The 115,343-nt window shown below is 34.4% G+C and carries 115 protein-coding genes, 1 tRNA gene, 1 other RNA gene and 1 other annotated feature (2 of these 118 cut by a window edge); of the genes, 50 read left to right on the top strand and 67 right to left on the bottom strand.

Annotated features, from left to right (window positions below):
* Positions 1 to 677, top strand: partial view of a DNA translocase FtsK gene (locus G7059_RS06765; RefSeq protein ID WP_166081329.1) — the 3' portion only. 1,627 nt of this gene lie to the left of the window's left edge; 677 of the gene's 2,304 nt are visible here — the last part of the coding sequence; its start codon lies beyond the left edge, outside the window; the stop codon is at positions 675 to 677.
* 72 nt (positions 678 to 749) lie between these two features.
* Here the strand turns inward: G7059_RS06765 and G7059_RS06760 are convergent, their stop codons facing one another.
* A complete protein-coding gene (locus G7059_RS06760) occupies positions 750 to 2,435 on the bottom strand; it encodes a proline--tRNA ligase (protein ID WP_166081328.1) in 1,686 nt (561 codons plus the stop codon).
* Between the two features lie 62 nt (positions 2,436 to 2,497).
* On the opposite strand from G7059_RS06760, the gene ssrS reads away from it, so the two are divergent.
* The 11 genes from ssrS (at position 2,498) to G7059_RS06705 (ending at position 11,560) form a co-directional block, all read left to right on the top strand.
* Positions 2,498 to 2,656: non-coding RNA, 6S RNA (ssrS, locus tag G7059_RS06755), on the top strand.
* Between the two features lie 75 nt (positions 2,657 to 2,731).
* Positions 2,732 to 2,962, top strand: coding sequence for a YneF family protein (locus G7059_RS06750; protein ID WP_166081327.1), 231 nt, complete (start codon positions 2,732 to 2,734; stop codon positions 2,960 to 2,962).
* Positions 2,963 to 2,993: 31 nt separating this feature from the next.
* Entirely contained in the window at positions 2,994 to 3,716 is a 723-nt protein-coding gene (locus G7059_RS06745) for a biosynthetic peptidoglycan transglycosylase (RefSeq protein ID WP_166081326.1), read from the top strand.
* Positions 3,713 to 4,699: a tryptophan--tRNA ligase gene (trpS, locus tag G7059_RS06740; protein ID WP_166081325.1), complete on the top strand. Its 987-nt coding sequence runs from the start codon at positions 3,713 to 3,715 to the stop codon at positions 4,697 to 4,699. Before G7059_RS06745 ends, trpS begins: the two co-directional genes overlap by 4 nt.
* 126 nt (positions 4,700 to 4,825) lie before the next feature.
* Complete coding sequence (locus G7059_RS06735) at positions 4,826 to 5,233, top strand: Spx/MgsR family RNA polymerase-binding regulatory protein (RefSeq protein ID WP_166081324.1); 408 nt, start codon at positions 4,826 to 4,828, stop codon at positions 5,231 to 5,233.
* Between the two features lie 18 nt (positions 5,234 to 5,251).
* On the top strand, positions 5,252 to 6,379 hold the full coding sequence (gene mnmA, locus G7059_RS06730) for a tRNA 2-thiouridine(34) synthase MnmA (protein ID WP_166081323.1): 1,128 nt from the start codon (positions 5,252 to 5,254) through the stop codon (positions 6,377 to 6,379).
* Positions 6,357 to 7,094, top strand: coding sequence for a CPBP family intramembrane glutamic endopeptidase (locus tag G7059_RS06725; protein WP_166081322.1), 738 nt, complete (start codon positions 6,357 to 6,359; stop codon positions 7,092 to 7,094). The genes mnmA and G7059_RS06725 overlap by 23 nt, the downstream gene beginning before the upstream one ends.
* A gap of 13 nt (positions 7,095 to 7,107) precedes the next feature.
* Positions 7,108 to 9,243 (top strand): ATP-dependent RecD-like DNA helicase, encoded by a 2,136-nt coding sequence (locus G7059_RS06720; RefSeq protein WP_166081321.1) that lies wholly within the window; start codon positions 7,108 to 7,110, stop codon positions 9,241 to 9,243.
* A 146-nt stretch (positions 9,244 to 9,389) separates the two neighbouring features.
* Entirely contained in the window at positions 9,390 to 10,274 is an 885-nt protein-coding gene (locus tag G7059_RS06715) for an ABC transporter substrate-binding protein (RefSeq protein WP_166081320.1), read from the top strand.
* Positions 10,267 to 10,992 carry an ABC transporter ATP-binding protein gene (locus G7059_RS06710; protein ID WP_166081319.1) on the top strand — a complete coding sequence of 242 codons (726 nt, stop codon included), beginning with the start codon at positions 10,267 to 10,269 and terminating at the stop codon, positions 10,990 to 10,992. Before G7059_RS06715 ends, G7059_RS06710 begins: the two co-directional genes overlap by 8 nt.
* Positions 10,985 to 11,560 (top strand): ABC transporter permease, encoded by a 576-nt coding sequence (locus tag G7059_RS06705; protein WP_166081318.1) that lies wholly within the window; start codon positions 10,985 to 10,987, stop codon positions 11,558 to 11,560. Before G7059_RS06710 ends, G7059_RS06705 begins: the two co-directional genes overlap by 8 nt.
* 183 nt (positions 11,561 to 11,743) lie before the next feature.
* Here G7059_RS06705 and mscL read toward each other — a convergent pair whose 3' ends face one another.
* Positions 11,744 to 12,151: a large conductance mechanosensitive channel protein MscL gene (mscL, locus tag G7059_RS06700; protein WP_166081317.1), complete on the bottom strand. Its 408-nt coding sequence runs from the start codon at positions 12,149 to 12,151 to the stop codon at positions 11,744 to 11,746.
* A gap of 92 nt (positions 12,152 to 12,243) precedes the next feature.
* Between mscL and G7059_RS10545 the strand changes: the two genes are divergently transcribed.
* The 3 genes from G7059_RS10545 (at position 12,244) to G7059_RS06690 (ending at position 13,850) form a co-directional block, all read left to right on the top strand.
* Positions 12,244 to 12,909, top strand: coding sequence for a M20/M25/M40 family metallo-hydrolase (locus G7059_RS10545; RefSeq protein WP_240920460.1), 666 nt, complete (start codon positions 12,244 to 12,246; stop codon positions 12,907 to 12,909).
* A gap of 71 nt (positions 12,910 to 12,980) precedes the next feature.
* Positions 12,981 to 13,667 carry a M20/M25/M40 family metallo-hydrolase gene (locus G7059_RS10540; RefSeq protein ID WP_240920459.1) on the top strand — a complete coding sequence of 229 codons (687 nt, stop codon included), beginning with the start codon at positions 12,981 to 12,983 and terminating at the stop codon, positions 13,665 to 13,667.
* 96 nt (positions 13,668 to 13,763) lie between these two features.
* A tRNA-Leu gene (locus tag G7059_RS06690) sits at positions 13,764 to 13,850 on the top strand.
* Between the two features lie 255 nt (positions 13,851 to 14,105).
* On the opposite strand, the gene G7059_RS10680 is transcribed toward G7059_RS06690, so the two are convergent.
* A complete protein-coding gene (locus G7059_RS10680; RefSeq protein ID WP_370519189.1) occupies positions 14,106 to 14,306 on the bottom strand; it encodes a hypothetical protein in 201 nt (66 codons plus the stop codon).
* 554 nt (positions 14,307 to 14,860) lie between these two features.
* Here G7059_RS10680 and G7059_RS06685 point away from each other — a divergent pair.
* On the top strand, positions 14,861 to 15,361 hold the full coding sequence (locus tag G7059_RS06685; protein ID WP_166081315.1) for a hypothetical protein: 501 nt from the start codon (positions 14,861 to 14,863) through the stop codon (positions 15,359 to 15,361).
* 193 nt (positions 15,362 to 15,554) lie between these two features.
* On the top strand, positions 15,555 to 16,112 hold the full coding sequence (locus G7059_RS06680) for an ABC transporter substrate-binding protein (protein WP_166081314.1): 558 nt from the start codon (positions 15,555 to 15,557) through the stop codon (positions 16,110 to 16,112).
* A 126-nt stretch (positions 16,113 to 16,238) separates the two neighbouring features.
* On the opposite strand, the gene G7059_RS06675 is transcribed toward G7059_RS06680, so the two are convergent.
* The 3 genes from G7059_RS06675 to G7059_RS06665 all read right to left on the bottom strand — a co-directional run bounded on the left by G7059_RS06675 (position 16,239) and on the right by G7059_RS06665 (position 18,342).
* Entirely contained in the window at positions 16,239 to 16,487 is a 249-nt protein-coding gene (locus tag G7059_RS06675) for a hypothetical protein (RefSeq protein ID WP_166081313.1), read from the bottom strand.
* A gap of 129 nt (positions 16,488 to 16,616) precedes the next feature.
* The gene (locus tag G7059_RS06670) at positions 16,617 to 16,988 is read right to left on the bottom strand and encodes a hypothetical protein (protein WP_166081312.1); all 372 of its coding nucleotides are present in this window, start codon (positions 16,986 to 16,988) and stop codon (positions 16,617 to 16,619) included.
* Positions 16,969 to 18,342, bottom strand: a complete 1,374-nt coding sequence (locus G7059_RS06665) for a Y-family DNA polymerase (RefSeq protein WP_166081311.1) — start codon at positions 18,340 to 18,342, stop codon at positions 16,969 to 16,971. Before G7059_RS06665 ends, G7059_RS06670 begins: the two co-directional genes overlap by 20 nt.
* Before the next feature lie 151 nt (positions 18,343 to 18,493).
* Between G7059_RS06665 and G7059_RS06660 the strand changes: the two genes are divergently transcribed.
* The 6 genes from G7059_RS06660 (at position 18,494) to G7059_RS06635 (ending at position 23,593) form a co-directional block, all read left to right on the top strand.
* On the top strand, positions 18,494 to 19,174 hold the full coding sequence (locus G7059_RS06660; RefSeq protein ID WP_166081310.1) for a metallophosphoesterase: 681 nt from the start codon (positions 18,494 to 18,496) through the stop codon (positions 19,172 to 19,174).
* A gap of 63 nt (positions 19,175 to 19,237) precedes the next feature.
* Positions 19,238 to 19,609 carry a hypothetical protein gene (locus G7059_RS06655; RefSeq protein WP_166081309.1) on the top strand — a complete coding sequence of 124 codons (372 nt, stop codon included), beginning with the start codon at positions 19,238 to 19,240 and terminating at the stop codon, positions 19,607 to 19,609.
* A gap of 241 nt (positions 19,610 to 19,850) precedes the next feature.
* A complete protein-coding gene (locus tag G7059_RS06650; protein WP_166081308.1) occupies positions 19,851 to 20,864 on the top strand; it encodes an NAD(P)-dependent oxidoreductase in 1,014 nt (337 codons plus the stop codon).
* A gap of 26 nt (positions 20,865 to 20,890) precedes the next feature.
* Complete coding sequence (locus tag G7059_RS06645) at positions 20,891 to 21,430, top strand: TetR/AcrR family transcriptional regulator (RefSeq protein WP_166081307.1); 540 nt, start codon at positions 20,891 to 20,893, stop codon at positions 21,428 to 21,430.
* A 108-nt stretch (positions 21,431 to 21,538) separates the two neighbouring features.
* Positions 21,539 to 23,338: an LTA synthase family protein gene (locus G7059_RS06640; protein ID WP_166081306.1), complete on the top strand. Its 1,800-nt coding sequence runs from the start codon at positions 21,539 to 21,541 to the stop codon at positions 23,336 to 23,338.
* 72 nt (positions 23,339 to 23,410) lie between these two features.
* Positions 23,411 to 23,593 (top strand): hypothetical protein, encoded by a 183-nt coding sequence (locus G7059_RS06635; RefSeq protein WP_166081304.1) that lies wholly within the window; start codon positions 23,411 to 23,413, stop codon positions 23,591 to 23,593.
* 759 nt (positions 23,594 to 24,352) lie between these two features.
* Here the strand turns inward: G7059_RS06635 and G7059_RS06630 are convergent.
* Positions 24,353 to 24,490, bottom strand: a complete 138-nt coding sequence (locus tag G7059_RS06630; protein ID WP_166081303.1) for a helix-turn-helix transcriptional regulator — start codon at positions 24,488 to 24,490, stop codon at positions 24,353 to 24,355.
* A gap of 102 nt (positions 24,491 to 24,592) precedes the next feature.
* Positions 24,593 to 25,147 carry a single-stranded DNA-binding protein gene (locus G7059_RS06625; protein ID WP_166081302.1) on the bottom strand — a complete coding sequence of 185 codons (555 nt, stop codon included), beginning with the start codon at positions 25,145 to 25,147 and terminating at the stop codon, positions 24,593 to 24,595.
* A 124-nt stretch (positions 25,148 to 25,271) separates the two neighbouring features.
* Between G7059_RS06625 and G7059_RS06620 the strand changes: the two genes are divergently transcribed.
* The 3 genes from G7059_RS06620 to G7059_RS06610 all read left to right on the top strand — a co-directional run bounded on the left by G7059_RS06620 (position 25,272) and on the right by G7059_RS06610 (position 27,404).
* Entirely contained in the window at positions 25,272 to 25,691 is a 420-nt protein-coding gene (locus G7059_RS06620) for a DUF2871 domain-containing protein (RefSeq protein WP_166081301.1), read from the top strand.
* 49 nt (positions 25,692 to 25,740) lie between these two features.
* On the top strand, positions 25,741 to 26,352 hold the full coding sequence (locus G7059_RS06615) for an NAD(P)H-dependent oxidoreductase (RefSeq protein WP_166081300.1): 612 nt from the start codon (positions 25,741 to 25,743) through the stop codon (positions 26,350 to 26,352).
* Positions 26,353 to 26,432: 80 nt separating this feature from the next.
* Positions 26,433 to 27,404, top strand: coding sequence for a nucleoid-associated protein (locus G7059_RS06610; protein ID WP_166081299.1), 972 nt, complete (start codon positions 26,433 to 26,435; stop codon positions 27,402 to 27,404).
* Here the strand turns inward: G7059_RS06610 and G7059_RS06605 are convergent.
* Positions 27,391 to 28,500, bottom strand: a complete 1,110-nt coding sequence (locus G7059_RS06605) for a CinA family nicotinamide mononucleotide deamidase-related protein (protein ID WP_166081298.1) — start codon at positions 28,498 to 28,500, stop codon at positions 27,391 to 27,393. The two genes, G7059_RS06610 and G7059_RS06605, sit on opposite strands and share 14 nt — an antisense overlap.
* A gap of 92 nt (positions 28,501 to 28,592) precedes the next feature.
* Here G7059_RS06605 and G7059_RS06600 point away from each other — a divergent pair, with 92 nt between their 5' ends.
* The 21 genes from G7059_RS06600 (at position 28,593) to murJ (ending at position 52,149) form a co-directional block, all read left to right on the top strand.
* The gene (locus G7059_RS06600; protein WP_166081297.1) at positions 28,593 to 30,185 is read left to right on the top strand and encodes an ABC-F family ATP-binding cassette domain-containing protein; all 1,593 of its coding nucleotides are present in this window, start codon (positions 28,593 to 28,595) and stop codon (positions 30,183 to 30,185) included.
* Positions 30,186 to 30,193: 8 nt separating this feature from the next.
* Positions 30,194 to 30,472: a hypothetical protein gene (locus G7059_RS10420; RefSeq protein ID WP_205700191.1), complete on the top strand. Its 279-nt coding sequence runs from the start codon at positions 30,194 to 30,196 to the stop codon at positions 30,470 to 30,472.
* A 35-nt stretch (positions 30,473 to 30,507) separates the two neighbouring features.
* Complete coding sequence (locus G7059_RS06595; RefSeq protein ID WP_166081295.1) at positions 30,508 to 31,335, top strand: hypothetical protein; 828 nt, start codon at positions 30,508 to 30,510, stop codon at positions 31,333 to 31,335.
* 14 nt (positions 31,336 to 31,349) lie between these two features.
* Positions 31,350 to 32,201: a MurR/RpiR family transcriptional regulator gene (locus G7059_RS06590; RefSeq protein WP_166081294.1), complete on the top strand. Its 852-nt coding sequence runs from the start codon at positions 31,350 to 31,352 to the stop codon at positions 32,199 to 32,201.
* Between the two features lie 76 nt (positions 32,202 to 32,277).
* Entirely contained in the window at positions 32,278 to 33,189 is a 912-nt protein-coding gene (gene murQ, locus G7059_RS06585; protein WP_166081293.1) for an N-acetylmuramic acid 6-phosphate etherase, read from the top strand.
* Entirely contained in the window at positions 33,176 to 34,336 is a 1,161-nt protein-coding gene (gene anmK, locus G7059_RS06580; protein ID WP_166081292.1) for an anhydro-N-acetylmuramic acid kinase AnmK, read from the top strand. Before murQ ends, anmK begins: the two co-directional genes overlap by 14 nt.
* A gap of 438 nt (positions 34,337 to 34,774) precedes the next feature.
* A complete protein-coding gene (locus G7059_RS06575) occupies positions 34,775 to 35,497 on the top strand; it encodes a WecB/TagA/CpsF family glycosyltransferase (protein WP_166081291.1) in 723 nt (240 codons plus the stop codon).
* Positions 35,490 to 36,596 (top strand): non-hydrolyzing UDP-N-acetylglucosamine 2-epimerase, encoded by a 1,107-nt coding sequence (gene wecB, locus G7059_RS06570; protein WP_166081290.1) that lies wholly within the window; start codon positions 35,490 to 35,492, stop codon positions 36,594 to 36,596. Before G7059_RS06575 ends, wecB (G7059_RS06570) begins: the two co-directional genes overlap by 8 nt.
* A gap of 15 nt (positions 36,597 to 36,611) precedes the next feature.
* Positions 36,612 to 38,417: an EpsG family protein gene (locus tag G7059_RS06565; RefSeq protein ID WP_166081289.1), complete on the top strand. Its 1,806-nt coding sequence runs from the start codon at positions 36,612 to 36,614 to the stop codon at positions 38,415 to 38,417.
* A gap of 15 nt (positions 38,418 to 38,432) precedes the next feature.
* Positions 38,433 to 39,650, top strand: coding sequence for a glycosyltransferase family 4 protein (locus G7059_RS06560; protein WP_166081288.1), 1,218 nt, complete (start codon positions 38,433 to 38,435; stop codon positions 39,648 to 39,650).
* Complete coding sequence (locus G7059_RS06555; RefSeq protein WP_166081287.1) at positions 39,634 to 40,656, top strand: polysaccharide biosynthesis protein; 1,023 nt, start codon at positions 39,634 to 39,636, stop codon at positions 40,654 to 40,656. The genes G7059_RS06560 and G7059_RS06555 overlap by 17 nt, the downstream gene beginning before the upstream one ends.
* Positions 40,653 to 41,762: an NAD-dependent epimerase/dehydratase family protein gene (locus tag G7059_RS06550; protein ID WP_166081286.1), complete on the top strand. Its 1,110-nt coding sequence runs from the start codon at positions 40,653 to 40,655 to the stop codon at positions 41,760 to 41,762. The genes G7059_RS06555 and G7059_RS06550 overlap by 4 nt, the downstream gene beginning before the upstream one ends.
* A 1-nt stretch (position 41,763) precedes the next feature.
* Positions 41,764 to 42,891, top strand: a complete 1,128-nt coding sequence (gene wecB, locus G7059_RS06545; RefSeq protein WP_166081285.1) for a non-hydrolyzing UDP-N-acetylglucosamine 2-epimerase — start codon at positions 41,764 to 41,766, stop codon at positions 42,889 to 42,891.
* On the top strand, positions 42,888 to 44,066 hold the full coding sequence (locus G7059_RS06540) for a glycosyltransferase (RefSeq protein ID WP_166081284.1): 1,179 nt from the start codon (positions 42,888 to 42,890) through the stop codon (positions 44,064 to 44,066). The genes wecB (G7059_RS06545) and G7059_RS06540 overlap by 4 nt, the downstream gene beginning before the upstream one ends.
* Positions 44,063 to 44,887, top strand: a complete 825-nt coding sequence (locus G7059_RS06535) for a phosphorylcholine transferase LicD (protein ID WP_166081283.1) — start codon at positions 44,063 to 44,065, stop codon at positions 44,885 to 44,887. The genes G7059_RS06540 and G7059_RS06535 overlap by 4 nt, the downstream gene beginning before the upstream one ends.
* An 80-nt stretch (positions 44,888 to 44,967) precedes the next feature.
* The gene (locus G7059_RS06530) at positions 44,968 to 45,939 is read left to right on the top strand and encodes a glycosyltransferase (protein ID WP_166081282.1); all 972 of its coding nucleotides are present in this window, start codon (positions 44,968 to 44,970) and stop codon (positions 45,937 to 45,939) included.
* Positions 45,940 to 45,947: 8 nt separating this feature from the next.
* On the top strand, positions 45,948 to 47,459 hold the full coding sequence (locus tag G7059_RS06525) for an O-antigen ligase family protein (RefSeq protein WP_166081281.1): 1,512 nt from the start codon (positions 45,948 to 45,950) through the stop codon (positions 47,457 to 47,459).
* Positions 47,428 to 48,414 (top strand): glycosyltransferase, encoded by a 987-nt coding sequence (locus G7059_RS06520; protein ID WP_205700190.1) that lies wholly within the window; start codon positions 47,428 to 47,430, stop codon positions 48,412 to 48,414. The genes G7059_RS06525 and G7059_RS06520 overlap by 32 nt, the downstream gene beginning before the upstream one ends.
* A gap of 15 nt (positions 48,415 to 48,429) precedes the next feature.
* Positions 48,430 to 49,476 carry a sulfotransferase gene (locus tag G7059_RS06515; RefSeq protein WP_166081278.1) on the top strand — a complete coding sequence of 349 codons (1,047 nt, stop codon included), beginning with the start codon at positions 48,430 to 48,432 and terminating at the stop codon, positions 49,474 to 49,476.
* An 11-nt stretch (positions 49,477 to 49,487) separates the two neighbouring features.
* Entirely contained in the window at positions 49,488 to 50,621 is a 1,134-nt protein-coding gene (locus tag G7059_RS06510; protein ID WP_166081277.1) for a glycosyltransferase, read from the top strand.
* 19 nt (positions 50,622 to 50,640) lie between these two features.
* Positions 50,641 to 52,149: a murein biosynthesis integral membrane protein MurJ gene (gene murJ, locus G7059_RS06505; protein WP_166081276.1), complete on the top strand. Its 1,509-nt coding sequence runs from the start codon at positions 50,641 to 50,643 to the stop codon at positions 52,147 to 52,149.
* A gap of 38 nt (positions 52,150 to 52,187) precedes the next feature.
* On the opposite strand, the gene G7059_RS06500 is transcribed toward murJ, so the two are convergent.
* The 52 genes from G7059_RS06500 to G7059_RS06250 form a co-directional block, all read right to left on the bottom strand.
* Positions 52,188 to 54,101 (bottom strand): LTA synthase family protein, encoded by a 1,914-nt coding sequence (locus G7059_RS06500; protein ID WP_166081275.1) that lies wholly within the window; start codon positions 54,099 to 54,101, stop codon positions 52,188 to 52,190.
* Positions 54,082 to 54,999: a diacylglycerol kinase family protein gene (locus G7059_RS06495; protein WP_166081274.1), complete on the bottom strand. Its 918-nt coding sequence runs from the start codon at positions 54,997 to 54,999 to the stop codon at positions 54,082 to 54,084. Before G7059_RS06495 ends, G7059_RS06500 begins: the two co-directional genes overlap by 20 nt.
* 193 nt (positions 55,000 to 55,192) lie before the next feature.
* Complete coding sequence (gene deoB, locus G7059_RS06490; protein WP_166081273.1) at positions 55,193 to 56,380, bottom strand: phosphopentomutase; 1,188 nt, start codon at positions 56,378 to 56,380, stop codon at positions 55,193 to 55,195.
* The gene (locus G7059_RS06485; protein WP_240920458.1) at positions 56,373 to 57,308 is read right to left on the bottom strand and encodes a tyrosine-type recombinase/integrase; all 936 of its coding nucleotides are present in this window, start codon (positions 57,306 to 57,308) and stop codon (positions 56,373 to 56,375) included. Before G7059_RS06485 ends, deoB begins: the two co-directional genes overlap by 8 nt.
* Entirely contained in the window at positions 57,298 to 58,467 is a 1,170-nt protein-coding gene (dinB, locus tag G7059_RS06480; protein WP_166081271.1) for a DNA polymerase IV, read from the bottom strand. Before dinB ends, G7059_RS06485 begins: the two co-directional genes overlap by 11 nt.
* Positions 58,467 to 60,110, bottom strand: coding sequence for a DNA repair protein RecN (gene recN, locus G7059_RS06475; protein WP_166081269.1), 1,644 nt, complete (start codon positions 60,108 to 60,110; stop codon positions 58,467 to 58,469). The genes dinB and recN overlap by 1 nt, the downstream gene beginning before the upstream one ends.
* A gap of 4 nt (positions 60,111 to 60,114) precedes the next feature.
* The gene (locus G7059_RS06470; protein WP_166081268.1) at positions 60,115 to 61,875 is read right to left on the bottom strand and encodes a 1-deoxy-D-xylulose-5-phosphate synthase N-terminal domain-containing protein; all 1,761 of its coding nucleotides are present in this window, start codon (positions 61,873 to 61,875) and stop codon (positions 60,115 to 60,117) included.
* A gap of 14 nt (positions 61,876 to 61,889) precedes the next feature.
* Positions 61,890 to 62,735 carry a polyprenyl synthetase family protein gene (locus G7059_RS06465; protein WP_240920456.1) on the bottom strand — a complete coding sequence of 282 codons (846 nt, stop codon included), beginning with the start codon at positions 62,733 to 62,735 and terminating at the stop codon, positions 61,890 to 61,892.
* The gene (gene xseB, locus G7059_RS06460; protein ID WP_166081267.1) at positions 62,710 to 62,928 is read right to left on the bottom strand and encodes an exodeoxyribonuclease VII small subunit; all 219 of its coding nucleotides are present in this window, start codon (positions 62,926 to 62,928) and stop codon (positions 62,710 to 62,712) included. The genes G7059_RS06465 and xseB overlap by 26 nt, the downstream gene beginning before the upstream one ends.
* Positions 62,912 to 64,411: an exodeoxyribonuclease VII large subunit gene (gene xseA / locus G7059_RS06455; RefSeq protein ID WP_166081266.1), complete on the bottom strand. Its 1,500-nt coding sequence runs from the start codon at positions 64,409 to 64,411 to the stop codon at positions 62,912 to 62,914. The genes xseB and xseA overlap by 17 nt, the downstream gene beginning before the upstream one ends.
* Complete coding sequence (locus G7059_RS06450) at positions 64,408 to 64,812, bottom strand: transcription antitermination protein NusB (RefSeq protein WP_166081265.1); 405 nt, start codon at positions 64,810 to 64,812, stop codon at positions 64,408 to 64,410. The genes xseA and G7059_RS06450 overlap by 4 nt, the downstream gene beginning before the upstream one ends.
* 36 nt (positions 64,813 to 64,848) lie before the next feature.
* Positions 64,849 to 65,178 (bottom strand): Asp23/Gls24 family envelope stress response protein, encoded by a 330-nt coding sequence (locus G7059_RS06445; RefSeq protein ID WP_166081264.1) that lies wholly within the window; start codon positions 65,176 to 65,178, stop codon positions 64,849 to 64,851.
* Between the two features lie 92 nt (positions 65,179 to 65,270).
* Entirely contained in the window at positions 65,271 to 65,711 is a 441-nt protein-coding gene (locus G7059_RS06440; RefSeq protein ID WP_166081263.1) for a DUF4303 domain-containing protein, read from the bottom strand.
* A 21-nt stretch (positions 65,712 to 65,732) separates the two neighbouring features.
* Positions 65,733 to 67,043 carry a hypothetical protein gene (locus G7059_RS06435; protein WP_166081262.1) on the bottom strand — a complete coding sequence of 437 codons (1,311 nt, stop codon included), beginning with the start codon at positions 67,041 to 67,043 and terminating at the stop codon, positions 65,733 to 65,735.
* Positions 67,021 to 67,965 (bottom strand): bifunctional riboflavin kinase/FAD synthetase, encoded by a 945-nt coding sequence (locus tag G7059_RS06430; protein ID WP_166081261.1) that lies wholly within the window; start codon positions 67,963 to 67,965, stop codon positions 67,021 to 67,023. Before G7059_RS06430 ends, G7059_RS06435 begins: the two co-directional genes overlap by 23 nt.
* Complete coding sequence (gene truB / locus G7059_RS06425; protein WP_166081260.1) at positions 67,965 to 68,798, bottom strand: tRNA pseudouridine(55) synthase TruB; 834 nt, start codon at positions 68,796 to 68,798, stop codon at positions 67,965 to 67,967. The genes G7059_RS06430 and truB overlap by 1 nt, the downstream gene beginning before the upstream one ends.
* A gap of 67 nt (positions 68,799 to 68,865) precedes the next feature.
* Positions 68,866 to 69,210: a 30S ribosome-binding factor RbfA gene (rbfA, locus tag G7059_RS06420; protein ID WP_166081259.1), complete on the bottom strand. Its 345-nt coding sequence runs from the start codon at positions 69,208 to 69,210 to the stop codon at positions 68,866 to 68,868.
* 4 nt (positions 69,211 to 69,214) lie between these two features.
* On the bottom strand, positions 69,215 to 71,062 hold the full coding sequence (gene infB / locus G7059_RS06415; RefSeq protein ID WP_166081258.1) for a translation initiation factor IF-2: 1,848 nt from the start codon (positions 71,060 to 71,062) through the stop codon (positions 69,215 to 69,217).
* Positions 71,055 to 71,396 (bottom strand): ribosomal L7Ae/L30e/S12e/Gadd45 family protein, encoded by a 342-nt coding sequence (locus G7059_RS06410; RefSeq protein ID WP_240920454.1) that lies wholly within the window; start codon positions 71,394 to 71,396, stop codon positions 71,055 to 71,057. Before G7059_RS06410 ends, infB begins: the two co-directional genes overlap by 8 nt.
* Positions 71,368 to 71,622 (bottom strand): RNase P modulator RnpM, encoded by a 255-nt coding sequence (rnpM, locus tag G7059_RS06405; RefSeq protein WP_166081257.1) that lies wholly within the window; start codon positions 71,620 to 71,622, stop codon positions 71,368 to 71,370. Before rnpM ends, G7059_RS06410 begins: the two co-directional genes overlap by 29 nt.
* A gap of 12 nt (positions 71,623 to 71,634) precedes the next feature.
* Positions 71,635 to 73,278 carry a transcription termination factor NusA gene (gene nusA, locus G7059_RS06400; RefSeq protein ID WP_166081256.1) on the bottom strand — a complete coding sequence of 548 codons (1,644 nt, stop codon included), beginning with the start codon at positions 73,276 to 73,278 and terminating at the stop codon, positions 71,635 to 71,637.
* 14 nt (positions 73,279 to 73,292) lie between these two features.
* Entirely contained in the window at positions 73,293 to 73,724 is a 432-nt protein-coding gene (locus tag G7059_RS06395) for a ribosome assembly cofactor RimP (RefSeq protein WP_166081255.1), read from the bottom strand.
* A 220-nt stretch (positions 73,725 to 73,944) separates the two neighbouring features.
* Positions 73,945 to 74,985 carry a DUF1015 family protein gene (locus G7059_RS06390; protein WP_166081254.1) on the bottom strand — a complete coding sequence of 347 codons (1,041 nt, stop codon included), beginning with the start codon at positions 74,983 to 74,985 and terminating at the stop codon, positions 73,945 to 73,947.
* Positions 74,966 to 76,807: an aminotransferase class I/II-fold pyridoxal phosphate-dependent enzyme gene (locus G7059_RS06385; protein ID WP_166081253.1), complete on the bottom strand. Its 1,842-nt coding sequence runs from the start codon at positions 76,805 to 76,807 to the stop codon at positions 74,966 to 74,968. The genes G7059_RS06390 and G7059_RS06385 overlap by 20 nt, the downstream gene beginning before the upstream one ends.
* Before the next feature lie 199 nt (positions 76,808 to 77,006).
* Positions 77,007 to 77,852 (bottom strand): metallophosphoesterase, encoded by an 846-nt coding sequence (locus G7059_RS06380; protein ID WP_166081252.1) that lies wholly within the window; start codon positions 77,850 to 77,852, stop codon positions 77,007 to 77,009.
* Positions 77,849 to 78,958, bottom strand: a complete 1,110-nt coding sequence (locus tag G7059_RS10415; RefSeq protein ID WP_205700189.1) for a GNAT family N-acetyltransferase — start codon at positions 78,956 to 78,958, stop codon at positions 77,849 to 77,851. The genes G7059_RS06380 and G7059_RS10415 overlap by 4 nt, the downstream gene beginning before the upstream one ends.
* A 9-nt stretch (positions 78,959 to 78,967) precedes the next feature.
* Complete coding sequence (locus tag G7059_RS10535) at positions 78,968 to 80,149, bottom strand: hypothetical protein (RefSeq protein WP_240920453.1); 1,182 nt, start codon at positions 80,147 to 80,149, stop codon at positions 78,968 to 78,970.
* The gene (locus G7059_RS06370) at positions 80,044 to 83,256 is read right to left on the bottom strand and encodes a PolC-type DNA polymerase III (protein WP_240920452.1); all 3,213 of its coding nucleotides are present in this window, start codon (positions 83,254 to 83,256) and stop codon (positions 80,044 to 80,046) included. The genes G7059_RS10535 and G7059_RS06370 overlap by 106 nt, the downstream gene beginning before the upstream one ends.
* A 21-nt stretch (positions 83,257 to 83,277) precedes the next feature.
* On the bottom strand, positions 83,278 to 83,958 hold the full coding sequence (rnc, locus tag G7059_RS06365) for a ribonuclease III (protein ID WP_166081251.1): 681 nt from the start codon (positions 83,956 to 83,958) through the stop codon (positions 83,278 to 83,280).
* 28 nt (positions 83,959 to 83,986) lie between these two features.
* The gene (locus tag G7059_RS06360) at positions 83,987 to 85,948 is read right to left on the bottom strand and encodes an ATP-dependent DNA helicase RecG (protein WP_166081250.1); all 1,962 of its coding nucleotides are present in this window, start codon (positions 85,946 to 85,948) and stop codon (positions 83,987 to 83,989) included.
* Positions 85,949 to 85,981: 33 nt separating this feature from the next.
* The gene (locus G7059_RS06355; protein ID WP_166081249.1) at positions 85,982 to 87,601 is read right to left on the bottom strand and encodes a DAK2 domain-containing protein; all 1,620 of its coding nucleotides are present in this window, start codon (positions 87,599 to 87,601) and stop codon (positions 85,982 to 85,984) included.
* The gene (locus G7059_RS06350; RefSeq protein WP_166081248.1) at positions 87,601 to 87,960 is read right to left on the bottom strand and encodes an Asp23/Gls24 family envelope stress response protein; all 360 of its coding nucleotides are present in this window, start codon (positions 87,958 to 87,960) and stop codon (positions 87,601 to 87,603) included. Before G7059_RS06350 ends, G7059_RS06355 begins: the two co-directional genes overlap by 1 nt.
* A 19-nt stretch (positions 87,961 to 87,979) precedes the next feature.
* Complete coding sequence (locus G7059_RS06345) at positions 87,980 to 88,774, bottom strand: cell division protein FtsQ/DivIB (RefSeq protein WP_166081247.1); 795 nt, start codon at positions 88,772 to 88,774, stop codon at positions 87,980 to 87,982.
* A complete protein-coding gene (gene murG / locus G7059_RS06340) occupies positions 88,767 to 89,846 on the bottom strand; it encodes an undecaprenyldiphospho-muramoylpentapeptide beta-N-acetylglucosaminyltransferase (protein ID WP_166081246.1) in 1,080 nt (359 codons plus the stop codon). The genes G7059_RS06345 and murG overlap by 8 nt, the downstream gene beginning before the upstream one ends.
* A gap of 3 nt (positions 89,847 to 89,849) precedes the next feature.
* Entirely contained in the window at positions 89,850 to 90,860 is a 1,011-nt protein-coding gene (gene ruvB / locus G7059_RS06335) for a Holliday junction branch migration DNA helicase RuvB (RefSeq protein WP_166081245.1), read from the bottom strand.
* A 3-nt stretch (positions 90,861 to 90,863) separates the two neighbouring features.
* On the bottom strand, positions 90,864 to 91,445 hold the full coding sequence (ruvA, locus tag G7059_RS06330; RefSeq protein ID WP_166081244.1) for a Holliday junction branch migration protein RuvA: 582 nt from the start codon (positions 91,443 to 91,445) through the stop codon (positions 90,864 to 90,866).
* A 14-nt stretch (positions 91,446 to 91,459) separates the two neighbouring features.
* On the bottom strand, positions 91,460 to 92,743 hold the full coding sequence (gene obgE / locus G7059_RS06325; RefSeq protein WP_166081243.1) for a GTPase ObgE: 1,284 nt from the start codon (positions 92,741 to 92,743) through the stop codon (positions 91,460 to 91,462).
* A gap of 47 nt (positions 92,744 to 92,790) precedes the next feature.
* Positions 92,791 to 93,075, bottom strand: coding sequence for a 50S ribosomal protein L27 (gene rpmA, locus G7059_RS06320; RefSeq protein WP_166081242.1), 285 nt, complete (start codon positions 93,073 to 93,075; stop codon positions 92,791 to 92,793).
* Positions 93,072 to 93,392, bottom strand: a complete 321-nt coding sequence (locus G7059_RS06315; protein WP_166081241.1) for a ribosomal-processing cysteine protease Prp — start codon at positions 93,390 to 93,392, stop codon at positions 93,072 to 93,074. Before G7059_RS06315 ends, rpmA begins: the two co-directional genes overlap by 4 nt.
* Position 93,393: 1 nt before the next feature.
* The gene (gene rplU / locus G7059_RS06310; RefSeq protein WP_166081240.1) at positions 93,394 to 93,708 is read right to left on the bottom strand and encodes a 50S ribosomal protein L21; all 315 of its coding nucleotides are present in this window, start codon (positions 93,706 to 93,708) and stop codon (positions 93,394 to 93,396) included.
* Between the two features lie 14 nt (positions 93,709 to 93,722).
* Positions 93,723 to 93,793, bottom strand: a sequence feature (ribosomal protein L21 leader region).
* Between the two features lie 181 nt (positions 93,794 to 93,974).
* Positions 93,975 to 95,591 (bottom strand): M56 family metallopeptidase, encoded by a 1,617-nt coding sequence (locus G7059_RS06305; protein WP_166081239.1) that lies wholly within the window; start codon positions 95,589 to 95,591, stop codon positions 93,975 to 93,977.
* Positions 95,588 to 95,959 (bottom strand): BlaI/MecI/CopY family transcriptional regulator, encoded by a 372-nt coding sequence (locus G7059_RS06300; RefSeq protein ID WP_166081238.1) that lies wholly within the window; start codon positions 95,957 to 95,959, stop codon positions 95,588 to 95,590. Before G7059_RS06300 ends, G7059_RS06305 begins: the two co-directional genes overlap by 4 nt.
* Positions 95,960 to 96,080: 121 nt before the next feature.
* Entirely contained in the window at positions 96,081 to 97,535 is a 1,455-nt protein-coding gene (locus G7059_RS06295) for a cell wall metabolism sensor histidine kinase WalK (RefSeq protein WP_166081237.1), read from the bottom strand.
* A 4-nt stretch (positions 97,536 to 97,539) separates the two neighbouring features.
* On the bottom strand, positions 97,540 to 98,208 hold the full coding sequence (locus G7059_RS06290; RefSeq protein ID WP_166081236.1) for a response regulator transcription factor: 669 nt from the start codon (positions 98,206 to 98,208) through the stop codon (positions 97,540 to 97,542).
* Positions 98,209 to 98,252: 44 nt separating this feature from the next.
* The gene (gene dnaE / locus G7059_RS06285; RefSeq protein WP_166081235.1) at positions 98,253 to 101,279 is read right to left on the bottom strand and encodes a DNA polymerase III subunit alpha; all 3,027 of its coding nucleotides are present in this window, start codon (positions 101,277 to 101,279) and stop codon (positions 98,253 to 98,255) included.
* Positions 101,280 to 101,298: 19 nt separating this feature from the next.
* Positions 101,299 to 102,318, bottom strand: coding sequence for a UDP-glucose 4-epimerase GalE (gene galE, locus G7059_RS06280; RefSeq protein WP_166081234.1), 1,020 nt, complete (start codon positions 102,316 to 102,318; stop codon positions 101,299 to 101,301).
* A 10-nt stretch (positions 102,319 to 102,328) separates the two neighbouring features.
* On the bottom strand, positions 102,329 to 103,147 hold the full coding sequence (locus G7059_RS06275) for a ZIP family metal transporter (RefSeq protein ID WP_166081233.1): 819 nt from the start codon (positions 103,145 to 103,147) through the stop codon (positions 102,329 to 102,331).
* Positions 103,148 to 103,223: 76 nt separating this feature from the next.
* Positions 103,224 to 104,162 (bottom strand): bifunctional oligoribonuclease/PAP phosphatase NrnA, encoded by a 939-nt coding sequence (locus tag G7059_RS06270; RefSeq protein WP_166081231.1) that lies wholly within the window; start codon positions 104,160 to 104,162, stop codon positions 103,224 to 103,226.
* Positions 104,149 to 105,351: an acetate/propionate family kinase gene (locus G7059_RS06265; protein ID WP_166081230.1), complete on the bottom strand. Its 1,203-nt coding sequence runs from the start codon at positions 105,349 to 105,351 to the stop codon at positions 104,149 to 104,151. The genes G7059_RS06270 and G7059_RS06265 overlap by 14 nt, the downstream gene beginning before the upstream one ends.
* Positions 105,348 to 105,647, bottom strand: coding sequence for a YlxM family DNA-binding protein (ylxM, locus tag G7059_RS06260; protein ID WP_166081229.1), 300 nt, complete (start codon positions 105,645 to 105,647; stop codon positions 105,348 to 105,350). The genes G7059_RS06265 and ylxM overlap by 4 nt, the downstream gene beginning before the upstream one ends.
* A complete protein-coding gene (gene ftsY, locus G7059_RS06255; RefSeq protein ID WP_166081228.1) occupies positions 105,647 to 106,591 on the bottom strand; it encodes a signal recognition particle-docking protein FtsY in 945 nt (314 codons plus the stop codon). Before ftsY ends, ylxM begins: the two co-directional genes overlap by 1 nt.
* Positions 106,591 to 109,521: a chromosome segregation protein SMC gene (locus G7059_RS06250; RefSeq protein WP_166081227.1), complete on the bottom strand. Its 2,931-nt coding sequence runs from the start codon at positions 109,519 to 109,521 to the stop codon at positions 106,591 to 106,593. Before G7059_RS06250 ends, ftsY begins: the two co-directional genes overlap by 1 nt.
* A gap of 122 nt (positions 109,522 to 109,643) precedes the next feature.
* On the opposite strand from G7059_RS06250, the gene G7059_RS06245 reads away from it, so the two are divergent.
* The 3 genes from G7059_RS06245 to G7059_RS06235 all read left to right on the top strand — a co-directional run bounded on the left by G7059_RS06245 (position 109,644) and on the right by G7059_RS06235 (position 111,626).
* Positions 109,644 to 110,165 (top strand): hypothetical protein, encoded by a 522-nt coding sequence (locus G7059_RS06245; protein ID WP_166081226.1) that lies wholly within the window; start codon positions 109,644 to 109,646, stop codon positions 110,163 to 110,165.
* A gap of 101 nt (positions 110,166 to 110,266) precedes the next feature.
* Positions 110,267 to 110,530: a hypothetical protein gene (locus tag G7059_RS06240; RefSeq protein WP_166081225.1), complete on the top strand. Its 264-nt coding sequence runs from the start codon at positions 110,267 to 110,269 to the stop codon at positions 110,528 to 110,530.
* A 193-nt stretch (positions 110,531 to 110,723) separates the two neighbouring features.
* Positions 110,724 to 111,626, top strand: coding sequence for an LPXTG cell wall anchor domain-containing protein (locus G7059_RS06235; protein WP_166081224.1), 903 nt, complete (start codon positions 110,724 to 110,726; stop codon positions 111,624 to 111,626).
* Positions 111,627 to 111,690: 64 nt separating this feature from the next.
* Here the strand turns inward: G7059_RS06235 and G7059_RS06230 are convergent, their stop codons facing one another.
* The 6 genes in view from G7059_RS06230 to G7059_RS06205 are tightly spaced (at most 2 nt apart) and all read right to left on the bottom strand, a layout consistent with a single transcriptional unit that may run on beyond the window.
* Complete coding sequence (locus tag G7059_RS06230) at positions 111,691 to 112,368, bottom strand: 5'-methylthioadenosine/adenosylhomocysteine nucleosidase (RefSeq protein WP_166081222.1); 678 nt, start codon at positions 112,366 to 112,368, stop codon at positions 111,691 to 111,693.
* Positions 112,369 to 112,370: 2 nt separating this feature from the next.
* A complete protein-coding gene (locus G7059_RS06225) occupies positions 112,371 to 113,036 on the bottom strand; it encodes a trans-aconitate 2-methyltransferase (protein ID WP_166081221.1) in 666 nt (221 codons plus the stop codon).
* Positions 113,033 to 113,356, bottom strand: a complete 324-nt coding sequence (rsfS, locus tag G7059_RS06220) for a ribosome silencing factor (protein ID WP_166081220.1) — start codon at positions 113,354 to 113,356, stop codon at positions 113,033 to 113,035. The genes G7059_RS06225 and rsfS overlap by 4 nt, the downstream gene beginning before the upstream one ends.
* Positions 113,353 to 114,372 (bottom strand): nicotinate (nicotinamide) nucleotide adenylyltransferase, encoded by a 1,020-nt coding sequence (nadD, locus tag G7059_RS06215; RefSeq protein WP_166081219.1) that lies wholly within the window; start codon positions 114,370 to 114,372, stop codon positions 113,353 to 113,355. The genes rsfS and nadD overlap by 4 nt, the downstream gene beginning before the upstream one ends.
* Positions 114,369 to 114,653 (bottom strand): YhbY family RNA-binding protein, encoded by a 285-nt coding sequence (locus G7059_RS06210; RefSeq protein WP_166081218.1) that lies wholly within the window; start codon positions 114,651 to 114,653, stop codon positions 114,369 to 114,371. The genes nadD and G7059_RS06210 overlap by 4 nt, the downstream gene beginning before the upstream one ends.
* Positions 114,653 to 115,343 carry the 3' portion of a GTPase gene (locus G7059_RS06205; protein WP_166081217.1) on the bottom strand. 332 nt of this gene lie beyond the right edge of the window, so the window shows 691 of its 1,023 coding nt (coding positions 333-1,023); its start codon lies off the right edge, out of view — the gene reads right to left on this strand; its stop codon occupies positions 114,653 to 114,655. The genes G7059_RS06210 and G7059_RS06205 overlap by 1 nt, the downstream gene beginning before the upstream one ends.

The following is a 115,343-nucleotide window of genomic DNA, read 5'->3' as shown; positions in this document are numbered from 1 at the left end:
TCCCACAAGAAGGCTTAAAACGGATGCCTTGGATTGTAGTGATTATTGATGAGCTCGCTGATCTAATGGCTGTAGCTGGTAAAGAAGTCGAAACAAGCATTCAAAGAATTACGCAGTTAGCTCGTGCGGCTGGAATTCACTTAATTGTTGCTACTCAAAGACCGTCTGTAGATGTTGTTACAGGGATAATTAAAGCTAATATTCCGTCACGTATTGCATTTGCAGTATCAAGTTCTGTCGATTCCCGTACAATCCTTGATTCTACAGGAGCTGAGAAACTACTTGGTTATGGAGATATGCTTTATATTCCAATGGGAGAACCTCATCCAACACGTGTACAAGGTGTTTATGTCAGTGATGATGAAGTTCGTCGTGTTGCACAAAGAAGTAGTGATCAAGCCAAACCAACATTTGATGATGCCTTTATAAAATTAGATGGTGTTGATGGAAATCATGGAATCGTAGATTCAATGGATGATCCTTTATACGAAGAAGCTAAAGACTTTGTTGTTCGTGAACAGAAAGCCTCTACTTCATTACTACAAAGAAGGTTTAAAGTAGGGTATAACCGTGCTGCTAACCTAATTGATGCTCTTGAACAAAACGGTGTAATTGGTCCTGCTAATGGCAGTAAGCCAAGACTAGTGTTTGTACAAGCTGCAGAAGAGATTGAATAATCTAATCAAGGAATGATTTTCATCATTCCTTTTCTTTTGCCGTAAAAAAAACGGAACCGAAGTTCCGTAGTATCATAGATATGATTTGATTTTACTTACAATGTCATCACGACTAATTAGTGATGCTTCTTCAGCAGTACGTTCTTTAAACTCAACGTGGTTTGTTTCGACATCTCGTCCGACTGTTATTCGTAATGGAATACCAATTAGTTCCATATCATTAAATTTAACACCTGGTCGTTGTTGACGATCATCAAGTAATGTATCAATACCTAATGCTTGAAGCTCATCGTATAGCTCAGTAGCATACTGAACATGATCTTCGTTCTTAGCATTAATTACGACAATAGCTACTTTAAATGGTGCTAAGTTAATTGGCCAAACAATACCTTTATCGTCGTTGTTTTGTTCAACAACAGCTGCTACTGTACGTCCTACACCAATTCCATATGAACCCATGTATACATCTTGTAATTTATTGTTTTGATCTAAATAGTGTAGGTTCATTGCCTGAGCATATTTTGTACCTAACTTGAACGTATTACCAACTTCAATACCTTTTGAGAAGGTGAGGATACCAGTTCCTTCAGGATTTGGATCACCTTCACGAACATTGGATACATCGTGAATATGTGTAGCTTTAAAATCATGGTGGTTAACGTTTATTAAGTGATAATCTGTTTCGTTTGCTCCGATTGTAAAGTTACGTAAGCCTTCGATTTCTTTATCAACGACAACATCAATCTTAAGGCCAATAGGACCTGCAAATCCAACAGCAGCACCTGTTAACTCAATTACATGATCAAAGTCTGCAAGTTCTACTTCATTTGCTTGGTATAATTTACCAAGTTTTACTTCGTTAACATCACGATTACCAGAAACACATACAGCTACGTATTGATCATCGACACGATAAATCAGAGTCTTTACGAATTGCTCTACATCTTGATTTAAGAATGCAGCAACTTCTTCAATTGTTTTAGCATTTGGAGTGTGTACTTTTTCAAAGTCTTTAAACTCTTCGTTACTTACCAGACGTGAACAGTTTTCTGCTACTTCTAAGTTACTTGCATATCCTGTATCTTCTCCTAGAACGAGAACATCTTCACCAATACTTGTAACTGCTTGGAACTCTTCGGATAAATCTCCACCCATAATTCCTGTGTCTGCAGTAACAATACGGTAATCTAGACCAACACGATCAAAGATACGTTTATAAGCATTAAACATTGCATCATAAGAAGCGTTTCCTTGTTCTTTATCTAAATCAAAGGTATAAGCATCTTTCATTACAAACTCACGAACACGAATGAGTCCAAAACGAGGACGTGCTTCATCTCTAAACTTTGTTTGGAATTGATATAAGCTTAATGGTAAGTCTTTATAAGATTTAATATTCATTTGAGCAGCTTGTGCAAATAACTCTTCATGAGTAGGTCCAAGTACAAATGGTTTTTGATATCTATCTTTTAAGGTAAACATGCTTGTTCCGATAATATCACGACGACCAGAAGCAATGTATACTTCTTCTGGAATTAATGTAGGCATGTTCATTTCTTGAGAATCAATAGCATTCATTTCCTCACGAATAATTTGTTCGACATTTTGCATTACTCGATGTCCAAGTGGCATAAACATGTATACACCTGACGAGCTCTTTTTAATAAATCCCCCACGGACTAATAAATTTCCACTAGTGGAATCTTCGTCTTTTACATCTTCTCTAATTGTGTAAAAGAAATTTTTACTTAATTTCATAAGTCACCTCAATATTTTCTTTTATAGTATATCACGAAACCTAATAAATTGTGATATAATATAGATGCCCAGAAGGACTAATATTTTTCCGACACATTGATATAAGGGAATCCGGATGTAGGTTAGTGGCGTGAAGGCTAGATTTATCTAGAATCCCAAGCTGATCGACAGGATACCCACCTGGATAAAACAGGGGACAATATCAACCTTTTGGGTATTTTGTGTGATTACTTGTTTTTAGACAATAAAACATATAAAATAGTGTTAGTTAATTAATTATTAAGGATGGTGAAATTATGTTTAATGTTCTCGCAGTTAGTGTATCATGGGGGAGCCTAGGATGGGTAGTTCTTGGAGCTATCATCGGCGGGATTGCGACGTTCTTCTTTACAAAACGTATGTTTGAAAAACAAATTAAAGAAAACCCACCAATCAATGAAAAAATGATTCGTGCTATGTACATGCAGATGGGTCGTAAACCTTCTGAGGCACAGATACGACAAATCATGAAGTCGATGGGACAATAATTAACACAGGCTACTGTGTTTTTTAATACCTATGAAACGATTTATTAAGCGTGTATTTCTTGTCTTATTTACGATAATTCTGATTGGTGGAAGTTTTCTAGTATATAAAGGATATCGTGAATATAAGAATGTAGTTGCTGAGAACTCTATTGAGACTGTTGTGGCAAGCATTCAAAACAAGAAACATTACACTCGTAATGAGGATATTAACCCTCTTTTCTTGGAAGCAGTTGTTGCTACTGAAGATGAACGTCTGTATAGCCGTAGCACTGTACTTGATTACAGAGCCTTAGGTCGAGCATTTGTAAAGAACATTACAACATTTTCACTTGCAGAAGGTGGTAGTACGATACCGCAACAAGTAGCCAAGAACCTTTACTTTCCAAATAATTTTACAGCTACACGTAAAGTTGCTGAGTATTTCATTGCTTCAGATCTTGATAAGCTATACAGTCGCGAAGAAATTCTTGAACTCTACGTTAATATGAACTATTATGGTGACGGACATCACGGGATTCGTGAGGCAAGTTTTGGATACTTTAACGTTAATCCAAAAGATATGTCACGTGCACAAGCAGTAATGTTAGCGGGTATCCCGCAATCACCTGCGTATTATCAATTAAGTAGTAATTACAAAGGTGCGAAAGCACGACAAGAACATGTACTCTATCGTCTTGTAGATGCTGGAGTAATAACACAAGAAGAAGCAATTTCAATTTTTAATGAAGATGTTTATGGAGGAAATAACGAATGAAAAAGATGATTAGTGGTATCAAACCCACAGGCCAGCTTCATTTAGGAAACTATATCGGAGCCTTACAACCATTTGTACAGTCGCAAGAAGAATTTGATGTCAATGTTTTTATTGCGAACTTACACTGTATTACGATGCCAATTGATCCAGAAGAGTTACAAACGAACTTACGGGATGCATTGCGTTTTTATTTAGCTGTAGGATTGGATCCAAAAAAATCAACAATCTTCCTTCAAACTGACGTTCATGAAATTGCTCAGTTAGGATTTATTATGTCATGTTTAACTCCTATGGGAGAATTAAATAGAATGACTCAGTATAAAGATAAGAAAGATACAGGTATTTCATTAAGCTCAGGATTCTATACCTATCCAACATTAATGACTGCTGATATCTTAATTCATAAAGCACAATATGTTCCTGTAGGGGATGATCAAAAACAACACGTTGAATTAGCACGTAACACTGCTGAACGCTTCAACAATCGTTTTGGAGACACATTTGTTGTTCCTGAACCTGTTATTGCGAAGGTAGGAAGTCGTATTATGTCTCTATCAGATCCATCAAAGAAAATGAGCAAATCTGATAAAGATGGTGAAAAAGGCGTAGTTTACTTAAAAGATACGCTTAAAGTAGCACGTAAGAAAATCATGTCTGCAGTTACGGATAGTATCGGTATTGTGCAATACGATGTTGAGAATCAACCGGGTATCGCAAACTTACTAACAATCTATGCTGCACTTAAAAAGATAAGCATTCCTGAAGCTGTTTCTGAATTTAAGGATGTACAGTATGGTGGATTTAAGAAGGCTGTTGCTGATGAAGTATGCGCATTACTTGAGGTGCTTCAAGAGAAACACCAAAGTTATGATGAAGCATATATTGAATCAGTCCTTCAAGAAGGTGCAGATAAAGTTAGACCTACTGCACAAGCAGTACTAAAAGAGGTTCAAGAAAAATTAGGGATGGAAATTTTAAAGTAAGTCCTAATCTATGTTTACGTTTAATTGATGAAAGGAAATCTTTTCATCAATTTCTTTGTTATTAACCCGTTTAATCTTTTATTATTTGATAAGACACTGTATAATTGGTGGAAAGGGGGACGTGAAATGATTATATTATATACATCACCAGGGTGTGCTTCATGTCGAAAAGTTAGACAATGGCTCAAGGCCAATAATTTGAAGTTTATCGAAAAAAACATATTTACCTCAGTACTGAGTGATAAAGAGATAAAACATCTCTTAATGCGTAGTGAAAATGGAACTGAAGATATCATCTCACGCCGTTCCAAAGTCATGCAGGAATCACAGATTGATCTCGATGATTTATCAATGAATGAACTTGTCATATTTATTCAAAGACATCCTTCAGTATTGAAACGCCCAATCGTTATGAATGAAAAAACATTCCTAGTAGGGTATGATGAAGAAGAAATCGATGCCTTTATTCCAGCGGAATTAAGAAATTCGCATCGTCGTTATTATGATCCGCTAAGTAGCCATAATGATGAATAATTAGATTTGAGGTTTTTTATGAAAGTATTAGTAGGTTTATCGGGTGGCGTTGACAGTGCTGTAGCTGCCTATTTATTAAAATCGCAAGGGCATGATGTCACTTGCGCTTTTATGCGTAATTGGGATTCGTTTGCGAATAATGATATTCTCGGCAATCCAACAATTATGGATGACATGTGTTCACAAGAAGTAGATTATGCTGATGCAATGCGAGTAGCAGAGCATTTAGGATTACCTTTACTTCGTGTTGATTACGTTAAAGAATACTGGGATAATGTGTTTTCCTTCTTCTTAGAAGAAACAGAACGTGGAAATACACCAAACCCAGATATTTTATGTAATCGTTATGTAAAATTTGATTCTTTCTATGATTTCATGGATAAGAACGGTTTTGATGCGCTTGCAACAGGACATTATGCAAGTGTTAAAGAAGGTCGCCTTTATCGTGCAGTCGATCAAAATAAGGATCAAACATATTTTTTAAGTCGTGTAAGACCTGATGTATTACCACGTGTGTTATTTCCTTTAGGAGATCTTACCAAACATGAAGTACGTGACATTGCTTTAAAACTTGATTTACCAGTAGCTACAAAGAAAGATTCAACAGGAATCTGCTTTATTGGTGAACGTGATTATCGTGATTTCCTTAAAAATTATCTTAAAGATTCAGAAGGACCCATTGTGAATGTTGATACCCAAGAAGTTCTTGGAACACATCAAGGCGTCATGTTCTATACTATTGGACAACGTCATGGACTTAACATTAACACATCAGTTGGGCCTTATTTCGTAGTAGGTAAAGACTTATCGACAAAGACTATCTATGTTGGTAAAGGTGCCGACCATCCATTGTTATTTGCTTCAAAAGCAGTTATCTCAGATATGAACTGGTTTTCAAACAAACCTAAAGAAGCAATGAATTGTACTGCTAAGTTTAGATATCGTCAGAAAGATGTAAAAGTGTCTATCGCTTGGATTGATGAAACTCACATTGAAGTCACAATGATTGATGACGTTAAATCAGTAACTCTTGGCCAAGAAGCTGTATTCTATAATGGTGAAGAAGTACTTGGTGGCGGTCGTATTGATCGTGTATTCGATGTTAATGGAAACGAGGTATTCTATGACTCGAAGCACAGTAATTGATGAAGGATACGGTAAGTTTACCGCTAAGCAAGCACTTCTTGTAATTGCAAACTATTTTGTCGGTTATATTTTAATTTATCAAATTGTAGCTGAAAAATTATCAAAAGTATTCTTTGGAGTAAGTCGGGGTATTCACCCTGTAATGAATTTCATTCTTCATTTCTTTACAATCGTTACAATGCTTATGATTATTTGGAAACCTTTGTTGAGAAGTTGGCGTGAATTCACCAAAGACAAAAAACTGGTACAAAATATTATTATCGTATTTAAGAATATGGGCTTATTGTATCTTACAAATATTGTAGTTAATATAATTATTATGTTAGTACTTGGATTAGATGGTAGCTCTGAAAATCAAATAGCTGTAGAATCTGCCCTAAAATCAAATGTTTTAGTCGTTGGATTTATGGTCGTGATTTTCGCACCTCTTGTAGAGGAATTTGTATTTAGAGGCGTACTTTATCAGTACTTTAGATCGAAGCAATCCTTTATTGTTCCTGTGCTTATATCAGTGCTACTCTTTGGTTTGATTCATGTCTTACCTGAGGTTCTAAATTCTGGTAATTATCTTGAATTTATTTACCTCTTACAGTACTGTCCAATGGCTTACTTTATGATACGATCTTTAGAGATGACTGATTCAATCTTTGGCTCTATAGGAGTTCATTTTCTAAATAATCTTATTGGTTTTTTAGTTATTACTTTTATTAAATAACTTAGGGAGACTTATGGAAGAAACAATTAGTGGACATGTTGAATCGTTAATTTTCAAAAATGAACAATCTGGATTTGGAATCTATCGGATTGTTCTTTTTAACAGCAATCAAAAACCACTCACGATAAAAGGAAATCTTGCAACACTTGAGCTAGAAGGCTCCTATGAATTTCATGGTTATTATCATGAAGACAGTCGTTTTGGTATGCAGTTTCAAGTGACGTCTTTCCAAAAAATGTTGCCACAAGATAAAGAATTCATTGTTCGATATCTAAGTGGACCTTCTTTTCCTGGAATTGGTCCTAAAACAGCAGAGGCTATTGTAGAAAAGTATGGAGAAACGGTACTTGAAGAAATTAAAGTAAATAAAGATTTTAAACTCTCTATAAAGGGTGTATCCAAAGCTAAAGCTGATTTAATTATCGATACAATTCGTCATCATGATCCGCTTGAAGATACAATATCTTTCCTAATGGCAGCAGGACTTGGCCACAAGCAAATCATTAAAATTACCCAAGAATATGGTGAAGATTCAATAAACATTATTCAAGAAAATCCTTATAGACTTGTATTTGAAATTGATGGTATTGGATTTAAGACAGCTGATAAAGTTGCTCAGAATCTTGATTTTGATGAAAATCATCCGTATCGAATAGAAGCTTACGTTTTGGATAAATATGAAAATAAAGTTTATGGACAAGGGGATAGTTATTGTGATTACGACTTATTTCTTAAAGAAATGGGTGCTGATCATGATGAGCGAATCACGGAAGCTGTTGAGAGTTTAATTGATCGTCATGAACTTGTTCTGGATGAAAATCGTTTATACCATGTTACTCAGTATGAGAGTGAAGTGTATATTGCTGATACACTTAGTGATTTTCAATACCATGGTTATGACTTCGATGTCGATGATTTTAATGGAAAATTATCTCAAGTGGAATCATCACTGTATATAAGCTTTGATGAGATTCAAAGAGATGCTATTGAATCATTCTTAAGAGAAGATATTACTATTCTTACTGGTGGTCCAGGGACCGGTAAAAGTACCTTACTATCAGGTATCGTTACATTTCTGCAAATGAACATGCCATGGTTAAAGATTGTTTTATGTGCGCCCACAGGACGTGCAGCTAAACGTCTAGAAGACCTTACAAATGTGCAAGCATCTACAATTCATTCAATCTTACGATGGGATTTGGATTCGAATAAGTTTGGAGTGAATGAAGAAAATCCCTTAGAAGCAGATGTCGTTATTATCGACGAGTTCTCAATGGTTGATACCTGGCTTTTCGCAAATCTATTACGAGCTTCTGAAAAAGTTAAGAAGTTTATGTTTGTAGGAGATAGAGACCAATTACCTTCAGTAGGGAGTGGCTTTGTACTTGGTGATTTAATTCAATCAGAAGTATTTAAAGTTATTGCTTTACAACATAACTATCGTCAAGAAGCGGGTTCAGAAGTTATTGACCTTGCAGTTAATATGAACCAAGGTATCTTTGATATTAGTTCGTATCACCGTGATGTGAAATTCTTTGATTCACGTTATGGTTCTGTAAAAGATATTGTTCTTCGTGTAGTTGATGAAGCACTTGCTAAAGGCTACACACTTAATGATATCCAGGTATTAGCGCCAATGTATGATGGACCTGCAGGAATCGATAACCTTAATCATTTTTTACAGAAGATGTGTAACCCTGAAGATCCTTACAAAAGTGAATTAAGAGTTGGTACTCGTATTTTTCGAGAAGGGGATAAGATACTTCAATTAAAGAATCAACCGGATGATTTTGTCTTCAACGGTGATATTGGTCATTTAGTAGAAGTAAGTTCAAAAGAATTACTGGTAGACTTTGATGGCAACTTTGTAAGCTATTCCCGTGCTGATTTTATTAATATTACCCATGCTTATGCGATGAGTGTTCATAAAGCTCAAGGTAGTGAGTATCCAATCGTTATTCTAATCGCTATGAGAGACTTTTACAGGATGTTGTCGCGACGTTTATACTATACGGGGGCAACACGTTCATCAAAATCTTTAATCCTTGTAGGACAGGAAGAAGCCTTTAGAAGGGCTGTTGAAAATCATTCAGAATCACGACGACTAACATACCTTCACAAACGTTTGATTGAAAAGAACAAGCACTAACAATCATGTTAAGAAACGATGATAAATCACAAGTTATTAAACTTTTGGTTTATCATTTTTTTGTTTAGTGACAATTTATTTAATTCCGAAAGATTGCACGGACTAAAAGCTTCATGATTAAGTATAATGATTAAAGAGGTGGATTTATGAAAAAATTAGGAGTCATATTTAGTGTACTATTGATGCTTACAGCATGTACACAAAAACAAGAAACAACAAAGGAAAAACTAGTAGTAGGATTAATGCCAGCTATCGATAGTGTGCCAATTATTTGGGCAGATTCTCAGAACTTTTTTAAGGATGCTGGATTGGATGTTGAGGTTATCGTTTATTCCAATGGTAATGATCGTGATACACAAGTTCAAACAAAAGCAGTTGATGTTGTAGTTTCCGATATTATGGGTTTAGTTGCAATGAAAGAAGCAGGCTATGATGTTGTAGGAGTGTCACAAACACAAACAATGTTCTCAGTAGTTGCTCAAAAAGGCTCAATGGATAAGAAAGATATTTCGGTAGGTATGGCTGAAGTGAGTGTTACTCAATATGCAGCAGATGCAGGACTTAAAGCATACAATCTTAAGAAAGAATTTGTATCTGCATTACCACAACGTCTTGAAATGGTATCGCAAAATCTAATCGATGGCGCGATCATTCCAGAACCAATGGCATCACTTTCAACGTTAAAAGGCTTAGACTCTATTCCTTTAGAGATTGAGTCACCAAATGTCTTAATGTTCCAAAATGATTCAGTTAAAAATAAAAAGAATGAGATTCAAAAGTTCTATGAAGTCTACAATAAAGCAGTTGATCACATCAATAAAGATCCAGAATCAGTTAAAGACAGTGTGATTACTGCATTAGGTCTCGACAAAGCGATTCATAGCGTTATGAAATTTCCTCAGTATACACATGCTCAAGCAATAAAAGAGTCTGTCTATAATGATGTGACCGTATGGATGGAAGAAACTTTAGGCATGAAGACGAATGTTGCTTACAAGGATGCAGTGATTCAAGGAATCTTAAATGATTAAACTTTCTAATGCTTCATTGCATTATGGTGATACCAAAGTTCTCAATAATGTAGAACTGAATGTAGAAAAAGGGAAGTTACTTGCCTTAGTAGGTCCTTCAGGTTGTGGTAAATCTACCTTATTACGGGTACTAAGTGGATTAGAATCTTTAGAAGAAGGAAGTTTAGAAATTGATGGTAAATCTTTACAATCAGTTCGTAAACAAACTGCCTTATTACTTCAAGATTTGGGATTGTTTCCATGGAAGACAGTGCTACAGAACATTAGTTTTATCTTAATTGACCGTGGAATGTCGAAAAAAGAAGCAGAAACTAAAGCTATACATCATTTAGATTCTGTGGGTCTTAAAGAGTATGCCAATCGTTATCCAGAAACGCTGAGTGGTGGTCAGAAGCAACGTGTTGGTTTTGCGAAGGCAATTGCACTTGAACCTGATTTATTGCTTCTAGACGAAGCTACGGCGTCTCTTGATGCATTTGCAAGTGAGTCAGTCCAAGATATACTCAAAAAGATACATACTGAGACAGATATAACGATGGTAGTTGTTACACACAAAATTGAAGAAGCCGTATTCTTGGGAGATTCTATTGCTCTTATGGATGAAGGGTCAATTCATACGATTATCGATAACCCAAGTGTACATCTTGATAATCAACGGAACACATTTGAATTCTTTGAAATGTGTAAACGAGTGAAAGAGGGGTTTCATTATGAATAAAGCTCTTAAGACACTCTTTGCTGTAGGTATTGTCGGTGTGATTTGGGAATTAATGCACATACTAACTCAAGGTGTAGGAATCCCTTCAATACTTACTACAGTCACAAACACTGTTAATGTTTTCCCATTATTAATGGAACATCTCTTAGTGAGCGCTATACGACTTCTAATAGGCTTGTTTCTAGCGTTGTTGACAGGTGGAGTCATTGGAAGTCTAATGGCGAGATATAAGGCTGTAGATGAGCTCTTGGCACCTTTGGTATATTTAGTAACTCCATTACCTAAGGTAGCCTTCTTACCAATTATGATGGTCATCTTTGGGATATCTGAAACAGCACGAATTGCTGTACTGGTATTTGTAGTGGTATTTCAATTTATCTTAGGTATACGAGATGCTTTAAAGTCAATGCCACAAACTCATATTCTATCCATGAAAAGTTTAGCGTTATCGAATGGTTCACAGTTCAAAGATATTATACTTCCTTACAGTTTGCCGTATCTATTCACAAGTTTAAGACAAGCATTTGGAATGAGTCTTGCAGTACTTTTCTTTTGGAAACATTTGTAAACCAAAAAGGAATTGGATACTTCATTATGAATCGCTGGGGATGGTTAACTATCCCGATATGTTCAGTGGAATTCTTGTGTTAAGCATCTTTGGGTATCTAGTTTATGGTTTTCTAGATTTCCTGGAAGCAAAACTATGTCCTTGGAACACATTACAAAATTCAAAAGAAAAGAAGTAGCTCGGCTACTTCTTTTTAAGTTCTGATAAGATATCTTGTAATAGTACAACTTCTTCACTAGGTGCTGCAACTTCTTCAACAACTTCTTCTTCAACACGTTTTTTATTAAAGCTACTGATTACTTTAATAAATACGAAGATTGTAAGAGCTATAATAACGAAGTTAATAACACTTTGTAGGAAACTACCCCAGCTTAATAAAACAGCTTTGGCATCTCCTTTAGCCGGAACAAGTTCAATTGCGTTTTTCGCAATATCATTACCAATGATTAAACCAAACACAGGCATAATAATGTCATTGACTAATGATGTAACGATTTGGTTAAAAGCTCCCCCGATAATAACCCCAATCGCTAGTTCTAAAGCATTGCCTTTAAGTGCAAATTCTTTAAACTCATTTAGAAATTTTTTCATCTTCATCCTCCCGTACTTATAGTTTACTTTATATTTATAGAAATGTGTAGTTCTATGATATATTATTAGTATGTTTAGAAAGAAGGAATAGTATGAGTGAATCAACAGTAATGAAATATTTCCGTGAGATAAGTGCAATTCCACGTGCTTCTTTTAATGAAGAAGCAATATGTAAACATCTTGAGATGTTTGCGAAATCGTTAGGACTGCGTTATCGTACGGATGAAATTCATAATATCGTAATTTTTAAAGATGCTAGCAAAGGATATGAAAATGCTCCTGTCGTGATGCTTCAATCACATACTGATATGGTTGCAGAAAACAATAAAGGTAGTGAACACAACTTTGACACTGATCCATTGGATTTATTCATTGAGGATGGATTTCTACATGCTCGTGGAACGACTTTAGGAGCTGATGATGGTGCAGGAGTTGCTTATATGATGGCAATCCTAGCAGACAAAGATGCTCAGCACCCAGCCTTAGAATGCGTCTTTACAGTGCAAGAAGAAACTGGATTAACTGGGGCAACAGAACTCGACACTTCAGATTTAAAATCAGAATTATGCATTGGACTTGATGGATCGGGTGAGGTTGAAACGTATGTTTCATCGTGTGGTGGAGTTCGTGCTAAACTAGACCGCAATATTAAGTTTATTGAAAAACAATCAAAAACAGTAACAGTGCAGATACGTGGTTTACTAGGGGCCATTCGGGTGGTGAGATTGATCAAGAAAGAGGTAATGCTTCTAAAATAGCAGGTATTATCTTACGTAGAGCGTATGACATATTTGATTTCAATCTTGTGACATTACAAGGTGGATTAAAAATGAACGCTATTACACGTGAACATGATTTTACAATTGCTATTGACGATGTTGAATCATTTAAAGAGTGGTTTGTGGATATCGAAAAAGAGTTTAAAATTCAATATGAATTCTCAGATGCAGGACTTAACTTTATTCTTGAAGAAGGGATTACAGATAAAGTTCTCACAGACGAAGATACAGAAGCAATTATAAATACACTATTTATGCTTCCTTATGGTGTTATTCAAAAAAGTAAGGCAATTAAGGATCTTGTAATTACATCATCTAATATCGGTACTGTGGATATTATTGATGATAAAATCGAAATTACAGTTTCTATTCGAGCTACACAAGAGTTCGTGATTGAGAATGTTATGCGTCAAGTACAGATGATTGCTGAACAAAGTGGTTATTCTATTGAATTCTCTTCCCGTTACCCTGGATGGAATTATGATGCTCAATCTAAATTTAGAGAAAGAACTATGGAAGTTTATAAGAATCTTCGTGGAACAGATATGGATACTGTTGCAACACACGGTGGATTAGAGCTCGGTATCTGGAAAGGTAAGTTACCAAACCTTGATATTGTAAGCTTTGGACCTATCATGTTTGATATTCATACCCCAGATGAGCGTTTAGATATCGCTTCATTTGATCGCACTTACGAATTCATGGTAGAATTACTCGCTTCATTAAATAATTACTAGTGTTGACACATCTTCGAAAGAAGGTGTGTTTTCTTTAGCTTTTTAATAAGAATGTATTGATTTAATACAAGAATTAGATTATTATAATTAGGCAATGCCCGAGTGGTGAAATCGGTAGACGCACTGGACTCAAAATCCAGCGAGGTAAAACTCATGACGGTTCGAGTCCGTCCTCGGGCACCATCGACAACAAATGTAAACGTTCTTAATTGAACGTTTTTTTCTTTGATATTTAAGTTATTTCTTAAGCATTTTATTATATAGTTAAAAAGAGAAAATACAAATGATTTTATATACTATAATAGCTACTTTACTTGACTAGAGCACCTTGTGGAATGGCAACACATGAAATATCCTACGCAAAGTTGTGTAAACGGATAATTAAGTTTCAAGATGGAAGAATAAATTAGTTGAATTGAATTAGCCTTTGGATACTATTTAGAAAACATCCAAAAAGACGTGTAAATATAGAAGTCTAGTTAAATTGCGAATGGTTATTGGATATCTTCTTAACATCATCATATTATCCCTTTTCTTTGGCATTTTCATATTATTAATTGAAGAGTGAGGATGTTTTTCATTATAGTAAGCTATATATTGGTCTACACCCTCTACTAATTTGTTTACACTAGAATATATTCTTTGATAGAATTTCTATTGTTTAAAGTAAGGAAAACCGATTCAATTAAAGAAATATATACAGATTATGAGGTCGGGAAAATAACTGGCTAATTTCATTTCTAACTAACAGTTTTCGAAATAAATATGATACAAATTAACTTTCATTGTCATTGTGTTCTAGTAGACTAAAGTTCTTTCTGGTGTACTAAAAACACTATAAGAGAGAGAAAAATAATATCTGACAAAACTTATCTAATTTTACACAATCCTTTTTTAATAAACTATTGACCGATTGAAGCAAAGTATTGTAATACGAATATATAAACATAGACATTAGATTTCATATTTCACAATTGAGTGATGTATTGATTTATCGTTGTAATGCTATTTCTTTGATGTTGCCAATTTATAACTGCCTGAAAATTCAACTCAATGCACTATAATCTATGCTATCGAGTTCTTTTTAGCGATTAGAAAGGAGTTATATGATGTGCCCATCATATTTGTAAGTTATTATGTTGCTTTTGTATATACTAATTTTTATATTGTTTGGCTTTAGTGTTGTCATTAGTTTGAAAACAAAAAAAAGAAAAGAATTAATGGGTGTCATTATTGTTTGCCTCGTAGTAGTCATTGGTTCTAATATGTTAAACAATGTGATAGCCGATAGAAAAAAAAGATCAGGTTTAGATTCTTGTAGGATTAATGAAATCACTTTTTTTGAACAGGAACCTTATAGAACTGCGGATTATGAAGACATACTGGAATATAGTGATACAGTATATTTTGAAGAAGTTGGAAAATGTTATACTGTACATCATACAGTTGACCTAATTTTTGACGATAATTTAGAAATGCAAAGCTACAGAAACATCATTAACATTCAAATAACGTTCGGACATGCGTCTGTAATCGAAAATGAATCTTTTGTTACGATAAGTGATGATATTATAGAGGTTAATGCAAAATATACAATTGCTGAAATGGTTGGAGAAAAAAATCGTAAAACAAAGAAAGTAAATCATGTTTATAAATTTTCAAAAGATGAGTTTATGTTTCTTAGCAAGACATAACGATTGAGGAAGGAGGGTAGAATACTCTAGGAAGAAGACCAGCTTGCTTATTGAATGAAGAAAGGCTAAATTTAGATTATAAGGAGAGGAAAAAGTATGAAGAAAAAAATGTTAGCATTTTTCTTAACAATTATGATTCTAACTCCATCAGGAATTAACATTTTCGCAAATAAGGAGATAGATAGCCAAAGAGTTGAAAATAATATTTTCTTATTTAGGACGTGATTCAAGCGATGAAGGTTATTTAGCTTCTATTAAAAGCAATGTGGATGTTTTAAAGGCTATCTATACTAAACATAAATTCTCTGACATTATGAGTGAATTGGAAGTAAAACTAAATGAATTAAAGACTAAAGTCAATTCTGCAAATTACTCTACACTCTTTGCGATGGCTAACGGAGATGAAGTTAAAGCATTTGGACCAAAGAGTCGTTACGATGTAGTATTTAATGAATTTGGTTTTAAGTCAGTGGATGCGAACTTCGATACATCAACTCATGGTGCAACTGTAACGTTTGAATTCATTAATTCTCTACAACCCGATGTAATGATTGTGATGGACCGTGCCCAAGTTACTGGTGGTGCAACATTAGCGAAAGAGTTACTAAATAATGACTTTGTAACGAATACTCCAGCATTTAAGGAAAATCGTATTATCTATGTTGATCCAAGTAATTGGTATCTAACAGAAGGTGGGATCCATGCTTTTGAGTCAATGATTGATGAATGTATGACGATCTTCAAAGGATAGGTTCAAAAAAGATCTGGATAATCACGTCCAGATCTTTTTTATTATTATGTCTTACTAAAAATCAAATATTATACAATAAGAAAACTCTTATGCCTTTACTTAAGCAGTCTTAGCTTAGTACCTCTATTAATCTTGGATCGATTTTCGTAATAACAAAAAATTAATAACGATTGCAATTAAATCTATTATGATTGTTATATCAACCAAGATAATTATGTACTTGTACATAAACCAGATGGTATCAAATAGGTCAGGGAAAGAACTATTTATATCTAAGCCATTAATGTATGTCAAAAACCCTCTTACAATAACTAAAGAGAGAAGAATAAATAGTGATAATACCTGTAGCAAGATATACTTCTTACGTGTTTTCATATGAACCTCCAATTACGTTAAGGCTTGTTATAATCAAATTATACCAATTCACTCGACTATAAACTAATATGTGTAGTTTCACTTTTTATACTATTACAAGTAACGGTGCCCGAGGACGGACTCGAACCATTATCGGATAATACTTACATTTCGGATAGAATCCCATTCAATAGCGATCGTATCGATATAAAGATAGGTCTCATCTGCAAGACCTTCGAACTTTCCTGTAATACTATCCATTAAGTTTCCGTTTTCATCTCTGTCATTCATTTGAATACTTATGGTTTTCGACTTTAAGAATGCTAGTTGGAGGAGCTCATCAATTTCAAAACGTGATTGTTGAGGTAATTCCTTCACAACTTTAGTTGCAAGATGCTTATTCTGTGCGATAGATTGTGTTAGTTCATCCAAAGCAAAAGCAGTACCCCATTTTAATCCAAAGGGCCGGTCATGATAATCATTATAATCAGTAAATTCTTTCTTAGTTCTTTTTCTCATCATCTTCGTCCTTTCCATCTATACCACTTAATCCACCTGCGTGACCACCAACAAGGGAACTACGCTCTATCGCTCTTCCTCCTTTAAGCATGCTGCTTGCATAAACAAGCTTAGTAAAACCGTGTTTTTTTCTTATACTATCAATGACTTCATTAAAATCATCGTCTTTATCTACTTCATCAATCGTCTCGAATAAGTTGAGCTGTGTTTGTACACTGGTCTCGAGTTTAGAACAAGTTACTCCTATATTTCTTACAATTTGCACATCGTAATATTCATAAAATATCTCTAGTAGTGCATCGCTTATTCTCTTACTGCTATTGGTTGCTTCTATTGTGACTTGTTTACTAAAGCCTGTCTTACCGTATGTATCAATATAACCCATAGAATAGCCAATCCATAAGCTAATACTTCTTGTTTTTTTATTTTCTTTACGAAGTCGTGTAGCAACTTGATCTCCCATTTCCCTAACTACAATCTCAAGCTCATCTTTATTCTTATAGTCTCTATTTAATACTTGAGAATTACCAAGTGACTTTGACTTGGGTAAATATGTTTCGCCAACAAATGTTCTGTCAATTCCCCAAGCATGGGCATAGAGTTGAGCTCCAATAACACCCATTTCTTTTTTAAGCTTATAATAATTAGTATGTGCTAAATCTCTTATTGTGTAGATTCCCATCGCATTTAAACGTTTCTTTGTTCTGCTACCGATACCCCAAAAGTCAGTAATGTCTTGAATATTCCAAAGCTTATTTTGTACATCATCATATCGCCATTCTGCTTTCATATTCTTATTATGTTTTGATTCATTGTCAAGAGCTAGTTTCGCAAGAAGAGGGTTATCACCAATTCCTATAGTTGTGTATATACCTGTTTCTTCAAATACTTTTATTTGAATAAGTCGAGCAAGTTCAAATGCAGTATTACATCCGAAATAAGCTAAAGAATCCGTAACATCTAGAAACGTTTCATCAACAGAATAGACTGATATATTTTGATCATCGACAAAAGTTCTAAATATAGCGTTAATTTGTCGGTGTTTCTTCATATAAAGATTCATACGTGGTGGTGCTATTATGAGATCATCAGGGTAAGGAAACGGCAAATCCCGTGCACGACTAACATTCGAGATGTTGTATGCTTTCTTTGCTTCAGGACTAGAGGCTAGAATAAGCCCACTGCCTCTTTCTTGGGTATTATCACTTGGATAGCTCATTACTACTAATTTGACTGTTAAAGGGTTTAGATTGCGTTCTACCGCTTCACAGGATGCATAAAAACTCTTGCAATCAATGCAGAGCACATCGCGAGAAGGTTCTTTACTATAATCAAAAATTAATGAGCTTTCGTACATGTTTGTTCTCCTTGTAAGAGTATTATACAACAAGTATCGGACAAATAACGACGTTTATACAATGCTTTGATACTTTATAGTTTAATAATGTACAGACAATATTTACTCAGTTGACGATAACTGATAAAATACTTAAAAGAGGTACTGCAATATGAAAACATACTTTGTAATTAGTGATATTCATGGTAAAGGTATTGACCTTGAAATGTTTGAGGATAAAGGATTTCATATCGACAATCCAAACCATTTAATCGTTCTATTGGGTGACTATTTTGATCGTGGCAATAATAATTCTGAAGTCTACCGTTGGATTCTAGATACTCGTAGCATCTTAAAAGATAGATTGATTACGCTTATTGGCAATCATGAAGGTATGATAATAAATGTGTTTAATGAGGTACTTGAGCATCCTGACTTAGACTATTCGTCCTTCCTAGAACTTAGAACCGTTCAATTATGGATTCGTAATGGGGGAGACACCACAATTCGAGACCTTTTAGGTAATACATTAGATATAGATAAGCTTGAAGAATTACATGAGTTTGTAAAGACACTTGATATGTATTACGAAACATCGAAATACATTTTTACACATGCTTCGATTAATTCGAGTCGAGAAAGTGATTATTGGAATCGTGATATGATTTATACAGAAAATACTACGAATAAAATGTGTGTAATAGGACACACACCTCACTGTTATCTTGATCCCCAATTAATAGAGTTCAAAGAGATGGGACAAGGAATTGTCGCAATGCACAAAACATTAAATAATAAGGTTATCAATATTGATGACGGGAGCAATCAGAATATTGTAGTATTTACTGAATAATTTGTACATACATTCCATCACTTTTGAAAAAAAGGCGTATAATAGAGATAGGAGGTACAGATTATGTTTGAGAATGAAATAGAATCGCTCGTAAAATGTATGAATATAGATGCAGAGAATTTTAGCGTGTCTTACAATCCTGATATTCAAAATGAAAAGAACTCAATAGGCGTTGAAGTGGTGTTTGTTGAAGAGAACTTACCAGAATCGCTTGAAGATGTCCAAGAAGCAATTGCGGATTACCCGTGTTATTGCAAATTTGATAGGAATTGTCTCTTGTTGAATTTTATTAAGGAAAAACCAAATGTCAGTAAACTTAGATATTTCTTAAAAAACCTTTTAATGGTTACAGATTTCTCAGGTATCTTTGCACTTGTTGGCGATACGATATATTATCAACAAGGAAACTATGCTTTAGAATATAGTTTAAACTAGAAAAGCCTTTAGGGGCTTTTTCTTTGCATTAAGTTAAGTCTGTTATTTTAGGATATATATACTAATTGTTGAGCAGAAACATAGAATATTCACATGTATCAATATTTTTTTACAAAATAGTCGTTCTTAATTAGACAGAAGATGTGTATCTGTCTATCTAATAACATTAAATCGAATTTCAATTATTGGTTCAATAAGTAAGTCTTGATACCATAGAGTATATAAACAGGAGGGGTTTTAGATGAAAATATTTATGATTGGTGGTACAGGATTACTAGGAAGTGAAGCAGCAAAAATAATGATCGAAAATGGTCATGAAGTTGTTTCAATTGCACTTCCACCATTACCAACAGGTTCAGTACTACCTGAATCTATGAAAATTGAATTTGGTAACTACATGGAAATGAGTGATGATACTTTAAGAAGTTATTTTAAAGGTTGTGAGGGATTTGTATTCGCTGCTGGAGTCGATGAGCGAATTGAGGGTCCAGCACCTATTTATGACATGTTTAAGAAATACAATATTGATCCAGTAGAAAGATTGTTACGTATTGCTAAAGAAGAAGGTGTTAAACATTCTGTTATTCTTGGATCATACTTCACATATCTAAATAGAGCACGCAAAGATGAAGAACTTGCTAAATGGCATCCATACATTAGAAGTCGTCAAGACCAACAAGATGTAGCTTTATCATTTGCAGATGAGGACTTCGATGTGTCAGTAGTAGAATTGCCTTATATCTTTGGAACACAACCAGGACGTAAGCCGGTATGGATGTTCTTAGTAGAGAATATTATGAATATGCCAGAAGTTACTTACTATCCTGAGGGTGGAACAGCAATGGTTACTGTGAAACAAGTTGCTCAAGCAATCTTTGGTGCACTTACAAAGAATAAGGGTGGAAATGCATACCCGATTGGTTACTATAACCTTACATGGAACGAAATGTTAGAAATTGTACACGAAACAATGGGGATGAAAGATCGTAAGATTGTTAACTTATCAAAAGAAGTGTTTGATAAAGGACTTGATGCACGACGTGCGCATGATTTAGAAAAAGGCGTAGAACCTGGACTCAATATGGAAAAATTTGCTGACTTACAATGTAGCGAAATGTTTATTGATAAATCTCTAGCAAGTGATTTCCTTGGTGTTGAAGAAGATGATATCAAAGCAGCAATTAAAGAATCAATTCAACTCTGTTTAGACATTCTTGATGACAAAGTAAGTGCAATAGGAATGAAAGCAGAGTAAAATAGAGTTAAGGAGTTGATCATTATATGACCAATCAACGAATACGACTGACAAAGCAATTGCTTTCGAATGCTCTTATTGACTTATTGCAAAGAAAGAAGATATCCAAAATCACAATTCAAGAACTTTCAAATGAGGCTGGAATTAATCGTTCTACTTTTTATCTACATTATTCTGATGTTTATGATTTGTTAGATGAAATAGAAGATACGCTCATTAATGATGTAAAGAACTATCTCAATTCAAAGGATAGTTCTACATCATATATCGAACATTTACTGAATTATATTTATGAGAACAAAGTGATTTTTAAAACTCTTCTTGGTTTTTGTGAAGAGAGTAGGTTCAACAATGAGTTCTTGCAGTTGTCAAGAAACCTTTTGTTGAATGATATTTTCGGTGATCGTCAACTAGAACACGGAGAATATATTATAGAGTATCTTGTAAGAGGTAATAATGCTTTAACTTTAAAATGGATAAGCAATGATTTTGATATTTCAGTCAAGGATCTAACAAACATTATGACTAAACTATCTCAAAATACCTTATATAGAAATTCATTGTAATAATTTATATATATTAATAAAGTTTATTCAAGAAACTTATAGAGTTTATCTAAACAAAGTGCTAGTATTTAACTAGTACTTTTTATTTATGACAAGTGAGGTTTCAATATGATTCGATTAATTTCCATAGTCTTAGTATTTCCTGTTTTTACTTCAGTCTTAGTTTGGCTATTAACACGTAAGAAAGTCAATATTTTTGATTTAAGTGCATGTACCACCATTGTAACTAATTTAGTCTTAAACGGTGCGATGTTTTTGAGAAATGGTATTGTTGTTGCTGTAGTAAATCATTACAGTAAAGTATTTATCGGGGTATCTATTTTAACCTCATTGCTAGTTTCTACATTTGTCTATTTCCTTTTACAAAAAGTTAATGAGAAGGGGAAGGTTGTACGAGTCGCTCGGCTTACTACAATAGTTTTATTGGGAAGTTCTGTATTAATGTTTAACTATGTCAACTGGTTAACAAAGAGTAATGGCCTATTTAACTTTGAGATTCTTCTATTTAATCTCAGTGTTAAGTTAGATACAAATACAAGTCATTTCCTTCTTGATATGGTCCGAATCTTCTTTATGCCCATAGTCGTGATTGCTTGTTTAATCTATCTTTTCTACTTTTCAAAACTATTCATAGGAATAAATAAAGAATATCGTAAAAGAGAAGGATATTTACTTAAACTTGTTAGAATGACACTACCACTGGTAATATTGATATCTGCGAGTGCTTACTCATTCAAAGCTTTGGATATTAGAGCGATGATTGATTACTATAAAGATGAAGATACATTTATTCAGAGACATTATGTTGAAGCTAATGATTCGATCCTTACTTTTCCGGAGAAAAAACGTAATTTAATTGTGATTTTTGCAGAGTCGTTTGAAGCTACTTATTTTGACAAGGAAAACGGTGGCTGGAAGGAAGAAAATCTTCTACCCAATATGACCAAGAGAATTAAATCTGGAAATGCAATCAGCTTCTCGCATAATGAGCATACTTTAGGTGGAATGAAATCAGTTCCTGGAGCTATGTGGTCAATAGCTGGAATGACAGCTCAGTTGTCAGGAGTTCCACATAAAACAACCATTGATGTTTCTGAACACGAAGGAGATTTAACATATCTTCCAGGTATCATTAGTGTTGGTGAGATGCTTGAGACTGAAGGTTATCAAAATGCATTTAATGTAGGATCTCACTCTCATTTATTTGGCATTGGAGCATACTACCGACATCATGGTAATCACCAAATCAATGACTATGGATATTTCTTAAGAAAAGGATTAATTCCAGAGGACTATCTTGTATTTATGGGAATAGAGGACAAGAAACTTTATGAGTATAGTAAGGATGTATTGTTAGATCTAGCATCTAATGAATCTCCGTTTAATCTTGTAATCGAAACTCAAGATACTCACTTCCCAAACGGGTATACAGATCCATCATGTCCTGCTAACTATAGTTCGCCTTACGCAAACGCCATATCATGTGCTGACTCTATGTTAGAAGATTTACTTTCTTGGATAGAAAACCAAGAGTTTTATGATAATACAACGATTGTTGTTGTCGGTGATCATTTGAGTATGGATACTGAATATTTTCAAGGGATTGATGATTATGAACGTACAGTCTTTAATATGATAATAAACCCTGTTGATGAGGTAAAGAACAGTGGCAATCTATTTTCTCGTGATTTCTATGCAATGGATATGTATCCAACGATTCTTTCATCAATTGGAGTCAAAATTGAAGGGGATAGACTTGGGTTAGGAACTGATCTATTCTCTGGCAGACAAACACTTTATGAAAAGTTAGGTGTAGAGCCAGTAAGAGATAGCCTATTTAGAAATAGTAAGTTTTATAATGATTATTTTGTTTATGGTAATAGAAACTGGAGAGTCAACAAAGACTAGTAGATAGATATCTTTTTCATGTATTATATTTCTGTTTATGTTAAAATATTAATATAAAGGAGAGGTTATTTTATGATTAGAAAATATAGAAAACATGCTTCAAAATTTATTGAGCTTGTCATAATTTTTATCATTGTACAGCAGCTCTTCTTGACAAGCTCTGATCCAGTTACAGTTACTTTAGGATGGATTGTCGTAGTACTTAAAGTAATCGCTATTGTATTAAATCTCGGTCTCTACGATGATGAGGCCTAATGAATAAAGGGTTCACATCTATGATGCGAACCCTTTATTTAATTGTACCTTTTTCTTCAAGTCGAGTTAGATATATGAAAAGAATAAATATAGTTACCGATAATAATAACTGTAGGATTGCGAAAAACGGGTTATAAACACCTACAATATTTATAAAAATTATCAAAATATCGACTAGTAATAAAAAGGATATGGTTTTCTGCATTTGTCTCACACTTATCATCTCCTAATTTAATAATAATATAGACTAGAAGAAATTGCTATAAAAAAGAGACCCATACAGAGCTTAAACCGCTTAGATGGATCTCCCTCGAGTAAGATAGAAGATTATTGAATGAAATCTAATGACCTTCTTCTATCTGTAATTAAATAATATCAGTAAACGCTTACATTGTCAATATTAACGCTTATTCAAGAAGTGTTTAATATATGCTAATAGACTTATTGAATAGAATATGGCGATAATAAACGGCAAACCGTAATCAATAAATGATAACAAGTTTAATTTTGATATAAACCATGTTGAGTTAGCGGGAGCTTGTGTCAACATATTTTGTTGGAAAGAATATGCAACATACCAATTGGATGTGCGTAATAATAAATAAGTTAATAGTAATACCGTAGCTTGTATCATCATAGCGGTAGCAAAAATGAACGTATATTTTTTTTTTCGAAGATTCTCAATATGTATCGAAGGGGAAGGTCTTGACCCATCCAACAATTCATCGTAATTAACCTCAAATATATCTGTCATTTTCTTTAGGATTCTACATCAGGACTTGACTGACCTGATTCCCATTTTGAAATAGTCTGTCTTGAGACGGAGAGAACAGAACCTAATTCTTCTTGTGACAAACCACTCATTTTTCGAAACTTACTAATTTGATCTGATAGCATAATAGACTCCTCCTTCTAAAATAATTATAGCATTGGATCTATCTGGAGTATGCCTTTGCTATCATATATTAGGCTACGATTCTTAACATTGTGTCATTTTTTTTACCCAATGCTTTTTTCTGTAAATGATTGTGCTATCTCCACAAAGTCAGTAGGAGTGTTTTTGTTTAAGTGTAGCATTTCTGCCATTATTGCTTGAATATCTTCTTGATCGAGTTGAGGGTTATTAAGATATGGTGTCATGGTTTCTAGTTGCTCATCTGATAGTGGTGTGTCTTTAAAGTACATATTCCAAACACTACGCCAGTTTCCGATATCTTTATAATCTAGATTTTTCAGTAAACGTTCGCCAAGTGTATCGTGGACATTAAACTCTGCCACTTCAACATGCCACTTCGCAGCATTTGTATTCTTGTCAAAGAGAGTACGAATCTTTCCAACAATATCTACATCGTCACCGTTGGTTAAAAACTTATTGAAGTTATCAGCAGTATTATCCCACATGACACAAGGTACAGAAGTAACAATGTTTTTTCCTGATTTATCCTTAACATGTTCTGTAATATTTAATACAAAGAACAAACGAGAATAGCTGTTTGTTCTCTCATATTTTAATGATGATATTTTCCCTGTAGCACTATATATTTGGATTCCCATACTTAATACCTCCTTATATTCAAATTATAACATATATCAGAATTGATAGTGTTCCTGTATGTTTATTGCATATCTATTGAACTATGTTCATTTTATATTATAATCGTTTGTATAGGAGGATTTTATGAAGAAAATTTTTAATAAAGCATTCATCTATTTAATATTAGGTTTGAGTGCAGGGGTATATTATCGTGAGTTTACAAAATTCAACAATTTTGAAGGCTTCACACAGCTTGGGGTATTACATACACATATCTTAGTATTAGGACTCTTAATGATGCTTATTGTATTGTTGTTTGTTAAGGTCTTTGAGATAAATAAGGATTCAAAATTTAAACGCTCACTTGCGATTTATGAAGGTGGTTTACACCTAACAATCCTAATGTTAATTACACGTGGTACTTTACAAGTTCTTGGCACAGAACTAAGTAAAGGTTTGAACGCTGCAATTTCTGGTATGTCAGGAGTTGGACATATTATATTAGGTGTTGGATTTGTAATGCTTATGCTTGTAATTAAGAGAAGCATTCCAGAAGAAAACTAGTTTCTAAGATAATAATTATGATACAATATCTCCAGAAAAAGGAGATATTATGAAAGTATTAATTGTCTATTGTCATCCAAGAAAAGAAAGCTTGAATCGTGCAATCCTCGATACAAGTACCAAAACATTTGAAAAGAACGGACATTCAGTTGAAGTTCGTGATCTTTATTCAATGAAATTTAATCCTATTTTAGAAGGTGACGATGCTATTCATATCGAAAACCATAAGTTTGTAAGAGTGAATGAATCGTTTCCTGAAGATGTACAAATTGAAATGCAACACATATTAGATGCCGATTTATTAATGTATATTTATCCAATCTGGTGGAATGGATTCCCAGCGATGTTAAAAGGATATGTCGAACGTGTATTCCAACATGGTTTTGCATATAGTTTTGAAAGTGATGAACCACAAAAGAACTTCTCAGGTAAGAAGGCACTCTTTGTTCATACTACTGGACAACCACAGGATACTCCAGAGGCTAAACAACTAACTGAACGTATTAAGAGTGTTACATCAGAGTGGATGTTCAACAGCAACGGTGTCGAAGTGCTTGATCACATGGTTTATGGTCGTGTACCATATCTTGATGAAGATGAGTTGAAATCAATACTAATTGATGTGGAACAAAAGATAGATAAAATAGGTAAAGCAAACTAAACGTACTTCGGTACGTTTTTATAATGTACCAGGTCTTTTATATGATATAATGTTTTTCGTTAAACTTATTGGAGGATTTTATGAATCTTACGAAAGCAATAATCCATACTCTTGATAGTGATCTAAAAACAATGATTCTATCACAACAACCCCTTAATTTGAACCAATCTCCGGCAGTAGAAATCTATCTAGAAAAGCTTGCAAAGGGGCTACTAAATAGCTCCGGCACGTCTAAGACTGAACTAGGTGCAAAAAGTAAATTATATTCCATAATAAACAGTCAATTTAATTTTCTAGAAACTTCTAAGGAGATAGCAAGCACCTGGTTTGATATGATACTTCATAGTAGTGATTATCAGTCATTAAACTTAGTTATCTTACAGATGGACACTGAAGAATCATCATACTTGTTGATGATTGAAGTCCCAAACAAAGAAGGGTATCTGAAGATTACTCACAACCAAACTCACACTGAAAATACAATTGTCTTTAATCAAGCAATCCTGCCATCAACTTTTTCAAGTGTACGTAACGCTTATTCATTATCATTAAGCAGTGGCGAATTAATGGTGAAGTGTGACTTAAAACATCAAGATTTTATTGAAGAGTATCTTGACTGTGAACTTCGTCCTACTACGAAAGAAGCTTTGAAGATAGTAGATGCTATGGTTCATCATATTTCTACGCTTCGAGATGAAGAGCCTTTAAACAACACAATAAAAATGCGCAATCTAGTTACAGATCACGCAGAAATATATGATGAGATTGAATCAATACAAATCATTAAAGAAGTATTTGAAGAACTGGATGATAATGAACAATCAATGATTAATACTTCCTTTGAGCATCATCGTATTCCCGAATTCTTAAATCTTAAGGATATGTCAAAAATGGCAATGGTTAAACGCCAAAGAATTAAGACAGAGTCTGGAATAGAAATAGTCTTGCCTCTTGATAGTGTTAATGTTGATGATATGATTGACATTCGTACTGATGAAACTGGTAGAGTCTCAATTCAACTCAAAAACATTGGTAAGATCATTGAAGATTAATCAATTGTACAAGCATCATCATTGCTTCATTAGCAAGTTGACGTTGTCTTCTAGAACGAGTAACTTTAAGCACTTCCTTGGGAAGTGTTTTTTTTCTTACTTGACCATGGTAGAAAACAGAGATACATACTTGATTGTCTTCTTCAGTTATTTTGATCTCACAATCATTTTTTATGTCATTTTCATATGTATTGATGGAGCCACTGATTTGGACTTCATTATCCAGTACTTGAGACATACGGTAATTTATTTCCCCATGAAGTAATTCATCATGAACATGAAGATTACTATAGTGTTTGTTTAAAAGCATAACTAGGGTTTCTTCTAATGAAGGAATGTTTAGTGAATACATAGTGTCTGAGAAAAGTTCAGAGAGTGTATCGATGAAAGGTTCATTGAGTTTGTGTCCTGTCTCTTTGTCTGAAGCCAGACTTGTAACTCGTATTGATACGCCATCAATCCCAGCATACGGTGCTATTGTTGGATTCACTTGAGATAACATTAAATCATGCACCTGTGCCTCTGCATCAGATTCTCCAATTCCCCAAAGATAAATAGTATCTGATACAAGTGTTTCTTTAGAAAATTGACTAAGATAGGGAATAAGGTGTTCATTCACCATTGCATTCATTTCGTGTGGTGGACCGGGAAGTGCTATTACAAGCTTATCATTGTGACTTACAGCAAAACCATCGGCAGTACCAACGCTGTTCTCGAAAATGATGGAACCTTTAGGATACATTGCTTGTCTGAGATTGTTATCGGACATTTGTCGGTTTCTATTCATAAAATAGTTTTGGATACGTTGCAATGACTCCTGATTGAATTCAAGTTCGACATCTAGAGCTTTAGCAATGATATCACGTGTAATATCATCATATGTTGGTCCTAGACCACCATTAAAGATAATACAGTCACTACGCGACAATGCAAGCCTTGTGACAGCTTCTATTCGTTTTGCATTATCACCAACTACAGTTTGGTAATAACAATTGATTCCAAGCTCTTTAAGGACTTTAGAAAGTGTTTGGACGTTTGTATTTAGAATATCACCAAGTAATAATTCTGTTCCTACATTAATAATTTCAGTATTCATATGATCACCTCTATAGAACTATTGTAACTCAAGCATTGTATGATTGAAACAATGTGTTATAATTGCCCTAATTGATATTAAGGAGAAATACTGTGATTCGTACTCAAAATTTAACATTAATGTTTGATGGTAAGGCATTGTTTGAAGATGTCTCCATCACATTTTCAGAAGGAAACTGCTATGGTGTCATCGGCGCCAATGGGGCAGGTAAGTCTACATTTTTAAAACTATTATCCCAAGAACTTGAACCTACTAGTGGAAGTATCGTTGTTGAGAAAAACAAGAGACTTTCTTTTTTAAAGCAAGATCACTTTGCATATGACGAGTATTCAGTGATGAATACTGTCATTATGGGCAATAGCAAATTATACGATATTATGATTGAAAAGGATGCTATCTATCAAAAGGAAGACTTTAGTGATGCTGATGGGATTCGTGCTGGTGAACTGGAAGAACAGTTTGCTGATATGGATGGCTGGAATGCGGAAACTGAAGTAGCGATGCTGCTTAACGGTCTTGGTGTCGATAAAATGTACCATGACATGATGATGTCTGATATTCCAACAGGTGATAAAGTCAAAGTCTTATTAGCACAGGCTGTTTTTGGTGAACCTGATATTCTATTATTAGATGAGCCTACTAACCACTTGGATTTAGAAGCAATTCAATGGTTAGAAGAGTTTATTATTAACTTAGACAGTACAGTAATTTTAGTCTCTCACGACCGTCACTTTTTGAATAAGACATGTACTCAAGTTGCCGATATAGATTATGGAAAGATTCAATTATTTGCTGGGAACTATGATTTCTGGTATGAATCAAGTCAACTATTAATCCGTCAAATGAAGGATGCAAATAAGAAAAAAGAAGAGAAAATTAAAGAATTACAAGCATTTATTGATCGTTTTAGTGCTAATGCTTCAAAGTCAAAGCAAGCTACATCACGTAAACAAGCACTTGCAAAAATTAATATTGAAGAAATGGTTCCTTCGAAACGTCGTTACCCATTTATAGAGTTCAAACCAAAGCGTTCTTTAGGACAATCGGTATTAACTATTTCTGATTTGTCATTTGGAATCGATGAAGAATATACTTACAATGGAATTAACCTAACAATCGCAAACGATGAGAAGGTTGCGTTTATGTGCGAAAATGAACTTGTAGTCTCGACATTCTTTGATATTGTAGCAGAGAAAAACAATGACTATGAAGGGGATGTACATTGGGGTTCAAGTGTAGAACACGGTGTCTTTTCAAGTAACTTCGCTGATGAACTGGATTTGAAAACAAGCATTACCGATTGGTTAATGGAGTTTTCTGATGAAAAAGATGTAACCTATGTACGTAGTTTCTTAGGAAGAATGCTATTTGCTGGTGATGATGCACTTAAGAATCTAAATGTGTTATCAGGTGGTGAAAAGGTTCGTGTTATGCTATCAAAACTTATGTTAGAAGGACCTAATGTACTAATATTAGATGAACCTACTAACCACTTGGATATGGAATCAATTACTGCATTAAACAATGCACTTATTCGTTTCCCATCAACATTATTAATTACATCACATGACTATCAAATCGTTGCATCAACTGTCAACCGTGTCATTGTATTTAATAATGATGGAACAATAACAGATTATCTTGGAACCATGGATGAGTTCATGGAAACACGTAACAAGGGGTAGGTTTGACCATGGCAATACTTACCTGGGTAAAAACTAATAAAGCAATTCAAGCACTTAAGGATACTTTTAAAGAAATTCGACTAGTCAATGGAATTGTTAGTATTCTAATTTTAATGTGCTTACTTGTTACCAATCACTTTCTAAGTGATGCTACGCTTATAGAAGTATTAACCGATTTCTTTCAACTATACATTACTTTATTTTCTATCTTGTTTTCATACATATTTGCCTTGAATCTTTTAAAAGGGAGACAAGTGTTGCTTTACTTTCTACTATCATCATCATAGGAGTATCTGTTTTTCTTTTAACAGAAAACTACTATATGGAAATGATACTCATTGCTCCACTATTAACCTTAGGGAATTGCTATTTATTACAAGGATTTCGTTCCTTTACCTATGGAACACGTAACTTACCTAAGGAAATTTCGAATGATATCCGTAATTTTGTAGCGTTTGTCATTGTTTCGTCAGCATTATTCCTAATATTTGCTAGTGTTCCTAATGTGATTATTGACTTAACATCTAAGATTCGATATATAATTTCATACCTAGCTTCATTTTGGGCACTATTAATTATTGTCTTAATATTAATATGGGCTAAGTTTAATGAAGTTTTCTCTGAAATTACTGCAATAATTAAGCCTGTTTGGATTTACATGTTCTTTATGAACGTCATGCTTTTATTGACAGGTACTAATAGTGTTTATGTAGGTAGTGAGATGTTAGTATTGTCTTATTTATGTATTGGTGGATTTGGAAATACACTAGGTTTATCACTAGCACTTTGCTTATTTACAAAAGATCCAACATTAAAAAATATGCGTAGAAATGTTTTAAAGGAATCCATTTTTAATCAAAACTCATTAATCCTTAATGAAGTATTGATACCTTATAAGACGTATTTCATGATACCTGTATCGATTGTTACAGTATTATCTACATGTATTGCATTTTTTGCGATAAGTTTTAACTATAGCTCCATCCCAATTTTTGTAATTCCGGAAATCTTTTCATTTATTTTTATTCCGTTTCTATCAACGAACTTAGCAATAAATAGTATACTATTAAGTGTAGGTACGATTATTCTATCATTTGCTATCTATGCTCCATTTTTAATAAGATTTGATCGTGCATTAAATGAACAATAATAAGGAGAACGACTATGAGTAGTATTTTTAGAATTAAAGAAAATATGGAACATTTGACAGGTACTGAGCGTAGGATTGCAGACTACATTATGTCAAATAAGAACAAAGTTCTGACTTTTTCCGCATTAGAACTCGGTGATGCTGTTAATGCTTCTGCAGCTGCAGTCATCAGATTTTCCAAGAAATTAGGGTATGATGGCTTTACTCATTTTAAAGTAGAACTTGCACGTGACCGTAGTGATGAGTCAACAAGTGAAGATTTTATTGATAAACTTATTGAAAGTACTGATACAGCAAAAGATATTATTGCTAAAAACCAAATGACCAATCATATTACCTTTAAGAATACTTATAAGCTTTTAGACGCAGAAGTTATGGAACAAGTAATCAACACAGTTTATAAAGCTCGACGTATCTATATATTTGGTATTGGTGGCTCTGGAATAATTGCAGAAGACTTATATCAAAAGTTTGTTCGTGTTGATCGTGAAGTCTATTACTTTACAGATTATCACTTAGCTATATCGTCACTCAGTAACATTACTGAAGAAGATGTCGTTATTTCCTTCTCGTATTCGGGCTTGACCAAAGAGATTGTTTTAGCTCAAGAAATAGCTCGTGACTTAAAAGCAACTACAATTGCTATTACCCAAGTAGGGAAGAATAACTTAGCGAAAGTATCAGATTTCGTTATTCATATCCCGAAAGAAGAACAACAACTTCGACTTGGTTCAATATCTTCCCGTTTTTCTATGTTTGTTGTATCCGATATTATCTATTTGGGTGTTGTAAGACATAACATTGAGAGCACAAGAAGTCATATTATTAAGTCCCGCGCTAACGTTACAAGTATAAATAAGAAATAAATTTCAAATAAATCATTATTAAATTGAAATTTCATTTCATTCAATCTATAATGATTGTAATGGGAGGATTTTTTATATGAAAGTTGATATAAGTAAAATTGGTACTGAACAGCAAAACGTGAACACCATGAACATTGATCGTCTTGATACATTATCAATGGTTCAATTGATTAATCGTGAAGATCAAGCTGTTATTGATGCAGTATCCGAAGCAAGTGAGCAAATTGCAAATGCTGTTGATGCAATTTATGAAACTATCCATAACGGAGGCCGTTTAGTTTATATTGGTGCAGGAACATCAGGCCGACTCGGCGTTTTAGATGCTTCAGAAGTGTTGCCTACATATGGTGTAGGGGAGGAAGCGGTTATAGGATTAATTGCAGGTGGTGACCGTGCATTGCGTCATCCTGTAGAAAATGCAGAAGATAGTACAACAATGATTGTTGACGATCTAAAAAATATCAACTTTAATGAAAAAGATATTCTCTGTGCTATTGCATCATCAGGTAGAACACCCTACTGTATTGGTGGTATCCACTATGCAAAATCACTGGGAGCACAAACAGTTTCAATTGCTTGTGTTGCTGATAGTGAAGTAGGGAAATTAGTGGATTACCCAATTGAAGCAGTTGTTGGTCAAGAAGTTGTTACAGGATCAACACGTATGAAATCAGGTTCTGCTACAAAAATGATTTTAAACATTTTATCAACAACTACAATGATTAAAATGGGTAAAGTTTATGGCAACCTAATGGTAGACGTACGCACAAGCAACGAAAAATTAATTGAACGTGCTAAAACAATCATAATTAGAGCAACTGGTGTAGCTTATGATGTTGCAGAAGATGTATTAGAAAAGAGTAACAATCATGTAAAAACAGCGATTGTTATGATTAAAACAGACTCAAACTATGAAGAAGCTAAAACACTGCTTGCAAATAATGATGACCGTATAGCAGATGCAGTTGACGCTTATGAAAACCAATAAAAAAATAGGTATCGGATTAATGTCCGGTACCTCTCTTGATGGTGTGGATGCAGTTCTAGTTGAGATTGAAAATTATGGAGTAGAGACTAAAGTTGAAGTTCTTGATTTCATCTCTTATTCAATAAGTGATGATTTAAAGCAACGCATTCTAGAGAATTGTGTTCCTGAGACTTCATCAGTTGATGCAATAACTTCTTTGAATGTTGAACTCGGGGAGTTGTGGTGTGATGCAGTACAGCATCTATTGGATCACTCATCCTGGGATCGACCTGTTGATTTTATTGCATCTCATGGACAAACAATCTACCACCAACCTAAACCACTTAATTCTTTCGTTCGATCAACATTGCAAATTGGAGATCCTTCAACACTTGCCTATCGTTTCAAAACTGATGTTGTTTTTAACTTTAGAATGATGGACATGGTTGACGGTGGGGATGGCGCTCCTTTAGTGCCATATTCAGAATACCTTCTATATCATAGTAATGAAGAAACCACTTTATTACAGAACATTGGAGGTATTGGTAACGTTACAGTCATACCTAAAGGTTCAACACTCGACGATGTAAGAGCTTTTGATACTGGACCTGGTAATATGATGATTAATGCTGCGACTGCATATTACTACAACGAAGCGTATGATAAAGATGGAAACTACGCAAAGCAAGGTAAGCTAATACCAGAGCTACTAAATAACTTATTGAAACATGACTATCTTCAAATTCAACCTCCAAAGTCAACTGGAAGAGAAATGTTTGGAGAAGAATATGTAAAGCAAATCTGTGATATATATCCTGCCTCAGCAAATGATGTAATCGCCACACTGACTCACTTTACTGCGCTAACAATATCAAATTCATACAAGCAGTTCATTATTCCAAACTTGCCTGTAGATCGTGTTGTACTGGGTGGTGGAGGAGCTTATAATCCGGTTCTTGTCAGTTTAATACAAGAATATCTTCCAGAAATACCGGTGTTAACTCAAGAATCATTAGGACACTCTAGTGATGCAAAAGAAGCGATTGCATTCGCAATTTTAGGTAATGAAACATTAAATCGACAAAGTAGTAATGTACCAAGTGCTACAGGTGCTAAGCATCATTTGATTCTTGGTCAAATTTCACCAAATCCTTGGGTATTAGAGTAGTAAAGTGTATCTTTACTACTTTTTTTATTTGTTGACAAACTATTAATAGTAAATTGGTAAAGTGAGTTAAATCTCTGAGCTGTCAATTTTACATAAGGGACCGATTAGTATGAAAGGTGCATTTCTGAAATATTTCTAGTCATAAATGAATAATATTTAATATCGATGATTATCTGTAACCAGACGGTGAATTAGATTCAATGGGATGAAATGTCTTATTATTGCTGTAAATATGAAACAAACAATGTTAAAATCTATTAGAATGATTATTAACTGAAAGAACGGATAATAAATGTAGATTAATAATGAAAATGAATAATAGAATAATTTGTGAATGCTCATTATCTAGTTAACTTAAGTACCAAATTGTGCTATTATTGTGTAGTAGAAAAACATTATGATTATGAGTAAATATTCTGATTGAAAGGAAATTGTTCAATGCTAAAACTTATTAAGAAAGTTTCTGATTTACCAAGAGAAGAGGTTAATAGTTTCTTGGATAGAAGTATGAAGGAACAAAAAAAAGTAAATGTCGTTACCGCAAATCCTGAAATCATCATGCATGGTACTCGTACTCAAGAAATTTATGATTTTTTGTTGGGCGATGACACTCTGATAACACCTGATGGTATTGGTGTTGTAAAGGCGTATAATCGTCTTTTTAATGCTGATATTGAACGCTTAGCTGGTGTTGATACAGTAAAGGATATGTTGTCGCTCATTAACACTGAAAAACGTTCGCTTTTTGTATATGGCGCAAAACAAGAAGTTCTTGATAAATTTAAAACAAAACTTGAAACTGAATATCCAAATATCATAATAAAAGGCTTGTTTAATGGCTATGACCACACCTTAGAACAAGCTCATGATTACGCTCAAGATGCACAAGCGGATTTAGTATTAATCGCACTAGGAGTTCCAAGACAAGAGTTGTTCATGATTCAGTGTGCTGACATTAATAAAGGTGTATTTATCGGTTGTGGCGGCAGCATTGATGTCTTGAGTGGCATGACGAAGCGCGCACCAAAATTAGTAATGAAACTAAATCTTGAATGGCTATACCGTATTGCATTCAAACCAAAACGAATGAAGAGATTTTGGGATAACCAGGTTATCTTCTTCTTACGTGTTTACAAGTTAGGAGCAAAGAAAAATGATTAAAGTTATGTCGATTTTCGGAACAAGACCGGAAGCAATTAAAATGTGTCCGTTGGTGAAAGAACTCGAAAGCAGAAATGAAATTAAGTCTGTTGTATGTGTCACAGGACAACATCGTGAAATGCTAGACTCTGTCTTAGAAATTTTTGATGTAAAACCTGATTATGATTTAAGTATCATGAAGCCAAAACAAACACTTTTTGATGTCACTACAGAAATACTAAACTCAATTAAAGAAGTTCTAGAAAAAGAACAACCAGATATTGTTTTAGTTCATGGAGATACATCAACTACTTTTGTTTCTGCTCTTGCTTGCTTCTATTTACAGATCCCAGTAGGTCACGTAGAGGCTGGTTTACGTACTTACAATATCTATTCGCCGTTCCCAGAAGAATTTAACAGACAAGCAGTAAGTATCATTTCATCTCTAAATTTTGCACCAACTCAACAAGCTTACGATAATCTTATTGCAGAAGGAAGAAACCCTGAACATATCGTTATTACAGGTAATACAGCGATTGATGCATTAAAAACTACAGTTAAAGAAGATTATCAAAGTGATATTACAGAATGGGCTGCAGATAGTCGCTTAATTCTTATAACTGCACATCGTCGAGAAAATATCGGTGAACCAATGCGTCAGATGTTTAAAGCAATTCGTAGAATTATTGATCAACATCCTGATACAAAGGCAGTTTATCCAATTCACATGAATCCATTAGTCAGAGAAATTGCTGATGAAATACTTGGGAATGATGACAGAATTCGAATAATTGAACCATTAGATGTTGTGGACTTTCACAATTTAATGAATAAATCATATCTAATTATTACTGATTCAGGTGGAATACAAGAAGAAGCTCCAAGTTTAGGAAAACCTGTACTTGTAATGCGTGATACAACTGAAAGACCTGAAGGTGTTGCTGCAGGTACTCTTAAGTTGGTTGGTGTTAATGAAGATGTAATCTATTCTTCATTCTATAACTTACTTAATGATGTTGATTTGTATAACTCTATGGCACAAGCACAGAATCCATATGGGGATGGCACTGCAAGCATTCAAATTGTTGACTCAATAATTAATCTTCTAAGAAAAAAATAGTAAAAAGGGGATATTATGTATTATTTTATTTTTCTATATCTATTGTTACTAAAATTTATTCCTATTAAGTCTTCGCGAAATTTCAATTCTAAAATCGTCAAGACTGTTTTAGGATTGCTTCCAATTTTACTCCTTGCGGTATTCAGGTATGGAGTTGGAGCTGATTATTTTTCGTACAATTATATATATGAAAAATTAATATATAATTCCGTCAATATTGTTCGAAATGAATTTCCAAACACAGATTTAGGTTTCCTGTATTTCATGAAATTGTTTACGAATACAGGGCTTAGTTATCAATACTTCGTTGCTCTTCTATCAGCGATTCAAATTAGTGCTGTTGGAGTTTGGATTGTTCGTAATTCGAAAGACGAAGGTCTATCTATTATCATTTACTACGCAATGTTCTTATTTGTGTGGAACTTCAGTGCATTACGCCAAGGCTTGGTGATTTCACTTTCATTATTGTTGTTGTTTGATAAAAATCAAAAGCATTCGATTATTCTTTCAGTGATAGGTATTGGTCTTTTTTCACTTATACACTCAAGTGCACTAATTCTATACTTAATACTGATTATCCAACGTCTTGACTTTAGTAAGCGTTCAATATTAATCATCTTTGTAGGAAGTATACTCTTTAGTGTTTTACCATTAACTCAGCTTCTTAGTCCATTCTCATCAATTGGAATAGTGTCACGTTTTATGGAATACGCTAGTGGAGGGGGCATTCGAAACCTCGTTACTTTTGCATCCTTGGCTAGAATTGTTATTTTTGTAGGAACGGTATTGTTCTACGATGTTATAACAAAAGATCTTGATGATAAAAAGCTAGTTGATATATTTCTTATTGGATTCTCAGTTTATTTCCTACTATCATTTGCGCCAGTAGCAGCAGGACGTTTCGCAATATATTTTTACTTCTTAGCTGTATTGGTGTTCCCAATGATTACACAAGGAACTTATGGAGAATACTCACGGCTAAGTTACTTGGTATCGCCAATAATTTATCTAGTTTTAATTTCATTCTTAGGTTTATCTTTTATGAAAGAATTAAGTTCGATGGTATACCAATCAGAATATATAAAGACTGATAAACTAACAAATTACACAAATGTTTTTAATAAAGAAACTCCTGAATTTAAAAGCATCTATGCATTTCTTGTAGGGTTAATTGATGATGAGAACGAGCTATTATCTAATGAGATCAAACTAGAACCTAATAAATCCAATAACATTGTATCTGCAACTAAAGATGATAACTATTATTCTGTTTGGTCAGAATCACACCAAGGATATATAATCATTAATCAAAAAGGAGAACGCGTGACTGATTTTCTATCATCAGTTCCTGTGCCAATTTATGGTGAAATTGTTCAAAAATATAACCTTTATGAAGGCTATCCTGTGTATCAGTTTGAAAACATTATCACAGGGGAGCGTATTGATAAAGTATACGTTACAGACTCACTAATTCAATCCTTCTATCAAGATGTAGAGTTTCCTGTTCATCAACAAATTTCAATTGATGAGCTTGATGAACAAGTATTGAATTTATTTGAAGAACGGGATCAGATTTCATTGATTGAACAAAAATGGTTTGTTGACTCAATGTACTACATATACGAAGTGACCTATTATGGTGCAAGATTTGATGTCTATACTGATTTAAATAATAAACCATTTGTAAATCAATTCTTTGCTTCACGAAATAGAATTAAAAATAAAGACTTTATTATTGTCGAAGGCATGCATACTCGACAAATTTATAACTTAAATAACGAACTCATCTGGATTGAACCCTCGTTATCAACTGAAAACTAAAAGGCTGGTGAACTTATGAAAGTGCTATTTCTAAACTCTACACACGAAGGTGTTATATCAAAAGGTATTTATGCAGATTTAATGCATCATTTTGTGTTGCAGGGTCATCACGTTACAATAGCTTATAGCACTGATAAACCTGAACATGCGATATCACCTGAATATATCAACGATAAGACACGTTATATCGCAAGTAAATCAGCTAAAATGACAAAAAATCGTAATATGATCCAAAAAGGTCTTGCAACAGTAATGTTTGACAGTATATTTTGTAGAACGATACGTGAAGAACTTCATAATGAATCATTTGACTTAGTGTTGTATTCAACACCGCCTGTTACAATTGTAAAAACTTTGAAATATCTAAAAAGTAGAAATCCAGATGCATTCTTCTATTTAATGTTAAAGGATATATTTCCACAAAATGCTATTGATTTGAATATCATGAGAAAAAATGGCCCAGTTTATCACTATTTCAAAAGACAAGAGCGTAAGCTCTATGAGTTGTCAGATTTTATTGGGACAATGTCACCAGCTAATCTTCAATATATTCTTAACAACAATCCACAATTAAATGCCAAAACAGGAATTTTGCCTAATACAATAACTTTGGAAGACAATAATTATAGTAGTTTAACAAAAGAAGATTTAGGGTTTCCTGATTCCATGAAGTTATTATTCTATGGAGGGAACTTAGGTTTACCGCAGTCAGTACCTTTTATCTTAGAATGCTTTGAAAAAATAGAAAACAGGAATGATGTCGGCTTAGTTATTGTTGGTAGTGGAGCTATGGATTATTTGATAACTGACTATATTAGTAGTAAGAAACCAACTAATTTGTTTTATTCAAAACACAAACCATTTAATGAGTATATGAATGTAATGAATGTCTGTGACATAGGTTTGATTTTCTTGGATTATCGCTTTACTATCCCGAACTTCCCTCAAAGACTTCTTAGTTATATGGCTCAAAAACTTCCAGTAGTATGTGCAACTGATAGAAGTAGTGATATGGGCCGTATTGCGGAAGAGAACAAGTTTGGATATTATGTTCCAAGCAATGATTCTAACCTGTGGCTAAAGACCATCAATACAATTTTAAGTGATGAAGTTCATATTAAAGAGCTTGGAGAAAATGGTTATAATTATCTTGTAGATAATTATACAAGTACTCAAGCTTATGACACTATCATTTCACAAATGGAGGCAATCAAATATGGAAATAAAAAATAGCATCGTTTTAATTACAGGAGGAACTGGTTCATTTGGTCATGCAGTTGCACGTCGACTACTTAAAGACAATCAGATAAAAGAACTTAGAATTCTTTCAAGAGATGAGAAAAAACAGGATGATATGCGTAAAGAATTTCATGATGATCGCTTAAAGTTCTATATTGGTGACGTACGTGATAAATCATCACTTATCCATGCTATGAGAGGTGTAGACTTTTTATTCCATGCAGCAGCTTTAAAACAGGTTCCTTCATGCGAATTTTTCCCAATTGAAGCAGTTAAAACCAATGTCCTTGGAACTGACAATGTACTCGAAGTAGCTATAGAAAATCATGTAAAGAAAGTAGTCTGTCTATCAACTGACAAAGCTGCTTATCCTATCAATGCAATGGGAATATCAAAAGCAATGATGGAAAAGACATTTATTGCTAAAGCCCGTTTAGCACAAGAAACAGGCACAGTAATATGTGGTACTCGTTATGGTAACGTTATGGCTTCTCGCGGCTCAGTAATCCCATTGTTTTTAGACCAAATACGTTCAGGTAAACAACTAACCTTAACTAATCCCAATATGACACGTTTTTTAATGTCCCTTGATGAAGCAGTTGATTTAGTACTATTTGCATTTAACAATGGAAAACCAGGAGATTTATTTGTTCAAAAGTCACCTGCAAGTACAATTTCAGATTTAGCGGAAGCAATTCTTGAATTAACTCAATCTAATGTAGGTACTCGAATTATCGGTACACGTCATGGTGAAAAAATCTATGAAACGCTCTTAACAAAAGAAGAATACGTAAAATCAGTTGATTTAGGAAATTACTATCGTATTCCTATGGACCAACGCGACTTAAATTATGATAAGTATTTCATTGATGGAGAAGAACTCGTAACCGAAGAAGAATATAACTCCCATAATACACACCGTCTTAATAAAGCAGAAATAATCGAAAAATTGCAGACACTCTATGAAATTCAGGATGAAATAAAGGATTTTATACAATGAAAATATTAGTTACAGGTGCTGCTGGTTTTGTTGGTAAGAACGTAACAAGCTCACTTCATAATCACGGTTATGAAGTTTTTGCTTACAATAAAGATGATTCATTAGAAGAACTTGATAACTATCTCAAGGAATCTGATTTCATTATTCATCTTGCAGGAGTGAATCGTCCAGAAAATGTTGAAGACTACTATAGAGGCAATTCTGATTTTACAGATTACTTATGCAAACAATTACTAACATTCAATCGTAAGACGCCAATATTGCTATCAAGCAGTATTCAGGCATCTTTAGACAACCCATATGGTAAGAGTAAATTGCTCGCTGAACAAACAATTATCGACTATTCAATCAGTTCTGGAGCTGAAGTGTTTATTTATCGTTTCCATAATCTTTTTGGAAAATGGTCTACTCCAAACTACAATTCAGTGATTGCCACTTGGTGCTATAACATCAGTAGAAATATTCCAATAAGTATTAATAATCCAGATACTGAAATTACACTTGAATATATTGATGATGTCGTAACAGAGATGATTAGTACTTTAAAGGGTAGTCCAAATCGAATCGATACGTACTACTGTTCTGTTTCAAAGAACTATGAGACTAAACTTGGCTCTATTGCGCAAACTCTTCAATCATTTAAGGAAGGTCGAAGCTCATTAGTGATTCCAAACCTGGGAGACGAACTCATTAAGAAACTTTACAGTACATATTTGAGTTATTTGGATCCTAAAGATTTTTCATACAGTTTAGTAAGTCACATCGATGAGCGTGGCAGTTTTACTGAGTTTCTTAAATCAAGTGACAGAGGTCAAGTAAGTATTAATGTATCAAAGCCTGGTATTACTAAAGGAAACCATTGGCATCATACTAAACATGAGAAGTTTCTTGTAGTAAGGGGAGAGGGAGTCATTAAATTAAGAGAAATTGACTCTGATACTGTATATTCCTATAAAGTATCAGGAGATGAACTTAATGTTATTGATATTCCTGCAGGTTATACTCATTCTATTGTCAATGAGAGTAACGAAGACTTAATAACAATTATTTGGGTCAATGAGATATTTGATCAAAATAATCCAGATACATACACCATGGAGGTTTAAAATGAAAAAATTAAAAGTTATGACCGTGGTCGGTACACGACCAGAAATTATTCGACTTTCAGCTGTTATCAACCGTTTAGAGTCATCAAGCGCTATTGAACATGTTCTTGTTCATACAGGTCAAAATTATGACTATGAGCTTAACGAGGTTTTCTTTAATGATTTCAAAATTAAGAAACCTGATTACTTCCTTGATACTGCTACAGGACAGCCTATTGGAACAATTGGTAATATTCTTGTTAAAATTGAACCAATACTAGAGTCTGTAAAACCTGATGCATTCCTAGTACTAGGAGATACAAACAGCTGTCTATGTGCTATTGCAGCCAAGCGTCTTCAAATTCCTATTTTCCATATGGAAGCAGGGAATCGTTGTTTTGATCAACGTGTCCCTGAAGAAACTAATCGTAAAATAGTAGACCATATTTCAGATATTAACCTAACATACAGTGATATTGCTCGTGAATACCTTTTACGTGAAGGCTTATCTGCAGATAGAATCATAAAAACAGGAAGTCCAATGTATGAAGTTCTTCAATCCCGAAAAGAAGATATTGAAGCAAATACAATCTTGGAACGCCTAAATTTAAAAGAGGGACACTATTTTGTGGTTTCTGCTCACCGGGATGAGAACATAAATTCACGAACAAATTTTATGAACTTAGTAGAAACACTTAATACAGTTGCCGAGAAATATAACTATCCTGTAATAGTAAGTACACATCCACGCACAAAGAACATGATTGAGAAACTTAATATAGAGTTCCATCCTAATGTGCAAATTCTTAAACCACTTGGATTCAATGACTATGTAACCTTACAACTTCATTCTAAGGCTACATTAAGTGATAGTGGTACTATATCTGAAGAATCATCGATACTTGGTTTTAAAGCGTTAAACCTGAGAGAGGCACACGAGCGTCCAGAAGCAATGGAAGAGGCAAGTGTTATGATGGTTGGCTTACACAAAGATCGCGTGCTACAAGGACTAGAAGTGCTTGAAACTCAAGAAATATCTACATTACGTCATGTCTCAGACTATAGCATGCCAAATGTTTCGGAAAAAGTGCTTCGTATCATCCTTTCATACACCGACTATATAAATAGAGTAGTCTGGCAAAAACGATGAAAATTCTTTTTATTAATTCAGTTGTAGATTACGGAAGCACCGGGAAGTTAGTTCGAGACATTGCAAATGCATCCAAGCAAGCAGGTCACGATGTTTTAGTTGCGTATGGCCGATATCCTCAAGAGAATTCAGAAGATACGTTCTATTTTGGAAGTAAAATTTCTACATACTGGCATGTACTTATGACTCGTCTTCTTGGGAGACACGGTTTGCATTCTAGTTTAGAGACAAAGAAATTAATAAAAGTAATCGATGAGTATAATCCTGAGGTAATACATTTACACAATCTTCATGGATACTACCTCAATGTGAGAATGCTATTTAACTATTTAAAGACACGACCACAGACCAAGATTCTATGGACTCTACATGATTGCTGGTCTTTCAGTGGAAGCAGCGCTTACTTCTCGTATTCAGGTTGTAAAGTTTGGGATAAAGGATGTGTTGAGTGTAATACTACTCGAGAGTATCCAGAGTCTTTGGGGTTTTCAAATCAAAAATACAACTTCAATTGGAAAAAAGAAGCTTTTTCTAATATAAATAACTTAACAATTCTTACACCTTCAGACTGGTTAAAACAATTAACCGAACAAACTTTCTTAAATTCTTATAAAATAAAGAGAATTTATAACGGAATTGACCTCCAGGTTTTTAGACCACTTAAAAATGAATCAAACTCTACAGAAATTAACCTACTAGGTGTTGCAAACATTTGGGAGAAACGTAAAGGACTGGATGATTTTATTGAATTAAGCAAGCGACTACCAGAGGACTACAAGATCACACTTATTGGATTATCAAAACAACAGTGTGAGGGACTACCATCCTCAATCAAAGGCATCACGAGAACGGAAAATGTATCAGAATTAGTGGAATACTATTCAAATGCAGATATTTATCTAAACCTCAGTCAAGAAGAAACGATGGGTCTTACTACTGTTGAAGCTTTAGCATGTGGAACTCCTGTTATCGTGTATGATCAGACAGCAGTACCCGAAATAGTAGGGGACGAGGTTGGATTAGTTGTTAAAGCTAATGATATAGATTTACTAGCAACAAGTATACAGAATTTTGATTTTGTTCGTTATTCATCTGAAGCTTGTCGAGAATACTCTTTTAAGTTTTCAAAAGAGAAAATGATAGAAAATTATCTTAAGGAAATAGAGAAATTATGAGTGATATTAAAGATATTCAAAGAGAAGAACTACGAATTTTAAAGACTTTTGACACCATTTGTAAGAAACATAACATCACCTATACTTTGGCATACGGAACCTTAATTGGTGCAATGCGTCATCAAGGTTTTATTCCATGGGACGATGATGTCGATACAGTTATGACAAGAGAGTCTTATGACTATTTAAAAACTATCATTGAAGACGAACTACCCGACGATATGTTTTTTACTGATGGAGACGTTGAAGATCAATACTGGTATGGTTTCGGGAAAATACGAAGTAAAAATATTGAAATGAAAGAAAAATCGACAACATATACGGGAATTAATCAAGGAGTCTGGATTGATATTTTCCCATTTGATGCACTTCCAAATGACCCAGTAGAGAAAGCGGAATTCATTCACAGAATTAAGAACTTGCATAATAAGTTTGTAATGTTTGTGTATACTTACGCTTCACCGAAACAAAATTTACCGAATCGCTTAATTCGTGGTTCACTTAGATTCTTTAATATTCTTACACACCGTTGGAATCCATTCCTTAAGAAATGGTATCAGGAGAGAGAAGCACTCATGACTCGCTACAATTCTGATCAATCGCTTCAGTATCTTACTTGTTTATGTGACAATGTCAAAGAGGAAGACTATGATTTACTTAAGATCAGTAAAGATGAGCTTCATGATGTAATTTATGTGGATTTCGAAGGAGAAAAGTTTCCTGTTCCTCGTGCATACGATAGAATTCTAAGCTCATTTTATGGTGATTGGAGAAGTTTACCACCTTTAGATGAAAGAGTCTCAAATCATACATTTGAGTGATTTTTCACATCGTTTGAAACCTTGTGATGTACAGATGTAAGTGATATAATCTTAATGATTTTAGAAAGGCAAGATATATTATGAAAGTTAGTGTAATTGTACCGGTTTATAACGTAGAGACGCTCCTTGAGCGTTGTCTTACTTCATTGGTAAATCAGACAATCAATGATTTTGAAATTATTGTTATTAATGATGGACCAACAGATGGAAGTGCCGAAATTGTACATCGCTTCGCGTCAGAATATCCTGATCTTTTTAAAGTAATCGATCAAAAAAATAGTGGTTTAAGTGCAAGTAGAAACCGTGGTGTTGAAAGAGCTACAGGAAAATACATCTATTTTATCGATAGTGATGACTACATTAAGAACGATACGCTTGAGATAATGATTAATCTTGCTGAGAAACACAATCTGGATTATATTGTTGATGGATTTGAGCAAGTAGATGAGCAGGGGAACTATCTTGAACTCTACAAAATAGATTCTGTGCCTGTTAATGAAGTTATTAATCCTCAAGAAAACCGAAATTTGTTCCATATTCACAATGCTGTATGGAATCGTCTATATCTACGTGATAATTTAATTAACAACAACTTAAATTTCAAAGAAGGAATATGGTATGAAGACTTACTATACAGTCATCAATACTATATTTATTCTCAACGAGCAATGGTAATTAATCACCAGGCTCTATACTATGTTCAAAGAGAAGGCTCTATTATGGCGTCTCTTGGTTCTGAGAAGAACAAGGATATTGTTACTGTCTTTAAAGAACTTATTAAGTTTTATGAAAAAAATAATCTCTATAATGAATATAGAGACGATATAGAAAAATTAGCAATTAATCAATTTTATATACCAACCATGGTTCGCTTAATTCGTGCAAACAACCGCCAACTCGCAAAAGAGATTGACAAAGAATTTAGAAACATGTTTCCGAATTACAAATCAAATCATGCTGTCAAAGAATTAAACATTAAGCATCGACTTATTTTTAATTTGCTCAACATAAGGTTGTACGGTCCAATTGCTTTAATGTTTAAATTTAGATAGGTGAATACATGAAAAGTTATATAAATTCAAATGAACGTTTTAGTTCACGACAAACATTGATATTCTTATCAATAATTGTGGTGATACAACCTGTGTTGGACATAGCATCATTTTTTGCTTCGAATGCCAATGTCAGCGCTATTTCAACTATTGCAAGATTTGCTCTACTAGCAGTTGTAACCTTGTATGGTTTTATAATATCCGACAAGAAAAAGCACTATTATATCCTAATAGGATTACTGAGTGTCTTTTTTACTGCTCATTTTATTGCAAACTATGTTTCGGGATATCAATCGATTATGTCTGATATTGCGATGTATTTACGCGTTGTTCAACTTCCTTTATTCTATTTAGCATTTAATGATATCTTCCGACAAATAAAAGCAGACTATGATTCAGAAGAAGTCACTAAAATCGCTAATGTATTAATTGTTGTAAACCTAATCATTATTTCGCTTTCAATTGTCCTAAGCTACCTGCTTGGTATTCCTGAATTTACATATTACAATGCTACAGTAGGTGCATTTGGAGTTAAAGGATGGTTCCTTACAGGTAATTCTCAAAGTGTAATTATTTGTGTTATCGCAAGTATTACCTTATTAGTTTCCATTAAAGCAAAAAACATCATTATTTCAATAGTGCTTATTGCTTTAAGCATTGCGAGTTTATTCTTCTTTGGAACAAAACTTACATTCTATTCAATATTCCTTATTGGAGCTGCATTAATAGTCATTACTCTGTTATCCAAAAATAAACACTGGTTAAAACTCGGTTTAGTTGTCCTTAGTTTAGGGATTGTTTACGTATGTAAAGATTACTCACCAATGCATATTAATACATACTATACAAATATTGCATTTGATGAGTGGCAAAATGAGATTAATGATATTGAAACTGAGGTTGCAAAACCAGACCCTGGAAAACCTGAATCAAATCTAACCGGTAAGGATTACTTCTTAGAGAATGTTGACTTATATACAAAAGTTTATAGTCTATATACCAAGGATTTAGTAGAACAATTCGGAATTGAAAAGGTTGCAGAAAAATACAACTACAGTCTCAATGCAGATTCACTTATTAATAACCGTAATTCAAAGTTAGTTGCCGTTTCTTTAGTTTATGATCAGTCGAGTACAGCACAACATCTCTTTGGTTTTGAACAAGCAGCTTATACAATTGGTGGTACTAACTATGATTTAGAAAATGATCTACATGGTATATTCTATTCTTACGGTTACATTGGTTTTGCGATTTATATTTCATTGTTTATTTATATATTAATTCGTGGAATAGGGAACTACTTCTTTGTTAAAGAAAATCGTTTCAACGAAAATCTTGGGATTTACTTAGTAGCCTTAGTATTAATTCTGGGGGCGGCTCAATTTTCAGGTAATGTATTAAAACGTCCCAACGTGCTTTTCTATATTTCCTATATATTAAGTTTAATCACAATAAGTACATTCTCATTTAAAGAAATGAAACAAAAGAATGCAAAAAGAAGAATTCCAGAAAGTAGGTAACATGATGGTAAAAGTTAGTATAGTTGTCCCAGTATATAACACTGGTGATTATTTAATTAAATGTCTTGATTCAATTGTAAATCAAACTCTTGATAATTATGAAGTAATAATAACTAATGACGGTTCTACAGATCATTCACCTGATATTATCAATAAGTATGCTCAAAATTATCCTGATTTAATAAAGGTTATCAACCAAGAAAATCAAGGACTATCAGCAGCTCGAAACAATGCGCTAAAACTTGCACAAGGTAAGTACTACGCATTTGTCGATAGTGATGACTGGGTCGATTTAGATATGTATGAAGTAATGTACAATGAAGCAGAAGAAAACAATCAAGACATTGTGATTTGTGATATGGTTGACCATTTTGTTGATCATGAAATATATCATCAATCATCAACATTTGAAAGCAAGTACACAGTTACTCCGTCAGCTTGTAATAAAATGTTCCGTGCAGAATTTGTAGGTGATAGCCGATTCCCATTAGGACTCTGGTATGAAGATTTTTCTTTTACTACAAAATTGCTTTTCCAAACCGAAAAAATAGGTACAATTCATCGTGGGATGTATCACTGTCATAATCGTGAAGTCTCAATAATGAATAATGAAAACTCAGAAAAGAATTTAGACATGATTACTGTTCTTGATGATTTGAAGGATTTCTTAATTTCTAAAAATTTATGGAATGATTTAGCCTATGTTCATAACTATTTTATTGTTGATCATGTGCTTATTACAACAATCAATAGAATTACACTCCATAATAACAAAGAAAAAAATAACGTTATTCGTAAATTCAGAGATTATGCCAAGTCAAATCAAGTAAACATAAATAAGGCAAAATCAGATTTCAATATACCTTCAAAGAGAATATTGGTAGCTAAACTCAATTATTTAGGATTTAATAGTTTATCGAAACTTATTTTAGATATTGCAAAGAAAATCAAATAGAAATTAGGAGTACATATGAAAAACATTCTTATACCTACAGGTTATATGTCATCAGGTTCATCTGCTGTAACTGACTTAATATCGGAATTTGATGGATATTTTGCTGATTATGGTTCTCATGAATATGTCTTTTTACACTGTCCTAATGGTCTTTTTGACTTAGAAGATAAACTTCTTATTGGTAATAATGCAATACGAAGCGATGAAGCACTTCATACTTATTACCATACAATGTCCCAGTTGTATGATAAGAAATACTGGTGGGTAGGACATTATAAAGAGACTTTTGGTCCAGACTTTTTGAAGCATACAGAGGCTTTTATGGACGATATTATTCTTACGAAGACACAGCAATATTGGTATTATCAAGAGAACACAAGCTTAAAAATGGGAATTCGTCTTGCATTTAATAAGATTCTAAAAAAAGTTACATTAAATAAGTATAATGGTAAGAAACCATTACTCTATCCTGAGATGTGGTTATCTTTTCCTAATGAAGATGAGTTCTATTCTGCAGCCAAGAAGTATTTAAACTCTTTATTCTTAATGATTGGCAATGATCAAAGAAATCTAATTCTTGACCAACTCTTATTGCCATTTAATTTACATCGCTTGGAGAACTATTTTGATACAAACGCTAAAGTGATAGTAGTTGAAAGAGACCCAAGAGACGTTTACTTGTTAAATAAGTATGTTCATAGCAAATCGAATGAAACGGTTCCTTATCCAACTAATCCAAAAGACTTCTGTGTTTTCTATAAGAAAATGCGTCAAAGTGAGATTAAATTTGATAACGATCAAATACTTAGAATTCATTTTGAGGATTTAATCTATAAATATGATGATACATTATCTGATATTATGGAACTTTTAGAACTTCAACCCGAAGATCATAAACGTCCGAATACGTCGTTTAATCCTGAGATTTCCATTAATAATACACAAGTTTTTTTGAATCGACCAGAATATAAAGAAGAAATCGCAATTATCAGTGCTGAACTTGAGGAATATCTTTATGAATTCCCTTATGAAAGAGAATCAGATACTAAACTAGCCTTTTAAAAGGAGATTGTATGAAACATATATATATTACTGCCTTGCACCTACATCATGGAGGTGTGGAAAAGGTTATATCTTCACTCGCTAATATGTTTATTGAAATGGGACATGATGTCACTATATTATGTACGTATCAATTAGGTGAGCCAGTTTATCCGATAGATAATAAAGTAAGGATTAAATATCTTACTGATTTGAAACCGAATCGTGAAGAGTTTAAGGCAGCTATTAGAAGCAAGAATCCTATTAAAATAGTAAAAAATGGCTTTTATGCAATTAAAGTTCTTTACCAAAAGAAGCAGTCACTCATTAAAGAATTCAAAACAATTCAAGATGGAGTCATTATTTCCACGAGAAATGAACATTCTGTTTTACTTTCAAAATATGGTAATACACATGTTAATAAAATTGCTCAACTCCATCATGATCACCGGTTTGATGAAAAACTGATTCATGATTTCCAACATGGATACACAAATATTGATGACTTTCTCTTATTAACGCCTCGACTAAAAGATGAAGTTGAAGGATATATGAGAAGTACTAATCACCATACGAAATGTCACTGTGTACCTAACTTTTTAGATAAAGATACTTATGCGAGAAATCTTCCGAAAATTAATCAGATTGTAACAGTTGGAAGACTCCATCCTGATAAAGGATATGACCGATTACTTAATGTTTGGTCAGAGTTTATTAAGTTGAATCCCAACTATACACTTAAGATAATAGGTGAAGGGGAGTCAAGAAAAGATTTTGAAGTATTAGTAAAAGAACTAAATATTCAAAATAGTGTTGTCTTTACAGGATTTTTAGCTCATAATAATACATTGGATGAAATGTCACAATCTCTTGTTTATGTTATGACATCCATATCCGAAGGATTTCCAATGGTTCTTTTAGAATCAATGAGTCAAGGCACCCCTACAATTGCATTTGATGTAAGAGTAGGACCGGAGGCAATCATTAGTGATGGAATCGATGGTTACTTAGTAGCTGACAATGATATTACTCAATTTGCTCATAAACTTGATGAGTTACTGGAGAATCCTGAATTACTTAAATCAATGAGTTTAAACGCCTTAAATAAGGCAGATATATACAGTCAAGATAAGGTTTCGGAGTTATGGAAAGATTTACTAGCATAACTCTTCGATTGGAGGATCTATGAAACGTATTACAATTATTATGATGCTTTTATCAGTTTTTTCTAAACTGTTTGGATTTGTTAGAGAGATAGTACTATCAAATACTTATGGTGCTGGGGTAATTACTGACGGATTTATTTATGCTTATAACTTACCAGGAACACTGTTTTCAGTAATTGTTGCTGCATTCGTAACTGGATTTATTCCAATGTTTACACGTATAGAAAAAGAAGACGGTAAAGAAGAGTCCATAAAGTTTGCGAATAACGTTCAAAACGTAATGTTATTAATTGCAATCGTTGTCAGTGTTTTAGTATTCATCTTTACTGAGCAATTCTTGGCAATGCTTGTACCTCATGCTTCAGAAGCAGCGCTAGTATACTTATTACCATTTGTAAAAGTGGCGATTTTCACACTAATATTTACATGTATTATTCAAATCATGACTGGTTTCTTACAAATTCGTCAAGCATTTATTGTTCCTTTATTACTTGCTTTTCCAATGAATTTAATTTTGATATCCTTTATTGTGATTTCAAAATCTGTTGGTGCAAATATTCTTCCTTATGGAATTCTACTTGCATATGCAACGCAAGCTATTCTTATTTTATGGTTTGCTTATAGAAAAGGATTCAAACTTAAATTCTATATTAATTTTAAAGATAAACATCTTCAAACAATGCTTCTTCTAGCAGTTCCACTAATTATTGGATCTGCAACTTCTAGTATTGGTGGTCTTGTTAACCAGGCTCTTGCTTCTGGTATTGAGGGTGGTATCTCACATATTGGTTATGCTACAAAGATTGGTGGTCTCATTGAAGGAGTATTCGGTTTGGCTATCGTATCCGTTATGTATCCAACACTCGCAAGTGCTGTGGCAAATAATGATCATGAAAAGGCAAGCCATGAGTACCAAAATGCTATGTCATCGCTTCTACTCTTTATTGTTCCATGTATGGTTGGTATGACACTCTTGGCTCAACCAATTGTAGAGTTTGTTTACATGAGAGGGGAGTTTGGAGCTGATGAAGCTGCTGTTCTTACGAATGTATTCCGTACATACAGCCTCGGACTTGTTAGCTATTCTCTTTATGGTTTAATTGCTAAAGTATTCTATTCATTCCAAAACACACGTACACCAATGATTATTTCAGTTGGTAACATTACACTACAAATTATTCTAGGACAAGTACTAAGTAGACTTATCGGTCTACAAGGTATTACGCTTTCTATGGCCATCTCAGCTACAGTTGGAGTCATTGCAATATTCATTGCATCAATTAAATTGTTCAATAACTTAGATGTTCGTGCTCTAAGCAAAGAGATATCTAAAATCGTCATTTCTGCACTCATCATGGGGGTTGCAGTTCTTGCAATATACACGGGTGCATCAACCGTTGTTTCAGCTACAGTGAGCCTTCTAGGGGCAATTATGGCAGCAGTTGTAGTATACTTCGTATCAATTTACATTCTTAAAGTAAATGTTGTTACTGAATTAATCGCTAACTTCAAGAGAAGTAGAGGTTAATTTATAAATTCATAAAGGGACTTCTTAATGAAGTCCCTTTATTCATAATATAGATACGGTACGGAATAGTTGTTACCATCAATGAGATCATATTGAATTAAATCGTATTCATGTATCAACGCTTGATGATCTGGAGATAACTCCTCAAATGTATACGGAATAGGATCACCGTGTAAGTAGTATCCAGTTCGGTGAACACTTGCAAATACATTATTAACTTCCATAACCAATGCTTGGTATGCTGATATTTTCACACTCGCTAGGTCCATTAGTATGTTTTGGACATTGGAGAGCGAAATGTATTCATCATTAATAAGACTTGTTTCAACTCCAGGTATATTCGATACGATGAAGTAATTTGTTGTATACTTCATAATATGATCGTTTTCACTTAGTATTTCGTTATACAGGCCGCTTAGATGATCACCATAAAGGAATAGGATATACGGCTTATCAATTTGATTTAAGCTATCTACAAAGTCTTGTGTAGCTAAATCTGTGTAGTATAAACCTTCTGTATAAATCTTAATGCTATCAAGTGTTTCTTGATTTGTGATTGATGTACTGTTAGGAATAAAGTGGTATTCTGGATAAATATCATAATAACTTTGATGATTTTGCATGGTAACTATATGTAGTGTCATTGCTTCGTCAGTTTCTGAGTATATATCCAGTACTTCTTGATATGTAGATTCGTCAGAAATGAGCTCACCTTGTGGTGTAATCGGTTCTGTATGATTCATATCATTAGAGAAAATCTGGGTATCCACTCCCAATGCTGAATAGACTTGTTTACGCTTATATAAGTGGGATCCATAAGAATGTAAGGCAAGCGCTTCACGCTCATTCTCACCAATTCTAAATAATGAAGGCAAATGATGTTTACCAGCTACAAACGATTGAAAAGCTGTTGCAACACTTGAATTTAGCGAACCGATACTCATACTTGTTAGTAGTTCGTACTCAGTATTTGGTGTTCCACCACCATAAACAGGGGTAAGTACATAGCCACTCGCTACTTTATCGGTTTTATCAGTTATATATGTGAAAGGGGAGTCAATATCTAATCCATTTAATAATGAAGGATCGCTTAACGACTCGCTCAATATTGTAAATACATTAATGTCTTCGAAATCATCTCTAATTCTCTCTAAATTTATAGTATCTGCTTTATCTTGATACTTATCAAGTATTACGTGAACAGCATCTGAAGAGTAACCGATAGGTTTTGTAATATTTTGACCTGGAGCGTTAACAATAAGCCCATTATAGAACCCATATCCGAAATAGTTTCGTATTTGATGAACTGTCTCTAAATCAGGATAAAGGTCGTATGCAATCGTGAGTTTGTTAAGCATAGAATCGGGTCTGTTATATGAGGAAACAAAATATCCCCAAAAACCAATAAGAATCGTAGATACAACAAGACTAACAGTTCGTAGTCTCTTTCTTCTGAAAACATAGAACACAGGGAACTTCCGATTAATAAACCATGTTATTATTATTGTTACTGAAATAACAGAGATGCCTATGATAATAGCCTTCAAATTATTACCGCTCACCATTTTAAAAAGGAGGTTTATGTTTTTAATAAAAACAGCATCTGAAGGGTAAATGGGTTCATTAAGTATCGAAATTTTAATGGTGTTAGCAACAGCAAGAACAACTGTTACAATGAGATAACCAACACTTGTATAGAGGATGTTATTGGTTATGATTGTAATAAGCACATATGAGATAAAGATTAATATCACAGAAAATAAGTGAGCAGGCGTAGATCTTTCATACATTTGCTCTACTAAAGGAAAATTAAACTCTGCCGTGCTCATATTTAGTAAGAAAAGACTAAAACCACTAATCAATAAACCAATTAAAACGACTGAAGTATAACGAAAAAAGTGACCGATGATGTATTTTATCGTTTGTTTTTTATTATTTACACTTTTTTCCATAAAATTCAACTCCTTTCATCAGTATTGATAGTGGACCAGCAACTCTAATTGCTGAATTCATGACATTAAACTCAAAATTATTGCTTTTTCCGCCATATTCGCCATCAATACCATAGTCAATTTGCTGACTAGACTCAATTGTTAAGCTTTTTGTAGAAATAAGTATTACATTACTGGTATCAAAGATATTATTTCTAAGCTTATATAGAGAAGAGAAATATTTGGAAGGGGACATCGGTGTTTTTACCAATAATAACTCAAATTTGCCATCATCTAATGATACATATTCGTCTTCAAAATTGATCATGTTAGCCAATGATTTGGTATTTAATATTGAACAAAAACTATAAGAACCACGAATAACAGTATTATCAGTTTTAATTTTCAATTTGTAGGACTTAATTTTAGGAAGTTTAGGCAAAGCATTCAATAAATACGCAAAGAAACCAAGTCTATTCTTAATCCTTTGATTAGTTTCGTACTGTACATCTGTTAAGTAACCAAATGAGAAGGCATATGAAAATATGTGATTATTGATTTTTCCTAAATCAAATTCAAAGAGTGAATCAAGTGATATTGAATTAATGATTGAATCAATATCAATAGTAGTATAAATACTTTTTGCAATATCATTTGCAGTACCAAGTGGTATGATCGCAACAGGTTTTTGAATATCATATTGAGAAAGCATAGATAAAACACTGCTAACAGTACCATCGCCACCACATATGAAGATTAGGTCATAAACAGATTCTTCAAGTATTGACATAATGTCACCGTTGTCAGTAGTAATATCAATCTCTTTGACAACATTAATATTAGAGTATGAGCTGTAAGAAATTTCTTGTTTTTCTTTACCAGCTAGAGGATTGCTAATTATGATTACATTTATTTGCATTAAAACACCCAATTCTTATCATTCATTCAATATTACTTAGATATACTATATCCATGCATTAATACCTAATACAATACGATTTATCCTTTACTTCGCATAATGTATATTATGTAAATTATAGATGGCTATAAATATGTATCTAACTTTAAATTAATACAGACATACCCTTTTGAATATGTCTGTATTTAACAATTTAGATTAAATCCTTAAGAACTGACTTACCGTTTGATGTAGGTTCAACTTCAAAGTTATCAGTAATTGTAGCTCCAATATCTGCGAAGGTTTTATTTTTTTCTAATTCCTTCATACCTTTAAGGCTTGGTGAGTAATACAATACAGGAACTTCTTCACGTGTATGATCAGTACCAGCATGCACTGGGTCATTACCATGATCCGCTGTAATAATTAGTAAATCATCTTCTTTAATAAGTGGTAAGAGTTCACCTAATTGACCATCAAACTCTTCTAATGCTTCACCATAGCCAATTGGATTTCTTCTATGGCCATATAATGCATCAAAATCAACTAAGTTAACAAATAGTAATCCATTAAAATCCATGTCACGAACAATTCTAATTGTTTCTTCCATACCATGGTGATTGCTCTTTGTTCTATAAGCATCTGTAATTCCTTCGTTATCAAAGATATCGACAATCTTACCAACACTAATAACGTCATAACCGCCCTCTTTTAATGAGTCTAATGCTGTTTTTCCAAATGGTTTCAATGCATAGTCATGACGGTTAGCAGTACGTTGGAATTTTCCTTTACCTGTACCGATAAATGGTCTTGCAATAACACGACCTACTTTCCATTCATCTTTCATTGTTAATTCACGAGCTATCTCACAAACTCTGTAAAGTTCATCGAGGCCAAATACCTCTTCGTGAGCAGCAATTTGTAATACAGAATCAGCTGAAGTATACACAATCATATCTTTAGTTGCCATGTGTTCTTCACCAAGCTCATCTAAAATCTCAGTACCACTTGCTGATTTATTCCCAATAATACCGTATCCTGTACGTTCTGAAAGTTCATCTAACAATTCTTTAGGAAATCCTGTCTCTGTAAATGTAATAAATGGTTTTTGAATGTTTAATCCCATCATTTCCCAGTGACCTGTCATTGTATCTTTACCATTTGAAGCTTCAATCATTTTTGTATAGTATGCTTTAGGTGCTTCAACTGGATCAACACCTAATATTTTATGTAGGTTTCCAAGCCCTAATGACTTCATATTTGGCATATTTAGACCATTCATGCGTTCTGCAATATGTCCTAATGTATCAGAACCTAAATCTCCAAATTTTTCAGCATCATGAGCTGCACCAGCGCCTACTGAATCCATAACTATTGTAATAATTCTATTATACTTACTCATCCCTGTGTTCTCCTTTATCATCGTTATTCATAAAATCAGCCTTTAAAAACTTATCATAATCACGTTTTAAAGCCTTATTTTGCACATGTGTATAGATTTGAGTTGTAGAGATGTCTTGATGACCAAGAAGCTCTTGTATAACCCTTAAATCAACTCCTGCATCAAGAATACCTGACGCAAAGTAGTGTCTTAAACTATGTGGTGTTAAGTTTTCACGAATATCGAGTTCTTTACTCCGTAATTTTATCATATTATTGATGTATTGTCGTGTAACTTGTTTGCCTTTAGCATTAATAAAGACAAAATCACTGTCTTTTACAAGCCATGTAGGTCTTACTAAAGTCAGATATTCATTTAATGCATCTAAAGCATCATCGCTAATCGGAACCATCCGTTCCTTATTTCCCTTACCCACAATTCTTAGCCATTTTTCATCAGCATAAATTTGATTAAATACTAAATTAGTACATTCACTAACTCGTAATCCACATCGAACTAGAACCATTAAGATTGCATAATCAAAAATGTCTTTGGATGTTTCTCTAGAAAATGATAGTAACTTAATAATCGAAGCATCACTTGCGATAAGAGGAAGACGACTCCCCTTTCTTTTTAGACTAAGATACTGTGTCGGATCATAATTTGATCTTCCAGTATTCACTAAAAATTTATGAAACTGGCGAATGCTTACAATCTTATGTTGTATTGATGCAAACTCATAGGTTTTGTTGAGTGTAGCAATGTATTCATTGATTGTATGGTAACTAATATCTTCTAATGATTTAATATCATGTGTATCCAAATACTCTAGATAGTGTTTCAAATCATTGGAGTATGACTTTATCGTTAAATTAGATCGTGGATCAATATAACTGATAAAGTGTTCAAAGGAACTAAGATACTGTTTCATTGACTGTTTATTTTCCATCAGATATTTTCTCCAATAATGTATCTGTAGTAATAAATAAATCACTCTTTAGCTCTTTATTGAGTCTACCAACGATATCTTGAATGGTAGGATTTTCTAAATCACTAAACAAATCGAGCTGTTGTAGATGATCAGATTTAGAGATTAAGTTTGATATGGATACAGATATGAAATTGATAGCATCATAGCCTTCAAACTCATCATAGAGACCTATCACTTTCTCGTAAATTAGATTTAAGTCATCGGTATAGTGTTCAAGAGTTGTAGACCTTGCAGCTGTTTTAAAATCTTCCATTCTCAAGCTGAAAGTAATTGTCTTCCCTACTAAGTCACTTTTATGAAGACGTCGTACCATCTCTTCAATTTCAACTAAAATAGAGTGTCTAATCTCATCTAAGTCTGTCATTGCATTGGTAAAAGTCTTTGATTGACCGACCGATTTTGCTTTCGAAAAAGGTACAATTTGACTCATATCAAGTCCATTAGCTCTATCAATGTAATTACGTGTGTTTATTCCAAGGATTGGTCTGACATTATCTTCATTTGCATTTGCTAAATCATGGATTGTATGAATACCTATTTCTTTGAGTCGAGGAACGGTTTTCTTACCGATTCCAAACATATCTTCAATCGGTAAGGGCCATAAGAACTTATCAACTTCACGAATTCGTAATACAGTGATTCCATTAGGTTTTTTCATGTCACTTGCCATCTTAGCTAAGAATTTATTTGGAGCTACACCTATTGAAATTGGTAATCGTAACTCTTCGAATACTTGCTTCTGAATAGCAACCGCAAGATCTAAGGGCTTATCGTATTGCTTAATTACATTTGTGACATCAACATAACATTCATCAATACTTGCTTGTTCTAAATGAGATGAATAGGATTGAATTATTTTAATAAATCTATCGGATAAATCGTGATACAATTCAAAATCAATATCGACTACTTCTAAGTCATTACAGAGTCTTTTAGCATGTGCTAAAGGCATCGCTGAATGAATCCCGAATTTACGAGCTTCGTACGATGCTGTTGTAACAACTGAACCACGATGATTTGAACATACTACGAGTGGTTTACCTTCAAGATTTGGATTAGTAATAACATGGGCACTCGCAAAAAAAGCATTTATATCAATATGAAAAACAACTGCCATTAAATCGCCTGCCCTTCCTTTAGAAGTTCTTTCGCAGCAGCTAAACTATGGTCACTTGTAGAACCACTCATTATTAAGGCTAACTCTTCAACACGACGATCATTTGTAACCTGTTCAATTGATGTAACCGTTTGTTCTGCATCATCGGCTTTGGTAATAGAGAAATGACTCGTCGCACAAGCCGCAACGGAGCTTAAATGTGTAATTGTAAGGACTTGGGTCGTTTCAGCTAGCTGCTTCATTTTTGCACCTATTTGAATCCCAACACGACCACTAACACCTGTGTCAATTTCATCAAATACAACAGTACTAATACCTTGTAATTGATTGAAAATAACTTTAAGTCCCAACATTAAACGGGACAATTCTCCCCCACTAGCCACCTTATCAAGTGGTGAGAAATCTGAACCTTTATTCATTGCTACATAAAATACTACTGCATCAATTCCAGATTTATGTAGGTCTTGTTCTTTAAATACTACTTTAAACCTTGCATTTTCAAGCAACAAGTCATCAAGATGCAATGTAATTGCTTCTTCAAGACGTGAGGCTGCTTCTTTTCTATGTGTGCTTAAGCTTTGTGCAAGTTCAAATGCAAGTTGATAAGCTGCATTCATTTCATTTTCAAAGTCAATGAGTGTATCATCATAGGATTGAGCTTGTTTAATCGTAGTTTCTATTTGAATCATATGATCGTTAATTCCATCTACTGATGAATAACGTCTAATGTACTGTTGATATTGAAAGAGTCGTTCTTGGAGTCGATCAAATTCAAAAGGATCAAAATTCAGTTCCGCTTTCTTTTTAACTAAAGTTTCCTGGATATCTTCAAGAGAATAATATGCATCTTTGTATTGCGCTAATAGCACGTCATCATCAAGTTGTTCAAACACATCAATGCCTGCGTACCATGTGCCAAGGCCTGATTGATCATCGTTAAAAAGATCTAAGAGCGTTGAGTAGATTTCTTGATACTTTTCGAAGTTTTCCATCGAATTTAGCTGTTCTACAAGAATTTCATAATCTTCAACAGAAGGCTTAAACGCTTCTAACTCATCCAATTCTTTTTGAATCAGTTTAATCTCATTAGGACTAATGTCACTAACTTTAAATTGACTATATCTTTCTTTTGCCTTTGTATAGATTTCAAATTTTTCATTTAAATTTGAGACTAATTCAGAAGTGTTCGCAAATTCATCTAATAAATTGAGATGATTTTTTGCATTAAGTAAGTATTGAGTTTCATGCTGTGAATGGATATCAATTACATCTTCCAAACATTCCCTTGCTATTGAGAGACTTACAAGTCGGTTATTAATTCTAAAGGTGTTTCTACCATCTTGTGTCATTTCTCGCGTAAGGATAATTGTAGATTCGTCTTCTTCATTCAATCCAAGGTCATTCAGTTTAGTATAGATTGGATGATTTGCGGGTAAACTAAGAACAGCTTCAACACGAGCACTGGTACCATTGTTCCCTACTACAGAAGCGCTACTACGCTGTCCTGTGATGAAATTCATGGCATCGACAAGCATAGACTTACCAGATCCTGTTTCACCCGTAAACACGTTAAAACCTTCGGTTAAATCAACCTGGATATCTTGGATTAAAATGTAGTTTTTTATTGCAAGATGTTGAAACATACGTTCACCCTTCTAATATTTTATTGAATACATCATCCACTTGTAGTTCATTCTTACGTTTCAAGATACGTGATCCATCTTCGTAAGAAATCCCTTCCAAATTAAATGATTGGATTGGTACATATTTTTGCTTGGTGTAGAGATATTTAATAATCATTGGAGTCATTGTATCTGTATCAGATTCAATGTTATAAATGAATATTGGGCAGCCTGACTCAATGACACTGTTTAAGACTTCATGATCGATATCATTCATTAATCGAGCATGAATCAGTCCGACATCGAGATCGTTAGATTTAATACGTGATAAGAATACCTCGGTTGAAGCACCTGTTGTTATTATGATTGCTTTTGAAGTATTTGAGAATTCTTGAATAACTGACCATGATTCTCCTCGATACGAGGTACTTGGTTTATACATTTCCGAGTTATTTTGATATCGAACCACTTTGATTCCTTCTTCAGATAATACCCTTTGAAGCGTCTTTTCAGCATCCGAAAGATTTGAAGGATTATAGATGTTAGAGATAGCGTTTAATGCTTTAATATCAAAAATACCATGGTCAAATCGATTGGAATGACTCGATAAACCTGCATGTCTCACTAATAATGTTAACGGTAAGTCATTAAGTACAAACTGATGTTCAAGTGCACTAATTGCATCCAGAATTCGAGTTGAGGAAAGTGCCAATACAACACGATATCCTTGTTTAATGTAACTAGAAGCTGCTGCAATAAGCGATCCTGTAGCTCCTGTAGATACGATGTAATTGTTGGGATAGTTGGATTCAAACTCTTTGAAATAGTCTCCAAAACTAATGGCATCAACTAGCACCAGAAGTTTAGGATCTCGCATACCAGTTAATACACGATCAAATACTTCATGATAACTTGTATAGTTCTTTGGTGTTGCATCGTCAGTTTTAAACTTAGGAAAGTCTAAATTTCTACGTGCATTGGAACGTAGTCGTGTTTGTACATGAATAACATGTGGTCCTTTTAGGGTCTTAGAAAGTTCTAAAACTCGAATTAAATCTGGTAAACTTTGACCATCAATGGGTCCTTGGTAATCAATGCCAAATTGCGTAAAAATAGTTGGTTCAAGAACGGATTCTTTAACTGCATTACGCATACGAACGAGTGATTTATAAATAGGTCGGGAAATTGGATTTGAATCCAATATATTACGAACATCTTTTTTAAGAGTAGAATAGGTTTTACTAATTCGAATGCTCTTTACCAAGACGTCTAAAGATGTATGGTGACGAAGTAAGGATTGTTGTTCATCAATTAGAATAATTGTTAGATCAGGATTATGTCTACTGATATCAACTAAACCTTCATACGTTACTCCGTAGTTTAATGCATGATCATCGATAACCACAATGGTTCGGCCGTTTCTTTTATCTGTATAAGAAAGAGCTGCTCCTAAGGACTCACCTATTCCACCACCTGTATAGGCATCATATGGATTATCATTTGATAAGTTTACAGGAGCATTTGTACGTAGTAAGAGCTCGTCAATTCGACCTGTCAGTATCTTATGAACCAATACTTGATTACCACCATCAAATAGAACACGATCATAAGACAAGTCAAAAACATAGTGCAAAGCTAATGTTGTCTCAAGAACATTGATATTCTTAACGATTGTATCAATATCAAAACGTGTTTCTTGAGCAAGAAAATTAGCGATGTCATCACTGTATTCTTTTAATTCATTGATCGGTAAATCTTTGATATTATGATATTCTTTTAAAGCCATAAATAAATGACCTCCTAAATACGACGACCTGTAATGCTTTCAATAAGATTTAATAATTTGTTTGATTGGAGTTCAAAGTTTTGAACTTGTTGACGTATACTTTGATAAATACGTTCAGTTTCTATTTCCGCTTCTTTTAGACCAAGCAAGGAAACTACGGTATGTTTGTTGCGATCCAAGTCACTCTTATTACTTTTACCTATCGTTTCAAAGTCTTCTTTTGCTTCTAATAAATCGTCTTGATATTGGAAAGCAATTCCTAAATCAAGTCCAATCTTATGAGCAATATCACGTTGGTGGTCTTTGCCTGCAATGATTACAGCCATCTCTAATGCAGCTGCGAAGAGCTTCCCTGTTTTAAGCTCATAACACTGAATTAGATCATCAATTGATCGGATATTATCAGCTGTATCGATTTCTTGTCCTAAGATCATCCCATGAGTTCCTGCGCATTGTGATAACACCTGAATACATGCAATTTTCTTTGCATCATCTAAATTACTATTACTGATGACTGAAAATGATTGGGTGAGTAAGCCATCACCAGCTAAAATCGCCATCCCTTCACCATATACTTTATGATTGGTAGGCTTAAATCTTCGAAAGTCATCATCATCCATCGCTGGTAAATCATCATGAACTAATGAATATGTATGAATCATCTCAAGTGCACATGCTGCATCAAGCCCTAGAGAAACATCACCCCCAAGGTCACTAAGAAACCCCAATAACATATTAGGACGTAATCTTTTACCACCACTTAGTAATGAGTACTCTATTGCTTCAGAAACTGTTGATTGACCATTGCTTGCGGCAATGTCACGAAGACGATCTTCAATTTGTAGAATCATTGTTATCATTTTGATGTTTTACCACCAAATCCTTTACTTTATTTTCATATTCATCAAGCTTTAATTGACATTTTTTCGATAACTCCAAACCCTCTTCAAAAAGCTTGATCGCATCATCAAGAGGAAGTGTATCTTTTTCTAGTAAGTCAGCAATTTCAGCTAATCTTGCCATTGATTCTTCAAAATTAAATGTTTTTGTCATATATATCCTTTCCGATTACTTTGGCTTCTACGGAACCATCTTTTAATTCTATTTTTATTGGTGAGTCAATATCAATTGAGTGTATTGACGTAATTGGTTCCAAATCTTTAGTAATTCGTGCATACCCTTTGTCAAATAATTCCAACATTTTTTGAGCGGGATTTTGCACACTTATTGCTTTAATTATAGCCATTAGCTCCTTCTTTTTCAAGTTTACAACTCTTTGAGAAACAGTTGAAAACTGTCTGTTTAACATGAATAATTGATGCTTTTTATTCTCCTGTAAACGGAGATTCATGTCTACAGCGTTAAGTAGCTTTTGTTGTTTATTATTTGCTAGTATTCTAGAAGTTTTTATTAACTGGTCTACCTGATTAACGAGTATATTACGATTTAAAGATAGACGATGATTTAAACTTTGATATCTCATTTGAAGTGCTTGATTGAAACGCAAATCATATCTTAGTAATTCTTTATGAATTACCTCAAATTGTTTTGATTGATTGAGTATCCTATTCTGTAAGTAATCTAACTTTTGTGACTTCTTTTCAATATACTCTTCTGGGTTTCTAAGGTTTGAGTTTTGAACAAGAGACTGATACATACTCTTCTGATTTAAGATCTTATTTCTAAGTAAGCTATAATACTTGTTCTTATAATTTCTTAATACTTCACTGATTTCATATTGATTTGGTGTTACATGTACTGCAGCAGCGGTTGGTGTAGCTGCTCTGTAATCCGATACGAAATCTGCTAGTGTGGTGTCACTTTCGTGTCCTATCCCTGTTGCGATTGGAATTTTAGAAGAAAATATAGCCTCGATTACTTCTGGTGAGTTAAAAGCCCATAAATCTTCTATAGACCCTCCCCCTCTACCAAGAATAATACAATCGAGGTTCATTGAATTTGCTTCATGAAGTCTCTCAACAATACTTGGTACAGCACTTTCGCCTTGAACGTAAGCTAGAAGATCAACTCTTTTTGCTAATGGCCATCGCTCCATTAAGGTTCGTGAAATATCATGATAAGCAGCACTATTATCACCAACAATTACACCGATTGAAGTAGGATATGCAGGGAATGCTTTCTTATGTTCTGGTTTAAAGTAGCCTTTGTCTTGATAATCTTTCTTTAAGGCTTCAAATTGCACATAGAGATCACCTAATCCATCAAGGTTCATTCGTGATGCATAAATCTGCACAGTCCCAGCACTCTCAAAAACTTCAGCACTACCTACCACAATGACCTTATCACCGTTTTTAGGTTTAAATAGAACAGAACTTGCTTTACTTCGAAACATGACACAAGAAATCCTACTTTTGTCATCTTTCAATGTAAAATAAAAATGTCCACTGTGGTGAGCGGTAAAATTTGAAAGTTCACCAATAATTGCGACATTCTTAAAACTGGGATAGCTATCTATCAACAGTTTCAAAGAACCCACAAATTCACTAACAGTTAAGACATTTTGTTTTCGACTCATATTGCATCAATCACTCCATTGATTAGTTTATAAGAATCTTCTTCAGCATAAAGTTTAGCCAAGCGTACTGCTTCATTAATAATAATTGGCTTTTCTTGATGCCCTAATTCTAATTCTGCACAAGCTACCAATAAGATTGCTTGTTCTATATATCCCAGACGATCAAAGCGCCATTTATTAAGATATTGATTCATTGCTCTTTCATAAATTTCTTTACGATCACTAACACGATTTACAACATCTAGTAATTCTTCATCCAATTCAATCTTTGGACTGAAATCACTGACTGATGTAACAAAGTGGTTATCTGCAATAATTTCAGCTATTTCCATATCTCTGATAAGATGAATGTATACTGTAATCATCGCATTTTGGCGTTGTATTAAACGCGAATTTGACATAAAATCCTCCACACTAAAAGAAGCAGTTATCTGCTTCTAGTTAAATTTAAAACCTACAACATGAACGTTAATGGTAACATCATCAAAATCTACCATCATTTCAATTGAACGTTGTAATTCAGCTTGAAGCGCTTTAATAGCACGTTCAACTTCTTGTCCGTATTGAACACGAACTTTAAGGTCAATTGTAACATGACCATTTGCATTATTAACAGTTAATGATTTTTTACCTGTTCCGTCTTCGAAGAAAACATGCTTATTTTCACTTACTGTAATAACAACGATATGATTAAAGACATTGTTTGATACTGCAATTTGTCCTAATCCTTCATCTTTATTTTGTATTAATACATATTCATTTGCCATATTTATCACCTACTAGACTTATTATAACAAAACCAAAGCATAAACAAAAGAAAACACTCTAAAATAATACAAAACACACAACTTACGGTAGTTTAATTAACTTTAATAATATTCTCAAAATCATCAGTAATGTTCATTCTTTTCTTAATACATGTATTTAAGATTTGATCACTTACTTCTCGAGTATAGTCAATCACTTTCTGATGATCGTTTGCAAAGTATTTCTGCATTAATTGTTCTTCAACAGGTTTGCAACGTACAATCGCTTGATAATTCCATGTTCGTGTATCATATTTAATAATTTCTGAGAGATCTTTATCTGTGTTTTCTTGATGAAACATTCTTTGACGATAAAAATCAAACTCTGTATTCAAAGAAACAACAACATCCCAGGTTTGAGAATCAACTTCAAAAGCTATCCCATAAAAAGTAAGTTCTTGATGATCTTCACAAAAAGCTCGAAGTTGTTCAAGTGTTTCATCGTATAAATTTTTTCGATAATTATCGACAACAGTCCTTCTACTTACAGCCATAATGTTACTCCTTTGTGTACATCATACCAAACTTACTGTTTCATAAGTTTCAAATCTATTTCTTAAATGTTTTGGATAACGATTATTCGCTCGTTTTCCATCACCTTTAATAAAACCTAGTGAATTACCAAGATATTTTATACAATAAAATCCCTTAAGCTTGAGGTTAAGTTGCTGACCATTGAGATATCGATAGGCTTCCTCTAATGAACACTCATACGAAGGAATATCTTCAGCAAATACAATGGATTGAGATAAAGCATGGTTTACATCGTAATAACGGCCTTTATCATCCGATATAAGTGTACCATCTTTCATGACATTTAACGACGTTTTTAGAAAGCCACGATTTCTGGTTCCGTATTGTTTCGATCCTATGGTTCTAAAATTACCGTGTAGCTTTAATGACTCTAGTTGAAACTTTTTGTATTTTATCTTAGAAAATTGCAATTCATTGTGAGATGATGCTTTATGTACACGAATTCGTGCAACAAAGTGCCCTTCTCCATCTTCATTAGGAAAATATCGAGTTACTTTAGTACCCAGACCGTGATAACCTGGATAAGAGTTCTCAAAGTTTAATGTTTCAAGTTCACAACTAGGATACTTCGATAGAAAATCAAGGATTACTAGTTCATTTTCTACATCGTTTAGCGTACATGTAGAGTAAACAATAACTCCATTATCTTTTACACAATGATATGCATCGATTAGTAGTTCTTTCTGAATAGCTGCCATCTTAAATGCAGTACTTGAATCATAGTGTTCCATGAAGTCCTTATCTTTTCTAAATAATCCTTCACCACTACATGGTGCATCAAGTAATACCTTGTCAAAAACGGATTCAAATTCCTCAACAAGATCCTTGGATTCATTGCATACCACAACAACATTTTCAACTCCCCAACGATCAAGGTTTTCACATAGCTTCAGATTTCTTTTCTTATCGATATCATTGCTAATTAGAAAACCATGAGGGATTTTATCGAGGATATACGTTGATTTGCCTCCAGGGGCAGCACACATATCTAAAACGATATCGGATTCGTTTAAATCAAGCGCCAATACCGGTGTCGTAGCACTGGGGTCTTGAATATAATAACACCCTGCGTGATGAAATGGATGCGTTACTGTTGCAGCGTACGCATCAGCAATCCAAACCTCGTCATTCAAGCGAGATTTAACCCCAGGAAAAGGATTCTCTACATATTTCTGTGAGTTAAATCGTATTCCTCGTATAGGTTCAAACTGATAAGCTTCTAAAATCTTATGAGTTAATTCCGCACCCGCAAGATTTAATAGCATGTCTTTATAACTGCGCTTCTCTTGCATTCAATATCTCTCTTGTTTGATCTCTATCGTGATTCATTTGTACAATAAGCTCATCAACACTGTTAAACTTAATTTGACCACGAAGCTTGGCCACAAAGGATTGCTTAATGAGTTCGCCGTAGATTTCTTCATTAAAATCTAAGATATGTGTTTCAACAGACAATCGTTCTGTATGATTAAAGGTAGGATTGTAACCAATACTTAACATCGCTTGGTAAGTCTTACCTTTTACTTCTACAAACCCTGCATAGACACCTTCAGCTGGTATCACATATTCATCTACAATGTCCATATTTGCTGTTCTAAAGCCAATCTTACGACCTTGTTTGCGTCCATGAATTACGTAACCACTAATCTCATAATCACGTCCTAGAAGCTCGTTTGCTTCTTTAATATCTCCTTTTAATAGAGACTGAACAATTAGAGTTGTTCCAATTTTCTTGGAATTAGTTTTATCGATTGACAATACAACAGTATCAAAATGATGTTTTGCATGTTCTTTAAGATACGCAATATTTCCAGAACCATTGTATCCAAATTTAAAGTCTTCACCAACAATTAATGCTTCGACATTTAATGGAATTAAGTAGTACTCAAGAAACTCTTGTGGTGACAATGCTGCAACGTCTTTAGAGAACTCAATCACAATTAAGTAATCCAAACCAAGTTGTTCTAATATCATCACTTTTTCTTTCATAGGCGTGATATGGTTTACCGAATTCTTCCCTGTAATGACAGTCCATGGATCAGGGTTGAAGGTAATCATTGCTGATGAAACACCTCTTTTTTTTGCTTCATCAATTGTTTTATTAATTAAATGTTGATGTCCTTTATGAATACCATCAAAATACCCAATACAGGCAGCTAACTTAAAATCAAAATGTTTTAATTCGTGAAAATCACGGATAAGTATTTGTTTCATTACCATAGTCCTCGAACTGATTTAAATACAGTATCTCTTTCTCTTTCATAAACAGCAAAATACTCACCAGCATCCAGTAACACCTTATCATGGTCTGTATCTAGCTTTAACCTTCTACCGTTTTTAATATCTTCAGAATAGCTCTCATCAAAAATAACAGGTAGTTCAATCCCCTTTTTAGTAGGTAAGACTGAAACATTCATATCAATATCTTCTAATTTCAAACAATTTTCAAGTTTAAATGGACCTACTTCAGTTCTACGCAAGTAGGACATCGTGCCTATTGTGCCAAGTTTATCTGCAATATCTTCACATAAGGTGCGGATATAGGTTCCATTTGATACCTTCGCTACAAATTCTATTTCATCGTCTTGATACGAAATAAATTCAATAGAATGAATTGTAATTGCGGTAGTAAGCTCTTTAACCTCTTGATTATCTAAAACATATTGATATGATCGTTTGCCATCAATTTTCTTAGCGGAAACTTTTGGTACGCGTTGGGTCATATCACCAAGCATAGAACTTAGTGTTTCTTTAATTAAATCTAGTGGTAGTTCATGAACATCACTTGTTTCAAGGATATCTCCCCAAATATCACCAGTATGTGTTTTCAAACCGAGTTTTAATTTTGTATGATAAGTCTTATCACTTACACCTAAGTATGGCAAAGCTTTCGTTGCCTTATTTAAAGCAAGAACAAGAACTCCTGTTGCCATTGGATCTAAAGTACCGCTATGACCAACTTTAGCTTTAGTTAGCCAACGTACTTTTTTAACAACATCAAAAGATGTCATATTTTCTGGTTTATCTATACACAATATTCCGTCCATAATTCCCTCATTCTTTTTATCAATATTCTAACTTAATTAATGAAGAAAAAATAGTATCGAAGTGATACTATTTCTCTTCTTTCTTGATTTTTGCAAGAAGCTCTTCAATATGATTACCATACTCAATAGATTCATCTAATTTAAAGATTAACTCTGGAGTACGACGTGTTGATAATGCTTTACTTACTTCAGTACGAAGTAAACCTTTAGCACGTTCTAAAGCTTCCATACCTTTTTCTTTCTGTGATTCTTCTAAGAAACTCACATAAATTGTTGCAAAGGATAGATCATTTGTCACAACAACGTCTGTAACGTTTGCATGTTTCAATGCAGGATCGTTAAGGCGATTGTTGATGACGGGTGCTACTTCTCTTTTAATAATTGACTCTATACGTTCTTTTTTTACTGACATAAGTTTACTCCTGTTCTACTTGAATTTCTCCAAAGGATTCAATGACATCACCAATTTTAATATCATTAAAGTTAGCGATTGTGATACCACATTCGTAACCTTGAGCAACTTCTTTTGCATCATTTTGGAATCGTTTAAGGCTTGCCATTTTACCTTCATAAACAACTACACCATCACGCATTAAGCGGACACTTGAATCTTTAACTACTTTACCATCAGTTACCATACATCCAGCAATTGTACCAACTTTAGATACATGGTAAGTTTCACGAACTTCAGCTTGTCCATGAATTACTTCTTCAAATACTGGTGCAAGCATACCCTTCATAGCAGCTTCCATAGCTTCTACAGCTTTATAGATAATGTTGTAGAGACGGATTTCAATTCCTTCTTCTTCAGCTTTCTTACGAATTGCTGCAGTAGGACGAATGTTAAATCCGATAATAACTGCATTGGATGCTGATGCTAACATGATATCACTTTCAGTGATTCCACCAACTGTTGAACGAATAACTTTAACAGCAACTTCTTTACCATCACCAACTTCAATACGTTCTAGAGCTGCTTTAACAGCTTCTGCTGAACCTTGAACGTCAGCTTTCAAGATAACGTTAATATCACGAATGTCACCTGTTTCAATTTGACTTGCTAAATCATCAAGACTTAATGCACTTGTTTGATTTCGGTCCATCTCAACTTTAACAACATTACGTTTTTGAGCAACAGCACGAGATTCTTTTTCATCTTTAAATGCACGGAATAAATCACCAGCGATTGGAACTTCGTTCAATCCAATAATTTCCACAGGCATTGATGGAATTGCTTCTTGTAGTTCACGTCCGCGACTATCAGTCATTTTACGCACACGGCCATAAGTCGTACCAACAACGAGAGGATCTCCTTGTTTTAATGTACCTTTTTGAACTAAGAGAGTAGCTACTGGACCACGACTCTTATCAAGTTTTGCTTCAATAACTGTACCAAATGCTAAACGTTTTGGATTTGCTTTGAGTTCTTCTAATTCTGCAGCTACTTGAATAGTATCTAATAAGTTTTCAATACCTTCGCCAGTTTTTGCAGAAATCTTAACAAACACTGTTTCTCCACCCCACTCTTCAGGTGTAACACCTAAATCAGTGAATTCTGAGTAGATACGTTCAAAATTTGGATTTGGTTTATCAATTTTATTAATTGCTACAATTAATGGTGCGTTAGCTGCTTTTGCATGGTCAACAGCTTCACGTGTTTGAGGCATAACCCCATCATCAGCTGCAACAACAACAATAACGATATCAGTAACACTTGCTCCACGAGCACGCATAGCTGTAAAAGCCTCGTGACCAGGAGTATCAAGGAATGTAATTCGCTTTCCTTTATGTGTTACTTGGTAAGCACCAATATGTTGTGTAATTCCACCAAATTCACCTGTTACAACATCAGCATTACGAATTGTATCAAGTGTTGTTGTTTTACCATGGTCAACGTGTCCCATGATTGTAACGATTGGAGCGCGTTCTTGAAGTAATGCTGGATCATCTTCAATTGTATCCTCCAATGTTAAGGTATCAACTGGTTCTACCTTTGTTGGTTCAATATCATATTCCATAGCAATGAGTTCAACAGTTTCATCATCTAATGATGTATTGATTGTAACCATTGTTCCCATCATAAAGAGTAGTTTGATGATATCTGCAGGACTTTTGTTAATAAGTTCTGAAAGATCTTTTACAGTTACTCCTTCAGTATATTCAAATTCCTTAACAACCACATCCTTCGGTTTAAATGTGCTTTGTGGCGCTTTTTTATTTCTGTTAGTTCGTTTGCCACCACGATTTGGTTTTCTTTTACTCACTTAACCCGTCACCTCTTTCTATATTTTTCATTACTACTTTTAAAACTTGTTCATCTGTTATTCCAACAGCAACGCGTTGGACCATACCAATTGCCCACGAAATTTCTTCGACAGTAAGTCCACTTACTATATCTATTTTAGCATGTTTTGCCTTATCTCGTATTTGTTTTTTGGTACGTTCTGATGCATTGTCAGCTAAAACAACACATTTCACACTTTTATTTTGGATTGCAGGGATTAGTTTATCACCATAAACTAATTTACCTGCTCGTTTACAAAGTCCTAATGAACTAAGTAAACCATCCTTATTTAAAATATTCGAATAATTCGTCATAAAATGAATCATCCACTTTCGTTTTCAATGCTCGATCAAGTGCTCGTGTTTTCTTTGCAGTCTCAATAATATCGAGTCTTTTAGCAAGATAAGCACCTCGACCATTCTTACGTCCAGTCTCATCAATTTCTACTGTGTTCTCTGGAGTTAACACAATTCTTAAAAGATCCTTTTTAGGGAATTGTTCTTGGCTCACAACACATTTGCGCATTGGTTCTTTACGCATTAGAAATCACCCCTAATCTTTATCGTAATAATCATCGTACTCGTCAAAGTCAATATCGTCTTCATACCATGAATTTTCTTCTTCTTGTTGTTGACGTTTAACTTCTTCAAGTTCTTCTTGAGAGTATTCAGGAACAATTTCATATTCCATCTCTTTCAGAAGTTCTGCTGTATTAACTGGTTTTTCTTCTTCTTTATCACGTTCTTTACGACGACGACGGTATGTTGCTTGTTCATCTTGTTGACGTGATACATCGGCTAGTTCTTCAAACTTAGATACGTAGTCTGTACGTGGTTTGAGGGCTTTCTTACGATCCACTTTAGCTTTTTCAATTGCTTCAGCTTCTTCTTTAGATTCAACTGTTTCTTCAACAGGTGCTACAGTTTCTTCAACTATTGGTTCTTCAACAGCATCTGCCACTACAGTTGTTTCTTTAACTACTGGAGCTTCATCAACAGCAACTTCTTCAACTACTGTTTCTTCAACTACATCTTCGACACTTTCTTCAACTGGTAATTCAATTTTTTCAACAACTGAAGTATCTGCTTTATCTGCAAGTTTAGCATTGATTTCATTTTGGTATTCTTGCATTAGTGTTTCATAATCAATACCTTCTGCTTGCGCATCTGAAATTGATTTAATATCGATACGTTGTTTTGCAAGACGAACTGCTAAACGTGCGTTTTTACCACGTTTACCAATAGCTAATGAAAGTTGTGAATCTTCTACAATAACAACAAGACCTTTGTTGTCTTTATTTGGGAAGACTGCAACAACTTCAGCAGGTGATAATGCATTACCTACTAAATCAATCATGTTATCGCTCCACTCAAAGATATCAATTTTTTCACCTTTAAGTTCTTCGATGATAGCTTGAACACGTTGTCCACGGGGACCAATACATGCACCAATAGCATCGATATCTGGATCATGTGAGTAAACAGCAATCTTGGTACGTTCACCAGCTTCACGAGCAATTGCCTTAATTTCAACTTGTCCATCAAAGATTTCAGGAACTTCATTTTCGAACAAACGACGCACTAACATTGCATCAGCACGTGATACTAAGATTTGAGCACCTTTGGTATCTTTATTAACATCTGTAATAACAACCTTTAGCATTTGTCCTTCGCGGTATTGTTCACCTTCGATTTGAGCAGCTCTTGGCATAACTGCAAGTGATTTACCAAGGTTTACTACTACAAATTTTTCTTCAACACTCTCAACCATAGCCATAATCATTTCACCTAGTTGATCAATGTATTCATCGTAAACACCTTGTTTTTCTGCTTCACGAATCTTTTGTTTGATGACGTTTTTTGCTAAGGTAGCAGCTGCACGACCGAGTTCTTCAATAGGTTGTTCTATTACGTAGAAGTCCCCTACTTTTAGTCCTTGACTATTATCCTCTAATTCGTGAATCCCTACTTGAAGTTCATCATCTTCTACTTCTTCAACAACTTCAAACTTATGGAATAGTTTCATTTCTTGAGTTGTTTCATCGATTAATACTTCTACAATTGCATCTGGAACTCCAATTTGGCGGCGAAAGGCTTTCACCAAGGAATCTTGAAGAGCATCAATAATAATTTCTTTAGAGATATTACGGTTGTCTTCGATTTCTTGCATTGCAGCAATTACATTTTTTACGTTCATTTCAAATTATCTCCTTATACTTTGACTGCAAGACGCAGCATTTTTATATTTTTACGTTCAATTGCAACTTCTTTCAAAGCAGTTTTTTGACGGTATGTAACCGTAACGTTATCTTGATCAACAGTTTTTACAGTACCTTCTACGTAATCAGCACCTTGAAATGGATTCATAAATTGAATGAATACGTATTGATTTTCTAAGTCAATATAATTTTCTGGTTCAATAATACGTTCAGCACCCGCTGAGCCAACATCAAGACCAATTTCATAGTTAATCGCTTCACCAAAAGCTTCAGCGACTTGTGCACATAGATCTAAGTCAACCGGAACGAAATCTTTTCTTGCGATTCCAAGTTCAAGAATGTCATTTCCGACCTTATCTATATCGACGATGTTGACACCAAATGTATCAGCAATCGGCGTAAAAATTTCTAAATACTTATCCATTTTTTCTCCTTAAGACAATAATATAAGGAGTGGCGAGCCACTCCCTTGTTTCAAAGTATGATTAAATTATATAGCATTATTATACCAATTGCAAGTCGCTTACCACTACTATACTCTGTATATAAAGCTCTTTTACAACCTTGTAGTATTGTTGACACAAATTAATCGATACATTTAGTTATCGTATTCTTGTAATCAATGATTCTAGTAGGAATAATGATTAATATTTCTTAAAGATTAAAAACGATGGAAACTTCGGCCCAAAAGCCGTAGACTTCGGTGGCATGATTGCTTTTTTCTTGGATACAAATAATACCTCATCCTTAGAAATTGGTGCAAGCTGTATTCGAACTGAGTTCTCATCTTTATTGATACAATCCAAACACTGCTTTTCATTGACAAAGTAATCAAGTTGACTTGTGTCATAGATTCCAAAAGCTTGAGATAAAATCTGAGTGTTCAAGCGGTAGACATCATTATTCCAGAATGCATCAGATTCTAAATCAATTAAATTAACCACGAAACTTTGTTTCCTATAACTGATACACACGCTTCCTTTTGATAAAGGAAATTTAGTTTCAGTTACTTTAAACTGCTTATCAATAAATGCTTTAGCTTTTTGAAAGTCCTCTATTTGAATATCATGGATAATACGATCAATACTGTTAATGGTCACATCATCAATGTTCATGATACAGGTCATGATCGTTGGCTTACGGTTGAATAATGAGCTCGTATACAAGCGGTGATGTCCATCTCCAACAATGAGTGTTCGGATTGATTCAAGAGATTCCAGTAGTTTTGAAGCCACTTCATTCGTAAATACGAATATATTAATATCTTGAATAGTGATTTCATGATGCGGAAGATTACTAACGAATTGATGCAAATCAAGAGTGTCTGCACTTATCAAGAACGTTGGTGCTGTTTCAGCATTGTATACTTGAAGATTACTCAACATCCCCTGAATGGTGTCTGGAAGCACAAGTTCGTGAGTAATCAACTTCCCTTCTCTGTAATCATCCAAATCAATATCACATATCAGACAGTACTTACCTTTGTGCTCTACAATATAAACAGCATTCTCAAACTGATCCAATTGTTGACTGTTTAACTTATTTTTTAGTTCATCATTCAAAAATCGAGTACGTTTGTCAAAAGCAATCTTTCCATCAACTATATTAGCCAGGTTGATAAAGTCGGGATCGTATACTTCCCCACTTAAGTTTACATAACTATCACTAATTGCTTGAAGTTTCATGAATTGGTCCTCTCATAATGGTATCCAAGCCGTCAAGTAATGATTGATTCTCTTCAGGAGTCTTTACAGCAATACGAATGAACTCACCATCAAAACCAGTTTTCGGAGATAAATCTTTAATAAATACGTTGTATTTCGCAAGTAATTCCTCAGTTACAAACTTCGATGTATATCCATTAAGAAGTTCAATCATGATGAAGTTAGCTTGTGAAGGATGTACCTTCATATTAGGTATTTTAACCAAGTTGTTATAGTAATCATTACGAACGTTCACAAATTGAATCATCGCTTGTTCAAAGTTTTTCTTGTACTTATCGACAATTTGCATATAGTACTCACCAAATGAGTTTATGTTCCAGATTGAAACATCTTTTTTAATGAACTTAATCACTTCTAAATCAGATGTTGCGAGAATGCCAAGCCTAAAGCCAGGTACACCGTATGATTTAGAAATACTCTTCACTAGGTATAGGTTTGGATATTCATCTAGGATATCTGTTTTTAGAAGTGATGTAATATCACCATCGTCTACAAAATCAATAAACGATTCGTCAAGCACTAATTTGATATTGTTTTTCTTACACCATGCAACTAGTTTAATTACGTCATTGTGTGTAATGTAGTTACCTGATGGATTATCAGGGTTAATGAGTAAGAGTGAATCTAAATTCTTGTCATCAAAGAAAGTAATAATATCATCAGTATCATATTCGTAACCAATTTTAGAGCTATCTAAATTAATGACATTTAAGTGATTTGAACGATTTGGGTACTCCTCAAATGTCGGAGTAATGATACCGATATTTCCTGATAATTTCTCCATGAGTGACTTAATTAGCTCTGAAGCTCCATTACCGATTACAATTTGCTCATCTCTAACTTTAAAATGTTTAGCCGCTAGTAAGGTGTTTACTGACATGCCGGATGGATAGTCACGAACTAAACGAGAGAAATTTGATTTAACTTCATCTAGCAATCTTTCATTAGGATAGAATGGATTTACAAGATAGCAGAAATCAATCAATCTTGGATAACGCCAGTATCCTCCGAAACGCTTTTGCATTAAGGCAAGTTTTTCTTCAGTTGTTCTTGCGAACATAACATTAGCAATATCTAAATCTTGGACATCATCTACTTCATACCAATCGAAGTTCTTGTTGATAATTGCTTTCATTGTGTAGTTTGGAATTAACGCAGTAAATTTCAATACATTTTCATAGTATTCGTTAACTCCAGAAGATTTCATATATGAGTCTAAGTATGGCACATAGAAATCTCTACTAAATTCTTTTGAGAACTTATAGATGTTAACGGTCTTATAGTAAGTGTCTATATTCGAATAATTAAAATCTGCTTTACCAATAAAGTCTGTAATTTCATCACTCTCATTTAGAGTAACTACCGTACCATCCATCCAAGGTTCATATTTTGCAACTAAAGCTGATGCCTTTGATGTATCGTTAAAAAGTTGATCTAACATTCCTTCTTGAATTATTAAATCTGATTCAATTAATACTGTATCGTCTTTTAACAATACGTCTTTAGCAAGAAATAACGAATAAATATTATTGGTTTCATCATAAATGTGATTTGTGATGTATTCAATCTTAGTATTAATATCAATCTTTCCAATAAAGTCTTCTAATACTTGGTGCTCATAACCATTTACAATAACAATTTTTTCTAAGTTCTTATCATCCAATTGTCGGAGCATGCGCTCAATCATGGATATACCACTAACCTCAACCATACATTTTGGATGTACTTCAGTTAAATTTCCTAAACGTGACCCCATACCTGCAGCGAGAATAATTGCTTGCATAATTAAAACCTCCACCATTCATTTGTTCATATTATGAATTATACCTATGATATTGAACAATGTAAAGAATGCAGACGTTCAATTTCGTGTTAATCTTGTGTGACATTTCAAATAAATGAATACATATCACAAAAAAACTCCAGTATGGAAACCATAAAGGAGTCAATAAACATAACTAGTTACTAATACTAAACAATGATTATGTATATTGCTGAATAAGAGTAATCTCAACTGTTGACGAATAAGTAACTAAGTATACCTCTAATGCGCTTATCCATGCCTCTTCAAAACCAATTGTTGTATTTTCTTCCATAAGCATTTCGATTATTTCAAAGTAACTATTAACCCTATTAGTAGAAAACTTTATGGAATCAAGGATAAGCATTGACCAAATAGGATTTTCTTTAAAATACTCTGATTCAACATATTTATCAAACAAGAAAACAAACGTTGGTTCAATCGGAAGTTTTTCCACTGAAAATTCTTGTGTTTCTATATCCAAAATTCCATAAGTATAATTTGAATCACGTGTAGGAATACCTAATGACCCCGGATTAATGAACTTCTTCCCTTTGTATACTTCGTTTTGATGCTTATGAGTATGACCAAATAAACAGATATCAAAATCATATAAAGCAATCAATTCATCGTAAAAATTAGTCAAATCATCAAAGTCATGGATATTTTGATCCCCATGAATGAGAAGTATTGATGTATTATTTTTCTTCAGGATCTCAAACGACTTTAATAAACTTATGTACTTGACAGATTTTGCCGTCAAAAGCTCTGAGGATGTCATTATAGGTTTTAAGTTAATGGGAACATCTTTTGATCGAATTCTAAGAATGGATCGTTCACGATTCCCTAAGATTGACACAAGTGCTATTGAACTCAATTCATCAATAATCTCATTATCTTCATGACCGTCAGTAATAAGGTCCCCTAGTAAAACTAGCGAATCAATGTCTTTTTGACATAGATCCGCTAGCGCAAGTTTCAAGGCCGTATAATTACCGTGAATATCACTTAATATAGCAATTTTCATAATGTAATCCAATATCTACGAAGCATACCATCTCCGTCTTTAACTTCATTCTCAAAAACACCACCACATGATTCGATAGTTTTTTGGGAAGCAATATTGTTTGAATCAGCTGTGATCAAAACGTGTTCAAGTCCAATTTCTTTGCAATACTCTAAAGCTTTTTGAAGCATTGATTTCGCATACGATTTTCTTCGTTCATCTTGATGAATAGAATATCCGATATGTCCACCAAACTTTGACAGATAATCATTCAATTCACGTCGTATATTAATCATACCGACAACTTGTTCATCAGATTTACGAACACAAAGAAAGGTTGTTGCAGGTACATAGCCTTCTCTAACAGTCTCTTTATACTCGTCCATGAAAGTTTGCTGACACCATTCTTCAATATTATCAAAGTTTTCTAATCCAGAACTCCCGTGAAGAACCTCACCACTATTTACTGCAGTGTTTTTATAACGAAGAATTGAGTCTAAGTATCGAAGACTTGGTTTTTCAAGTTTTATTGATTCAACTACAAACTTCTTATAACAAGCCTGTACTTGGCTTCTCGTTAATTCTACGACTTTAGTGTTAGGAACACGGAATTGTGTCATTTCTTCAAAAGGAGCATCGTTAAGAAGACTTAGTAAACTCATAATAACGGCACCATGAGTAACCACCAAAATATCCTCATCGTGATCTTTTGAAAGATTGAGTAGTTTTGGCAAGACACGTTCCATGACTTGTTGATATGATTCACCTTGAGGTGACTTTACTGTACGTCGATCAGCTTGAAACCATTTTTCATAACGTATGGTATCTTTCTCTCGTACCTCATCCCAAGACAGACCTTCCCATTCACCGAGATGGACTTCTTGTAAGTCATCAACCACTTCATATGGTATTTCTGTGATTTCAGATACTTCTTGAGCGGTACGAATTGCTCTTTTTTTATTACTACTATAAATCTTCGATATATTAATATTTTCTGAAAGAAGTGTGTTCCCAAGGTTTTGAGCTTGGCTTATTCCTTCTTGATTCAAAGGAATATCTGTACTCCCTTGGATACGTTTTGCAACATTCCAGTCTGTTTGTCCATGACGTGTTAAATATATCTTCATAGTAAGCTCCTAAAATAGACTCATTTGGTTAGTTTCTTGGAGGTGAGTTGTAACCCCAAGTTCATCGAATTTCTTAACTGTCGTTGAAGATATTCCGCCACGACTCATTAAGTCTTTCTTAGAAATAAACGGTTTTTCTTCACGAGCACTTACAATTTGTTTAGCTACGTTCACACCAAGTCCATCAACAACAGTAAATGGTGGAATGATGGCTTTGTTATCACGTGGGTCTAAACGATATTCATCAGCTTCTGATAAATCTAAGTCAATTTGGCTAATTGTAAAACCACGACTTTGTAATTCTAAAGTAACTTCTAAAGTATCAATTAAGTTTTTTTCTTTAATTGTGACATCTCTCTTAGTATTAAAGTCTTTTAACCTCATATTAATTGAATTCAAACGTGCTTGTACAGTTTCCATCGATGCAGTTTGTGTTTCAATTTCATGAGCGTTAACTCGAAGTGAGAAATAAGAACAGTAATAAGCTAAGGGTTGGTGAACTTTAAACCAAGCGACACGAATCGCCATCATAACATATGCAACAGCGTGAGCTTTCGGGAACATGTACTTAATTTTTAAGCATGACTCAATATACCATTGTGGTACATTGTTAGCTTTCATTGCTTCAATCCACTCTTCACGTAACCCTTTTCCCTTACGAACACTTTCCATAATATCAAAGGAAAGTTTTGCAGGTAATCCAGCATGCATGAGATAAACCATGATATCATCACGACAACCAATTACTTCATCAAGTGATAAACCGTTATTCTTAATTAAATCTTCAGCATTTGTTCTCCAAACATCTGTACCATGGGATAAACCAGAAATACGAACAAGATCTGAGAACTTATCAGGCATCGTAGCTTCCAACATACCACGTACAAATGGTGTACCAAACTCTGGTAATCCTAAACCACCAGTAACTTCATGATAGTTTCGTTCATCTACTTTTAGTGCATCCGTACGACTAAAAAGTGAAAGTGTCTCGGGATCATTCATCGGAACTGTTTTAACGTCAATGCCTGTTAAACGCTCTAAAAATTTCATAGCTGTTGGATCAACATGCCCTAAAATATCAAGTTTTAAGACGTTATCATCAATGTCATGGAATTCAAAATGCGTTGTATACCAGCTGGATGCTGGATTGTTGGCAGGATATTGTATCGGTGTAAAATCATGGACATCCATATAATCAGGAACAACAATGATTCCCCTGGATGCTGTCCAGTTGTTCGTTTAACGCCTTCTGCACCATATGATAGATACGTATTCCAAGCATTTGAACCTTCAGGTAAATTAAGACTCTCTTGATACCCTTTTACATAACCATACGCTGTTTTTTGTGCAACAGTAGAAATTGTACCAGCACGATAAACATACTGTTCTCCAAATATTTCTTTAGTAAAATTATGTGCATGTTCTTGATAGTCACCAGAGAAGTTCAAATCAATATCAGGAACTTTATCCCCTTCAAACCCTAAGAAGGTTTCAAAAGGAATATCTTGTCCATCACCTAACATCGCATGACCACAATGAGGGCAATCCTTTGGTGGTAAGTCAAATCCACTTGAAACACGGCCATCGTTAAAGAATTCGCTGTGGTGACACTTTAAGCAAACATAGTGAGGTGCAAGTGGGTTAACTTCTGTAATCTCAGCCAAGGTGGCTACGAGTGATGACCCTACCGATCCACGCGAACCTACAAGGTATCCATCATCAAGAGAACGTTTAACCATCAAATGAGAAATATAATAAATAACTCCATAACCGTTTCCGATAATAGATTTTAATTCTCTTTCAATACGTGCACTTACAATTTCAGGTAATTCTTCTCCATAAATTTTATGTGCGTTATGATACACAATTTCTTCAAGTAATGTATCAGAATTTTCTAATTTTGGTGTAAATAGATCTGATTGTTTCGGAGACATATCTTCGATTTGATCAAGCATAGCTACAGTGTTCTCAACGACATACTCATACGCTTCTCGTTCACCTAACCAAGAAAATTCAACAAGCATTTCTTCAGTCGAACGGAAATGTGCATTTGGCGCTACAAAGTTTAAACGTTTTTCTTCGTTAAAGAAGTACAATGGATGACGTACACCACCAATTCCTTGAGATTGAATGTAAACATCACGGATAACCTTCTCACGAGGGTGATTGTAATGCACATTACCTACTGCTAATACTGGAATATTAAGTTTCTTTGCAACACTTATGATTCTTCGAACGATTTCTTTGACTCGCTCATCACTTTCAATTGTATTTCCATAAACAAGAACATGATAATAATCTAAAGGCATAATCTCTACATAGTCATAAAAACTCATAGCCTTTTCTAAAGCTTCTTGATTTTTATTCATGGCAATTTCAAAAAGTTCTGAACTTGTACAACCTGCACCAATGAGCAGGTTATCACGACGTTTAACGAGTTCCTCACGAATAATACGTGGCTCTGCCATTGCAGCATCCCCTTTTGATGTATTCCCAAAGAATGCTAAGTTTTTTGTATGAGAGTATGAAATTAGTTCATAAAGTTGTTTTAATCCAGCTTTATTCTTAGCAATAACATTAACATGGCTCTTTCTAACTTTCGTAAAACCACGTTCATCACTTAATGACTGTAAATCTGTGATTGTAGTCATCTCTGCAAGACGGTCATCTCGTAAGATTTCTAAAAAGACAAGACTTAAAACTTCAGCGTCGTAGTCAGCACGGTGAGCTCCGTCTTCATCATACGGAATACGTAGCAATCGGGAAATTGCTCCAAGACGATATGAACGACGATTATCAAACAATGCTCGTGATAAATCTAGAGTATCAATCGTAGCGTTTGGAAGCGAAGGACGGTTAAGTTTTCTAAGTATCTCTTGCATGAAATCAATATCAAATTGTGCATTGTGAGCTACTAATGGATAGTCACCAATGAACTCCAAGATATCATCAATACACTCTTCGATACGTGGTGCGTTTCTAACATCATTATCTGATATGTTGGTAATAGACTCAATATGAGCATTAATTGATACAGGTGGCTTAATAAAAGTTTGCATTTTGTCGACAACTTTACCATCCTGGATACGAACAGCACCGAATTCAATGATGTGATCATAGTAGTTGGATAAACCTGTTGTTTCAATATCAAAACAAATATAGTTTCCTTGATGTAGCTTCTCATCATGACTTTGAGTAACGATTTGCAAGTTTGCATCAACCATATTCATTTCTACACCATAACCAAGTTTAAATTCTTGATTTGGATACTTCTTCCGTAGATTTTTCAAGCTTCCGTATGCCTTTGGAAAAGATTGCACTGCTGTATGATCAGTAATGATCATACCAGGATGTCCCCATTCAAAAGCCTGTGCTAAATATTCACTAGCATCACTAATTCCATCCATCTCAGAAAATTTCGTATGCAAGTGGAACTCAACACGTTTAGCAGGTGCATTATCATAACGCACAAAGATATTAGGGATTTCTTCATAACGATCCATTTTAAAGATATAGTCTTTTTCAAAGCGTGCTTCAAAAACATAATTACCATAAGCACATATGCATGTACCCTTCTTAATAATTTCTGATTCTTCTTTCACGAAATCACTAATTACAAGAGCGGACTTACCATCAGAAATAAAATACTTAACAATAAAACTCCCTGTACGTGTTTCTCTTGTTTCAATTTCAAAAATCAAACCTCTAATCGAAATGTTGTGAGCTTCATCACTTAAAATCTCCATAGCAACAGGAGTGTATTCTTTTTTACCACCTCGACGAGGTTGACGTGACACCACTTTCTTTTCAACCACTTCAGGCTTTTGCATTTGTTGCATTACAACAATCTCATCTTCAGGATTATTAACCCTTACTTCTGTAATAACTTCACAATCAAGACCAAATTGCTTTAGTCCTTCTTTTAGTGTCTCTTCATGACGCCTTGCATCTAAGCAATGCATTTCATCCTGACATAGTACACTCACATGTGTTTTTGAGAACGTAAAATGAGCATCAGCAATTGCTCTTAAATTATGTTTTCTTGCAACATAACTTACATATTGATTCATATCTAAATATGATAACGATGATGCTTTTGCTTTAATATTTACTGTTGCTTTTGTATGTGTTGTTAATTGAATTCTTTTTACAAGCTCTTGATAAACAGAAAAAGGTAATGCTTCATCTACTGAAAGCATTACATCAAGTTTTTTCTTAGATTGAGAATAACTGACATTTTCTAAATTTGCGTGTTCAAAATAATTCAAGTATTTCTTATTAATTCTTAATTTATTCAAAAAATCGTTCACAAGGCACCTCTACTTTACCAATTTTTCAAAAGCATCTCGCGCTGCTTCTTGTTCTGCCTTTTTCTTGCTAAGGCCTTTACCATTACCAAAGATTAAATTATCAAGTTTTACAACCACTTCAAAGACAGGAGCATTGGATGGTCCTGTAGTATTTACTACTTCATAAGTCACTGATTTACGTGAATCCGCTTGAATGAATTCCTGAAGTTTTGTCTTATAATCAGTAATTGCTAATTTATCTAAATCCTTCATTGGTCCTTCTAAAACTTTATCTAAAATTATATTGACACTTTTGATTCCTGTATCAAGATAAACTGCACCAATAAAACTTTCAAATAAATCAGCAATAATTGATGGTCGTGTACGTCCACCATTACGTTCTTCCCCTGTACCTAGTTTTAAAAGCTCATTCAGCTTTAAATCCAAACTATACTGAGCTAGCGCATCTTCATACACTAACTGAGAACGATACAAAGTCATTTGGCCTTCATTAAGTTCAACCTCATTATTAAAAAGACGCTCTGAAACACAGATTTGCAAGACTGCATCGCCCATAAATTCTAGACGTTCATTATCAGACAAATGTGTTTGATTTTCATTCACATATGAGGAATGAATAAAAGCATTCTCAATTAATTCTCGATTATTATACTTAATATTTAATGATTCAAAAAGATCATCGATTGTCATATTATCACCTACCTCACATTATACATGATTAAATAGTTTTAATGTAGTCTTGCTTTCTTGTCAATTCTATTATTCTTTTATAATCTGGGTTTGATAGATCACTTATAATGGTTTGTGCGTCTAGTTTTGCTTGTCTTAATATTTTTTCATCATTCTCAATATCACCGAAAATAAAACTAGGTAAGCCTGATTGTCGTGTTCCTAAAGCATCACCCATACCACGCATTCTTAAATCAATCATCGATAATTCAAAACCATCATCATGAGTTGATAAAGATTCTAATCGTTGTTTACTTTCCTCTTGATCACTACTGCTCAATAAATAGCAAACACCCTTAGTCGTTCCACGACCTACACGTCCTCTTAATTGATGAAGCGTCGCTAGGCCAAATTGCTCAGCATTATAAATTATCATCGTATTCGCATTATGAACATCCACACCAACTTCTATAACTGTTGTACTTACTAGAATATCAATCTTACCTTCTACAAAACGATTCATGATATCTTTTCGTTGGTCATCATTGATTTTTCCATGAATCATTTCAACAGTATAGCCAGAAAATACGTTTGATAGTTGATCGTAGATACCTTCAACATACTTTACATTAGGTCGTTCACCTTCTGATATAGCTGGACACACAACATAAATTTGACCCTTGTTCTTCACAACGTTTGTAAGCTCGGATAAAATTGTTCGAATTGAGTTTTCCGGTATTAAATGTGTTTCTATTTTTTGTCGATGACTTGGATAACTAGCAATTGTACTTACATCAAGGTCAAAGAATAGACTTGTTGCTAATGTTCGAGGTATTGGTGTTGCCGATAACATTAATGTATCAGTCTTCTCACCTTTTTGAATCATTGCTTGTCTTTGCTTCACACCAAAACGATGTTGTTCATCAATAATTACTAATCCTAGCTTGTTATAGACAACGTCTTCAGAGAAAAGAGTATGAGTACCTATGATCAAAGAAGGTCCACTTTCTTTAATCTCAGCGATTCTTTCTTCACGGTTTGCTACTGACTGAGCAAGAACGTGACATTCCATATCTGGAAACATCTTTTGAAATGAGCGTACATGTTGGTACAGTAAAATATCTGTAGGAACAAGAAACGCCACTTGATAACCTGCTTTGATTACAGCAACTGCTGCTAAGAAAGCAACAACGGTCTTACCAGACCCTACATCACCTTGTAATAGACGGTTCATCTGTTTCTGCGAATGAATATCATCAAGAATATCATGCAGTGACTCTTCTTGGTCACTCGTGAGTGTATATGGTAAGTTATTGAGTTCATTCTGAATCATTTGAATTGAGACATTCTTTGCAATACCAAATTCATGGGTATTTGAATTTAAAGCGACATGAAGATGATATCTTAAAAATTCTTCGTATTTTAGAGTTCTAAGCGCTCTGTGAACGTCATTCATGCTATTTGGTGTATGGACACCTATCATTGCACTTCGTCGATTTTCGAGCCTGTAATCCTTAATAAACCTATCCGGGATAATATTAAGAATTTCTAGTCCTTGAAGAAGCTTCTTAATGAGTCGAACGATTTCATAGTTTTTAATACCAGCTTTAAGAGGATACATAGGTTTAATGCCAAGATTTTCTTCAAGACTCGTATTTGTAACACTTTTCGCAACGATCGATCCATTTTTTGAAACTGTTCCAATTACAGTTATGCCATTGTTGTAATTTCCAGCCTTTAAGAAAGGTCTATTGAAGATGGTTACTTTAATTACTTCCCCTTCGACGAAAACCTGGAAATGCGTCATAACTTGCTTACCACGTAGACGAATATGTTGGAATCCTGACATTAGCTCACCAAAAAAGACAAGATTATCTCCTTCTTGCCATTGTTCAACAGGTTTATTTTCTAAGATATCATATCGGTAGGGTGTGTGGTTAAGAAAACTAGTGGGACTATCATAGCCTAGTGAATCTATAATGTTTTCTTGTTTCGGTGTTAATTTAGTCATTGAGATTTAGAAAAAAAGGGCGAGAACGCCCTATTATTCAACACCAATAATGTAAGAGTAAACAGGTTGCATACCCTCAATAATTTCAACTTCAACATCATAATTAGATTCAATATAATCTACAAGACCTTGTGATTCTTCACTATCTACACCTTCACCAACGATTAATGTAACAAGTTCGCTTTCATCAAGAATTAATTGTTTTAATAATTCTTTAGTAAGAAGAACGCGATCAGAGTTTGTAGCTACGATATCTTTCTCAAGAATTCCAATGAAGTCATTTTCATGAATTTCAATAGATTCAAATGTTGTGTCTTTAATTGCATAAGTTACTTGACCTGTTCGTGTATTGGATACAGCTGCAAGCATTTCTTCTAAGTTATCATCAACATCAATATCAGGATTAAACATGACACATGCTGATAAACCTTGAGGAATTGTTTTTGTTTCGATAACACGAATGTCTTTTTCTGTAAGAATATCTTGTGCTTGTTTTGCAGCCATAATAATATTTGAGTTATTTGGCAAGACAAAGATGTGATCAGCATTGATCTTTTGAATTACCTCAACGAAATCTTCAGTTGAAGGGTTCATTGTTTGACCACCACTGATAATATATTCAGCACGAAGTTCTTTAAACATTTCAACAACTCCCTCACCTGCTGCAACTGAAACAATTGCATATTTTGAATGAGGAGCTGATTCTTTTTCAATTTGTTGATCTAGAATTGTGTTATGTTGTTCTGTCATATTCTCAATCTTAAGTTTCGCAAACTCACCGTATTTTTGTCCGATGTTTAATGCGTTACCTGGTGTTAGAGTATGAACGTGAACTTTAACGATATCTTCATCAGTAACAACAACTAGTGAGTTACCAATTGCTTCTAATTCAGCACGTAAGATATCTTCTGAGTATGCTGCTGGAGCATCATCATTTAACTTAACGATAAATTCAGTACAGTAACCAAATTCATCATGTTCAAAATCAGTAGCTGCAGTATGCTCTACTTCTGCACCATCTAAGAGTTGGATTGGTTGGTCTTTCAATTCTGCAAGAAAACCTTCCAAAACTGTTACGTAACCTTTTCCACCACTATCGACAACACCCACTTCTTTAAGAACAGGTAAAAGTTCTGGAGTGTAATCAAGTGAATCGTTTGCTTCTGCTACAAGCTTTTCAAAGAATTCAATGACTGTGATTTCTGGATTAGCATCCACGTAGAATTTTGTTGCTTCAGCACTTTCACGTAATACTGTAAGGATTGTTCCCTCAACAGGACGCATAACTGCCTTATAAGCTACAGTACGACCATTAACAAAAGCTTCTGCTAATTCCGGTACAGTTACTTCATGTTTATCTTCTACAGATTGAGCAAAACCTCTGAAAATCTGTGACAAGATAACACCCGAGTTACCACGAGCTCCCATAAGAAGACCACGTGATAATGTTTTCGATAATTGACCAATGTGTGATGTCATAACTTTACGAGCATCATTAAGACCACTAGTAAAAGTTAAGTTCATGTTTGTTCCTGTATCTCCATCAGGAACAGGGAAAACATTCAATGCATTGATTTCATTGTGTTTATTTGTGAGGTTATTTGCCCCACTTTCTAACATACGTAAAAAAGTATCTCCATTTATTGTCTTCATTACTTCATAACCTTAATACCTTGAACAAAGACATTAATAGCATTTATTTTTTGCTCCAATGATTTTTCAAGCATATATTTCGCTTTCTTTTGCACTTCTAAAACAACTTCTGAAATTTTAACGTTATAACTTACAATGATATAAACATCAAGTTCATATCCTTCTTCACCGTTACGAACGATGACACCTTTAGAAAAGTTTTCACCTTTTAATAATTCGACGAGTCCGTCTTTAAATACTTGCTGAGAAGCCATTCCAACAACACCATAACTTTCAGTTATGACACCACCAGCTAGCATTGCGATCGCATCATTGGAAACAGAAATCTTTCCAAATTCATTCATTTTTTCAATCGCCATATTCTCTCCTCCTTATATTTTATTCACACGGTCCAGTATTTACCGTTTGAGAGTCTTCGTTAGGACCATATTCTAGAAAATAGATACACCTGTTTTCTTTAGGTGCTCTCTCTATAATACTAGCATAATCTTTCAACAATGGTAAATCTTTGATCCTAGAAAATACATAATAATTGTTATTCATAACTAATTTAAGTAAAGTTTCATCATATTTAGAAGGCGTTGAATGAACCTCTGAAATAGAATACAAAACTTCACTATCTAATTTTGCGAAAATATTAAGGTTATCTTTATTAAGTAACTCTTCCTTTAACCCAATAAATAAGGGAACTCCGTTAATTGAATGCAGAGTATCTGGGGTTACTTCCCTCTTTGATCCGTCCTCATAGAGTAACTGCGTTACTTCACCACGAGTATAGCCAACAACCTTTTTTTCATGGATAACAACATTAACAATACCTTGTCTATAATAAATACTTGTATCGATTGTGTCAACCCCAATCAAGGAAGATGCTTTGGAATTCAAAGTAAATGGAAGGTGTGTAATAAGTCGCTTTCCAACGTGTAAATTTAACTTTTCAACTATTTCACTTTCGGGAACAGTAGAGTTTCCGGTAATACGTACTTGACGAATTCGAGTCATGTCGCTTTTGTCAAAATAGTACATTCCTGTGATTATTGCTACAATGATTAAAATTTTGAAAAGACGACGATAAACGATTCGTCTTTTTCGACGTCGTTCGTTTTTCTTGCGTTTCTTAATCGAAGTTTTAACATGTGTCATTGAATCAGTTCCGTAGTTCTCATCATACACAAGCACTCACCACCTTTTCAACAAGCTCTGCTATATCGTTTGCTGCATTAGGTGTCGCTAATTCTTTGACATTATAAGCAATGATATTAAGATGTTCTTTATCAAATAACAATTCCGGTATCATTGTGTTTAACGTAGTGTCATGAATATCCTTTTCTTCAATCATCGCGCAAGCATCTTTATCAAATAATGACTTAGCATTATAGAATTGATGGTTATTAGCAACGTGAGGACTTGGTATTAAAAGTGAAGGAATTCCAAATGATTGAATCTCTGCAATTGTTGATGCTCCAGACCTACAAACAATCAACGAAAGTACTGGAAGTAAAGCCTTTTGATCAACAAAACCAGTAACAACCACATTTTCATGAACTTCACCTAAGTCTTTTTTAAATGATTCGATATTTAATGGTCCAGTAGTAATAATTACTTGATAAGAATCATCATTAAAATTTTGAACATATTTCTTGAATTTATCATTCATTGATGTTGATCCTTGTGAGCCCATTACACATAATACAATAGGTAAATCCTCTTTAAGTCCAAGTCTTTTTATTTCATCTTTAGAATCAATGACTTCATGAATTAATGAAGCACGAGGATTTCCTAAATAATGAACTTTATCCATGCCTTTAAAGGCTTCCTCATAACATGTAATAATTGCTTGAGCTCGTCCAGCTACCATTTTATTAGCTTTACCTGGAAAGGCGTTTTGTTCATGAAGAATAAGTGGAATATGTAGTTTACTTGCTGCAAATGAGACGGGTGCACTAACATAACCACCAAATGCAACAACTACATCAGGTTTTAGTGTTTGTAAATGTTTTTTAGCCATTTTAATAGCTTTAAACTGAGATAAAACAGCCTTAATTTTATCGATTTTACTTCCTTGAAGACCTTGATTATGAATCGCTAAAAAAGGATATCCTGCATCGGGAACGATCCATGATTCCATTTTATGATCATTACCGATAAAGACAACATCATGACCGCGTGCCTTCATGGTATCTGCGAATGTAATAGCAGGATAAATATGTCCCCCACTACCGCCTGTAACTACACAAATTTTCATAATCTACTCCTCAAATAAAAATTGCTGAACATCAATTTTAAGATGTTGGTATGCCTTTTCAGTTGCAACTCTACCTCTTGGTGTTCTATTAATAAATCCTAATTGTAATAAATACGGTTCGTAAACGTCTTCTAAAGTCATCGTTTCTTCTGAAATAGATGCTGCTAGTGCTTCAAGACCAACAGGACCTCCATTAAAACGTTCAATAATACCTTTGAGATAACGAATATCGACATCATCTAAACCTAAGCTGTCAACTTTAAGTTTATCAAGAGCATGTTGGGTAATATTCAAATCAACTAAATTATCATTAAGAACCTGTGCAAAGTCACGAACACGCCTAAAAAGCCTGTTCGCAATACGCGGTGTTCCACGTGAGCGACGAGCGATTTCTACAACAGCATCTTTATTAATCTCAGTATCCATAACGCGTCCTGTACGCGCAACGATTGTCTCAAGTTCATCTTGAGAATAATATTCAAGTTTAGAAATAATACCAAATCGATCACGTAGTGGACTAGATAAATCACCAGCACGTGTAGTAGCTCCCACAAGAGTAAATGGCGGAAGATCTATTTGAATACTGCGTGTCGAAGAATCTTTTCCGACAACTAGATCGAGTGTAAAGTCTTCCATTGCAGGATAAAGAACCTCTTCAACAACTTTAGGTATCCGATGGATTTCATCAATAAAGAGAACATCTCCTGGTTCTAAACTTGATAATATGGCCGCTAAATCCCCACTACGCTCAATACTAGGGCCACTGGTAACTTTGATACCTGTCCCCATTTCATGAGCAATAATGTACGCTAAAGTCGTTTTACCAAGACCTGGTGGTCCATAAAAAAGTAAATGATCAAGCGTTTCATTACGATTTTTAGCAGCCTCAATAAAGATTCTTAGATTATCTTTTAATGCATACTGTCCTATATACTCATCAAGAGTTGCAGGTCGTAATGATGTTTCATAATCTGTTTGATTATCTACATTATCAGCTGATACGATTCTTTCCATCAATTATCCCCTCTTTCTTGAATTCAGTAATTGTAACCCTTTTCTAATTAATTCCGAAAGCTCTGAATTGGAATCAAGGCTCAATTCGTTCTTTATCGAATTAACTTCATTGCGTTTAAAACCTAAGTCAATAAGAGCTTGTAATGCTTCATCAACAACAGGAGAAACTTTACTTGCCTTCTGACTTGTGTCTGCCACAAATTTCCCTCGTAGATCAAGTAAAATTTGAGAAGCAGTTTTAGCACCAATACCTGGTAGTTTTTTCAAATAAGCAATATCTTCTTGATCTACAGCACGAATCAGTTCGTCTGAACTTGACTTGCTAAGAATAGCTAGACCTGTCTTAGGTCCAACTCCTTTCACACTGATTAACTGCATAAATACAGATAGCTCTTGCTTATTTTCGAAGCCAAAAAGAACGATGGCGTCTTCACGGACATGTTGGTATGTGTGAATAACAATCGTTTCATTTTGTTTAATTGTTTCAGGTCTTGGATAGAAAATTTGATAGCCAATGCCCTGATTATCTACTACGAGATAATCAAGTCCAACATCAGCAACTGTTCCAGAAATATATGCAATCATAATATCACCTGTTCTTATTCTACCATACCTTCATCAAAAATAAATTGTACATCGTTAAGAATTATCGTGTCACCGTCTTTTACACCTTCATCACGAAGTGCTTGATCAACACCATATCGCTTCATGGCGATACCAAATTGTATTGATGACGCTTCATCTTCAAAGTCAAATTGACGGAAAGTTCTCTCAACAAGATCACCAACAACACGCCAAGTATTTTGATTAATTCTTTCGATATCAAAGTTACGTTTAGGTGCTTCATACTTATAAACAACTGTTTGACTTTGTTCTGTAACAATATCTTCAACATGTTCATCAAGTATATCTGCTACACGATAGAGAAGTGAATCAACACCTTCTCCTACCATGGTAATAAGTTCAAATACTTCAACCTCTGGGTAACGTTCTTTGAAACGTTCAAGATTACTTGCCGCAATATCTAAATCCATTTTATTTGCGACTACCACCATTGGTTTCTTCATAAGTTTTTCGTCATAGCGAGATAACTCATGGAGAATTTGTTCATAATCCTCAAGAGGATCACGACCGTCTTCAGCACCCATATCAACCACATGAATAAGTACTCGTGTACGTTCAATGTGTTTTAAGAAAACATGACCTAAACCTTTTCCTAAGTGAGCATCTTCAATAAGTCCTGGCATATCTGCCACAGCAAATGAACGACCATCTTTGGTCTCAGCAATTCCTAAATTTGGAACAATAGTTGTGAAATGATAATCAGCAACCTCTGGTTTAGCTCTTGTTATTACTGATAGAAGTGTTGATTTACCAACTGATGGGAAACCAACAATACCAACGTCAGCAAGCAATTTAAGTTCAATCTCAACTTCGATTTCTTGCCCTAGTTCACCTTTTTCTGCATAGTGCGGAGCAGGATTATTAGGAGTTGCGAAACGTGTGTTACCACGACCCCCACGACCACCATAAGCAATTACTTCACGTTGTCCATGACGTGTCAAGTCAGCAATAACAATGTCTTTCTCAACATCAGTAACAACGGTTCCCACCGGAACTTTAAGAATAATATCCTCGGCACCACGGCCATGCATTTTTTTATTTTTACCAGCTTGTCCATGAGTTCCTTTGATGACACGATTATATCGTAAATCAAGCAAGGTGGACTTGTGTGAATCCGCAACAAAAATGATGTCAGCACCTTTACCGCCATCGCCACCATATGGACCTCCCATAGGAACATAAGCTTCGCGACGGAAAGACGCCATTCCATCGCCACCATCACCAGCAATTAGTTTTATTTTAACGCGATCTACAAACATAGCATCATCCTTTCAATGAAAAATCCCCAATAACTGGGGATTCTGTATTAAGCAACTGGATAAACTGAAACGCACTTGCGACCTTTTGCAATACGTTCGAATTTAACAACGCCATCGACTTTAGCGAATAACGTGTCATCACCACCACGACCTACATTAGTTCCTGGGTGAATTTTTGTACCACGTTGACGATATAGAATTGAACCAGCTGATACGTTTTCACCATCTGCAGCTTTTGAGCCAAGACGTTTTGAATGTGAATCACGACCGTTCTTTGTTGATCCAACTCCCTTTTTCGAAGCGAATAGTTGAATATCTAATAAGAATTTCATCGTACATCCTCCTTTTCGTTTATTGTAATGTATTCTGAATTACTAAATTCAATTGTTTTTAATTGAATAAGTAGAAATTCAAAGAGTTTTTGATTTAATGTATTTTCATTTTTTATATTGATTTCGACAAGTGGTTCTGAAGTTAATGACACTTCAACTGTATCATCTAATGTATCAAATCCATTTAAAGCACCTGTTAATACAGAGCTCACACCAGCACAGACCAAATCAAATCCTGGTTCACCAGAATAAGCATGTCCACTTGCTTTGAGATGACGATATACACCATCTTTTGTCGTAATATCAACGGTAATCATATTATCCTGAGATAATATCTTCAACAACTAAACGTGTATAAGGTTGACGATGACCTTGTTTTTTACGTGTTGAACCTTTTTTAGATACATATTTGAAAATTGTGATTTTCTTGCCTTTACCTTGTTTTTCAACTTTAGCAGTAACTGTAGCACCTTTTACATATGGAGCCCCAACTTTTAAAGTACGGTTTTTAACAGCAACAACTGTATCAAATACGACTTCTTCACCTTCTTGAACATCTAACTTCTCAACAAAGATAGTTTGACCTTTTTCAACAAGGATTTGTTTTCCACCAGTTTCAATAATTGCGTACATAGTACACCTCCTTCTTTTGCCATAAGACTCGCCATATAAGGTGGATTGAATCACTTTAACCTTATCTGTGCGGTTGTATGTCGATTGGACATGCAACTTACGCCTTTTAATGCTTTAATATTATAACTTATTAGCATAACCTTGTCTAGTAAATTATATTATTAATTATGATTGCTCTTTTTACGTAACAATTCTTCTATATATTACCATATTCTGGAGACAAATTCATGAAAATGCCTATAGAACATATGTCTATAGGCAGTCTTTTAATTTTTAATAAGATCTATCGCATTCAGTTTTGTTCCTGATGCGTCAATAATTTCTAAATGCACATGTGGATATGTAGTTGCTCCCGTCATTCCTACACTACCAACACGAGTACCTTTATTCACTTGTGTACCAACGGTTAATCCAGAAACATTAGCCATATGAGTGTAGACCGATTTGTATCCATTCGCGTGAAGTATTGTTATGTAGTTTCCTTCACCCCCATTTGCAAAGGCACTCTCAATAACTTTGCCACTTTCTATTGCATAAATAGGCATATCTACAGCTTCGGAATTATTGTAGGAGAAATCTACTCCTTGGTGCCCTGGGTAACATCCATACATACAGAGCACATATGAATCATCACCTAGTGGAGAGCGGAAGCTCAGCACAACTTCTGGTTTCTTTTCCGGTTCTTTTTGAGGAGTCGTTGCAACTGGCTTATCTACAACTTTTTCTGGTGTCTTTTCTATCTCAACTTTAGGTGCTTCTTCTACAGGCTCAGATGGTGTTGGATTTTCCTGATTCGGCTCTTCCAACACTTGTTCCTCTACCACAACATCTACAAGATCATCCTCTGGTTCTTTATGTTCTGATTCTGGTTGCGTTAGTACTTCAGGATTTGTTTCTTCCTGTGGTGTATTTGCGTGTATTAAACCACGGGTTAATAAACCAATGCATAGAGTTGAAATTAATGCTCCAACTAATACGATATACTTTAATTTCTTTGATAGTTTCTTTGGATTCATAAACCTCTCCATTCTTTTAATTACTTTTTTCTGTTTCATTGAAAAACTAGGTGTTAGGCTGTATCCATCGTTTGATGATTGGGTAGCCACATCAAGTAGCAATTCCGCATAACCACGTTTCTCAATGTTAGATAACTCGCTTGCAACGATTTCATCACAAGACGACTCCATTAAATTTGTAAGCTGATGTTTCGAATAGTAAACAATAGGATTAAACCAATGAATATTACAAATAAGTTGAGCCATTACTTTAATAAACATGTCAGATCGTTTTGTATGAATAATCTCATGTTTAAGTAAGTATTCAAAATTTGAATGATTCTTTAGATTATTTGGTATGTAAATTTTCTTATTTACAATACCGAAGGCAAATGGACTCATCGTGGAATTAATGAAGAATATCTGGGTCTTTGAATTCTCAAGTTCATAAGAACTTGAATCGATTGAATTTTCAAGCTTTCTAAGTCTATATGAGATGAGAATGTATCGTGCTAGAGTCGTGAATACTAATGCTAGGCTTACAGAAAGGTATATGTTTCTCGGTGTAAAGGCATTTAACTCTGTGTGATAGACTTCTTCAGTATTTATAGGTAATTGATTACTAGGAAGCTTTTTAATTTCACTTTGAATAACTGGTGCATTTATTGTTTCGTTAACACGTTCTACATGCAGCACTTGTTCTGTTTTTATCTGAGGTAATACAAGAGTGATTGGCAAAATGAATAGTATCATTGAGGCAATCGCAAGTTTGTATTTAATTTGCTCACTTATTTTGTTTTTGAAAATAAGAATTAGTAAATAAATAGCAACTGATGTAAATGAAGCGACAATCGATATATGTATCATTATCTCTAATAGTTTATTCATTTTGTCTTCAACCATTCTCTTAATTCATCAATTTCAGCGTTAGTAAGGCCATCTTCATCAATCAAGGTCGTTATCAATCCACTCATCGACGACATTTTTAAATTACTTACGATACGCTTTGCTTCCATTGAAGCGACCTCATCTCGTGTGATAATCGGCGTATAGTAATTAACTCGGTGTCTTTTTTCAATACTTAGATAGCCTTTATCAACCAGTCTTGTTAAAAACGTCTGTACTGTCGTAATTTTCCAGTCATTGGTTTCGCTTAACAGTTCCTGGATTTCTTTTGCAGTATATTGTGACTCTTTAAGCCACAGTAAATCCATGATTTCTAGTTCTGATTCACTTATTGATTTTAAAGTTTTCATACAGTCACCTACTCCTTGTAGTTTTAATACTACGTCATGTAGTTGTTAATGTCAAATTAAAGAGCTTCTATTACAAAGCTCTATTTCTACATAACTTAATTTCTTTTAACTACTCTTCGATTCAAATACTGTCTTTACGTACAGTACCAGACTTTTCTTTTTTGCCTTTTCTATTCTTAGAATCTTCTTCACTTAATCTTAGGGTGTAATAGAACCTTGAGCCCTTACCAAGTTCTGATTCAACTCCATACTTAGATCCCGTTGCTTCACAAATTGCTCGAACAATAGAAAGACCTAAGCCTGAGTTAGAACCACTACGACTATAATTCTTATCTATTTTGTAATAACGATCCCAGATATTACCTATAATTTCTGGTGAGATACCCGGACCCTTATCAATGACCGATATTTCTACTTCATGAGTATTTTTTAATATATGCGCTGTAACACCTATTGTTTTATCGTCACCAACATATCGAGTCGCGTTATTTACAAAGTTATAAAGAACTTGACCCATCTTTATTTCGTCAGCTTCTACCATAATAGATTCATCCACGTCATTAATAAAATTAATATCTAAAACTTGGAAAAGACTGAACGTACTATCTACTTGTTCTTTTAGCTGATACTTCGTCTCTTTAACATCAAAGACTTTAGATTCATATTTTGACAAGGTTAACATATCGTTTACGAGACGTTCCAAATGATTTGCTTCATCAACAATAATTCCCAAGTGCTTTTCTCGCATATCCTTATCATCACCCGAAATATCTTCAATCATTTCAGCGTACGCTTTAATCATGGTAAGTGGTGTCTTAATATCATGACTCACGTTAGCAACCAAGTCACGACGCAGTTCATCAGTCTTCCGGAACTCATCCGTTGCATAGTTTAAGGCAGATGAAAGAGTCTCAACTTCCGTATACTCTCGTTCATCAAAGGAAACATCCAAGTCCCCTCGCGCTAATCTCTCGGCTTGTTTGGTAATCTTAGTTATAGGTTGCGATAACCTTCTTGATAACACAAAGGTTACCAAAGTAGCTACCGAGAAAACAACTAAAGCCACGAGTCCAAATTGTCTTTTTAATACATAGACTGTAGAATCCAGCAATTCTATCGGAGTATTAATGAATACATAGTAGTCGAAATCATCGACTGTAATCATTTTCCCATAGAAATACATACCTTGTTCAAATATCTCGCTATTAAATCGAATTGAGAAATCATTGGTTGCTGAATTGTTAACCATTGATATGTATTCTGTAACTGCACTGGACGATAAGTTTGTGATGTGACAATTATTACCGTTTTCAGCTGCTAAAAGAACACGATACCCTTGGTTGTTATAGATAACACCACACATGTTTTCTTGTGTTAATGTCTTAGATATCGACTTTTCTGCAGCAGAAAAATCGCCTTTAGCTAATTGTCTGTTGATTTCAGTAACAGTTGATTGAATTAGCTGAAAACGATTGCGTTCGTAATATGGACCAATAAACGATATTTGAAGCATCCATAGAAACAACATCATGAACCCGGTTAAAATTAAGAAGTAAAACCAGATTCTAAATGCCATATTTTTAGTTAAGGACTTCAAACTTGTAACCTGTACCACGTACAGTTACGATATAATCACGATAAGGTCCTAGATTCTGACGTAACATCTTAATATGTGTATCTACCGTACGGTAGTCGCCATAGTAATTATAGTTCCATACTTTATCAAGAAGAACATCTCGAGATAAGGCTTGATCTTTATGTTGAATTAAAAATACGAGTAAATCAAATTCTTTTGGAGTTACATTAATACGTTCTCCATCAACAATTAAGTTTCTACCTGTAATGTCTACTTCCAATCCACTAAATGAATAGACAGAATGTTTTAATCCTTTGGATCGTTCAGCTACTGCTTTAATACGAGCCATTAATTCACGTGGAGAGAATGGTTTTGTGACATAGTCATCAATTCCTAATTCAAAACCTAACAGCTTATCAAACTCTTCTTGTCGTGCTGAAAGCATAATAATAGGAACATCTTTGATTTTCTTAATTTCTCTACATGCTGTGAAGCCATCAACATTAGGCATCATGACATCGAGTACTACAACGTCATAATCTTCATTTTTAATCATTTCTATTGCTTCAGCACCATCAGATGCTTGTTCACATACTAATCCAGATGCTTTTGCATACTCATGCGCAACATCTCTAATTTTTTCTTCGTCATCTACTATTAAAAATTTAATCATAATTTCACCTCTTGTGATATTCTTTATCATACACGATATAGGTACTAACTTTCAAACTTAAGCATGTCATTCACAATGAATGAGCCTTCTTTACGATAATTTCCCTTAATTAACACAAGATTTCCTACAGCTAGAATATCTTTGGCTTTTTCATACACATTCGAGAAAACCACAGCTTCAATACTACCTGTATCATCACTACAAGCAATAAATGCCATCATCTGCCCATTCTTAGCACGATGTGTCTTTACCCTATCAATCATTGCGATAACGCGGTACGGTTCATCTCTTTTTTGAATCGTTGCTACAGAATCAGTGTTATGTTTCTGTTTAAGACTTACTGCAGGATGTTGGGAGAAGTAAATACCTAGGACATCATATTCATCACTGAGGTCTTGACGTAAATTATCAGCTACTTCAGTGAAAAGTGGTTCACTCACTAAATCAAAGTTTAAATATCTTTGATCAGCCTTTTCTACTTTTATTATTCCTGCATATTGTAATGCTTCATCAAGTGACTGAATCATTGATGGCCGATTGTAACCAAAGAAATCAAAAGCACCAGCTTTAATTAGAAGTTCAAAATGACTCCTCTTAATACCAACTAAATTTAAGCGACTGATTGCGTCATAATATGATTGGTAGTGGCCATTTTGTTTGCGTTCTTCAATAATAACTTGCGCAATATTCTTAGAAACCCCTTTAACGAGCGTTAAAGGAACTCTTAGCTTATTATCTTCAATTGCATAGATATTTGTACTTTGAGATAAATGTGGACCTAAGACAATATGATTTCTTCTTCGACATTCATCAATGTACTGATTGGTTTTAGAATCGCTGCTAATAACACTTGTAAGTAAATATGCATAGAAAAGCAGTGAATAATTTGCCTTTAAATAAGCCATTTGATAACTAATAAGACCATATGCAACCGAGTGAGATTTATTGAAACCGTAGTTCGCAAACTTCTCAATCAACGCAAACAAAGCTTCTGCAAGCTCGGAACTGTGTTGATTTGCAATACAGCCTTCAATAAACTCTTGCTTCATACTTCCAAGTTCTTTAGCATCCTTTTTACCCATTGCTTTTCTAAGAATATCAGCACGAGCAAGACTAAAGCCAGCCATAACTTGGGCAACCTGCATGATTTGCTCTTGATATATTAGAACTCCATAGGTTGATTCAGTAATTTCTTTAAGGTTTGGGTGAAGATACGTAACTTTATCAGGGTTATTTCTCGACTCTAGATACAACGGTATGTTTTCCATTGGACCAGGTCGATATAAAGCAATAGCATCAACAATATCTGTAAACTGTCGAGGTTTCATTTTCCTCAATAAGTTTTTCATTCCATCTGATTCTAGTTGAAATATCCCAATCGTGTCCCCTTGTGAGATTAGAGAATATGCAGCTGCATCATTTAAGGGTATATCCATGATACTAAACTTCTTATGTTTATTGATATCACGAACAATGGAATCAATAATAGTTAGGTTTCTAAGTCCTAGAAAATCAATCTTTACCAATCCTATTTCTTCCAGATGAGTCATATCATACTGACTAACATCCATTGCATCTGGCATGGATAGTAACGGTACGACATCAAGCAAAGGTACAGAAGATAAAACAATACCCGCAGCATGTAGTGAAGTATGTCGCATTAAGCCTTCAACAGATTTACTTACTTCGAAGACCTGTTGCAAGCTTCTATCTGCGTTAATACTTGTTCTAAACTTTGGAACATTATCATAATTTTCTTGTAAGGTATCCGCAGAAATTAATTTAGTAATCGTATCAACCTTACGGACTGGTATTTGAAATACTCGACCAACATCACGAAATGCTTGTCTGGCTTTCAAGGTTCCAAACGTAACAATATGAGCAACATGATCGTGTCCATATTTTGAAATCATATAATCAATAACATCCTGTCGTTTGTTGTCAGGGAAATCTATATCGATATCTGGCATTGAGATACGTTCCGGATTAAGAAAACGTTCGAAAAGAAGTCCATATTCTAATGGATCAACTTCGGTAATACCAAGGCTATAGGCAACTAGTGATCCGGCAGCACTACCACGTCCAGGACCGACATAGATTCCTTCTTTTTTTCCATAGCGAATCACATCATATACAATTAAGAAATAGTCAGTAAAAGACATTCCATTGATAATAGATAGTTCATAAGCCAGACGTTTTCTATAGGTCTCTGTAACTTGATTTTTGAGTCGTCTTGACAATCCAAACTCACTAAGTTTTGTTAAGAAGACAGCATTGTCTGCTTCTTGCCCAGTATCAAAGCGTGGGAGTCTTGTCGTGATTGCAAAAACATCAACGTTACACATGTCAGCAATGACCTTAGTATTTTTGATTTGAACCTCAGAATAACGTTCTGACATAATTTCAGGTGAATAGAAGTTACGATTTGGTGCGGACACAAGTGTTTTGTCATCAATAAAGGTACCCTTATCAATGGCTTGAACTACACGGTATGTTTCTTCATCTTCTGGTTTTTCATAATATACTTTTGAGAATGCAACAACATCAATATCTAAAGACTCTGATAATCTCTCTAGAACTCGATTCGATTCTCTAAAGAAACTGGACTCTTGGTGTGATAAACCAACAAATAAATGAGGGAATTTTTCCTTTAAATCCATTAACACACTAACCACTGCCTCATTGTCTTGTGATAGCAATGAGGCTTCAAAAGGACCGTTCTCTGAGTGAGCAATAAAAATTACATCATTTCGATAAGGCGTGATATCCTCTAAGGATATTTTCCCATCTTTACTTAGTTTGTAAGATAAGGTCATTAGTCCTTGATATCCACGATTGTTTTTAGCAATTAATGTTGAGGTGTAATCTTCTATAGTGACTTCTATTCCGAAAATAGGTTTTACCCCTGCCTTTTCGCAAGCTTTCTGGAAATTGAGTGCACCAAAAAGGACATGATAGTCTGTGAGTGCTATCGCAGACATATCATGTTCCTTTGCAAGTCTTACAATTGTATTAACATCCATTAATCCACGTAGTAGTGAATAGGAGCTTCTAACATGTAAGTGAATCATACTTCCCTTTCATTAAATATTAATTTTCGCTTGTATATCCGTTAGGATTCATACTTTGCCAACGCCAAGAATCAACACACATTGTATTTAAATCTCGTTTTGCTTCCCAATTTAATTCATTCTTAGCTAAACTTGGATCAGCATAACAAGTAGCAATATCACCAGGACGTCTTGCTTCAATTACGTAAGGAATTTCTACCCCTGACGCTTTTTCATATGCCTTAACGATATCTAAGACAGAATAACCATGTCCTGTTCCTAAGTTATAAACTACAAGTCCAGAATTTTTAGCAAGCGCTGAAATTGCAGCAACATGTCCTTCTGCAAGGTCTACAACGTGAATATAGTCACGTACACCAGTTCCATCATGGGTATCGTAATCATTACCAAAGACTGATAATTTTTCACGTTTACCAACTGCAACTTGAGCAATATATGGAACAAGATTATTAGGAATACCTGCTGGATCTTCACCAATCAATCCACTCTCATGCGCTCCAATTGGGTTAAAGTAACGTAGTATTACAATATTCCATTCATTATCTGCAACATAGATATCTTTGAGGATCATCTCTGTCATAAGTTTTGTAGAACCGTAAGGGTTTGTTGTTGATAATGCAAAATCTTCGGTAATTGGGTTTGTGATTGGATCGCCATACACCGTTGCTGATGAACTAAATACGAAGTTTTTTACATTATGCTTTCTCATAACATCTAAAAGGTTTAGTGTACCTGAAATATTGTTTGTATAATATTCAATTGGCTTTGAAACTGATTCACCAACTGCTTTGTAAGCAGCAAAATGAATAACTGAATCCACTGTTTCACGTTCAAAGACATCATTGATTGCTTCATAGTCTTTCAAATCGACTTCATAAACTGTCAATTTGTGTCCTGTGATTTTTTCTACACGTCGAATCGATTCTAAACTTGAGTTTGAAAAATCATCCACAATAATAACCTCGTGACCACCTTCTAATAATGATACACATGTATGACTTCCAATATATCCTGCACCGCCTGTAACTAATACTTTCATAGATTTTCTCCTATCCTAATCCAACATCTAATAACATCATGATTGCAAAACCAATAAGACATCCCACTGTAGCTATATCTGTACCAGAACTTCCTCCACCAGCATGGGCTTCAGGAATCAGTTCTTCCACAACTACAAATATCATTGCACCTGCAGCAAACGCAAGCGCAAAAGGAAGAATAGTTTGCATCCTAACAACCGCTAGTGCTCCTAATACACCTGCAAAGGGTTCAACGATACCAGAAGCTTGACCATAAAGAAATGCTTTCCTACGGCTCATCCCTTCTCTTCGTAATGGAATTGATACAGCAGCCCCTTCTGGAAAGTTTTGAAGTCCAATACCAATACCTAAAGCAATTGCTCCTGCTAGAGTCGCACTTGGAAGACCTAAAGCTGCCGCACCAAAAGCAACACCAACCGCTAGACCTTCTGGGATATTGTGTAAGGTAATTGCCAATACCAGAAGAACCGAACGTTGCCATCCAGTTTTAATACCTTCTGCTTGTGAAGTCTTTAAACCTAAGTGTAAGTGAGGCAACACTTTATCTGCTAAATAGAGAAAAGCTCCTCCACTCAGAAAACCAAGCGTTACAACAACTAATGGGTTCTGATTTAAATTCTCAGTCATCTCAATAGCAGGTGCTAACAGTGACCAAAAACTTGCTGCAATCATAACTCCAGAAGCAAATCCTAACATTAGATTTAAAACCTTCTTGTTAATCGTTTTAAAGAAAAATACAGTAGCTGAGCCTAAAGCAGTAACAGCCCATGTAAATAATGTAGCTAACAGGGCTTGAACAACTGGGCTAAGGCTTATAAACCATTCCATTCAACGACCACCCCTCCGTTTGTATTATTATATCATGTGAATGTCATAATTATCGACAAAATATAGAAAAAGAAGACTATGCAGTATAGTCTTCTAAGCTTCTCTTTGCTAAATCTTCAATTACCGATAAAGCTTGGTCGCGTGTAAGTCCGGAAACTCCTGAAGCAAGACGATGTCCGCCTCCTCCATAGCTCTCCGCAATGTCGTTAATTGTATTTCTGCGTGAACGAATAGACACTTCGAAATTCTCATCAGTATTCTCTGTTATTACAACCCAAATATGGAACTCATCCACATTGGACATCATATTAACTTGAGCTTTAACATCCTTCCAAGATACTCCTAAGGAATTTAACTCCTCTGCATCTAAGAATAAGTATGCCAAGTTATTTTTAACTTTAACATGTGACATTAATTTCGCTTTTAATTCAAAGATAAAACGAGGTTGTGTAAAGAGCTCTTGTTGGATCATACTAATGTTTGCACCTTGGCTTACTAAGTATGCAGCAGAATCAAGAGTTTTACCTGAGGTTTTCTCAATTGAAAAACGTAAGGTATCTGTCAAAATTCCACTAAGTAGCATTTTACTAATCTCTGGTGTAAATGATTTATCCATCTCACGCAAAAGATCTGTTACGATTTCACAAGCACTTCCTCGGTCAATATCTACGATCTGTAAGTCGCCATACTCGTCAACAATAAGGTGATGATCAATTTTGATGATTTTATCGCCATATTGATAACGATCATCGTCAACTCTTGGTCTATTTGCAGTATCTACAACAATAGCCAAGAAGTTCTCAAGTTCATCAACTTGATCCATCGCATCATAAATTTCATAATTGTGATCATCACTTCCAAGAGCATAAACAGTTTTCTCAGGATAGTTATGACGAATCCACTTAACAAGCCCTAATTGTGATCCTAGTGCATCGCCATCTGGGTTTACATGGCGAAATACAGCAATAGTATCAAATGACTCAATATAGTTTTGAAGTTCTTTAGTTTTGTTCATTGTGAATACGGAATGCATCTCGTGCAATCATCAATTCTTCATTTGTCGGAACAACCCAAACTGCAACTTTAGATTCTGGAGTACTTAACAATACTTCGTCACCTCTTGAGTTTGCATTAAGTTCTTTATCGTAAACAATTCCCATACCTTCAGCAATAACATCAAGAACTGCTTCACGTGTTCCACCATCATTTTCTCCAAGTCCTGCTGTAAATACAATTGCATCTACATGTCCTAATTGAAGAGCATAAGCACCCACGTATTCTAAGACACGTTGAGCATACATTTTACGAGTTAATATAGCACGTTCATTGCCACTTTCAATAGCATTTTCAATATCACGAGCGTCACTTGAAATTCCACTAACCCCTGCCATTCCTGATTTCTTATTGAAGATATCAAGAACTTCTTCAGCTGTAATATTTAATTTACGCATTAGATATGTAACGATTGCTGGATCTAAATCACCAGTACGAGTACCCATGATTAAACCTGCTAGAGGAGTAAAGCCCATAGATGTGTTAACACATTTACCATCTTTAACAGCACTTGCTGAAGCACCATTACCTAAGTGCAATGTAATAACATTAAATCCTTTTTCATCACGTCCCATAAGTTCTGCTGTACGTTTTGATACATAATCATGAGAAACACCATGAGCACCATAACGACGTACTGCAAGATCAGTATAGTAATCGTATGGTAAAGCATACATAAATACTTCTTCTGGCATTGTTTGGTGGAACGCTGTATCAAATGTAAAGATATGTGTCGCATCTGGTAATGCTTCTTTGAATGCATAATAACCTGTTAAGTTAGCATGGTTATGTAGTGGAGCTAAATCGATTAACTCTTCTACTTTTGAAATTGAGTAATCATCACAAACAACAGAACCTGTGAAATATTCACCACCATGAACAACACGGTGACCAGCGGCAATAATTGTTGAAAGATCAGTTACAATTCCTTTTGAAACTAAACCTTCTAAAACAAGATCTGCAGCTACTTTGTGGTCTGGAATATCAAGAACATTTGTATCTTTCTTTCCATCGTATTTGAAAGTAATAATTGAATCATCCAATCCAATACGCTCTACAATACCATTTACTAAAACTTCTGCTTCAGGCATTTCTAATAACTGAAACTTTAATGAACTACTTCCTGCATTTATTGATAATACTTTACTCATAATTTCCTCCTTGTATAATCATTCAGAATGCGATCGACTTCTTTATTTTCAAGATATGTAAGGTCATCAATCAGTGCCATACACCCTAATTTTAATTCATAATCTTCAAGCAAGCTCAGTGTTCGACTAAGATTATCGAATACAGCTGCTCGACTAATCCCTAATATATCAGCGATTTCTTGGTAGGATAAATCGTCATGATAATAGTATTGGAAAACTTCTTTTTGCTTTTCAGTTAATAATGTATCATACAAATCAAATAAACGATTATTGATTATTGTCTTTTCAATGTTCATTAATCAATACCCACAAGATTTTGTAGATATGTTTCGATATCAAATGGTCGCATGTCTTCCATTTTTTCACCTAAACCCACATAACTCACTTTAATTCCAAGTTCATCTTTAATACTTAAGAGAACCCCACCTTTTGGCGAACCATCAAGTTTTGTAACAATTAATGAATCAACAGGCGTTACTTCGGTGAACACTTTCGCTTGTGATAAGCCATTTTGACCAGTATTACCATCGATTACAAGATAGGTATGATCTACATGACCTACTTGTTTAATGAGGACACGTTTCATTTTCTCTAGTTCGTTCATGAGATTGGTTTTGTTTTGCAATCTTCCTGCACTGTCACAGATCATGATATCAAAATCATGTTCCTTTGCATATCGAGCCGCATCAACGTAAACAGAAGCAGCATCTCTACCTTCTTCACCACCAATAAAGTCTACACCAATCGTATCAGCCCAAACTTTAAGTTGATTACTACCCGCAGCTCTAAAAGTATCTCCTCCAACAAGTAGAACTTTTTTACCTTCGATTTTGTAACGGTGCGCAATTTTTGCACAACTTGTTGTCTTTCCAGATCCGTTAACCCCAACAACTAAGATGACATTCAATCGGCCATCGACAGTTTCGAACGGTTCTATGTTTTCACCATATTGATTTAACATTACTTCAACAAGTGTTTCTAAAGCTTCTTCTTCACTCATTGAATTCATAACTTTTTTTCTAAACGACTTCATAATCTTCTGACCACTCTTTAAAGAAACATCTGATTGTAATAAAGTTGCTAAAAGATGGTCAAACCAAACATCGTCAAACGTCGGTTTTCCAGTAAACATTTCTTTAAGTTTTGAACCAAATGAAGCTTTGGTTGCATTAAGACCTGTTTCATACAGAACTTTGTCTTCAGGTTCTTTTTTCTTTTTCCATCGATCAAATAAGCCCATTATGCATCCCTCTCTTTCATTTCAACAGCATCTTCAAGTCTAACTTTCAACATGGATGAAACACCCTTTGTAGGCATTGTTACACCATAGAGTACGTCTGCTTGCGCCATAGTACCTGGACGGTGTGTAATAACAATAAACTGTGTATCATTACTGAAGTTACGGATATAGTTAGCGAATCGTTCAACGTTTGCGGTGTCAAGAGCAGCTTCTACTTCATCAAATATACAAAGTGGAACATGTCGTGCTTTTAATATTGCAAACAGAACCGATATAGCGATGAGCGATTTTTCACCACCAGAGAATAAACGAATATTTTGCACCGATTTCCCCGGAGGCTGTACATCAATATCAATACCCGTATTAAGTAAGTCATTTTCATCTTCCAATACGAGTCGAGCACGACCACCACCAAATAATGCACTGAACACCTCTGGTAATTCATGGTTAATTCGATCAAACATATCTTTGAATTGCGTTACCATGATATCATCCATTTCTTCAATAATACTTAGCAATTTATCACGTGATTCTTTCAAATCAGCAAGTTGCTTGCCATAAAATTGGAAACGTTCATTAGTTTCTTCGTACTCTTCTGGAGCTTCAAGGTTAACATTACCTAAAGCATTGATTTCATTACGAAGTTTCATTACCTCTTCACGACTCATCTCAGCAGACTCATCATAAACATTTTCTAATGCATAGTCATACGTCATACGATATTCTGAAGAAAGTCGTTCTAGACTTGATTCTAAACGTGTATTGTTCTTGGTTACTTCAAGAGCACACTCATGTCTTTTTTGCGTCAATTTATTGAGGTCTTGACGATACTGACGAATAAGAATTTCTTTTCGTTGAATTTCTTGGTTAAGTCCTTGGCGACGTTCTCTCATTAACGCAATATTTGTCGTTAACTCATCACGTTGCATATAAAGACTGTTTAATTGAACGACAACATCGTCTTCTGTCTTCTCTGCGTCTTCAATCTCTTGATCAGGATTCAAGTCCTCATATTCTTGTTTAAGACGTTCATATTTCGAACGTTTCACTTCTAATAAAGGTTCGAGTTGCGCTAAGGCAATACGACGTTGCATAAGAATATCACCAGCATCTTTATGTTCTGTAGATAAACTATGATTTTGGTTTTCTTCTAAGATTAATGAATCTTTTGCAATTCGCAATTCGTTTTCTAACTGTTCTTTATCACGTTTAAGTGTTAGTGAGGAAGTATTGTTTTGACGATTACGTCCCCCACTCATGATCCCACCACGGTGAATAACATCACCATCTAAGGTAACAATCTTATAGTTGTGTTGAACTCTCTTCGCTAAAACGTTGGCATTCTCAATGGTATCTACAACCATTACATTACCAAGAAGACTATCACGTAAATCATTATAGACTTCACCATTACTTGCAAATTCACTTGCTACACCTAAGTAACCTTTAGCATGATTTGCAACGAGTAAAGCATCTTGATTAACGTATCGCGGCTTGGAAACTGTTAAAGGAATGAATGTAGCGCGACCGGCACGGTTGTTCTTTAAGAAGTTAATCGCATTAACTGCAGCTTTATCATCATCAACTACTAAATGCATTAAAGCTCCAGCGAGTGCGGTAGTAATTGCTGTCTCATAACCTTCAGAAACTTCAAAAACGTTACTTACTGTATCGTGTACACCAAATAATGATTGTTTATTATCCATGATTGCTTGTACACCATGGTTGGATTCGTACGGTCTTTCTAGTCTTGAACTAACTATATCCAAACGACTTGATAACTGTTGAATCTTACCTCTCAAATTAGCAATTGATTGTGCTTGATCTGCCATCTTACGATTTCTTTCGTAACTCTCTTCAACAAGTAATTCAACTTCTGCATTGAGTGATTCATGGCGTGATTTACGATCCTCATATTCAAGTCGAGCATCATTAAGAAGCGCTAGCATTTCTTGTTGCTTCGCTTTTTTGTCTCCAACTTCGAGTGTATATTTACGACGCTCTTCAATTTCAATCTTACGAGATTCTAAAACACCAATTTCGCGAATAAAAGACATCATTGTTTCTTGAGCTTTGGATACAGCATGATCCATATCATTGAGCTCTTTCTTCATTGATTCGAGTTCATTATCGTAAACACCTTCGCTTGTTTCTAAAGAAGCAATTTCAGCATCCATTTTAAAGAGTTGACTTTGTGTTTCTTCATTAGCTTCAGTTAGGTCTTTAATATCACGTACTAAAACCGAGACTTCTACAGCCTCGAGCATTGACTTCTTATCCTTATATAACAAAGCCTTTTTAGCAGCACGCTTGAGAGAATTTACTTGACGTTCAATCTCATCAACGATATCTTGCATTCGTTCCATATTTTCTCGAGTTCTCTCGAGTTTATTAATCGATTCAATTTTACGTTTTTTATATTTAGAAACACCTGCTGCTTCTTCAAAAATCAATCGACGATCAATTGGTTTTGCTTCAGCAAAGTGTGAAATGGTACCTTGCGAAATAATCGATAAAGAATCTCTACCAAGACCTGTATCCATAACTAAATCATGAATATCTCGAAGACGACATGGTGTCTTATTGATTAAATATTCTGACTCACGTGTATCACGATACAGACGACGTGTAACTTCTACTTCTTCGTAGTCACTATTTAATGCTCTTTCTTCATTATCGAATACAAGTGTGACTTCGGCTAGATTAACTTTTCTTCGGTTCTCAGATCCGTTAAAAATCACATCCGTCATACTTGACCCACGCATTGACTTAACAGATTGTTCTCCTAGTACCCAACGTATCGCATCACTAATGTTACTCTTTCCACAACCATTAGGTCCTACTACCCCTGTCACTGGATCATCAAAATGAATGATGACTTTATCTGCAAAAGATTTAAATCCTTGCATTTCAATTTTCTTGAGGAACATATTTACCCCCATTCTACCTAAATCATTATAGCTTAAGTCACCATAAAAATACAGACAAACTGTGCTAATTTGCATTTTTAAATGAATAGTGGTATTGTGTAATTGCGATAAAAGGAGGCATTATGCGCAAACGAATATTAATTATCGTGACCTTGGTTGCGGTATTTGTTGCTTCATTCGTGATTCTTTATAAGCAGTTTAGCAATGAAACAAAAGCTATGACACGTACTGTATATACTGCAGACACGGTCATCAAACAAACTATTACACTTGATGAATTACCAGAATTTTCAAAAAACAACCCAGGTGAACATGTATTCTTTCTAACAGACTGTGGTACAGATTCAACCTATATTATTGACTCAATATTAACTCCATTGTCTGTTGAACAAGCTGAGCGTCCAACGCCAGATATTATCGCAATAGATTTAGCAGCATCGAGTAATATTACGGTAACCCGCTTAAAAAACGTCTTTGGTGTCGATACATACCCTGCTTTCATTAAAGCAAGCTTCGACTCATCGAAGAATACTTTGACTAACACTGGTTCAATTACCCACGGTAATAAGAAACCTATGACAGTTAAAAATCTAAAAGCTTGGTTCTTCAATAATCAACTATGGAAAGGGCCTTACGTAGAGTAAGGACCTTTTTTTATTATATTCCCAATAATCGAAATTCTTTTCTTGGATGGCAATTTTGAAATCAAGCTTCCCATGTATAATGAAATTATAGGAGGTATGGTATGAAAAAATCATATTATAAACGAATCATAGCACTTGTACTTGGTTTAACATTAATGTTTGGACAAAGCTTTAGTGCTAGTGCTGCAGAGTATACACCAAGTTTTGACGATAAAGGAATCATGACAGAAGAAAGTCGCACTCACTTTATTAATGAATTGAATTCCATTCGTGCAACAGAAAGAAAACCAATTACAAACAGCAATAATATAAAAGATAATGGTCAAAAGTTGCCACCACTTAAAACAACAGCAAAAATGAATTAATGGGCACTTACTCGAGCATTGGAACTCGCAGCAGAGGGAAAAATAAGCCATGATAACACTTTCAAAGGTGCACCCGACCCTACATATAAGAAAACACAAACAAATATGTTTAACAATCCAAATTATGTATTAGGTACATATGTTGCAGGACCAGAAAATTTAGCATGGTCAGTTGGTAAATTCTCGGACCCTATTGAAGATTGGGACTCAGAAAAAAATCACAGGCGAACAAGATTATGGACATTATTTAACCAACGTTAACCCTCTTGCGAATATAGTAGGCTTTGCATCTGTTCGTGTGGATAGCAAGAATTTCCGTTCTTCAGCTGAATATTATTCAGTATTAATGATTGCATACGATCCGAATCTTAAAGAAGAAACAGAAGATTTGACGAGTCTAAGAACTTCAGCCAATCAAGAACTCAACACCACAGCAAAAGCAAAAACTGCTGAAATGGATAAACTTGAAAATGTAGATACGAAAGATTTGGAAGCATCAAAGAAACAAGTTGAAGAAGCTCTTAATGCAGCGAAAAAGGCAGTTTCAGGTGCTACAAGTAAAGAAGCGATTGAATCAGCTAGAAATGATGAAGTAAAAGCAATTAATGGTATTGCTAATCCTAAATCAGAAAGTAACAATAATGACTTAGAAGCAAATAAAAAGTTAGCTATACAAGAAATTCGCGATGCTGCAAGCAATACAAACACTCTAGAAAAAGCTTTAAATGATGTTGATACGCAAGTGAATAATGCTATTAAGGATATCCAATCAGCAAAAGACATAAAAGCAATTAACGATCAAAAAGCTCTAGCTCTACAAGGTATAGAAGCTATAGTTGTTGCAAAGGATAGTCAAGATAAACCAACAACTCCAAAACCAGATACTGAAAAACCTAATAAACCTAGCGAACAAGCTAAACCAAATAAGCCAACTTCTCCTACAAAACCAACTGAAACGGGAAGTTCAAATAAAGAAACTTTACCAGCAACAGGAGAAAGTAACAATCTACTAGGTTTTGTAACAATTGGTCTTGGAATGGGTCTCGTAATTACAAATGGCTATTTAAAGAAGAAAAAGAATGCAATCAAGCAATAATATCTATTCAATAAACTAAAAACCGTGATCCATTAGTAGGATCACGGTTTTCTTTTTGTTTATTTTAAATGTGAGATACAAATTCTTTACATATCTTTGCAGAATTCTTACTTGCGACATGTAAGTATTCTTCAAAAGTAAGGTTGTTGTCATCTTCGTGAGTAATATCACTAAGACTTCTTAGAACAACAAATGGTATCTCAAAACGTTTACACACTGCTCCTATAGCAGCTGCTTCCATCTCTACACAAATCGCATCTGGAAATGTATTTTGAATATGTTTGAATTGAGGCTGTACCTTTGTAATGAACTGATCTCCAGTAACTATTAAACCTAAATGATACGGTAAACCAAGTATTTCTACTGCGTTTTTCGCATGTTCACGAAGCTGTATGTTGGTATCAAAAATGAATCTTGGATCTGTATGTGTATTTGGACCAATATCCAAGTCATGATATTGTAAGGTAGTTGAAATTACTACATCCCCTACTTTTTGTCCATCTTGCAAGCCACCAGCACTTCCGATATTTAATACATATTCAGGTTTGTAATGAGCAATTAATACAGAACTTGTAAAGGCAGCATTTACCTTACCAACACCACTTAGAGCTAGTACTACAGGCTTGTCTGAGAGTAGCCCTTCCCAAACTTGAATATCTTCAATTTGGTGTTGTTCTACATTCTCCATGAGTAAGCTTAGTTCTGATACTTCTTCAGGCATTGCTCCAATTATTAATATCATAATTACCCCTTATGAGCGACAATGACTACTTTCTCGCCCTCTTTTTGTATTCCTTTAAGTTTATGGTCTGTGTATACTTCTAACCAATATCCATACTTTTTGAACAAATCAATAAGTAATTGAGGATCAAATACCCATTGATAAATTGCATCAAAAGTTCCATCTAGAAAATTGATAACATGCACAAGGTGCTCCTCATTAACTTCAATTTGATAAGCATAATCAAAAGAGTCCAGAGAACCTTCCTCAAAATAGTCATCAGCAAACTCTTTTAGTCTACTAGGATGATGACAATCTACAATGACACAATCTGATAATGAAGTCATTGTCTTTACGAATCGTTCTAAATCTTCCTTGGTTAATATATAGTTTGTGCTGTCTCCAATACAAACAGCAGTATCATATCTTTTTGAGTTATTAAAGTTAAGAAAATCTCCTTCAATTAGTTCTGCCTTCAAATTTGGATACTTAACAGGAATCTGTTCTAACATTTCCACATCAATATCAACACCAGTTAGGTCAAAATCAGGCTCTAAGAGATTGAGTAAATCCCCTGTTCCACATGCCATTTCAATAAGTGTTTGACCTTTGGCATGCTTCTTTACAAACTCATAGTACTGTTTCATTCCTTCTTCGTTATAAAACAGTTCATCATAATATGATTTCATCGTTCAATATATTCCTGATATAGTTTTTCAAGGCTATAGTGATCGCGCTCTTCACTTAGGAAGATATGTACAACGACATCAATCGCATCAATTAATATCCATGTTGAATCATTTTCTCTGACTACTGGTTTAAGAGGGAAGCCTGCCTTCTCAATAGCTTCGATTACATCATCAGTTAAGGCATTAATTTGTCTCAAGCTTGGTGCATCAGCAATCACGAAATAGTCAAATAGTGGATTCTCATTCTTAAAATCAACAGTTACAATGTTGTTAGCTTTTTTAGCGTCTAAGGTCGTTACAATAAGTTCTAATAAGTTCATTCAATTACTCCTTTTTCTTTCAGATGGTTTTGTGTTCTTTCTTTTACTGCTTTAAATCCTAGTCGAAGATCTTTCTTCGCAAGACGGATAATATCTTCACTATCCCAAGGTCGTGTTCTTTCACATTTATCAGCAATATACAGAAGCATTGCAATAGGATTGCTAGCATTTCCACTTACATGATTTACAATTGCTCGTAAGACATTTTTATTGTGATAATAGTACTTTCTTGTTAGTAAATCCTTTGCTGCAAACGCATGATAGAAACTTGGGTTCAAGAAGTGGTATTCAGGATAAACGTGTTTCATTAACGAATCAAGCGTATCCTTATCATTTTCCTTACAGATATCATGATAAAGTGTTGCTACTTTAACTTCATTTATATCCATATTGTGGTGTTCAGCAATCTCTAAAGCAAGATCATGTACAGCCATTACATGTTTATATCGATAATCGCTCAGCACTTCCTTAAGCATTTTTTGAGTGTATAAAGTGTGTTGCGTCATATAATTTAATACTGTTCTTGGTGCATTCGTACTAGTCCCTAAACGTATTTCTGTCGAACTTACATTGAAGCTCGTCCCTTCAACTGTAGGGAAATTGTGTTTTGAATTATGACCTTCTCGGTAATAGACCACAAATTGGATAAGCTCTTGAAGCTCTTTAGCATCTTTCCAATCTCCTAAACGATCAATTTGGTCAGAACCAATTAACCAATCGAAATGAGTATCAGGATTTTCCTTAATTAATAGCTTAACAGTGTCAATAGTATATGAGGGCGATGGTAAATATTTTTCAGCTTCAATAACTTTAAACGAATCAAAGCCATTTATTGCAGCTTCAATCATCGTATATCGATGTTCAAAAGAGACACTGTCTTCTTTGAATGGATTCATTTTTGTTGGGATGAACCAAAGTTCGTCAGCATGTCTTCCTTTCAAGGCATTTTTTGCAACTGCAAGGTGTCCGTTATGAATTGGATCAAAACTTCCACCAAATAGAATTACATGTTTCAAACTTTAATACGTCCTTTTGGATGATAACGATAGAATACAACGACACGCCCTACTTTGCTTACCGTATCTGCTCCAAATCTTTCTTCAATTTCTTCAATAAGTTCTTCTTTAGTGATCGGTGCATTTTTTTGTATACTTACTTTCACAAGGTTATGAGCCAATAACGAAGCTTCAAAACTCTCAAGTAATGTTGGGGTAATCCCCGCTTTCCCTACTGAAACAATAGCTTGTTCTTCATGAGAATATCGTCTCAATGTTTTTAATTGATCTTTGGTTAACATTATATCAATGCCTTTCTAATAATAATTTCTGCAGATTCATCAAAATATGTTTCAATACTTTGAGTCTCTCCTTGAATTGAAATAAATCCTAAATCGAATATTTCAATATCAATTTTATCAGCCATTTTCGTCCATTTTCTTTGTTTATAAACTGGGTTAGTAATTTCAATGTCACTCTTTAATGCAAGATTTGCATCACGTCGTTCTGGTTTAACTCTTTTAACGGTGATTGGTAAATAAGAAATCACATTAAGAGTGCTTGTAGGAGTTATTGTAATAGCACCTAGATTCCCAAAAATGAGTGTTTGTTTTTCATAAAGTTGAAAAACTGTAGGTTTAATAGTCTTCTTAGGTGAAAGAAGCACAAGAGCTTCATCACTTAACTTATCTGCAAGAGAGGTCTCAACACTTAATCCAGGTGTATCAAAGATTGAGTTTAAACCTGTTTCAATTTGAATTACATCAGCCGTTGTTGAAGCTACTGGTGAAACAGAAAGGTCTTCTCTACCCAACAATTGATTAAGTAAAGAGGATTTACCCGCATTCACACAACCTACGAATGCACATTCACTTTCTTCAATGTATCCTAAGAGCGGTTCCAATGTGCTTCGTTTTAATGCTGACACGAAGATTATCTCATCAAGTTGAACGGCTTCATCCTTTAATGCTCTCATTATGGATTGTTCTAAT

The sequence above is a fragment of the Erysipelothrix sp. HDW6A genome (genome assembly GCF_011400295.1).
In the GTDB taxonomy this organism is placed as follows: domain Bacteria; phylum Bacillota_I; class Bacilli_A; order Erysipelotrichales; family Erysipelotrichaceae; genus Erysipelothrix.
Note: the sequence above shows the minus strand (reverse complement) of the source record. Positions and strands in the feature narration are given on the sequence as shown.

Coding starts and splice junctions, on each gene's coding strand:
- rnpM (WP_166081257.1), bottom strand. CDS start 71,622: ATGCGTAAAGAACCAATGCGCAAATGTGTTGTGAGCCAAGAACAATTC.
- G7059_RS06610 (WP_166081299.1), top strand. CDS start 26,433: ATGAATCTTACGAAAGCAATAATCCATACTCTTGATAGTGATCTAAAA.
- G7059_RS10540 (WP_240920459.1), top strand. CDS start 12,981: ATGAACGCTATTACACGTGAACATGATTTTACAATTGCTATTGACGAT.
- nusA (WP_166081256.1), bottom strand. CDS start 73,278: ATGAACGTAAAAAATGTAATTGCTGCAATGCAAGAAATCGAAGACAAC.
- anmK (WP_166081292.1), top strand. CDS start 33,176: ATGAAAACCAATAAAAAAATAGGTATCGGATTAATGTCCGGTACCTCT.
- G7059_RS06240 (WP_166081225.1), top strand. CDS start 110,267: ATGAAAAAATCATATTATAAACGAATCATAGCACTTGTACTTGGTTTA.
- G7059_RS06605 (WP_166081298.1), bottom strand. CDS start 28,500: ATGAATACTGAAATTATTAATGTAGGAACAGAATTATTACTTGGTGAT.
- G7059_RS06625 (WP_166081302.1), bottom strand. CDS start 25,147: ATGGGAATCCAAATATATAGTGCTACAGGGAAAATATCATCATTAAAA.
- mnmA (WP_166081323.1), top strand. CDS start 5,252: ATGAAAGTATTAGTAGGTTTATCGGGTGGCGTTGACAGTGCTGTAGCT.
- G7059_RS06590 (WP_166081294.1), top strand. CDS start 31,350: ATGAGTAGTATTTTTAGAATTAAAGAAAATATGGAACATTTGACAGGT.
- G7059_RS06665 (WP_166081311.1), bottom strand. CDS start 18,342: ATGTACGAAAGCTCATTAATTTTTGATTATAGTAAAGAACCTTCTCGC.
- ruvA (WP_166081244.1), bottom strand. CDS start 91,445: ATGATTGCATATATTTCTGGAACAGTTGCTGATGTTGGACTTGATTAT.
- G7059_RS10415 (WP_205700189.1), bottom strand. CDS start 78,958: ATGAAGATATATTTAACACGTCATGGACAAACAGACTGGAATGTTGCA.
- G7059_RS06655 (WP_166081309.1), top strand. CDS start 19,238: ATGTTTGAGAATGAAATAGAATCGCTCGTAAAATGTATGAATATAGAT.
- G7059_RS06270 (WP_166081231.1), bottom strand. CDS start 104,162: ATGAACAAAACTAAAGAACTTCAAAACTATATTGAGTCATTTGATACT.
- truB (WP_166081260.1), bottom strand. CDS start 68,798: ATGGACGGAATATTGTGTATAGATAAACCAGAAAATATGACATCTTTT.
- G7059_RS06650 (WP_166081308.1), top strand. CDS start 19,851: ATGAAAATATTTATGATTGGTGGTACAGGATTACTAGGAAGTGAAGCA.
- G7059_RS06530 (WP_166081282.1), top strand. CDS start 44,968: ATGAAAGTTAGTGTAATTGTACCGGTTTATAACGTAGAGACGCTCCTT.
- G7059_RS10535 (WP_240920453.1), bottom strand. CDS start 80,149: ATGGATGTCCATGATTTTACACCGATACAATATCCTGCCAACAATCCA.
- G7059_RS06640 (WP_166081306.1), top strand. CDS start 21,539: ATGATTCGATTAATTTCCATAGTCTTAGTATTTCCTGTTTTTACTTCA.
- obgE (WP_166081243.1), bottom strand. CDS start 92,743: ATGTTTGTAGATCGCGTTAAAATAAAACTAATTGCTGGTGATGGTGGC.
- G7059_RS06250 (WP_166081227.1), bottom strand. CDS start 109,521: ATGTTCCTCAAGAAAATTGAAATGCAAGGATTTAAATCTTTTGCAGAT.
- G7059_RS06520 (WP_205700190.1), top strand. CDS start 47,428: ATGCAAAAAGAAGAATTCCAGAAAGTAGGTAACATGATGGTAAAAGTT.
- G7059_RS06500 (WP_166081275.1), bottom strand. CDS start 54,101: ATGGAAAAAAGTGTAAATAATAAAAAACAAACGATAAAATACATCATC.
- G7059_RS06670 (WP_166081312.1), bottom strand. CDS start 16,988: ATGATGAGAAAAAGAACTAAGAAAGAATTTACTGATTATAATGATTAT.
- G7059_RS06510 (WP_166081277.1), top strand. CDS start 49,488: ATGAAACATATATATATTACTGCCTTGCACCTACATCATGGAGGTGTG.
- murG (WP_166081246.1), bottom strand. CDS start 89,846: ATGAAAATTTGTGTAGTTACAGGCGGTAGTGGGGGACATATTTATCCT.
- G7059_RS06735 (WP_166081324.1), top strand. CDS start 4,826: ATGATTATATTATATACATCACCAGGGTGTGCTTCATGTCGAAAAGTT.
- ruvB (WP_166081245.1), bottom strand. CDS start 90,860: ATGGAAAGAATCGTATCAGCTGATAATGTAGATAATCAAACAGATTAT.
- G7059_RS06620 (WP_166081301.1), top strand. CDS start 25,272: ATGAAGAAAATTTTTAATAAAGCATTCATCTATTTAATATTAGGTTTG.
- G7059_RS06595 (WP_166081295.1), top strand. CDS start 30,508: ATGGAAATGATACTCATTGCTCCACTATTAACCTTAGGGAATTGCTAT.
- G7059_RS06380 (WP_166081252.1), bottom strand. CDS start 77,852: ATGAAAATTGCTATATTAAGTGATATTCACGGTAATTATACGGCCTTG.
- rsfS (WP_166081220.1), bottom strand. CDS start 113,356: ATGAACTTATTAGAACTTATTGTAACGACCTTAGACGCTAAAAAAGCT.
- G7059_RS06410 (WP_240920454.1), bottom strand. CDS start 71,396: ATGACGAATTATTCGAATATTTTAAATAAGGATGGTTTACTTAGTTCA.
- G7059_RS06440 (WP_166081263.1), bottom strand. CDS start 65,711: ATGGCTGTAAGTAGAAGGACTGTTGTCGATAATTATCGAAAAAATTTA.
- G7059_RS06550 (WP_166081286.1), top strand. CDS start 40,653: ATGAAAATATTAGTTACAGGTGCTGCTGGTTTTGTTGGTAAGAACGTA.
- G7059_RS06715 (WP_166081320.1), top strand. CDS start 9,390: ATGAAAAAATTAGGAGTCATATTTAGTGTACTATTGATGCTTACAGCA.
- ftsY (WP_166081228.1), bottom strand. CDS start 106,591: ATGGGCTTATTTGATCGATGGAAAAAGAAAAAAGAACCTGAAGACAAA.
- G7059_RS06300 (WP_166081238.1), bottom strand. CDS start 95,959: ATGAAAACTTTAAAATCAATAAGTGAATCAGAACTAGAAATCATGGAT.
- G7059_RS06265 (WP_166081230.1), bottom strand. CDS start 105,351: ATGAGTAAAGTATTATCAATAAATGCAGGAAGTAGTTCATTAAAGTTT.
- G7059_RS06395 (WP_166081255.1), bottom strand. CDS start 73,724: ATGGATAAGTATTTAGAAATTTTTACGCCGATTGCTGATACATTTGGT.
- mscL (WP_166081317.1), bottom strand. CDS start 12,151: ATGAAAAAATTTCTAAATGAGTTTAAAGAATTTGCACTTAAAGGCAAT.
- rpmA (WP_166081242.1), bottom strand. CDS start 93,075: ATGAAATTCTTATTAGATATTCAACTATTCGCTTCGAAAAAGGGAGTT.
- G7059_RS06450 (WP_166081265.1), bottom strand. CDS start 64,812: ATGTCAAATTCGCGTTTAATACAACGCCAAAATGCGATGATTACAGTA.
- G7059_RS06725 (WP_166081322.1), top strand. CDS start 6,357: ATGACTCGAAGCACAGTAATTGATGAAGGATACGGTAAGTTTACCGCT.
- wecB (WP_166081285.1), top strand. CDS start 41,764: ATGAAAAAATTAAAAGTTATGACCGTGGTCGGTACACGACCAGAAATT.
- rplU (WP_166081240.1), bottom strand. CDS start 93,708: ATGTACGCAATTATTGAAACTGGTGGAAAACAAATCCTTGTTGAAAAA.
- G7059_RS06305 (WP_166081239.1), bottom strand. CDS start 95,591: ATGAATAAACTATTAGAGATAATGATACATATATCGATTGTCGCTTCA.
- G7059_RS06660 (WP_166081310.1), top strand. CDS start 18,494: ATGAAAACATACTTTGTAATTAGTGATATTCATGGTAAAGGTATTGAC.
- wecB (WP_166081290.1), top strand. CDS start 35,490: ATGATTAAAGTTATGTCGATTTTCGGAACAAGACCGGAAGCAATTAAA.
- G7059_RS06495 (WP_166081274.1), bottom strand. CDS start 54,999: ATGCAAATAAATGTAATCATAATTAGCAATCCTCTAGCTGGTAAAGAA.
- G7059_RS10420 (WP_205700191.1), top strand. CDS start 30,194: ATGGCAATACTTACCTGGGTAAAAACTAATAAAGCAATTCAAGCACTT.
- G7059_RS06630 (WP_166081303.1), bottom strand. CDS start 24,490: ATGCTATCAGATCAAATTAGTAAGTTTCGAAAAATGAGTGGTTTGTCA.
- G7059_RS06360 (WP_166081250.1), bottom strand. CDS start 85,948: ATGACTAAATTAACACCGAAACAAGAAAACATTATAGATTCACTAGGC.
- G7059_RS06385 (WP_166081253.1), bottom strand. CDS start 76,807: ATGCAAGCAATTATTCTCGCTGCAGGTATGGGGTCACGTTTAGGAAAT.
- G7059_RS06445 (WP_166081264.1), bottom strand. CDS start 65,178: ATGGCAAATGAATATGTATTAATACAAAATAAAGATGAAGGATTAGGA.
- G7059_RS06275 (WP_166081233.1), bottom strand. CDS start 103,147: ATGGAATGGTTTATAAGCCTTAGCCCAGTTGTTCAAGCCCTGTTAGCT.
- G7059_RS06535 (WP_166081283.1), top strand. CDS start 44,063: ATGAGTGATATTAAAGATATTCAAAGAGAAGAACTACGAATTTTAAAG.
- G7059_RS06485 (WP_240920458.1), bottom strand. CDS start 57,308: ATGGAAAATAAACAGTCAATGAAACAGTATCTTAGTTCCTTTGAACAC.
- rbfA (WP_166081259.1), bottom strand. CDS start 69,210: ATGTCAGTAAAAAAAGAACGTATAGAGTCAATTATTAAAAGAGAAGTA.
- dnaE (WP_166081235.1), bottom strand. CDS start 101,279: ATGATTCACTTACATGTTAGAAGCTCCTATTCACTACTACGTGGATTA.
- G7059_RS06210 (WP_166081218.1), bottom strand. CDS start 114,653: ATGTTAACCAAAGATCAATTAAAAACATTGAGACGATATTCTCATGAA.
- G7059_RS06315 (WP_166081241.1), bottom strand. CDS start 93,392: ATGATTACCGTTGATATTACGACAAAAGATGGTGTATATCGTCATCTC.
- G7059_RS06225 (WP_166081221.1), bottom strand. CDS start 113,036: ATGAAATCATATTATGATGAACTGTTTTATAACGAAGAAGGAATGAAA.
- G7059_RS10545 (WP_240920460.1), top strand. CDS start 12,244: ATGAGTGAATCAACAGTAATGAAATATTTCCGTGAGATAAGTGCAATT.
- G7059_RS06430 (WP_166081261.1), bottom strand. CDS start 67,965: ATGAAACAAATACTTATCCGTGATTTTCACGAATTAAAACATTTTGAT.
- galE (WP_166081234.1), bottom strand. CDS start 102,318: ATGAAAGTATTAGTTACAGGCGGTGCAGGATATATTGGAAGTCATACA.
- G7059_RS06645 (WP_166081307.1), top strand. CDS start 20,891: ATGACCAATCAACGAATACGACTGACAAAGCAATTGCTTTCGAATGCT.
- G7059_RS06705 (WP_166081318.1), top strand. CDS start 10,985: ATGAATAAAGCTCTTAAGACACTCTTTGCTGTAGGTATTGTCGGTGTG.
- G7059_RS06435 (WP_166081262.1), bottom strand. CDS start 67,043: ATGCAAGAGAAGCGCAGTTATAAAGACATGCTATTAAATCTTGCGGGT.
- G7059_RS06245 (WP_166081226.1), top strand. CDS start 109,644: ATGCGCAAACGAATATTAATTATCGTGACCTTGGTTGCGGTATTTGTT.
- G7059_RS06390 (WP_166081254.1), bottom strand. CDS start 74,985: ATGAAACTTCAAGCAATTAGTGATAGTTATGTAAACTTAAGTGGGGAA.
- G7059_RS06675 (WP_166081313.1), bottom strand. CDS start 16,487: ATGAAAACACGTAAGAAGTATATCTTGCTACAGGTATTATCACTATTT.
- G7059_RS06710 (WP_166081319.1), top strand. CDS start 10,267: ATGATTAAACTTTCTAATGCTTCATTGCATTATGGTGATACCAAAGTT.
- xseA (WP_166081266.1), bottom strand. CDS start 64,411: ATGAGTCGAAAACAAAATGTCTTAACTGTTAGTGAATTTGTGGGTTCT.
- G7059_RS06515 (WP_166081278.1), top strand. CDS start 48,430: ATGAAAAACATTCTTATACCTACAGGTTATATGTCATCAGGTTCATCT.
- G7059_RS06635 (WP_166081304.1), top strand. CDS start 23,411: ATGATTAGAAAATATAGAAAACATGCTTCAAAATTTATTGAGCTTGTC.
- G7059_RS06555 (WP_166081287.1), top strand. CDS start 39,634: ATGGAAATAAAAAATAGCATCGTTTTAATTACAGGAGGAACTGGTTCA.
- deoB (WP_166081273.1), bottom strand. CDS start 56,380: ATGAGTAAGTATAATAGAATTATTACAATAGTTATGGATTCAGTAGGC.
- G7059_RS06760 (WP_166081328.1), bottom strand. CDS start 2,435: ATGAAATTAAGTAAAAATTTCTTTTACACAATTAGAGAAGATGTAAAA.
- murQ (WP_166081293.1), top strand. CDS start 32,278: ATGAAAGTTGATATAAGTAAAATTGGTACTGAACAGCAAAACGTGAAC.
- ylxM (WP_166081229.1), bottom strand. CDS start 105,647: ATGAACATTGAAAAGACAATAATCAATAATCGTTTATTTGATTTGTAT.
- G7059_RS06565 (WP_166081289.1), top strand. CDS start 36,612: ATGTATTATTTTATTTTTCTATATCTATTGTTACTAAAATTTATTCCT.
- recN (WP_166081269.1), bottom strand. CDS start 60,110: ATGTTTCAACATCTTGCAATAAAAAACTACATTTTAATCCAAGATATC.
- dinB (WP_166081271.1), bottom strand. CDS start 58,467: ATGGCAGTTGTTTTTCATATTGATATAAATGCTTTTTTTGCGAGTGCC.
- xseB (WP_166081267.1), bottom strand. CDS start 62,928: ATGACAAAAACATTTAATTTTGAAGAATCAATGGCAAGATTAGCTGAA.
- murJ (WP_166081276.1), top strand. CDS start 50,641: ATGAAACGTATTACAATTATTATGATGCTTTTATCAGTTTTTTCTAAA.
- G7059_RS06575 (WP_166081291.1), top strand. CDS start 34,775: ATGCTAAAACTTATTAAGAAAGTTTCTGATTTACCAAGAGAAGAGGTT.
- G7059_RS06230 (WP_166081222.1), bottom strand. CDS start 112,368: ATGATATTAATAATTGGAGCAATGCCTGAAGAAGTATCAGAACTAAGC.
- G7059_RS06750 (WP_166081327.1), top strand. CDS start 2,732: ATGTTTAATGTTCTCGCAGTTAGTGTATCATGGGGGAGCCTAGGATGG.
- G7059_RS06525 (WP_166081281.1), top strand. CDS start 45,948: ATGAAAAGTTATATAAATTCAAATGAACGTTTTAGTTCACGACAAACA.
- rnc (WP_166081251.1), bottom strand. CDS start 83,958: ATGACAATCGATGATCTTTTTGAATCATTAAATATTAAGTATAATAAT.
- G7059_RS06745 (WP_166081326.1), top strand. CDS start 2,994: ATGAAACGATTTATTAAGCGTGTATTTCTTGTCTTATTTACGATAATT.
- G7059_RS06295 (WP_166081237.1), bottom strand. CDS start 97,535: ATGGCATTTAGAATCTGGTTTTACTTCTTAATTTTAACCGGGTTCATG.
- G7059_RS06720 (WP_166081321.1), top strand. CDS start 7,108: ATGGAAGAAACAATTAGTGGACATGTTGAATCGTTAATTTTCAAAAAT.
- trpS (WP_166081325.1), top strand. CDS start 3,713: ATGAAAAAGATGATTAGTGGTATCAAACCCACAGGCCAGCTTCATTTA.
- G7059_RS06350 (WP_166081248.1), bottom strand. CDS start 87,960: ATGGCGATTGAAAAAATGAATGAATTTGGAAAGATTTCTGTTTCCAAT.
- G7059_RS06615 (WP_166081300.1), top strand. CDS start 25,741: ATGAAAGTATTAATTGTCTATTGTCATCCAAGAAAAGAAAGCTTGAAT.
- G7059_RS06465 (WP_240920456.1), bottom strand. CDS start 62,735: ATGATAACAATGATTCTACAAATTGAAGATCGTCTTCGTGACATTGCC.
- G7059_RS06470 (WP_166081268.1), bottom strand. CDS start 61,875: ATGGCTTTAAAAGAATATCATAATATCAAAGATTTACCGATCAATGAA.
- G7059_RS06290 (WP_166081236.1), bottom strand. CDS start 98,208: ATGATTAAATTTTTAATAGTAGATGACGAAGAAAAAATTAGAGATGTT.
- G7059_RS06560 (WP_166081288.1), top strand. CDS start 38,433: ATGAAAGTGCTATTTCTAAACTCTACACACGAAGGTGTTATATCAAAA.
- G7059_RS06355 (WP_166081249.1), bottom strand. CDS start 87,601: ATGAAGACAATAAATGGAGATACTTTTTTACGTATGTTAGAAAGTGGG.
- G7059_RS06540 (WP_166081284.1), top strand. CDS start 42,888: ATGAAAATTCTTTTTATTAATTCAGTTGTAGATTACGGAAGCACCGGG.